The following is a 111,087-nucleotide window of genomic DNA, read 5'->3' on the forward strand; positions in this document are numbered from 1 at the left end:
AACGCGATCTTGCAGCGCTCGGTGCCAGCCCGGCCGCTACGGCGCGGAGCGAAGCTCAGCCGATGTCGAACCTGTGCGCCGATCGGTTGCTTGGAACCCTCTATGTTCTGGAGGGCTCGACGCTCGGCGCAAGGCTGCTCGTTCGGCGCGCGGCCGCGCTCGGGCTTCATGCGGGCAACGGCGCCGAGCACCTGCAAAAACAATCGTCCGACCTCGGGAACTGGAACGCCTTTGCCGCGTTACTGGACTCGGCAAGGGAAGTGGACGATGAAACTATGGCCCAAGCGGCCCTGGCCACCTTCGCCCATGCACTAGATGCTTTCGAGAAAGCCTGAATGTCGTCCTCCCAGCCCGTCAACCTGACCAACTGCGATCGCGAGCCGATTCATGTCCCAGGCAGCATCCAGCCGCATGGCGCGCTGCTCGCTTGCGATTCCTCGGCCGGCGTGATCATTCGCCATTCGACCAATGCCGGCGCGATGCTCGATTTCGAGGGGCCGCTCAACGGCACCAATCTGACAGTCGCGCTCGGCGGCGTGGCGACGCATGCCATTCGCAACGCGCTCGCCGCCGCTCCCGACGCATCCCGCCCGGCACTGCTGCCGCAATTGGCAATTGGAAATGGCCGCGTCTTCGACGTGACCGTCCACCGCCATGCCGGCCATGCCATTCTGGAATTCGAGCAGCCCGACGCGGACGCACTGCCCTTGCAGCTTGCCCGCGAATTGATCGGCCGCATTCGCACCACCGACAATACCGACCAGTTGCTGCGCAAGACCACCATCCTCCTACGCGCCGTGCTCGGTTATGACCGGGTGATGATCTATCGCCTGGAGCATGACGGCGCCGGCAAGGTGGAGGCGGAAGCCAAGCGCGGGGATCTCGAGAGCTTTCTCGGCCAGTATTTTCCGGCAAGCGACATTCCGCAGCAGGCCCGCGCCCTCTACCTGAAGAACCCCATCCGCATCATTTCGGATTCTCAAGGCCATCGCACGCCGATCGAACCGGCCGTCGACGCCTCGGGCGAGCCGCTCGACCTGTCTTATGCCCACCTGCGCAGCGTCTCGCCGATCCATCTCGAATATCTGCGCAACATGGGCGTCGGCGCCTCCATGTCGATCTCGATCATCATCGACGGGGCGCTCTGGGGACTGATCGCCTGCCACCACTATACGCCGAAGGCACTGAGCATGCCGCAGCGGATCGCCGCGGAAATGTTCAGCGATTTCTTCTCCATGCATCTGCTCGGGCTCTTGCAGCAGCACAAACTGGAAAATGTCGCCACCGCACGACGTGCGCTGGACAGGTTCTTCCAGCGCGCCTCCGAAAAGACCGAGGTTTTCGAACTGATGTGCGATGCGCTGCCGGATTTCCGCGAGGCCCTGCCTTGCGACGGCATCGGCTTGTTCCTGCAAGGCGAGTGGTGCGCAATCGGCGACACGCCACCCGCGACGGCCATCGAGGACCTGGCGAATTACATCTCAGGCGTCGGTGAAAAGAGGGTCTGGGCGACCCATCGCCTTTCCCAGGTCTACCCCCCCGCCGAGGACTTCCACCGCGAGGTTTCCGGCGTCCTGGCCGTTCCGCTGTCCCATATTTCCACCGATTGCCTGCTGTTCTTCCGCAAGGAACGGCTGGAGACGCTCAACTGGGCCGGCAATCCGGACAAGTCCTATGAAAGCGGTCCGCTTGGCGATCGCCTGACCCCGCGCAAGAGCTTCGCGATCTGGAAGGAAACCGTGGAGCGCCAGTCGGAACCGTGGAGCGATGCCGATCGCGAAATCGCCGCCGCCGTCCACTCCGCCACCGTCGAGGTCGTGCTGCGTCACAGCGAACTGATGCAGGAGGAGCGTCTCAAGGCCGAGGTTCGCCAGCGCCTGCTCAACGAGGAACTCAACCACCGGGTGAAGAACATCCTGGCGGTCATCAAGTCGCTGGTGGCGACGCCGGCAAAGGATGGCGCGACGCTCAAGGAGTACATCACCTCGCTCAAGGGCCGCATCCAGGCTTTGTCACATGCCCATGACCAGGTCATCCGCGGCAGCGGCGGCGGCGAGATCAAGGGCCTTCTCGAGGCCGAACTCTCGCCCTATCGCTCCGCCAGCGGCACGATCCACCTCGATGGACCGCGCGTGCAGCTCGACGGTCGAGCCTATGCGGTGGCCGCCCTCGTTGTCCATGAACTCTGTACCAATGCCGCCAAGTACGGTTCGCTGTCGACTCAGGGCGGCAGGCTCGACGTCACATGGCAGGCCCGGCCGAACGGCGATCTCGAAGTCAGCTGGCAGGAAAGCGGCGGGCCGCCGGTCGAGGTTCCCAGCACCCGCGGTTTCGGTACCGCCCTCATCGATCGCAGCATCCCCTTCGATCTTGGCGGCAAGAGCACGGTCACGTTCGACCCCGCCGGCCTCAGGGCCAGTCTGGTCTTTCCTGGTCGCTTCCTGCATGTGCAGGCGGACAGGGAAGCACAAGCTGAGGCGAGGGAACAGTCCCACCCATCATCCAGCCTGAAAGGAACGGAGAACATGTCGCTGTTGCTCGTCGAGGACCAGGTCCTCATCGCAATGGATGCGGAAGCCATGCTGGCCGAACTGAATGTCGGCAATGTCGTCACGGCCAATTCCAGCGGCATGGCGCTCGACCAGTTGAAGACCTTCAATCCGGACTTCGCCCTGCTCGACATCAATCTCGGCATCGGCACCTCCGTCCCGGTCGCCGAGGAACTGACGCGACGCGGTGTCCCCTTCGTCTTTGCCACAGGCTACGACGATCGCACCGCGCTTCCCGTCGAATTGCTGAGCGTGCCGGTCGTGCGCAAGCCCTATGACACGGAACAACTGCGCAAGGCGCTCGGCGCCTATCTGGAGAAGGCTGGGGGCGAAGCGCGCTAAACCGACCCCGCGCTTGCTTTTCCGTCCGATCCCGTGAAGATTGCCTAATTATCAACCCTCTCGCCGAAGGGGCTACTAATTAGGCATGACCGCACGCCAACGTATCATCCCGGTCCGGCGCGAATACAATCGCTGGGTCGCCGACCAGACGCTGGAAGACTATGCGCTGCGCTTCACCGCCAAGAGCGCGCGGCAATTCTCCTCGAGCCGGATCTCGCAGACGGCAATCGGGGCGATCTCCTTTCTGGCGCTCGAGGCCATCGGGGGGACGATCACACTGTCCTACGGCACCACCAACGCCTTCTTCGCCATCATCGCCGCCGCAGTCCTGATGCTGCTCGTCGGCCAGCCGATCAGCCGCTATGCGATCCGCCACGGCGTCGACATCGACCTCCTGACCCGCGGCGCCGGTTTCGGATACATCGGCTCGACGGTGACCTCGCTGATCTATGCGAGCTTCACCTTCATGCTGTTTGCCATCGAAGCCTCGATCATGACCGGCGCGCTCAAGCTCGCCTTCGGCATTCCGCTTTGGATCGGCTACATCATCTCGGCGCTGGTGGTGATCCCGCTGGTCACCTACGGCGTGCGGCTGATCTCGAAATTCCAGTTGTGGACCCAGCCCTTCTGGATCGTGCTCAATATCCTGCCCTTCGTCTTCATCGCGTTTCTCGACTGGGAAAAGATCGACCTCTGGCGATCCTTCGCCGGCATCGGCCATTCCAATGCCCAGACAGGGTCAGCCGCGCCCTTCGACCTCATAGAATTCGGCGCGGCCTCCGCCGTCATTCTCGCCCTGATGCCGCAGATCGGCGAACAGGTCGACTTCCTGCGCTTCCTGCCGCCCGAGGGCGGGCGAAAGCTGCACCACCGCATTGCCGTCTTCCTCGCCGGCTCCGGCTGGGTCGTTCTCGGCGTGCCCAAGCTGCTTGCCGGCTCCTTTCTCGCGGTGCTGACGCTGTCGACCGGCGCGCCGGCGAGCGAAGCGGCCGATCCAGCCCATATGTATCTCGTCGCCTTCGGCTACATGATCCCGAACGGGACGGCGGCCATGCTGCTGATGGCCTGCTTCGTGGTGATCTCGCAGTTGAAGATCAACGTGATGAACGCCTATGCCGGGTCGCTCGCCTGGTCGAACTTCTTCTCGCGGCTAACCCACAGCCATCCCGGCCGCGTCGTCTGGCTGGTGTTCAACGTGGCGATCGCGCTTCTGCTGATGGAACTCGGTATCTACCGGCTGCTGGAGGAAACGCTCGGCATCTTCTCGATCATCGCCATGAGCTGGCTGTGCGCCATTTCCGCCGACCTCTTCGTCAACAAGCCGCTGGGGCTGGCACCGCCCGGCATCGAATTCAAGCGGGCCCACCTCTACGACATCAACCCGGTCGGCTGCGGCACTCTGCTCTTGTCGGCGGGCATCGCCCTTGCCGCCCATTTCGGCCTTTTCGGTCCGCTCGCCGCCTCGCTATCGACCTTCGTTACGTTGATCGCCTTCGTGATTTCGCCGCTGATCGCCTGGGCGACCGGCGGGAAGTTCTATCTCGCCCGCAAGCCGCGCCAGAGCTGGAAGAACCTCACCTCGATCACCTGCTCGATCTGCGAACACCCGTTCGAGCCCGAGGACATGGCCTGGTGCCCGGCCTATGCCGCACCGATCTGTTCGCTGTGCTGCTCGCTCGACAGCCGTTGCCACGACATGTGCAAGCCACAGGCCAAGCTCCACGCGCAGGCGACATCCGTCGCCGCCCGCTTCCTGCCCCAACCGGCGCTGGCCTGGCTTTCCACCCGGCTTGGCCGCTATGCCTTGACGGCGCTCGTCGCGGTTTCGCTGATTGGCGCGATCCTCGCCCTCATCGCCCACCAGGTATCGACCGCCTCGCCGGAGACCGCCGATGTCGTCAACCGCACGGTGCTGATCGTCTTTTTCGTCTCGGCGGTAATCTCCGGGGTCGCCAGCTGGTTCTACGTGCTCGCCCATGACAGCCGTGTGGTGGCGGAAGAGGAATCCTCGCGCCAGAACACGCTGCTGCTCAAGGAAATCGCCGCCCACCGCAAGACGGATGCGGCGCTGCAGACCGCCAAGGAGACGGCGGAGGCCGCCAACAGGGCCAAGAGCCGCTATGTCGTCGGCCTGTCCCATGAACTGCGCACCCCGCTCAACGCCGTTCTCGGCTATGCCCAGATCCTCGAGCGCGACGAGACGATCCCGCCCGCCCGCCAGTCGGCGATCAAGGTCATCCGCCGCTCGGCCGACCACCTCTCCGGGCTGATCGACGGGCTGCTCGACATTTCCAAGATCGAGGCGGGGCGGCTTCAGGTCTTCTCCAACGAGCTGAACATCCAGGATTTCCTCGATCAGTTGGTCGATATGTTCGCCCCCCTCGCCGCCGCCAAGGGCCTGACCTTCGAGCACGAGCGCTCGCGCGCCGTGCCGCTCTATGTCCGCACGGATGAAAAGCGCCTGCGGCAGATCCTTGTCAATCTGCTGTCCAACGCCATCAAGTTCACTGACCGGGGCACGGTGCGCTTCGAGGTCGCCTATCGCAGCCAGGTGGCGACCTTCACGATTTCCGACACCGGGCGCGGCATATCCGAGCGCGACCTGACGCGGATCTACGAACCCTTCCAGCGTGGCGAGGCGGACAATATTCGCCCCATGCCGGGGCTCGGCCTGGGCCTCACCATCACCAAGCTTCTGACCAATACGCTGGGCGGCGAGATCGCCGTCGAAAGCGAGAAGGACAAGGGCTCGAGCTTCAAGGTCCGGCTGATGCTCTCGGCCATCGACCGCCCCAGCACGGCCCCCGCCCCCGAGCGCAAGATCGTCTCCTATACCGGCCCGCGCCGTACGATCGTCGTCGTTGACGACAACGAGGATCACCGCGACCTGATGCGCGAGGTGCTGGCACCCCTCGACTTCGTCGTGCTGACGGCGGCAGGCGGACCGGAATGCCTGACGCTGATCGAGGGTGTCAGGCCCGACCTCTTCCTCATCGACATCCAGATGCCCGGCATGAACGGCTGGCAACTGGTCGAGAGGCTGCGGGATGCGCGCCAGACGGCGCCGATCCTCATGCTCTCGGCCAATATCGGCGACGCGCCGGGCCCCGGTGGCGAGGGCCACGACGATACGATCGCCAAGCCGGTCGACGTGCGCCGCCTGCGCGACAAGCTCGCCCGATATCTCGGCCTCGACTGGATCTATGCCGACGAGCAGCCAGGCACGGCGGCGGTTGCCCCCTCAGCCGCAGCCGAGCAGCCAGCCGGCTCGCCGGGTCAGGCGCACATTGCCGAACTTACCCGCCTGAGCGAGATCGGCTATGTGCGCGGCATCGAGGCCAAGCTTGCGGACCTGTCGAAAATCAAGGAGAACAGCGCCTTCGTCGACGCCTCGCGCGGTTTCGTCCAGGCCTTCGATCTGGCCGGCTTCGCCGCCTTCCTGAAGGACGTCGATGCTCGGGAGGTGAAGAACCATGACTGAGGCGAACCGCCCGCGCGATATCGTGCTTCTGGTCGATGACAGTCCGGAGGCGCTCGGCTTCCTCACCGACGCGCTGGAGCAATCCGGCTTCTCGGTGCTGATTGCCACCTCCGGCCAGGCGGCGCTGTCGATCGTCGACAAGATCAGCCCGGACCTCATCCTGCTCGACGCGGTGATGCCGGGCATGGACGGCTTCGAGACCTGCCGCCGGCTCAAGGCCGATCCGGTCGTCGCCCAGGTGCCGGTGATCTTCATGACCGGCCTGACCGAAACCGAGCATGTCGTCCACGCGCTCGATTCCGGCGGTGTCGACTATCTCACCAAGCCGATCAACATCGACGAGCTGCGCGCCCGCATTCGCGTCCATCTGTCGAATGCCCGCTCGGCCCAGAGCGCCCGCGTGGCGCTCGATGCCGCCGGACGGCACCTGCTGGCGGTGCGCGCAGACGGCACGATCCACTGGTCGACGCCGCAGGCCACCCGGCTGGCCGACAGCGCCACCGGCAGCGTCGGCGGGCTGGATTTGGTGGCCGGCGCCATTGCCGGCTGGATGGCGCGGCGCGACGCGCTCGCCCACGGCGCAGAAACCGCCTTCTGCTTCACCCATCAGGGCGGCACGGAGTTGCAGCTCGGCTTCCTCGGCGGGCTTGGCCCGGACGAATACCTGTTCCGCCTGACGGTCGCCAATCGGCGGCATGAGGACGAGATCCTGCGCGGCCAGTTCGGCCTGACGCAGCGCGAGGCCGAAGTGCTGCTATGGATCGCCAAGGGCAAGGCGAACCGCGACATCGCAGACATTCTGGGCCTGTCGGCCCGCACCGTGAACAAGCATCTGGAACAGATCTACGTGAAGCTCGGCGTGGAAAACCGCGCCTCGGCGGCCGTCAAGGCGGCCCATGTGCTGCATGTGGACTGAGCACGGACATCTGCGCCCAAGCGAGGCCCCCTCTGGCCTGCCGGCCATCTCCCCCACAAGGGGGGAGAAGACTCGCGGCGCCGCTCTGCCCGCATGAGACGAAGGCGCCGGGGCATCAAAGCCCCTCCCCCTTGTGGGGAGGGGTTGGGGAGGGGTTTCTAACCCCTAAAGCGCCTTGGCCTTCTCGCGCAGCACGTATTTCTGGATCTTGCCGGTCGAGGTCTTCGGCAGAGGCCCGAACACCACCGTCTTCGGCGCCTTGAAATGCGCCATGTTGGCGCGGCAGAACGCGATCAGCTCCTGCTCGGTCACCGTCGCGCCAGGTTTCAGCCCGACGAAGGCGCAAGGGGTCTCCCCCCACTTCTCGTCCGGTCGCGCGACGATCGCCGCCTCCATCACAGCCGGATGGCGGTAGAGCACACCCTCGACCTCGATCGATGAAATGTTCTCGCCGCCGGAGATAATGATGTCCTTTGAACGGTCCTTGATCTCGATATAGCCGTCCGGATGGCAGACCGCGAGGTCGCCGGAGTGGAACCAGCCGCCCGAAAACGCCTTGGCCGAGGAGGACGGGTTCTTCAGATAGCCGCGCATGACATTGTTGCCGCGGAAGAAGATCTCGCCCATCGTCTCGCCGTCGCTCGGCACTGGCTCCAGCGTTTCCGGATCGGCGACCATCAGCCCGTCGAGCACCGAATAGCGCACGCCCTGACGGGCCTTCAGCCGGGCCTTCTCCGAAATCTCAAGCCCGTTCCACTCGTCGTGCCAGGCGCAGACCACGGCCGGGCCATAGGTCTCGGTCAGGCCATAGGTGTGGGTCACGTCGAAGCCGAGTTCCTCCATCGCCTGGATCACGGAAGCCGGCGGCGCGGCTCCCGCCGTCATGACGCTGACCTTGTGGTCGATACCGGTCTTCAGCTCGTCCGGCGCATGGGCGATAAGATTGAGCACGATCGGCGCGCCGCAGAAATGCGTGACCTTCTCGCTCTTGATCAGTTCGTAGATCGGCTCGACCCGCACGGCGCGCAGGCAAACGGAAACGCCAGCGGCAGCGGCAATGGTCCAGGGAAAGCACCAGCCATTGCAGTGGAACATCGGCAGCGTCCACAGATAGACCGGGTGGTTGGCCATGTTCCAGGTGAGGATATTGCCGATCGCGTTCAGATAGGCGCCGCGGTGATGGTAGACGACCCCCTTCGGATCACCGGTCGTGCCCGAGGTGTAGTTGAGGCTGATCGCATCCCATTCGTCGGCCGGACGCTCCCATTTGAAGTCGGCATTGCCGTCCGCGAGCAGTTCGTCATAGGTCGCTGCCCCCAGTCGATCGCCGCCCTCGAAGCTCGGATCGATGATGTCGATCACCTCGATCGGCCGGCCGGCAATATGGACGGCACGCTCCACGACCTCGGAAAACTCCGGGTCGACGATCAGCAGGAGGGCCTCGCCGTGGTTGAGGATGAAGGCGATCGCCTCGGCGTCGAGACGTGTATTGATGGCATTGAGCACCGCGCCGACCATCGGTACGGCGAAATGGCACTCGAACATTTCCGGTATGTTGGCCGCGATCACCGCCACGGTGTCGCCCTTGCCGATGCCACGCTTGGAAAGAGCGCTGGCGAGTCGCCGGACCCGGTCATAGGTCTGCGCCCAATTGCGCCGGACCTCGCCATAGACCACGGCCGGGCGCCCCGGATAGACGGCGGCTGCGCGCTCGATGAAGCTCAGCGGCGTCATCTGGGAAAAGTTCGCGGCATTCTTGTCGAGTTCGCGGTCGTAGATCCCGTCGCCGGACGTCGTCACAGGGCCTTGCATGTTCGTTGAGCCTCCCACTTCATTCGAGCGGGCAGTATTACCGAAACCGCGCAACCTGCAATATCATCCCTTCGCCTAAATCGATCGGGTCTGGTCCACCGACAATCCGACGGACGCTTTTGGATGCGCCAACCCTTCGCCGGGCTGGCCATCGAAAACGGAAAAGCCCGGCGCGATGGCCGGGCTCCCTTGCCTTTCGGCAAATGATCGAAATTCGATCTTAGTCCTGGAAGTACGAGTACTTGCCGTCCTCGCCCTTCTTCCAGGTGTACATGACATAGTCCGGACGGGTGATATCGCCCTTGGCGTCGAAGCCGAGTTCGCCGATGACGGTCGTGTACGGACCCTTTTCCTTCAGCGCTGCGGCTACGGCTTCCGGATCGTTCGAGCCGGCCTTCTTTGCCGCTTCCGCGATGACCTGGAGGCCAGCATAGGAGTACAGCGTGTAGGCTTCCGGTTCGAAGCCGGCGTCGCGGAACTTCTTGACGGCGTCAGCTGCGTTCGGGTTCTTGCGCGGATCCGGCGGGAAGGTCATCAGGGTGCCGTTGACGGCGTCCCCGGCGATCGAAGCCAGTTCGTTCGAGGTGATGCCATCGCCCGACATCAGGGTTGCCTTGAGGCCGCCATCGGCCATCTGGCGCATGATCAGGCCGGCTTCGGTGTGCAGACCGCCGAAGTAGACGACGCCGATGCCGGCTTCCTTCATCTTGGAGATCAGGGCCGAGTAGTCCTTGTCGCCGGCGGTGATGCCTTCGTACATGGCTTCGGTGATGCCAAGGCCGTTCATTGCCTTCTTGGTTTCGTCGGCAAGGCCCTGACCATAGGGGGTCTTGTCATGGATGACGGCGACCTTCACGTCCTTGAAGTTGTCGGCGATGTACTTGCCGGCAACAGCGCCCTGCTGGTCGTCACGGCCGCAGGTGCGGAAGGTGTTCCACATGCCGCGCTCGGTGAAGGTCGGGTTCGTCGAAGCCGGGGTGATCTGCAGGATGCCGTTTTCGGCATAGACTTCCGAAGCCGGAATCGAGACGCCCGAGTTGAAGTGACCAACAACGAACTTGACGCCGTCGGCGACGAACTTGTTGGCGACCGATACGCCCTGCTTGGCGTCGGAAACGTCGTCGCCCAGAACAACCTTCACCATTTCGCCGTTGATACCGCCGGCAGCATTGATGTCAGCGGCAGCCTGTTCCGCACCCTTCTGGAGCTGTGCACCGAAGGCGGCGTTCGGACCGGTGATCGGACCTGCGACACCGACCAGAAGCTCAGCCGATGCGTTGCCCGAAAAGGCAACCATTGCGGAAATCGCAACGGCTGAAAGAAGAGACTTCTTCATTTTGTTACTCCCAATTTTTTAGGCGGGTTAGGTTTCAAGAACCCTGCGCAATACCCACCATGACTGCACAGGAAAAGCTGTTCCACTCTTATGAAGCTCACGCTCTTGCATCACATGTGAGACAAGAAAAACGCGGCTGTCAATCTTTCTTCTTCCACGAGAAGGCCGAGGTCCTCTCGTATAGCCAATAATAGTTATCGACCATCTGGGTAGTCCGCCGCGAGCGATAACCTGCGGTAGAAAAAACAAGCAAAATCAACACATCGACGCCAAAAAGCAGGGGGCTGATGAAGGGCCCCTGGAACAGCGAATAGTGCAGGAAGCGCATGACAACGCCGAGAAGCAGCGTATAGACGACGACAGTCGGATAGGTCTGCCAGCCCTCTGCCACCGCCTTGCCGGTCCGCCATGCGGTCCAGAAGCCGAGCAGCAGAACCAGGAAGCGCAGAACCATGCGGACGCCGGTATCGCTTTCGAAAAACAAGCCTTGCATATTCTATTCCCCTTCCACCCTCAGTGGTGGCCGCCTTCGAGATAGGCCGCGCGAACCGAAGGATCGGCGAGCAGTTCCTTGCCCGTCCCGCTCATGGTGACCTTGCCGTTGACCATGACATAGGCACGGTCGGAGAGCTTCAGCGCGGCAAAGGCGTTCTGCTCGACGAGGAAGACGGTGAGCCCCTCCTCCTTGTTGAGCTTCTTGATCGCCTCGAAGATGCCCTTGACGATCAGCGGCGCGAGGCCGAGCGACGGTTCGTCGAGCAAGAGCAGCTTCGGACGGGCCATCAGCGCGCGGCCGATGGAAAGCATCTGCTGCTCGCCGCCGGACAGCGTACCACCGCGCTGGGACTGGCGCTCCTTGAGGCGCGGGAAGAGCGTGTAGATCTTCTCGACGTCCTCGTTGAAATATTTCAGGTTGTCGAGACCCGCCCCCATCTGGAGGTTCTCGTACACGGTCATGCGCGGAAAGATGCGACGACCTTCCGGCGACTGGGCGATTCGACGGCGGGCGATGAGGTGGGTCGGCATCCTGGTGATGTCGGTGCCGTCGAAGGTGACGGTGCCGGCGCGCGCCTGCGGACTGCCGCAGATGGTCATCATCAGCGTCGACTTGCCGGCGCCGTTGGCGCCGATCAGGCTGACGATCTCACCCTTGTGGACCTCGACGTCTACGCCGCCGAGCGCCCGGATGTTGCCGTAATAGGTCTCGACGCCCTGGACCTTGAGAAGCGGTTCGGAAGACATCAGATCTTTCCTCCCGCAACGGCTTCGACTTCGTGGATTGCTTCGTCCAATTCTTCATCCTCGACACCCAGATAGGCCGCGATGACCTTCGGGTCGTTCTTCACATGGTCCGGCGTGCCGTCGGAGATCTTCTGCCCGTATTCGAGCACGACGACGTGGTCGGAAATCTCCATGACGACGGACATGTCGTGCTCGATCAGCAGCAACGACGTCCCCTCGTCCCGGATGCTGCGCAGGAGCGCGTTGAGCGCCAGCGATTCCTTCGGGTTGAGGCCGGCCGCCGGTTCGTCCAGGCAAAGAAGCTCCGGTCCGGTGCACATGGCGCGGGCGATTTCCAGACGGCGCTGCGCGCCATAGGGAAGGTCGCCGGCCGGATCGTCGGCGCGATCGACGAGATCGGCCTTCTCAAGCCAGTACTTCGCCTTTTCGATCGCCGCATTGGCCGCCCGCTTGTAGGCGGGCAAGCCCAGCAGACCGAGGACGGTGTAGCCCGATGCCTTCATCAGCGCATTGTGCTGTGCCACCAGGAGGTTTTCCAGAACGGTGAGGCCTGAGAACAGCCGGATGTTCTGGAAGGTTCGGGCGACCTTGGCCTTCTTGGTGATCTCGAAGTCGGGCAGGCGCTCCAGCAGGTGCTGTCGGCCATCCTGCAGCGTCAGCGTGATCATGCCCATCGTCGGCTTGTAGAAACCGGTGATGCAGTTGAACACCGTGGTCTTGCCGGCGCCGTTCGGCCCGATCAGCGCGGTGATCTCACCGCGCCTGACTTCGAAGGAGAAGTCGTTGATGGCCATCAGGCCGCCGAACTTCATCGAGAGGTGCTCGACCTTGAGGAGCGTATCTTTGGTCATCATATTCGTTCCGGAAGTCATCAGCCGTGACCTTCCTTGGTAAAGCTTCCCGAGACAGCCCTGCTCTCCTTGAGGAAGGCGGTCGGTTGACGCGAGCCGACGAAGCCGCGCGGCTTGAACAACATGACCACTATCATGGCCAGGCCGAAGAGCAGCATGCGGTAGAGTTCCGGCGTAAAGTCAGGCCCGAAGATGTGCTTGAGGAACTCCATTTCGCGCAGCAGTTCCGTACCCCCGACCATGACGATCGCAGCAATGGCGATACCCGTCAGCGAACCCATGCCACCGAGAACGACGATGGCGAGGATGACCGCCGATTCCAGGAAGACGAAGCTTTCCGGAGAGACGAAGCCCTGGCGGGCGGCGAAGAACGAGCCGGCGAAACCGCCGAACATCGCGCCGATGGCGAAAGCCGTCAGCTTGGTCGTCACCGTGTTGATGCCGAGCGAACGGCAGGCGATCTCGTCCTCGCGCAGTGCTTCCCATGCCCGCCCGATCGGCATGCGGCGCAGCTTGATCGTCACATAGGCGGTCAGCATGCACAGAGCGAGGATGAGATAGAAGAGGAAGATCTTGTAGTAGGCCGACGACATCGGCAGATCGAACATCTTGGCAAAGCCGGTCGGCGAGGCATCGAACTTGATGCCGAACAGCGTTGCCTTCGGAATGCCGGAGACGCCGAACGTACCCTTGGTAACGTCCGTCCAGTTGATCAGCACGAGACGGATGATTTCACCGAAGGCGAGCGTGACAATGGCCAGATAGTCGCCCCGAAGACGAAGAACCGGGAAGCCGAGAATGATGCCCCAGAAGGCGGCGAGAATGCCCGACAGCGGCAAAAGGACCCAGAAGGACAGGCCGAAGTGCTGCGACAGGAGCGCATAGGAATAGGCGCCGACCGCGTAGAAGGCGACATAGCCGAGGTCGAGCAGGCCGGCCAGACCGACGACGATGTTGAGGCCCCAGGCCAGCATGACGTAGATCAGGATCTGGATGCCGAAATTGTCGACGAACTTCAGCGAGCCCTGAACACCCGCAATCCAGATCACGACCGGCGGATAAAGCACCAGCGCGAGAAGCGCGAGCTTGAGAAAATGCTGGTGGAAGAAGGAGGGCTTGGCCTCGATCTCATGCACCGGCATTTCCGAAAGCCGTTCCTTCCGGGCCTGGTTCCAGGGGTGATAGAAGCCGACGATGAGGAAACGGCCGATGGCGGCAACGGCGACGAAGATCGCCAGCAGGCCCCAGCGCGGATACCAGATCAGCGCATTGTTGATGTCCTGGTCGGTCTTGATCCCGACATAGAGACTGAACAGGCCGAGCGCCAGAACACCCGCGAAGATGCCCTCCTTGAGCGCGCGCGCAAGGGTACCGGATTGAGACGTGCCGGCCACGTTTGCAGGATTTGCCATGGGATCAGACCTTCTCGACTTCGGGTCGACCAAGGATGCCGGTCGGCTTGAAGATCAGCACGAAGGCCAGGATGGCGAACGTCGCGACATCCTTGTAGGCGATGCTGAAATAGGCCGACCAGAGCGATTCGATGAGACCGATCAAAAGACCGCCGAGCACGGCGCCCGGAAGCGATCCGATGCCACCCAGGACGGCGGCGGTGAACGCCTTGACGCCGGGGATGAAGCCGTCGTTGAACGAGGCCACGCCGTAGTACATCAGGTACATCGAGCCCGCGACCGCCGCGAGCGCGGCACCCATGACGAAGGTGATCGAAATCGTCTTGTCGACGTCGACGCCCAGAAGCGCCGCCATCTTGCGGTCCTGCTCGGTGGCGCGCTGGGCGCGGCCGAGCGGCGTCTTGTTGACGATGTACCAGAAGGCGGCGAGCAGTATCGACGTGATGACGACGATGAGCAACTGCTTCAGCGAAATCGTGATCGCGCCGAAGTGGTACACATCATTGACCAGAGCCGGGATCGGCTTGTTGCGCGGACCCTGCGTGACCTGGATGAAGTTCGACAGGGCGATCGACATGCCGATCGCGGTGATCAGCGGCGCCAGGCGGAAAGACCCGCGCAGCGGCCGGTAGGCAACCCGCTCGATCGTCCAGTTCCACAAACCCGTCATCAACATCGCGACGACCAGCATGATCAGCAGCGCGAGCGCCACCGGTATGCCGGCGAAGAACGATGTCAGGATGAGAAACACGATGAGAGCGGCGAAGCCGCCGAGCATGAAGATATCGCCATGGGCGAAGTTGATCATGCCGATGATGCCGTAGACCATGGTATAGCCGATAGCCACCAGGCCATAGATGGATCCAAGAGTCAGCCCGTTGATGAGCTGCTGGATAAAGTACTCCATTACCAATCCCCCGGACACGGCCCTTTTTGGCGCGTCCCTTTTTATGTTGTCCCTTAGCGGGGTTCTTAACATGCTCGGATTTGATAGCGTTTTCGGCAAAAATGTGAAGTCGAAAAACTAGGCAGCGCGCATTTTACCGGCATTTAGCAACAGTTTGGTGCTTTTGTCGGCAGATCCATCAAAAAATTGGCACAAAATGGCGAAAAATTGGATGGCACGGTGTTTTTCACCGTCGCGATTTAGCCTTCTTTCGGCCGCGACTGTGATTCAGTTCCACCGATCCCGCGAACCTGCCGCACCTCGACAACGACAGGTCGTGCGACTGAATTGCCGCATTCCGGAAAGCATAAACGCGAAATCGACTCCAAGCCAATCACAAAGCGGCCAAGACGGCGCCAAATGCGGCGCGTTTCGCAGCGCCTGTACACCTTCCCGACCCGGCAACCCCTGCCATCTGGCCGAGGCCACACATCTTAAAACGGGGAAACAGGACCGATAAACAGCAGTCTTTTCAGCGCGCTTGCCTCTCGTTCGTCCCCATGGCCGCAATGCGTTCCAAGCTGTCACTCAGACCCTAGGAAGCGGAGATTGCCATCATGTCGGACAAAACGGTGAACCTTGCCCTCCCCTATCTCATGCCGGCACAGGCCCAGAAGCATGTGACCCATAACGAAGCCCTGCAGACGCTCGACGCGGTCGTCCAGCTGGTGATCACCGCGCATCTGGCCAACCCGCCGGCCGCGCCGAACGAGGGCGAGTGTTTCTGGGTGCTGCCGGGCGCGACCGATGCCTGGGCCGGCCACTCTGAACGCCTCGCCCTACGCCAGGACGGCGCCTGGATCTTCATCGCGCCGCGCACCGGCTGGCGCGGCTTTGACCGCATCGACGGCCGGCTGAAGGTTTTCACCGGATCGGTCTGGGACGAATGCCCCCTGCCCGCCGACATCCGGTTGTCGACGCTCGGGATCGGCGCCACGGCCGATCCGGCCAACCGGCTGGCCGTTTCCGCGCCGGCCAGTCTCTTCACCCATTCCGGCGACGATCATCGCCTGAAGATCAACAAGGCGGCCCCGGCCAATACGGCGTCACTGCTTTTCCAGTCCGGCTGGCAGGGCAAGGCGGAAATGGGACTTGCCGGCGACGACCGCTTTGCCATCAAGGTCAGCAATGATGGCGGCGCATGGAAGACGGCGCTGTCGATCACGCCAGAGGGACGGGTGGAAATGGGGGAGCGCCCGCTGGTGCGCGCGGCACGCACGTCCGGTACCTTGTCTCCGGCCGCGGGCTCCACGACAGGTTTTGACGATCTTCATCTCGCAGCGGGAGGTTTTGTCCTCGGTGCGGCACTGGCGTCGGGCCAGGGGCACGCGTTGGTGGTTCCGGCCGGCGGAACCTATCTCGTCACGCTCAACGTCGATGCCGAGACCTCATCGGGCCATGGCGTGGCGCTTCGGCGAAACGACACGAACGACATCATCGCCGTGAACGGCACCGACAGTACGCAGTCCTCGACCGCGATCACCACGCTTGTCCAGGGCGACACCCTGACGCTTCGCCATACCGGCACCGCGCAACTTCTGTTCGGTTACGGCCACACCGAAGTCTCGGCGTTCCTCTTGTAGCGACGCTACAAAGGAAGGCCGAACCCGTCAGGACGCGATCGGTGACGTTCGGATCAGAGCAGTCGGAACCGGCAGGCGCGAGCCACCGCCTGCATGCGGTTGACCGAATCCAGCTTGCGCATCGCGCTCTTCAGATAGCTGACTACGGTGTGGCTCGAGATCGACAGGATGATGGCGATTTCGTCGCTGCTCTTGCCGGCGGCCGACCAACGCAGGCACTCGATCTCGCGCGCCGACAGCTTCTCGCGCGGTCCGTCCCGCTGGGCGATCCGGCTGGAACAGCTGTCCAGCAGTTCGAGGCATTCGAAATAGAAGTTTGCGACATCCTGGCGATCCAGCTCCTCTCTCTCTCCGGAAAAGACGAAGAGATAATGGGCAAGGGCGCAATCGTGGATGGCGAAGGCGAGGCTGAAACCCATGCCGCAAGCGGCAAATGCACCGGCCAGATCGTGATCGGCCTCGTCATTCCTTTCGCCGACGAACAGGCATTCACCGGACTGGAAAGGAACAATGCTCTGCTTCAGGCGCGCAACCAGCTTGCTCGCCGAGAACTGGTCGCCCGTGCGATATCGTTCCTTCAGCTCGAGCGGCCAATTGCAGAACAGCGCATTCGCCGAAAATTCCGGCTTGTCGGCCTTCGGAAAGTTACCGACGAAGAAATAATCGAAACCGTAGCGCCGCCCAAGCGCGGCAAACTGCCGGCCGAGGGGACAAAGGCCCGCATCGTCGACCGGGACGGCGGAAACGCCCTTGCCTTCTTCTTCATGGCAGATCGACTCGGTCACCCTGAACATTGAGCTCCTTCCGACCGAAGCGATGCGGCCGCGTCTTTAAGTGTTGCGTATCGAACGAACATGTATGGAACGGTAGAGAACGGGGCTGGTGCCGATCTTTCGGTTCTCGCTCGGGCGGCTCATATCGAGTGCGCCTTGAGCTTGCGGCGGGAATAGATAGCCAATGACACCGTTGTCTTGTCGTGCTTTTACTACAATTTTAAGATTAGAAAATTTCTAAATCAGCATAACTCCTATGCAGATGCCGCAAGTTTACGCAACGACAGGCAAGGACGGCCCGCGACTGCCCATTCGCCCGACAAGCCAGCTCGCTAAAATAATTATCAAATGCTTACAACACGCTTAGGCAAATTTTAAAGGTGGGGGACTAGGATGCATCCGTGTGGTCTTGAGTATGTATAGAGAGTCCAATGACCGAAATGATCCGCCCCCGAGTGAAATACGTCATCGGCCCCGATGGCAGCCCGCTTACCATTGCCGATCTTCCGCCGGCCAATACGCGCCGTTGGGTGATCCGCCGGAAAGCCGAGGTTGTCGCCGCGGTGCGCGGCGGCCTGTTGAGCCTGGAAGAAGCCTGCGAGCGCTATACCCTGACGGTCGAGGAATTCCTCTCCTGGCAGTCCTCCATCAACGACCACGGCCTGCCGGGCCTGCGCACCACGCGCATCCAGCAATATCGCCACTGACGGGGCACTGGCGCGGCGCAAGCCGCTCAAACTCCACGACGATCCATGTGCGCGCGGGAAACCCTCCTTGCGCGCACGTTTTCTATTGCACCGCCCCCTGGCGCAGCAAATGGTGAAGCAATCCCGCCAGCACCGATGATGCCGCGTAGAACCACAAGCCCGGCTGGGTGAAGGCTTCCGCAAGCCCGCTGGTCTTGGCCGCGAAGATGACGATCGCCACCAGCAGGACATCCATCATAGACCACTTGGACAGGAACGGCACGAGCGCATGCAGGAGCCCTCCGCGAGGCCCTGATTCTGAGACCGTAAACGCCTCCGCCGCAAGGCCGACGAGCTTGACCGCCGGAAAGGCGATCGAAAGCAGGCCAACCAGCAAGGCAAGCCCGCCATTGCCGTCACGCCAGAGCGCGACGACGATCTCCACCAGCGACGGATTGTCGACGAAGAAATAGAGCTTTTCAAAGCGCACCAGTGGCAGGACGACGCCCAGCGCGAAAAACATCGGCGCCAGCACCAGCAGGGCCGCCTTAACCCAGATCATTCCTGCAGCTCCCGCGCGAATCACGCGGCCACCTCTTGCCCGCATGCTGCGCATCATTGCCGCGAAAAGCCTCCGATGTTAAGCCATCGCTGTTGCCGCAGCGCGAGGGAAGCCATGCACATCACGAAGGAAGAGGCCGGATCGGGCGGTCGTTACGTCGGCCGTTTCGTCGAAGGGGAAGAGCCGGCGGTCATGACCTATTCGCGGGCATCGCCGAGCCTCATCATCGTCGACCACACCGAAGTTCCCGAAAGCATGCGCGGCAAGGGTGCCGGCCAGGCGCTGGCTCTATTTGCGATCGAAGAAGCGCGCCGGGGCGGCTGGAAGATCATCCCGCTCTGCCCGTTCTTCCGCGCCCAGGCTGGGCGCAACCCCGAGTGGGGCGACGTCATCAAGTTCTGATCGGCCGGATCGACAGGACACCGCCCCGGCGAGTCTGGGCAAGACGAAATGGGCCGGCGGCCACGGAACCCGTCCGCGCCGCCGCCATGCCACATCCTCTTTTCTCGCCTGTCCGGGACGCTAGGCCCGGATGCGCATCTGGCCGTCGCGCTCTTCGAGCGCAGCGGCCTTGGCATGTTCCGCCTCGGCCTCCTCCAAGCCAAGCTCGGCCGCCTCCTGCTGAACCTTGAGTTCCCGGATCGACACCTGGAGATTGTCGGCCCGCTGGCGGGCCGCCTTGGCAAAGGTTGGATAAGCGAAATGGTTCGGATCACTGATCCCGGACTTCTTCTCCTCGATGGCGATCTGGTTTTCCAGTTCCTTCGCCATCCGCTCGAACTCCGCCATCATTGATTGCAATTGTTGCAACTGCCGACGTTTTTCTGTGACCTGAAATCCTTTCAGGCGCACTAGGCTCTCACGCGACTTCATACGCAATACTCCCGTGATGCGAGACCCCCCGCCACACTGACTGACACAATGCCAAAGCCGATCTTCCGACGAATCATTCTCGAAAAAAAACGGCGGCGTTAACAAAAACCTACCTTTGGTAACCTTTCGTTTACGGGCATCGTTAATGATAGGTGAGATCATTTAAGGGTCAGTAAATGCCAGGGCCTTAAAAGGCTCATGACAATGATGAGTCAAATGAATCGGTTAGCGGGATTTTCTCGTATTCTGATTCAATTGTGGCGATGCCGGAAATGGATGAAAAATCAGGAGACTGGTATATTTGTTTAATAAATTCGATACACCTTGCCAGAAGGAATCAGAATTTGTTAACCATTTGGTGGCAGCCTTCAAATCAGGCAACGACTGGATCCGTATCGCGTAGGGGGCCAAGTACGACCTTTCGGCGGCGGTAAAGGGGATAAATATGCGGGTTCTACTCATCGAAGACGATAGCGCCACGGCGCAGAGCATCGAACTGATGCTCAAATCGGAGAGTTTCAACGTCTACACCACCGATCTCGGTGAAGAGGGCGTCGATCTCGGCAAGCTTTACGACTACGACATCATTCTGCTCGATCTCAACCTTCCGGACATGTCCGGCTACGAGGTCCTGCGCACGCTGCGTCTTTCCAAGGTCAAGACACCGATCCTCATCCTCTCCGGCATGGCCGGCATCGAGGACAAGGTTCGCGGCCTCGGCTTCGGTGCCGACGACTACATGACCAAGCCGTTCCACAAGGACGAACTGGTCGCACGCATCCATGCCATCGTACGTCGATCGAAGGGTCACGCCCAGTCGATCATCATCACCGGCGAACTGATCGTGAACCTCGATGCCAAGACCGTCGAAGTCGGCGGCCAGCGCGTTCACCTGACCGGCAAGGAATACCAGATGCTGGAGCTGCTTTCGCTCCGCAAGGGTACGACGCTCACCAAGGAAATGTTCCTCAACCACCTTTATGGCGGCATGGACGAGCCGGAACTGAAGATCATCGACGTCTTCATCTGCAAGCTGCGCAAGAAGCTCGCAAACGCCGCGGGCGGCGCCAACTACATCGAGACCGTCTGGGGCCGCGGCTATGTGCTGCGCGAGCCGGATGGCGCCGAGTACATGGAAACCGCCTGATACCCGCACAGGCGCATCCCCCGCGCTGCATTCGACCTGCCCCTCACCGGGCAGGTTTTTTGTTTTCGCGGTCCGGCCCCGCATCGCCGCCCTACCCGCCCATTCACTGACACAAGCCGAAACGAAAAACGCCCCGTTTGTGCGGGGCGTCAAGGTCAATGCCGATCGTCTGGCAGCCTCAGGCGGCTATCGCCTTGTCGGTGAACATCTGGGTCAGGATCTTGCGATCGAACGGCTTGAGCAGGAAGTCGTTGGCCCCGGCCCGCTTGCCGGCCATCATCGTCTTCAGGTCCGCCTCGACCACGCAATAATAGATCAGCACGCCCTTGCCTTCCGGCAGTGCGCGAACATTGGCGATGAGGTCGAGAGCACCCTCCAGGCCGGCATCGACGATGATGATATTGGGCAGTTCCGTCTCGCAGCGCATCAGCGCCTCGCGGGCGGTCGCGGCCTCGAGCACCAGGAAGCCGATTTCCGACAGGATCTTCTTGCCGACCTTGCGAACCACGTCGGAGCTATCGGCAATCATCAAGCGCTGCATCGTCAATTCCCCCGCCGAGCCCTTTTTCCATCATGGAAAATGCGGTCCATGGCCACAATGATAAATGCGTTCGACTAATGAAAGGTTACTGCAACCGAGGTCCGAAACGCAAAAGACGCGCCTTGGCGCGTCTTCAGATTGGCTGGTTCAAGGGGACGGATCTGGGAACCGGTCAGGGTGCCACCGCCTCGGATACCTCCGCCGTGAAGACGATCTCGTCATCGGTGGCGAAGTATTTCAGCTCCATGCCGCATTCGCTGGCCAGCAGCACGGTGTAGTAGGGCTGGATCGAATGGGCGTCGATCGCCTCCTCGATGGTGCCGCCGACGATCTCGGCGAACTTGGGCGGCACGCGCATCATCCGCCCCTTGGCGACGATCTTGAACTTGGCGTCATATTCCGGGTTTTCCAGCGTGATGTCGAGCTGACCGCCCCGCGGGATCGCGCCGTAGGCGACGAGAAACAGGTTAAGCAGAAGCTTCACCCGATTCTTGGGGATGATCGCGCGCGGGCCGTTCCAGCTGACCTCGGTCTTCTTCTCGGCGGCGGCAAAATCCTTGGCGGCCTTCTCGGCTTCGCCCGTGTCGATCGATGCCCCGACGGAGCCAGAGGCGCCAAAAGCGAGCCGGGCGAACTTCAGACGGACCGAGGCGTTGAGCGCGCTGGTGCGAATGAGATCCATTGCGTCAGCGTCCGCACCGCCCTCGTCGAGCAGTTCGAGGCCGTTGTTGATCGCGCCGACCGGCGAGATCACGTCATGGCACACGCGGCTGCACAGCAAGGCCGCGAGGTCCGGACCGGCAAGGGTCAGATTGAGATTTTTCGGCATCGTCGCTCCTGAATATCGATCGCCAACACAAGGGCCGCGTGCGCTGAACGGGGCGCTCGGTATGATCGGATTCCTTTCGGCCATAATGACACCATATTTGGTAAACCGATTATTAATAGGATGCTCGCTAAATGGTATTACCCGCATTGGAGAGACCAATTGCACCGATTACGGATGGAGGAGACCCCATGCGCCAGATGACGACCCGCAATTTCGCCGCCCGCCGGATGGTCCTCGCGGCCATGCTTCTCTTCGTTGCCGGCCTTGGCATGGCTCCCACGCCGGCACGGGCCCAGGGCGAATACACGGCCCAGGAAATCGTCGACGCCGGTCACGGCTTCTTCGGCTCGACCAGCGGCGCGCTCGCCAATGTGATCGAGAAGGCCTTCCAGAACTACGGCCTGCCGAACGGCTATATCCTCGGCCAGGAGGGTTCCGGCGCCTTCGTCGCCGGCCTCACCTATGGCGAGGGGCAGCTCAACACCAAGAATGCCGGCCAGCACGACGTGTTCTGGCAGGGCCCTTCGCTCGGCATCGACTATGGCGGCAATGGCACGCGCGTGATGATGCTGGTCTACGACCTGCCGTCGGTCGAAGCTCTTTTTGCCCGCTATGGCGGGGTCAGCGGTTCGGCCTACGTCGTGGCCGGCATCGGCATGACCGTGTTGAAAAGCAGCAACGTCGTTCTCGTGCCGATCCGCACCGGCGTCGGCGCCCGTCTCGGCGTCAATGTCGGCTACCTGAAGCTCACCCGCCAGCCGACCTGGAATCCCTTCTGAAGGGAACGGAGCAGAGCCCGCGAACGCACTCGGCCCTCGTCTCGACGCGCGACAGATTCCTGATCCTCCGACCGCGGCGCCGCTTGTCCTGACCGGCGGCGCGTGATTATTGGGTGTGGAAGATCGAAAAACCGAAAAAGTGGCTCTCCCGTGATCGAATACGCCCTGCTTCTTGGATTGGGTTTCCTCGCCGCCGCCCTGCTCGTGATGTTGGTCGCGCCGGCCATCCACAAGCGTATCGTGCTCTACACGGAGAACAGGCTGAAAGCGACGATGCCGCTCAGCCCGCAGGAAATTCGCGCCCAGAAGGACATGGTGCGCGCCGTCTACGCAGCGCAGAATGCCAGGACGACGCAGGAGCTGTTGCGTGAGCGGGAGGCGCTGGTCTCCGTGAAACTCGCCAATGAAACGCTCGCCAGCGAAGCCAGCCATCTCCTGGCCGACAACCAGGACCTCAAGGCGCAGATCAACGACATGAGCGTCGAGGCGGCCGACTTCCGCTCGAAGCTGCGACGCGCCGAGATCGAGGCCGACAACCTGAAGGAGGCGCTGCGGCGCACGGAAGAGACGGCCGCCGCCAAGGACCTCGAGATCACCGCGCTTGGCCGGCGCATCGAGCGCATGGCGGCCGACATGGACAATCTGAAGATCGAGCGGACGACCCGCGAAACCGAGATCGAGAATCTCAAGATGCGCATCCAGGCCCTGCGCGACGAACGCGAGGAGCTGCGCCGCGAAACCAAGCTGGTGACCAAGCGCGCCAAGGATGCGGAGATCAGGCTGGCGCAGGAAGAGCACAAGCTGTTGCGGCTGGACGACCGGCTGGCGCGGGAGATAGCCGAGAATGTCGACAAGGCCGCACTCGTCGAACGCCGCTCAAAGGAGATCGCCCGGTTGAAGGAGAGCGTGAAGACGGCGAACGGCAAGTTGCGCGCCGCCGCCAAGGCACTGCGCGCGGCAAACCTTCCGGTACCCGATTTCGAAGACAGCACGACAACGGGGCCCGAGCTGCAGGAGACGGTCTCCCTGACCGCGCCGACGGGCGAAACAACGATTGCGACGGATCTGGCAGAGGAACTGCGCCACCGTCACACGGCCCTGACCGAACGGCTGATCAAGGCGAAGACCGCCACGAACGACAAGGCGCTGCGCGAGGAGATCGCCGACATCGCCGCCAAGATGATCGTCCTGACCGCAGCCCAGGAAGGCGAAGCCTCGCCCATTCCCGAGCTTCTGCGGGCGAAATCGGCGAAGGGACCGGGCAAGAGCCTGACGCTTGCCGAACGGGTGCTGGCGATCGAACCGTCGCTGGCAAGGGCTGCACCGCCCCAAACGCCGCCGGCGGAATGACGCAAGAACGCTACGCACGTTTGCTGAATTGCCTCAACCCGGCAAGCGCCCCATGGCCTTCGCCATGGCGTATAGGGCTATTCCGCTGGCCGTTCCGACATTGAGACTGTCGAGACCCGGCATCTGCGCGATCCGAGCCGTGTGGAACCGCGTCAGGATCGCCTGCGGTAGCCCCTCGCCTTCCGTTCCCATCACCAGAGCCATGCGTCCCTCGGGCGCGATCTCGCCGATCTCGACCTCACCGCCCGGCGATAGCGCCCAGATCGCGAAGCCTGCCGCGGCAAGCCGGCCGAGCAGCGCCTCGCTCGAGCCTTCCCGCGCATAGGGCATGGTCAGCACCGAGCCCACCGAAACGCGCAGCGCCTTGCGATAGAGAGGATCGCAACAGGTTTCGTCCAGCAGCACCGCATCCGCGCCGAAGCCCGCGGCATTGCGGAACAGGGCGCCGATATTGTCATGGTTGGAAATGCCGCAGCCGACCAACACCAGCGCCTCTTGCGGCAGTGCCCCGACCAGCGCATCGACCGATCCGCCGCCGTCCCGCCGGCCGAGCGCCAGAACGCCGCGATGAAGGTGGAAGCCGGCAATCGCATCGAGCACCGGGGTTTCCGCGACATAGACAGGCACGTCCTCGGGAAAGGCGGCGAGCAGATCGGCCACACCCTCGACCCGGTTACGCAGCAGCAGCAACTTTTCGGCCCGGATGCCCAGGCCCGCACCATGGGCTGCGGCGAGCATTCGCAAGACCACTGTGCCTTCGGCGATGAACCCGCCGGCCCGCCCGGTCAGGTCACGCTCGCGGATCTGCGAGAACTCGGCGATCCGCGGATCGGCCGGGTCCTCGATGGCAATCAGCTTGCGCTCGCTCATCGCCGATCCGAAATCAATTGCCGGTGACGGTGACGTCGGCGATGATCCGGCCGACCGACAGGTCGAAAACCAGCGCCTTCCTGGTGCCGTCGGCCATCGTGCCGTAGAACAGGATCTGGTTGTTCGACAGGGCGGTCGAGCCAACCGTGAATCCGGTCGGCAGGCTGGCCGTCAGGTTGAGCGGCTGGTCGGCGGGAATGGCAAGCCCGGAGGCAGCCACCGGCTTCTCCGTGCCGTCCGGCCGGGTGACCTTGTAGACGATGGCAGCCAGCACGGCCATGAACATCAGCATCATGATGCCGCCGGACACCAGTTGCAGCTTGACCATCTTGCGGCGGACGCGCTCCATCGCCGGATCGAGCGGCTTTTCTTCCTGTTCGTCGTCGTCGAGATGAGCCATGGCTTTAACGTCTCTGTTCCTGAGGTCCGCAAGGTCTGGTCTTTTTCCCCGATGCGAACCATTGTTCAGGGAAAAACAGCCGTGAAACAAGGCTTTCGATTGTCGAAGGCCAAAGTCTGTGCCAAGTGGCAGCAAAATCAATGAGCCGCAATACCGGTGGTTCTCACGCGGGATGACAGATGACCGACCCCTTTAGCGAAGCCGAGAGGCCAAGAAAAGACCTGATTGCCGCGGATGAAGCCGATGGACGCCTCGACGCCTGGCTGGCGGCGGCGCTGGAGGGTGAATTTTCGCGCAATCGCGTCAAGGCGCTGATCGAACAGGGGGCGGTCACCATCAACGACGTGACCGTCACCGAGCCGAAGCGCAAGATTCGCCCCGGCGACCGCCTGTCGATCGTCCTGCCCGAACCGGAAGATCCGGAACCGAAGGGCGAGGATATTCCGCTGGAGGTTCTCTACGAGGATGCCGACCTGATCGTCATCGCCAAGCCGCCCGGCCTCGTTGTCCATCCGGGCGCCGGCAACTGGACCGGCACACTGGTCAATGCGCTGATCCACCATTGCGGCGACAGCTTGTCGGGCATCGGCGGCGTCAAGCGGCCCGGCATCGTCCACCGGCTCGACAAGGACACGTCCGGCGTCATGGTGGTCGCCAAGAACGACCTGGCGCACCGCCACCTCGCCGACCAGTTCGCCGACCATGGCCGCACCGGCCCGCTGGAGCGCGCCTATCAGGCCATCGTCTGGGGACGGCCGCGGGGCTTGACCGGCACGATCGACGCACCGCTGGGGCGCGCCGGCGACCGCACCAAGCGCACGGTCAAGAAGGAAGACACCGACGACGCCCGCGAGGCGATCACCCATTACCAGGTGCTCGAACGCTACGGCGAGAAGCCGGATGCGACCTGCCTCGCCTCGTTGGTCGAGTGCCGGCTGGAAACCGGCCGCACCCACCAGATCCGCGTGCACATGGCCCATATCGGCCATCCGCTGATCGGCGACCAGGACTATGGCGCGGCCTTCAAGACCAAGGCCAACCTGCTGCCTGAGCCCGCCCAGACGACGGTCAAGAACTTCCCCCGCCAGGCCCTGCACGCCTACCTTCTCGCCTTCGAGCATCCGACCACCGGTGAGACCATGCATTTCACCGCACCGATCCCCGCCGACATGCAGGAAATCATCGACGCGCTGCGAGAGTTGTAAGACCGCTCCGGCGGCCCGACGGGCTGGGTATCGCCCCTTTCGTCGCCCTTCCGGCGTCACGCGCTCGTGATCCGCGCCTACCCTTGTATCCGGGTTTTGCCACACTTATCTGTTAGCTGGGTTTCTGTGGGATTTTGGGAAATCCACGGGAATCAGGCTCGCCCATTCGTAAAGGGGAGCCGAACAGAGAAAGGGGTGCTTCATGGCCCGCAGTACATTGCCTAGCATTACCGCCGGCGAAGGCGGTCTCAACCGTTATCTCGACGAGATCCGCAAGTTCCCGATGCTGGAACCGCAGCAGGAATACATGCTCGCCAAGCGTTACGCCGAACATGGCGATCGCGACGCGGCCCATAAACTCGTCACCAGCCACCTGCGCCTCGTCGCCAAGATTGCCATGGGTTATCGTGGCTACGGCCTTCCGATCGGCGAAGTCGTGTCCGAAGGGAATGTCGGCCTGATGCAGGCGGTCAAGAAATTCGATCCCGAACGCGGCTTCCGTCTCGCCACCTATGCCATGTGGTGGATCAAGGCCTCGATCCAGGAATATATCCTGCGCTCCTGGTCGCTGGTGAAGATGGGCACGACCGCCAACCAGAAGCGGCTGTTCTTCAACCTGCGCCGCCTTAAGGGCAAGATCCAGGCCATCGAGGAAGGCGACCTGAAGCCGGAACAGGTGACCGAGATCGCCACCAAGCTGAAGGTTTCCGAGGAAGAGGTCGTTTCGATGAATCGTCGCCTGTCCGGCGACGCGTCCCTCAACGCCCCGATCCGTGCCGCCGAAGGCGAGTCGGGCCAATGGCAGGACTGGCTGGTCGATGACCACGAAAGCCAGGAAGCTGTCTTGATCGAGCAGGACGAACTCGAAACCCGCCGCCGCATGTTGGCGAAGGCCATGAGCGTTCTCAACGATCGGGAACGCCGCATCTTCCAGGCACGCCGCCTCGCCGAAGACCCGGTGACGCTCGAGGAATTGTCGGCCGAGTTCGACATCAGCCGCGAACGCGTTCGCCAGATCGAGGTTCGCGCCTTCGAGAAGGTGCAGGAGGCCGTGCAGAAGGAAGCACTGGAACGCGCTGCGGCACTTCGGGTCGTCGAGGCCTGACGCAGAGCCTCCAAGAACGGCCACACCGCCGCACGCCCGGCATACGGCCGAAACCCTTACCGACCACACGAAAAAACCCGGATCTGCCGATCCGGGTTTTTGCTTTTGAGCTTCACGGACGGACGGTCAGTTGCCGGGCCCGCCCAGTGCCGTCCATTCCTTCATCACCTGGTCGAAGACAGCAGCGCCCACGGCGCCCTTGTCGAGCGTCAGCAAGGCGCGGCGGCCGTTGCGATAGCTGATCGGGATATCGATCCAGCCACGGGTCGCCAGCAGGTCGAGATTGGCCTTCATGATGTGCTCGAAGTCGTTGAGCGCCACCAGATAGGTGTCGTCGGTGACCTTGGCCGCGACCGCGACGAGCGGATCGCCGCGATCCTGCTCCGTCCGCTTCATGGCGATCCGTTCCAGCTTGTCCACCGCCCCACCTTCGAAATCCGGCGGTACGGAGAATACAACCTCGATCAGATGGCTGGCCGGCAGCGAGCTGTCGGTGTTGCGCTTGATGGTGATCAGCGCGGTCAAGCCGCGATCCGGAATGGTGATCTTGCCCTGGATCTCTGGATTGGGCTTGCCGTCCTCGCCGGTTTCGCGCAGCGCGCTCCAGGCGATCGTGCCGGGCACGGCGGTCGGCGTGGTCTGGCCGAGACGTTCCTCATAGAGGAAGGCCCGCTCACCGTTCGCGGCCGGCGCTACGCTGTCGCCGGTGGAGGGAGCCGTCGTGGTTGGTGTGGCCGGCTGTGCGACCCCGGCATTGGTTCCAACCGCCGGCTGGTCGGTCGGCTCCACGGTCGAGGCGACATTCTGCTCGGAAACCGATTTGCCTTCGCTCGACGGACCACCCGCGGCAGTCGTGCCGGCGCCTTCGTCGACTTCCGTTCCGTCCGGCATGAGGCGCTGGGTGAACTTCTGGCCGGCGACCGATCCGTCGTCCGCAGCACCATTGGCCGGTTGACCCGTCTCCGCGGCCGGCGCGGGCGTGCCCGTTGCCGTCTCCGCCCCGTTGCCCGCTTCGGGCGCCGTTTGTTCGGTGACCGTGGCCGGCGTCGTATCGGTCAGGCTGCTGACATACTGGGTGATCCGATCGCGATAGGTCCAGGCGGCAAAGCCGCCGCCTGCGACCAGGGCGACACCCAGAAGGCCAAGCACGACCGGTGCATAATTGCGCCGCTCCTTGGGCTCGATGCGATAGGCGCGTTGCTGCGTTTCGGCGAGGAAGGCATCGACGTCTTCCACGCCGCTTGACGCCGGCGCTGCGTCCGCAGCCACAGGCTGCGGCTGAACGACCGTGTCCCCGACCGGCACGACAGCGGCCACGCCCCCATCGGCCGCAGTCTCCTTCGGCTTGTCATATTCGGCAAACCAGTCGGAGAAATCGTCGCTCGCCACCGGCATGTCCGTGGATGGGCCGTCCTTGGCCCCCGCGGACGGCAGGGCATAGGCCGCGCTGTCCCAGTCGAGGGCGTCAAGCGTCCCCGGTGCCGCAGGCTCGGACTTCACGCCAGTCACACCGTCGGACGGCGTGGCAAGCGCGTCGGCGTCGGTCGGTCGAGCCGGTTCGCTGCGCCAGGATGCGTCCGTGGGAAGCTCCCACGGCTCGTACGCCGCCGGCTGAACCGCTGCCGCTTCCGGCGCGGCCGCCTGATCCTGCTCGGCACCGGCATCCGCCGCGCGCCTGGGCATCCAGTCGTCTTCGCCCGTTACCGGGATTTCCACCAGCCGGTTATAGGAGGGAACCGTGGGCGCAACCTCGACAGCTGGCGTTTCCGCCTCCGCCTCAAGCACTTCGGCCTGGGCTTCGGCTGCGCGCTGGCTCTCGCGATACTCCTCCGGTTCTTCCGAGGCAACCGGCGCGGCATAGCCTTGATCCGGTTCGACCGTCGAAACGACATCGCGGTCGACGTCCGAATAGGCCGGGAACGCGGCCGGTGCCGGCTGCTCGACGGCCTCGACCGGCTCCTCGGCCCATCGAACGGGCTCTTCCTGAGGCGCGACTTCGAATACTTGCGCGGGCTGTGGCTCGGGCGCGGGCTGCAGCTCGGGTACCATCCCGGCAGTTTCCGGGGGCTCCACCTGCTCCGCCTCGAAGCGCCGTTCGGCTTCCGCATGGTCTTCCGGCTCGGCCTGTTCTGGCGCCGCCTGTTCGGGTTCGGCAGGCGCCGCCCAAGGATCGGGCTCGGCCGGGGCCGCTTCTGCCTGCCATGCCCCGGGCGCTGCTTCAACCGGCCGTTCGGGCTCGACTGCGGCCGCTTCTGCCTGCTCGGGCGCCGGCTCCTGCCAGTCCTGCCCAATGGCAGGCTGTGGCGTCATCGCCTCCTCGAAGGTTGCTGCGGCCTCCTCGTCCGGCAAGGCTTCGGCATGTTCCGCCTCGACCTCGAGGATCGCGGCGTCCAGCTTCGCCAGCTGCCGCTGGAGCATCTGCTCCGGCGGCCGCGGGTTCATGTTCTCCAGCTGCCGCAGCACGGCGCTGCGTGCCTTGTCATAGACCTTGGCACGCATCTCAGGTGTATTGTTCGACAGGCCGTCCACGGCACGCCGGATAACCGCAATGAAGTCAGCCATCAGCACTTTCTCGTTGTCGCCGGCGCGCGCCGGCTGGCAAAAGCTTAACGAAATCCAAGCTTAGTCTTCAAATGGATCAGTCACAAGTATGGTGTCGTCGCGCTCGGGGCTGGTCGAAAGCAGCGCCACCGGCGCACCGATCAACTCCTCGACCTGGCGGACATACTTGATCGCCTGGGCCGGAAGATCCGCCCATTTGCGGGCGCCGACGGTCGATTCCTTCCAGCCTTCGAGCGTGATGTAGATCGGCTCGACCCGCGCCTGCGCCGCCTGAGCGGCCGGCAGGTAATCGATTTCCTGGCCGTCGAGCTTGTAACCCACACAGATCTTCAATTCGTCGAGGCCATCGAGAACGTCGAGCTTGGTGAGCGCGATGCCGGTGATGCCGTTGGTCGCGACCGACTGGCGAACCAGGGCGGCATCGAACCACCCGCAACGGCGCTTGCGGCCGGTGACGGTGCCGAATTCATGGCCTTTTTCGCCGAGGAACTGGCCGATCTCGTCGGTCAACTCCGTCGGGAACGGGCCTTCGCCGACGCGGGTCGTATAGGCCTTGGTAATGCCGAGGATATAGCCGAGCGAGCCCGGCCCCATGCCGGAGCCGGCGGCGGCCTGGCCGGCAACCGTGTTGGACGAGGTGACGAAGGGATAGGTGCCGTGATCGATATCGAGCAACGAGCCCTGCGCGCCTTCGAACAGGATGCGCGAACCCTTGCGGCGTTCCTTGTCGAGCAGAACCCAGACCGAATCCATGAACGGCAGGACGCGATCGGCGATCGAGGTCAGTTCCTCCATGATCGTCTTGTGTTCGACCTCGGGCGCGCCGAAACCGCGGCGAAGCGCATTGTGGTGGGTCAGGATACGTTCAACCTTGCCTTCGAGCGCATCGAGATCGGCGAGATCCATGACGCGAATCGCACGACGGCCAACCTTGTCCTCATAGGCCGGACCGATGCCACGACGGGTGGTGCCGATCTTCGTTCCGCTATTGGTGGCCGCATCTTCGCGCATGCCGTCAAGTTCGCGGTGCAGAGACAGGATCAGCGTGGCGTTCTCGGCGATTCGCAGATTGTCCGGCGTCACCTCGACGCCCTGATCCTTGAGGCGGCCGATCTCGGCGATCAGCGCATGCGGATCGACGACGACGCCATTGCCGATCACGGCCTTCTTGCCAGGCCGAACGACGCCCGAAGGCAGCAGCGACAGCTTGTAGCTGATGCCGTCGATCACCAGCGTATGGCCGGCATTGTGGCCGCCCTGGAACCGGACGACGATATCCGCCCGCTCGGAGAGCCAGTCGACAATCTTGCCCTTGCCCTCGTCACCCCACTGCGAACCCACAACCACGACATTCGTCATTTCGAAATCCTGTCTATCGCGCAACAGACTGCGCCTTATCCAAACCCGCGCATCTATACTGTGTTGTTTTTGTGAAATCGACTCGTTATGCGGGCGAAATCGGCTTTTTGCGTGACAAAACGCTGCCCCTCGCCTATCTCATCCGGCAGATCAAAGCCTTAGCGCGCCCTCCCGACCAACCTCCCGGTGCAATCCCTTGCTTCTCAGAGCCTATTTCTTTCTGACCGTTGCAACGCTTTTCTGGGGTGGAAACACCGTGGTGGGCAAGCTGGCCGTCGGCCATGTCAGCCCGATGGTGCTCAATTTTTCGCGCTGGTCCATCGCGCTGATCATCATCTGTTCGATCTCGGTGCCGCAACTGAAAAAGGACTGGCCCGAACTGAAGCGCCACTGGCTGCTGCTGCTCGGCTATGGCGCGATCGGCTATACCGCCTTCAACGGCTTTCTCTATACCGCCCTAAAATACACCAGCGCCGTCAACGGCGCGATCGAGCAGGGCGGCATTCCCGTGCTGATTTTCATCCTCAACTTCCTGTTGTTCCGCATCCCGGTCTCCGCGGTCCAGATCCTCGGCTTCGCCATCAGCTTCGTCGGCGTGGCGCTGACCGCAACCCGTGGCGATCTTGATGTGCTGCTGTCGCTGGCGCTCAATTTCGGCGATGCGCTGCTGCTGCTCGCGGTTGCCGCCTATGCCATTTATACGATCGCGTTGCGCTGGAAGCCGGCGATCCACTGGAAGAGCCTGATGGCCGCCTCCGCGCTGGGCGGCGCGATGACGGGCCTGCCGCTCGTTCTTTGGGAAGAGGCCAATGGCACGATGATCCTGCCGGATCTCGCCGGAATGGGCATGATCGCCTATGCCGCTCTGTTCCCCTCGCTGATTTCACAGGTCTTCTATGTGCTGGGCGTCGAGGGCATCGGCGCCAACCGGGCGGGCCTGTTCATCAATCTCGTCCCGGTATTTGGCACGCTTTTGTCACTCGCGGTGATCGGCGAGGCGCTTCAGCCGCTGCACCTGATCGCGCTTTCGCTGGTTCTCGGCGGTATCGCCATTGCCGAATGGGGCAAGCCCAGACCGACCGCCTGACGCGCCTCGCGCAAGACCTGGTGCCGACCGCAAGTAACCGCTCGCTTTAAGGCAGCACCCTGCACGCAATATGGTGCTTTTCCAAGCCCACCCAAGTGTCCTATCGATTCTCCGGACACTTGCGAGGGAACCGACCATGGCCAAGCCATTCTTCTGGAACGAACTGAACACCGCCGACTTCGCCGGGCTTTCCCCCGACACGACCATCGCCATCCTGCCGATCGCCTCGACCGAGCAGCACGGCCCCCATCTGCCGATCGCCACCGACGTCGCGATCGCAAATGGCATGCTCGCCGAACTGAAGAACCAGCGTCCGGACGATCTCGATTTTCTCGTCCTGCCGACCCAGGAAATCGGCAAGGCCAACGAGCACATTTACGGCCCCGGCACACTGTCCTTCGGCCCGGAGATCCTCATTCCCGCCTGGACCGCAATCGGCACCAAGGTCGCCGAGGCCGGGATCCGCAAGATGGTCATCGTCAACTCCCATGGCGGCAATGTCGACGTGATGAGCATCGTCGCCCGCGAACTCAGAGTGCGCCACCAGATGGCCGTGGTCTCCACCCAGTGGGGCCGCTTCGGCAATCCGGACGGCATGATCTCGGACCACGAGACCCGATACGGCATCCACGGCGGCGAGGTCGAAACCTCGCTGATGCTCCACTTCCGCCCGGATCTGGTGCGCATGGACAAGGCCGAGAACTTCGTTTCGCGTGCGGAGGAGATGAAGGCCAATTCGAAATACCTGACCCCGTTGCCGCCGCATTCGCTCGCCTGGATCGCGCACGACCTCAATCCAAACGGCGTGGTCGGCGATGCCTCGAAGGGCACGGCGGAAAAGGGCGCGGCGATCTGCAGGCATCAGGTCGCGGGTTTCATAGAGCTCTTGCGCGACCTGGCCGGCTATCCGCTGGCCAATCTCTATTCGCGCTGATCTTCGTCGCGCATCGCAAGAGCCCGCTCCCCCGGCTTCTCGCCCGCCGGTATATGGCCCTTGCCCTGCAGTTCGTGCACCAGACCCACCAATTCCTGCATCAGATACTCGACAAACAGGCTGGTCGCCGCATCGAGCGGCGCCCGCGCCCGGGCAAAGAGCTTCATCGGCTGGTGGCGTAACTGGGCCTCGAGCAGCGGACGGAAGACCAGTTCCCCGGCCCGGCACTCGCTGATCACGTCAAGCGGATTGAGCAGCGTCAGCCCCACCCCGCACTTGACCAGTTGCTTCATCAACTCTGACGAATTGGTCTCCAGCACCGGCTCGACCGGCAGCGGCACCGGTGCGAGCGCCAGGTCGATGATATTGCGCAGGCTGGTGCCCGACTGCGCCAGCACCAGCTTTTCCTGCACCACATCGGCGAGGTCGATCGGTCCCGCCTCATGCGACAGCGGATGGCCGGGCGGCAGCACCACGCCCACCGGCACATCGAAATTGGCGAGCGTGCGGATGCCGGGGGTGGCCGGGATGTTGAAGCCGAGGCCGATGTCGACCTCGCCGGTCAGCACCGGGTTGATGGTCGTCGAACCGCCGTCATTGCGCAGCTGGATGCGGACCCGCGGGTGCGATTCGAGAAAGCGCGCCAGGATCTGCGGCAGGGGACCGGCGGCCAGGCCGACCGTCGTCACCAGCGTCACCTTGCCGGCCTGCGGCATTTTCAGCCCGCGAATGCGGGATTCGAGCTTTTCGTAGTTCTTCAGGACGTCGCGGATATGCTCGACGCACAGCTCGCCGGCAGCCGTCAGGCGAAGACCGCGCGGCAGCCGCTCGAAGATCGGCGCCCCAAGTTCCTCTTCGAGCGCCAGGATCTGCCGGTTGACCGCCGACGAGGCGACGTTGAGCCGCGCCGCCGCCTTGCGGATCGAGCCGCAGCGGACGATTTCATTGATGTATTGCAGCTTTCGGGAATGAAGCACGGGGTCACCATTGCATAATTTTTAATCGAATAGCATAAATTGGGCATCTACCTGCACAGCGGTGCAAAAAAGGCATCAATGCGGACGAATTTTGATGCTTTTCAAAGCGCAAGGCAACCGCTCAAATATGGAAAACGGAGCCCAATGGCGGAGCTTCGGCGAATGGACAGGGGAACTCGATCGACATGCGCGACACTCTCAGCAAGACCACCTTCCTCGCCCTTCTCGGGCTCGGAACGGCGCTTTCGGCACAGCAGGCCTATGCCCTCGACGAGGTCAGCTACGGCACCAACTGGCTGGCCCAGGCCGAACATGGCGGTTTCTATCAGGCCGTCGCCGACGGCACCTATGAAAAGCACGGCCTCAAGGTCACCATCGTCCAGGGCGGCCCGAATGCCGCCAATCGCGCGCTGCTGATCGCCGGCAAGGTCGATTTCTACATGGGCAGCCCGCTCGGCGAGATGGATGCCGTCAAGCAGGGCATTCCGCTGGTCGACGTCGCCGCGATCTTCCAGAAGGATCCGCAGGTCCTGCTCGCCCATCCCGACCAAGGCGTCGAAACCTTCGCCGACCTCGCCAAGCTCGATTCGATCTTCATGGGCAAGGACGGCTACGTCACCTATTTCGAGTGGATGAAGAAGAACTATCCGGGCTTCAAGGACGAGCAGTACAAGCCCTACACCTTCAACCCGGCGCCGTTCATCGCCGATCCGAAGTCGGCCCAGCAGGGCTACCTGACCTCGGAACCCTATGAGATCGAGAAGCAGGCCGGCTGGGCACCGAAGGTCTTCCTGCTCGCCGACAACGGCTACAACCCCTATTCGACGATGATCACCACCACCGCCACCATGGTCGAGACCAAGTCCGACCTGGTTCAGCGCTTCGTCGATGCCTCGATCGAAGGCTGGTACAACTATCTCCACGGCGACAACAAGGCCGCCAACGACCTGATCAAGAAGGACAATCCGGAAATGACGGATGGCCAGATCGAGTATTCCATCGCCAAGATGAAGGAATACGGCATCGTCGAATCCGGCGAAGCGCTCGACAAGGGCATCGGCTGCATGACCGAGGAGCGCTACAAGAAGTTCTTCGACGACATGGTCTCGATCGGCGTCCAGACCGCCGACCTCGACTACACCAAGGCCTTCACCACAAAATACGTCTGCAAGGGCGTCGGCATGGCGCTGAAGAAGTGACACGGAAGCCCTTCTCCCCGCGGGGAGAAGGGCCGAGTGGATGCGAGGCGATGAGGGGGAGGCCGGAGGCCTTGCTGACGCCCCCCTCATCCGGTCCTTCGGACCACCTTCTCCCCGATGGGGGAGAAGCGGGAATACGCCGATCCCGACCAACAAGAAGCAATCAAGGCCCGCAATGACATCTCCAGACGCCGAGACGGCAACCTCCTCCGCCCAGAACGGCGCATCGCCGACCGACGCGCGGCGCCGGCCGCTCGTCGTCATGGACCAGGTGACCAAGGTCTTTTCCAGCGGCACCGTGGCCCTCTCCGACATGTCGCTCACCGTCAACGGCGGCGAATTCGTCAGCCTGCTCGGCCCCTCCGGCTGCGGCAAGTCGACGGCGCTCAGGATCATTGCCGGACTGGGCGACGCCTCGACCGGTATGATCGATTGGCCAAGCTCGCGCATCAATTCCAAGGGCCTGCCCGAGGGCGACATTTCCTTCGTCTTCCAGGAACCGACGCTGATGCCGTGGCAGACGGTGTTCGGCAATGTCCACCTGCCGCTCAAGCTCAAGGGCGTCTCCAAGGCCGCCGCGCGCGACGAGATCATGGCAACGCTTGCGACCGTCGGCCTTGAGGATTTTGCCGAGGCCTATCCGCGCGAACTCTCCGGCGGCATGAAGATGCGCGTCTCGATCGCCCGCGCGCTGGTCACCCGGCCGAAGTTGCTTTTGATGGACGAGCCCTTCGCGGCGCTTGACGAAATCACGCGGCAGAAGCTCAACGACGACGTTCTGCGCCTGTGGAAAGAGACCGGCATTACCGTCGTCTTCGTCACGCATTCCGTCTTCGAGAGCGCCTATCTGTCGAGCCGCATCGTCGTGATGAAGTCGCGGCCCGGCCGGGTTCATGCCGACTTTGCGCTGCACACCAGTCTGGAGCGCGACGCGCACTACCGCACCTCGGAAGAATATCGTCAGGCCTGCGAGACGGTTTCGGAAACACTGCTGGAAGCCATGGACGGAGAGGACGCACACTGATGGTCATGAGCCCCGCCTCCCCGACCGCCGCCAAACCCGTTGCAGCCTCCCGTTCGCGCGACACGCTGTTGAAGGTCATCGTGCCGATCATCGTGGTCTTCACGCTTCTGTCCGCCTGGCAGATCGGAGTCGTCCTGTCCGGCGTTCCGCAATATATCCTGCCGAGCCCGATCGCCGCGGGCACCGCGCTGATCACGGACTGGGGAACACTGGCGCCGGCACTCTGGGTCACGACCAAGATCACCCTTGCCTCGCTGGCGCTGGCGCTGATCGGCGGCGTCGGCATCGCCATCTTCCTCGTCCAGTCGCGCTGGATCGAACTCGCCTTTTATCCCATCACCGTCATCCTGCAGGTGACCCCGATCGTCGCGATCGCCCCGCTGATCCTGATCTACGCGCCCTCCACCCAGGTCGCCCTTTTGATCTGCGCGTTCCTCGTCGCCTTCTTCCCGATCCTGTCGAACATGGTGCAGGGCCTCAAAAGCGTCGACCACAACCTCTTGAACCTCTTCGACCTCTATGGCGCGACACGGCTCCAGACGCTGCTCTACCTGAAGCTCCCCGCCTCGCTTCCCTATTTCATGACGGGGCTTCGTATCGGCGGTGGCCTTGCCCTGATCGCCGCCGTTGTCGCCGAATTTGCCGCGGGCTCGGCCGGCGCCGGCTCGGGCCTCGCCTTCCGCCTGCTGGAGGCACAGTATCGACTGAACATCCCCCGCCTCTTCGCGGCCCTCTTCCTGCTGTCCTGCCTCGGCGTCCTGATCTTCGCGATCACCTCCTTCCTGTCCTGGCTCGCCCTGCATCGCTGGCACGAAAGCAGCCTCAAGAGAGAAAACTGATGCCCTTTCCCTCCCTTCCCACCGCCGACCGCTATGTCCTGACGAACGCCACGCTGCCGGCCATCACCGTCGATGGCTTTGCCGGGCCGAGCGGCCGCGAAGGTCTGATCGATGCGGATATCGTCATTGCCGACGGCAAGATCGAAGCGATCCTGCCCGCCGGCTCCGCGCCGACGGATATGCCGGCCACGGATCTCGCGCAGGGCATGGTCTGGCCGTGCTTCGCCGACATGCACACCCATCTCGACAAGGGCCATATCTGGGACCGCCGACCCAACCCGACCGGCGATTTCCCCGGCGCGCTCGACGCCGTGCGCACCGACCGTGAGGCCTGCTGGTCGGCCGCCGACGTGCGTGCCCGCATGGAGTTTTCGCTAAAGACCGCCTATGCCCACGGCACCGGCCTGATCCGCACCCATCTCGACAGCCTGCCGCCGCAACATCGCATTTCCTTCGAGGTCTTCTCCGAACTGCGCGATGCCTGGAAGGACAGGATCACCCTCCAGGCCGTCGCCCTCTTCCCGCTCGACATGATCACCGACGAGGCCTTCTTCGGCGACCTCACCGACGTGGTCGCAAGCCATGGCGGCCTGCTCGGCGGCGTGACCTACCTGATGCCGGATCTCGAAACCCGCCTCGACATGCTGTTCCGCACCGCTTCCGAGCGTGGGCTGGACATCGACCTCCACGTCGACGAGACCCAGGACCACGAAGTCCTGACCTTGAAGACCATCGCCGAGGCGAAGATCCGCAACGGCTTTGCAGGGGCCGTCACCGTCGGCCATTGCTGCTCGCTCGCCCGCCAGAACGACGATCTCGCCAAGGCGACGATCGATGTCGTGGCAAAGGCCGGCCTTTCCGTCGTCTCGCTGCCGATGTGCAACATGTACCTGCAGGACCGGGCGCCGAACCGCACGCCGCGCTATCGCGGCGTGACGCTGTTCCATGAACTGACGGAGGCCGGCATCCCGACCGCGATCTCCTCCGACAATACCCGCGACCCGTTCTACGCCTATGGCGACCTCGATCCGGTCGAGGTGTTCCGTGAGGGGGTGCGCATCCTCCATCTCGACCATCCGCTCGACGAGGCCGCCCGTGTCGTCACCCGCACGCCGGCCGATATTCTCGGCCGCGCCGACCGCGGGCGCATCGCCGCCGGCCTTCCCGCCGACCTCGTGCTGTTTTCGGCGCGACGCTGGAGCGAATTCCTTTCCCGTCCGCAGGCTGACCGCATCATCGTGCGGAATGGCAAGGGCATCGACCGCAGCCTGCCGGATTACCGTGACCTTGACCCGCTGATGAAAGACTGACCATGGCCGACTACCAGCAGATCAAAAAGGAACTCGAAGGCATTGCGGTCGAAGACAATCCGGCGCTCGTCAAACAGAAGAGCCGCGACTTCTATTGGTACTCGCCGATCCTCAAGGCCCAGCTCGACAATGTCGTCGGAGACCTCGTCGTCTCGCCGAAGAGCGAAGAGGAAGTCATCCGTACGCTGAAGGTGGCTTACGCCCACGGCGTGCCGGTCACGCCGCGCGGTGGCGGCACCGGCAATTACGGCCAGGCCATGCCGCTCTCCGGCGGGATCATCCTGAACCTGATGAACATGAACAAGATCAAGGCGATCCATCCGGGGCGGGTGATCTGCGAACCAGGCGTCATCGTCTCTGAACTCGACAAGGAGACCAAGGCCCATTCCGGCCAGGAACTGCGCTTTCATCCCTCGACCGCCCAGACCGCGACGATCGCCGGCTTTATCGCCGGCGGCTCCGGCGGGGTCGGCTCGATCACCTGGGGCGGCTTGCGCGACCTCGGCAACATCCTGCGCCTGCGCGTCGTGACCATGGAAGCGGAACCGCGCGTGCTCGAGCTTTCGGCCTGGGACCTGCAGAAGGTTTCCCACGCCTACGGCACCAACGGCATCATCACCGAAGTCGAGATGCCGCTCGCCCCGGCTTACGACTGGGTCGACGTCATCGTCGGCTATGACGACTTCATGGACGCGGTGCGTTTCGCCGATGCGCTCACCCATCGCAACGGCATTCTTTTGAAGGAAGTCGCGCCGATCGCCGCCCCTGTGCCTTATGAGTATTTCACCCGCCACAAGCCCTGGCTGAAGGAAGGCCAGTCTGTCGTCGTGCTGATGGTCGCGCCGCATTCGATGGAACCCTTCGCCTCCTATGTCGAGAAGATGAAGGGGGAAATCCGCTTCCGCTCCGACACGGTCGAAAGCATGAAGGGCATACCGCATGCCTATGAACTGGCCTGGAACCACACCACCCTGCGCGCCCTGAAGCTCGATCCGGGCTTCACCTATCTGCAGGTCCAGTATCCCGGTCCGAACCATGTAGAGAAGGTCGGCAGAATGGTGGAAATCTTCGGCGACGAAGTGATCGGCCACCTCGAATTCATCAAGTTCGACGGCGCGATCCAGTGCTCGGGCCTGCCGCTGGTGCGCTACACCACGGCGGAACGGCTGGAGGAGATCATCAGGATCCATGAGGAGAACGGTTGCCCGATCTTCAACCCGCACCGCTACACGCTGGAGGAAGGCGGCATGAAGCAGACGGACACGGTTCAGCTCGCCTTCAAGAAGGAAACCGATCCGAAGGGCCTCCTGAACCCCGGCAAGATGATCGCCTGGGACAATCCCGATTTCGACTTCAAGGCCGGCAAGAACTACCTCTTCCCCGGTCTCCAGGCATTCATGGAGACCTGATACCGCCACGACAGACAGAACATCCGAAGGTACTCCCGATCGGGGCTCGCAAACGGCCTCGACGCATGGAAACGACCATGGTGGTCAAAGGCCCGGCTATGGCGGCGGGCCGCTGATCATCGGGACAAACGGCGCGGAAAATTTTCACTCAACGCTCGGCGGCATTCAGTGCCGGGCCACGACATGGAGCTTTTCAACACGATGCGCGTACTCGTTCTGCATTCCCATCCGCTCGACGAAAGCTATGGCCGGGCGCTCTATCGCCAGACCTGCGAGAGCCTGACCAAGGCGGGCCACGAGGTCGATGGCTGCAATCTATATGAGGAAGGTTTCGACCCCGTCCTCTCCGCCCACGACCGCACCGTCTACCACGACTATCCGGAAAACACCGTCCTGGTGAAATCCCATGTCGAGCGGCTGAAGGCGGCGGAAGCCCTGGTCATCGTCACGCCAGTATGGAACTTCGGTTTCCCGGCCATGCTCAAGGGCTATTTCGACCGCGTCTGGGTCAAGGGCGTGTCGTTCGACCTGGAGGACGGCAAGCTGACGCCGACGCTGCGCCACATCAGGAAGCTGGCCGCTGTGATGACCTATGGTGCTACGCCCTGGCGCGCCTTTCTCGTCGGCAATCCACCGAAGAAGATCGTCACCCGCGTGCTGCGCGCCCAGATCGAGATCGGCGCGCCGGTCAAGTATCTCGCCCATTACGACATGAACAACTGCACCGAGGAGACACGGGCGGCTTTTCTCGCCCGCGTCCGCAAGGTCATGGAAGACTTCTGATCACGCAAAAGGCCGGCCCCCGCATAGGGAGCCGGCCGTTTGCACGAAGCTGGGCAGCGAGGGGGTTACTGGCCAGCCGGTGCGGGCGTCGTGGACGGAGCCGGAGCGGCCGGGGCAGCCGGAGCGGCATCGGTCGAAGGAGCCGGCGTTGCCGGGGCAGCCGGAGCCGGAGCGGCATCGGTCGCCGGGGCAGGATCAGCCGGTGCCGAGCTCGTCGGAGCGGTGACGTCTACATCGACGGAATCGCCGTTCAGGGAGAAGTCGGTGAACATGAAGACGGCGCCGATGCCGAGTGCGACGGCGACGAGGAGGGCGACAGCCCAACCGGCGCCGCTGCTGCGGTCATTGTTGACGACGGTGGTGCCACGATCCGCCGGGGTTCTCGGATCCTGCGGATGGACGGGACGGGTGGTGTTGGTCTGATAATCAGTCATGTCAGGTCTCCTCGGTTTCAGCGCCCGAGATCGAGCGCGTGGGTCGGATCGGGGAAAAAGCGCGGCCCCACCCGACGAATGTTCAGTCTGTTCTCAGGGATCGGACGCGGTGCGAATACATCGACCGGCCGATTGGTTACGACATCCTGCGGTTCCTGTTGAAGCGCCGCCTCGACCCTCCACCCTGCGGCTTGCGCCTCCGGCTGGAGCACGACCGCCGCGTCAGGGCGATCGCTGGATTGACTTGCGGCCTTCACCGAAAGGGCGACGGAAAGACCGATGACTAACGCACTCAGTGCGAGGACCGACGTTTTCATCGCCCGCTCCTTGATCAGGGTTATCAGAATGTCAGAATGCTGGTGCATGCCGCCGGGCAGCTATGCGCCGCCCGGCATCATCATTGATCGTTACTCGACGACCTGGACGACCACATGGGTCTGCGGGTCGACGATGACGCGCTGATTGTTGACCACGGCATAGGAATAGGTCGGGTCTTCGGCGACCGGGGTCAGCACGACCGTATCCGGGATCGGCTTGCCGACGACGATCGGCTGTTCGATCACGACCGTCTCGGTCGGAACCGGCTGCTGGCGGACATAGGTCACGACCTGGGCCGGCGGCGGAGCAACGGCAGTGCCGGCAATGGCACCAACGACGCCCCCGACGGCCGCGCCGACCGGACCACCGACGATCGCGCCGGTCACGGCGCCACCGGCAGCACCCGTGACGGTGCCTTCCTGAGCGATGGCAGGGACAGCGATCGAGCCGAGCACGATGGCGCTAACTGCAAGAATCTTGGTCTTCATGGCGGTATCCTTTCTTGTTGATGTGCCATTGACCGTAAGAACTTGCGGGGCTCCCTTTTGTTCCTGAAAATACCCTTCGAATGGTGGGGGAAAGTCCGCGCGTCGGCACGGAAACATCCTGCAAGCCGCCGCCGGCAGGCATTCAACGCCGCAAATGCGGGCGTTTCAGACGAGTTTTGCCGCCGTGACCTCGACCTCGACGAGAAACTCCGGACGGGTAAAACCACCGACGACGATCAGCGTCGAAACCGGCTTCGGCTCCAGCGTGTACCGGTCCCGAACCGCCATATAGGCGGCGAAGTCCTCCCGCCGGGTGACGAAGCCCGAGATCCGGACGACGTCGGCAAAGCTCATCCCAGCCTCCTCCAGAATGGCCTTGATCGCCTCGAAGCACAATTCCGCCTGGCCGGTCACATCGTCCGGAATGCTGTCATCGGGACGAATGCCCAACTGGCCCGACGTCACCAGCAGGCTCGCGCCCGGCGGCACGAGCAGCCCGTGATTATACTGGCCGAAGGGAGGGCGAACGGATGGCGGATTGAAGACGCGTTTCATCGTGAAGGAAGGCCCTTGGACATCGGGTGGACGGTGCGATCAGTTAAACGGCAAGCGACGGCGCTTGCAAGGCCGCGGCGGCCGATCATCGCCACGACAGGCCGTGCCTCCCCGGGCCGCATCCGCCAACTCGACCGAGCATCGCTACCCCTCCATTCCGTCAAGCATGCGATACCAGGCGATCGCGACGCCGACGCCGAGCGCGCGAAGGGAATGAAACGGGATTGGGCGGATCGGCGTCAGCGGTAACGGCAAGGCGGCCGGATCGCCACCCTGGATGTAATCGACCAGACGGGGCCCGAGCGCGGTCATCAATCCGACACCCCGTCCCTGGCAGCCGGCAACGGCCAGCAGGCCCCTTTCCGGTTCATGGACATGCGGGAGTTGGTCCGGCGTCATGGCCACGCGACCGAACCAGCGATGCTCGATGGTCACGCCCTCAAGCGCCGGAAAGAGCCGGAGCATCGCCCGTTGCAGATGGTCCCAGTCCGTCTCGTTTTTCGGCTCGGCCATCCGGCCGCGCCCGCCAAACACCAGGCGGCCGTCCGGGCTCTTGCGGTAATAGACCACAATACGGCGACTGTCGGAGACGGCCTGCCCATGCGGCAGGATGGTCTCCCGCAGGTCCGGCGGCAAGGGCGCGGTGGCGATCTGGAAGGAATGCAATGGTAGGAGGCTTCGCGCCAGCCCCGCAACGAGCCGGTCGGAATAGGCATTAGTGGCGACCACGACGGAACGGGACCTGACCGGGTATCCAGCCGAGGTATCGACCAGCCAGTCCGCCCCCTCGCGCCGCAACCCGATCGCCCTCGTAGCCGTGGCGATCCGGGCACCGGACTGGGTCGCCAGACGTGCCAGTTCGAAGACGAAGGCAAGCGGATCGATGGTACCGCCGCGGCGATCGAGCCAGCCACCGAGATAGCCGCTCGCCCCAGTGAGCAGCGCCACTTCCGCGCCGTTCAACAGCATCACATCGGCGCCCCGCGCCCGCCATTGACGATTGCGTTCCTCGGCGGCCACAAGGGCCGCCGGGGTATGGGCCGCTTGAATCCAGCCGGACCGGACGTGCTCGACGTCCAGGCCCTCCGTCTGGATCAGGTCGAAAACCGCATCGGCGGCGCCGGCGGCAAAATCGACCAACGCGCTGCCTCGAGCTTGGCCGAAATGCTGCATCAGCCAGTCCGGATCCTGTTTCAGGCCGGCAATGACCTGTCCGCCGTTCAGGCCGGACGCCCCCTCACCCAGTTCGCGCGCCTCGATCACCCGCACAGAAAGGCCCCTGCGTGCCGCGGCATAGGCCGTCGAAAGTCCCTGCAGGCCGCCGCCGATGACGGTCAGGTCGACGCGCTCCGGCGAGGATATCGGCTCACCGGCGAACAGGGCGCGCGGGGGCCGCCGCCAGAGTGGCTGCGAAAAATGCAACGGGGTCATGCCAATACGTCCTGAAAAATGCCTTCAAAAATCAGCGGGCATGCTGGACCGGGCCAAGGCCGAAATCAATAAAATTTTAGGGAGTATACGGAGGGTCGCCTACAGTTCAGGATGGTTCCCGAGCGGCGCATCCGGCAGTCTCCAATCGATCGGATCGAGCCCCCGCGCGACGAGGAATTCGTTCGCCTTGGAGAAATGCCGGCAACCGAAAAAACCGTTATGGGCGGATAGCGGCGAGGGATGCGGCGCCTTCAGCACCAGATGGCGCTTGCCATCGACGAAAGCCGCCTTCTTCTGCGCATAGGAACCCCAGAGCATGAAGACGACATTGTCGCATTCGTCGTTGACGGCCCGGATGACCGCATCGGTGAAGCGCTCCCAGCCTCGGCCCTGATGGGCGCCGGCGCGCGCCTCCTCGACGGTCAACACGCTGTTGAGCAGCAACACGCCCTGTCGCGCCCAGCTCTCGAGAAAGCCATGGGACGCGCGCGGTATGCCCAGATCGCTCTCCATCTCCTTGTAGATGTTGACCAGAGACGGGGGAATGCGCACACCGGGCCGGACGCTGAAGCACAAGCCATGGGCCTGTCCCGCGCCGTGATAGGGGTCCTGGCCGAGAATGACGACCCGCACGCGAGAAAGCGGCGTCAGGTCGAGGGCGCGGAAATACTCCGCACCCTTGGGAAAGATACGCTTGCCGTCGCCTTTCTCGGCACGCAGGAACTCCCTGAGCTGGCCCATGTAAGGGCTTGCGAATTCAGGCCCGAGCACCCTCTTCCAGCTTTCCTCGAGACAAACATCAGAAGCGTTCATTGCCGCAACGTGCCTTTTCCGTTTAGATGATCGCGGACGATTGAAAGCCAGAGACCACGGCTGTCAAGTCCGGCCTCGGGCGACATGGAGAATTCGGTGGGGAACGACAGGTGACGGCTCTCGCGATACTTTGGCAGCGCCATCGCCTGCTGCTCGGCGGTTTCCTGGGCGCGACGCTGATCGCCTTGTTCTTTGCCGCCCGCTTCCTGCTTTCCGTGCTCTACTGGAGCGACCCGGCCCACCGCAACCAGCCGCTCGAAGGCTGGATGACGATCGGCTACATCGCCCATTCCTACGAGGTGCCGCGCGATCGCTTGATCGAGATCCTCGACCTTCGGCCGCCGGACAATCCGGACCGGAAGACGCGGCCGACGCTCGAGCGGATCGCCCGCGACCGGGGCCAGCCGCTCGACGCGTTGGAGAAGGATATCGAGGCCGCGATCGCACAGCTGCGTGCCGAAGAGCAAGCCAGATGACGGACCAGTTGCTGGCGCTCCTGCCCGTCTACGGCCTGCCCCTGCTCGCGGCGGTCACCGGCTTGAGCTGCCTTGGCCTGCCGCTTCCGGCCTCGATTGTCATGATGCTGATGGGCGCCTTCGCCGCCGCCGGCGATTTCAACCTGACCGCGGTTTTCTTGACCGCGCTTGGCGCGGCGGTGCTCGGCGACCAGACCGGCTTTGCCATCGGCCGGCTGGGCGGCGCCACCATCGTGTCGCGGTTGGCGAGAACGCCGGCTCGCCAGCAGGCACTCGCCAGCGCGCAAGAGCGGATCAACACTCGTGGCGCGGTTGCCATTTTCCTCACCCGCTGGCTGCTCGCCCCGCTCGGGCCCTATGTCAACCTGCTCGCCGGCGCCACGGCCTTTTCCTGGGCGCGCTTCACCTTCTACGGGGTGGCCGGCGAAGTTTTCTGGGTCGGCGGCTATACCAGCCTCGGGGTGACCTTCAGCGACAATGTCATGACCATTGCCGAGATCGTCGGCGATCTGAGCGGTTTCCTCGCCGCCGGCGTCATCGCGCTCTACCTCGGCTGGCGCATCGTCCGCATCCTGCGGTACAAGGAAGGCAAGGCCTAGCGACGCTCGTGAAGCGCCTTGGCGCCCGCTCCACGACTTGGCGCGCCTCTGACGGGAGGCTATGGTTGCCGAACTGTCATATGCCGGTGCTATGCCAGAGCGCCCCCGCCACGAGGATGTGCCATGACTTTCTTGTTCTGGATCTGCGCAATCGCCCTTTGCGTTCATCTGCTCAGCATCCTGATCGTACTGATACGCAAGAAGCGGGTGGAACCCGATGCAACCTGGACCGTCCGCCCGGCGGTCACCATTCTCAGGCCCTTGTGCGGGCGCGAAAACAATCTGGCCGAGACGCTTGCCTCGACCTTTCGCCTCGACTGGCCCGACTATGAAGTGGTCTTCTGCGTCGCGTCAGCCAACGATCCAGCCATCAAGATTGCCCGCGACTGCATGGCAACGCACCCGGACAGGGCCTCTCGGCTGATGGTCGGCGAGGACGTGTTCAGCGTCAACCCGAAGATGAACAATCTGGTCAAGGGATGGCGTTCGGCCCAGCATGACTGGATCGTCATCGCCGACAGCAATGTGTTGATGCCGCCCGACTACCTGCAACGGCTCTTCGTCCGATGGACAACAGGGACCGGTCTGGTTTGCTCGCCGCCGATCGGCGCAGCCCCTCAGGGCTTTGCAGCGATTCTCGAATGCGCCTGGTTGAACAGCTTCCAGGCACGCTGGCAATTGCTGGCGGATGCTATCGGGATCGGATTTGCCCAAGGCAAGACCATGTTGCTCAATCGTCAGGTCATGGCGCGCGCCGGCGGTTTCGAGCGCCTCGGTGAGGAAGTGGCCGAAGATGCCGCGGCAACGCATGTCATCCGGCAGATTGGCCTCAAGGTGAGGCTGGTGACCGAGCCCTTCGACCAGCCGCTCGGCCGGCGCACGCTCATCACCGTGTGGCGGCGGCAGCTGCGCTGGGCCCGCCTGCGCCGCTCGTCCTTCCCGCTCTTCTTCCTGCCCGAACTTCTCGCCGGCGGCGCGCTGCCGATCCTGGCGCTTGCCGGCCTGACCGCGGCCGGCATTTGCTCGCCGCTGACCTTCATGCTCTACGTGCTCGCCTGGTATGGTGGCGAGATCCTGCTGACCCGCGCTTTCCATTGGCACATGGGACGCCTGACGCTCCCCGCCATGATCCTTCGCGATCTCGCTTTGCCGGCCCTCTGGATCACCGCCTGGTTCGGCGATGGCTTCGTCTGGCGCGGCAACCCGATGACCGTCGCCTCGGGCACGCAGGACAAGGCGCCGGCCACCGTGCGCATCCGCCGCATCGTCGACAAGACGAAGGAACGGGCCAAGGCGCTCGCGACCCTCAAGCACTGACCGCCTCGCGTCTCCCTTGAGAAGGGCTCAGGTCGACTGTTCCGTAAAAAGCTGCTCATTTCAAGCTCCCCGTGACTGTGGTAGAGTTTCAACCAGAGGTTAAAGGGGAGGAAGCCATGAGAAATATCATTGTGGGGATCTTAATGATGATATCGGCAAGCAGCGTGACGGCCCAAGACCAGCTGCCGCTCAATGTGGAGGAATGGCAATCCGCGGTGCAGATCCTTCAAGCCGCGAAGACCGCCATCGAGGAGAAAGGCTGGCAACAGGGCGCAACTGAACCAACCGAGGCCAGGTGTCTTGCCACGGCGATGGAAGACGCTTGGCTGCGCGAAAGAAAAAGCCTTGTCGACTTTGAATATGCCAAATTGGCGCTGGATCAGGCCCTAGACGCCCCGGATGCCTCAAGCCTTACCTCAACGAATGATCCGTTGGCCGTTCCCTACTGGGGTCGGTACTATATGTATTGGAACGATGCCAAAGGCCGAACAGAAGAGCAGGTGCTCGCAGCGCTCGACAAAGCGATTGCTTATGCCGAAGGCAGGAGACAGGAATCATCGGAATTGAAGAGAAGCGGCAGTGATGTCGAGAGCTTCGACAGAGAAATGATGAGGTCGCTGGGCTTTGTTGATCCATGAGACCGCAAGGCCTTCGCGGGTTAACTCAGTAGCCCCATGCGCAACGGGAACGGTGCCTTCGCACCGCCCCCGTCCGCAGGGAGGTTCCTGTCAGATCGCGCCGGCGCCCATCTGTTCGGCGATATAGTCGGCCTGACGGATCGCCAGCGTCACGATGGTGAGCGTCGGGTTTTCCGCCGCACCCGTTGTGAACTGGCTGCCGTCGGAGACGAACAGGTTCTTGATGTCGTGCGTCTGGCCATGCTTGTTGACGACGCCGTCCTGCGCTTTCTCGCTCATGCGGTTGGTGCCGAGATTGTGGGTCGACGGATAGGGCGGCGTCGGGAAGGCGCGGGTTGCCCCGACAGCCTCGTAGAGCTTGATGCCCTGGCTATAGGCGTGATTGCGCATGGCCTCGTCATTCGGGTGGTCGGTGAACCACACGTCCGGGATCGGCATGCCGTATTTGTCTTTCAGCTCGCCATGCAGCTTCACCGCATTCTGCTCCTGCGGCATGTCTTCGCCGACAATCCAGAGCCCCGCCATGTTGGCATACTGGTCCATGGCCGAAGCAAACGACCGGCCCCAGCCGCCCGGATCGAGGAAGGCCGCCATGAACGGGATGCCGAGCGCCAGCGTCTCCAACTCGTAGCCGCCGACGAAACCGCGCGACGGATCGTGCCTCGCCTCGTCGCGGATGATGCCGGCCATGGTCGTGCCGCGGTAGAAATGCACCGGCTTTTCGAACACGGCATAGACCGAGCCGGTGGTGTGGCGCATGTAGTTCTTGCCGACCTGGCCGGAAGAATTGGCAAGGCCGTCCGGGAACATCGAGGAATGCGAATTGAGCAGCAGGCGCGGGCTTTCGATTGAGTTGCCGGCGACGCAGACGATGCGCGCCTTCTGGCTCTTCATGTTGCCGTCCTTGTCGGCATAGACGACGGCCGTCACCTTGCCCGACTTGTCGTGCTCGATCTTGACGACATGCGAGTTCGGCCTGACTTCCAGCTTGCCGGTCGCCTCACCCTTCGGGATTTCGGTATAGAGCGTCGACCACTTGGCGCCCCATTTGCAGCCCTGGAAGCAGAAACCGGTCTGCTGACAGCTGTTGCGATCGTCGCGCGGCGCCGAATTGATCGCCATGTTGCCGGTGTGACATTCCTTGTAGCCCAGCTTGTCGGCACCGGCCTTGAGGATCTTGAAGTTGTTGTTGCCGGGCAAACCCTCGATGCCGTTGGTGCGAGTGACGCCCATCTTGTCTTCGGCCTTGGCATAGTAGGGCTCGAGGTCGGCAAGGGTGATCGGCCAGTCGAGCAGATTGGCGCCCTCGACCTTGCCGTAATTGGTCAGCGTCTTGAACTCGTGCTCCTGGAAGCGCAACGAGGCGCCCGCCCAGTGGGTCGTGGTGCCGCCGACCGCCTTGACGATCCAGGCCGGCAGATTGGGAAAATCCTTCGCCACGCGCCAGCCGCCGCCGGTGGTGCGGTTGTCGAGCCAGGCGAGCTGGGAAAAGCTCTCCCATTCGTCGTTGATGAACTCCTCGTATTCGTGCCGGCTGCCGGCTTCGAGGATGACGACGTCGATGCCCTTCTGGGCGAGTTCGTTGCCGAGCGTACCGCCGCCCGCACCCGAACCGATGATGACGACCACGCTGTCGTCGTTGAGATCATAAGGCGCTGCCATGATTTCCTCCCAGGAATGTCAATTCGGCATTTTCGGAATAGGCCGCCGTTCCCATCCGCGATGGGCCTCCTTAGGCGGCTATGCTGTCTCTTGGGCCGGCGTCAGAGCCACTCGATGTCGTCGAAGCCGCGCTCGATATAGCCGCCCTTGGAATAGGACTCGCCCTCGTAGCCGAAGATCGGCCACAGCTCCTTCTGGTTATAGAGGCTGACGACGAGATCGCCGCGCACCGCCTGGAAGAAGGGCGTCGTCTCGATATCGCGCAGGATGGCCACCCGGTCGTCCTCCCAGCCGAGGCCGCGATAGCCGCCCGGACCGGCCCGCTTGTCGAGATCGGCGATGCCATCCTCGATCAGCGTCTTGTGGGCCTCGTCCTTGCCGGCGCGATCGTCCTGGCCCTTGACTGCGATCGCGTAGAAGCGGTCGGCCAGTTGGTCGTGCGGATAAATGTCTCGGGCGAGCTTAATCAGCGTCGCCATGGTTTCCGGCTTGAGCGCCTTGGCCTCCAGCGCCCAGGCGGCCTGCGGACAGATCACCGCCGAGCCGCTGATCACCAGCAGCGCGCCGACGCTGCCGCTGCGCTTGAGCAGGTCGCGGCGGGAAATCCCATTCGATTTTTCGTAAAGCGTAACCACGTCAGTCTCCTCCCAGGGTCATGTGGCATGGTCGAGGAACCGTTCTCCTGCCGGTCCGTCGTCGGGCGGCGCGGCGGCCGCGCCCTCCCCTTTCAAGAATATGCCAAGCCCGCGGAGCCTCCCACCCCACGGCGCCTGCGGCCTTACTTGTAGCGCCCGTGGCGCTGCAGAACCTCGATCTTGTAGCCATCGGGGTCGGTCATGAAGAAGAAGCGCGCGAGCAACGCCCCGTCGCGGTTGAATTCGACGATCTTGCCGGGGGTAAGCCCGAGATCGGTCACGCGCCTGTGCTCGGCATCGAGGTCGGCGACGCTGACGGCGAGGTGGCCGTAACCGGTGCCCAGATCATAAGCCTCTTCCCGCCCCTTGTTGACGGTCAGCTCGAGCTCGAACTCGCTCTCTGAATTGCTGAGATAGATCAGCGTGAAGGTGTCGAAATCCAGCCGCTCGGCAATGTCGAGCCCGAAGGCCTTGCTGTAGAAATCGAGCGATCGGGCTTCTTCCATCACCCGGATCATCGAATGGATCATTTTCGCCAAGGGATGCTCCTCGTTTCAGGCAAATCATCGAATGGTCGAAGTTTCCGCCACCAGCGGCAAATCGGGTAGCAGCCCGCTACCGCACCGACAATTTTTGCCGGATCGGCAGCTGCCAGGCTGCGGGCCGCGCGAAAACCGCCACGTTTTGGGAAATTGACCGGCAATCCATCGGGCCGCATAATGCGTAACAAAAGAAAAGCCGGAGGAGCATGCCATGTGTGAAGTCTTTGCGGGACAGGACCCCGCCCGCTACCGCGCGGTCAACCGATCGGTCCGGATCGCCGGCCATTCCACCAGCATCCAGATCGAGTCCGCCTTCTGGGACCTGATCGACGAAATTGCCGTCAGCCAGTCGATGTCGACCTCGCGCTTCCTGTCGACACTCTATGACGAGGCGCTGGAGATCAACGGCTCCGTGTCCAACTTCGCGTCGCTCCTGCGCACCAGCTGTCTGATCTACCTGATGGGCAAGGCGCAGCACCCGGAAGCCCATCACGAATTCCACATCATCGCGGCGGAATGAACCGAGCTGATTGGCGCGTTTCCCTTCGCGACGGATGAAGGTTCATTCTTCTCGGTCGTCGCTTGGCTCGCCCTTGCCAGCGGCAAGCGGCAACTGAATGTCGGCCATCACCGCTTCCAGGTCTTCGAGCAGCTTCTGCATTTCCCGCATGCGCTCGGCACCGAAGGCTCGGGTTATTTCGGCATAGATCTCCTCCGAATGGGGAGAAACCTTCTCGATCAGGTCGAGACCGGCCGCGCTGATGGTAATGCGCGCGCGACGCAGATCGTTTTCGTCGGGATGACGCTCGATAAGCTGGCGCGCCTCGAGATCACGCAGGATGCGCGACAGGCTCGGGCCGAGCAGGAAGGTGGCGCGGGCAAGCTCGGTCACCTCGATTTCCTTGACGGTCATCAGGGCCCTAAGGATGCGCCACTGCTGCTCGGTCAGGTCATACATCCGCAGCGAATTGCGGAAGTGTTTCATCACCGATTCTCGCGCCCTGAGCAGAAGCATCGGCAAGGAGCGGGAGAAATGCCGGAGCCGCACGCGGGGCACAGGTCCCCCACTCTCGCGCGGCGGCTCGGCGTTCTCGGACTGATCCGCGGTCTTGTCCGCCATTTCCTCTCCCGCTCTAAGGGCCAAGGCTCAACCCTTCTTGACCTCGGCGAGAAGCGTCTGCGCGCCCTTCGCCAGGACCCCCACATCGCTACCGACGGCGATGAAGCAGGCGCCAGCCTCGCGGGCAAGCCGGATCATCGTCGGATCGGTGGTCATGATGCCGGCCGGCTTGCCGAGCAAAACGACCTTGCGGATCAGCGCATCGACCGCCGCCATCACGTCGGGATGACGCGGATTGCCGGTATGGCCCATATCGGCGGCAAGGTCCGAAGGTCCGATCAGCACGCCATCGACGCCATCCGTCGTCACGATGGCCTCCGCATTGTCGATGCCAAGCTGGCTCTCGATCTGCACGATCAGGCAGATCTGCTCGTTGGCGGTTTCGACATAGTCGGCGATCCGGCCGAAATCGGAGGCACGGCCGAGACCTGCCCCCATGCCGCGAATGCCCTCCGGGGGGTAACGGCAGGCACGGGCAAGCCGCAGCGCCTCTTCCCCCGTCTCCACCATCGGAATCAGCAGCGACTGCGCGCCGACGTCCAACGCCTGCTTGATCAGCCAGGTTTCACCGACTGGAAGGCGGACCACCGGATGGGCGGCATGACGCGCGACGGCGGCGAGCTGCGCGGCGATCAGCGGAATGTCGTTCGGCCCGTGTTCGGCATCGATCAGGATCCAGTCGAAACCGGAGCCGGCAGAGACTTCCGCTGCATGCGGGCTCGCCAGCGCGACCCAGAGTCCGTAGAGCATCTGGCCATCGAGAATGGCCTCCTTGAAGACATTGACCGGTGCGGGCATGAACATTTCTCCTTAGGCAAAATAGCAGCTGACGGTGCCGTGCGGCCCGAAATCGCTGGTGATGGTGTCGCCGTGGCGGGCCTCGATCGGACGGATGAACGACCCGGCCAGCACGACCTGCCCCGCCTCGATCTTTCCGCCATACTGATGCAGCCGATTGGCAAGCCAGGCAATGCCGCGGGCCGGATGATTGAGCACGCCGGCGCCGAGACCGGTTTCTTCCACCTCGGCATTGCGCGAAACGATCGCCCCCATCCAGCGCATGTCGACCTGATCGGGGCGCATCGCCCGGCCGCCGAGCACGATTCCGGCATTGGCGGCATTGTCGGAAATGGTATCGACGATGGTGCGCGACTTCATCGTCTCGGGATCGACGCGCAAAATGCGCGTATCGAGGATTTCCAGCGCCGGCGTGACATAGTCGGTGGCGTTCAGCACGTCGAAGACGGAAACGCCGGGGCCGGACAGATCCTTCTTCATGATGAAGGCGATCTCGGCCTCGATGCGCGGCTGGATGAAGCGATGATCGGGGATCACCGCGCCGTCGTCGAAACGCATGTCGTCGAGCAACACGCCGGAATCCGGAATGTCGATGTTCAGCGCATACTGCATGGCCTTGGAGGTGAGCCCAATCTTCCAGCCGATCGAAGTGCGCCCCGCCGCCATCTTCAAGCGAACCCATTCGGCCTGCACGGCATAGGCATCGTCCATCGTCATGCCGGGATAGGCGAGCGACAGAAGCCCGGTCTGCTTGCGGGTTCTTTCCGCCTCGTCGAGGCTTTTCGCAGCGGCGGCGACCAGATCAGGCGTCATCATCTTCTAACCTCGTCTTTAACCGTGTTGCGCAGGATACCGATGCCGTCGGCCTCGACCTCGATCACATCACCGGGTTTCAGCCAGATCGGCGGATCGAATCGCGCGCCCGCCCCGGTCGGCGTTCCGGTGACGATGATATCGCCCGGCACCAGCGTCGTGAATGTCGAAACATAGGCGATGATCTTCCGGAAGGAGAATATCATCCGGCTGGTGCGGTCGCTCTGGCGCACCTCGCCATTGACCCGCGTCTCGAGCCTGATGTCGGCGATCTGGCGCTCGTCGGTAAAGGGCACGAGCCAGGGACCGATCGAACCGGAACGGTCGAAATTCTTGCCCTGGGTGACGTTGAACTTCGCATGGCGTACCCAGTCGCGGATCGTGCCTTCATTGCACAGCGACAGCGCGGCGATGTGGGACAGTGCATCGGCTTCCGCAATGCGCCTACCGCCTTTGCCGATCACGATGACGATCTCGCCCTCATAGTCGAGTTGCTCGCTTTCCGGCGGTCGGATCAGCGGCTGGTCATGGCCCGTGAACGAGCGCGGGAAGCGGACAAACAGCGACGGGTTCGGCGGCGCCTCCTGGCCGTCCTTGTATTCGGCATTGCGGTCGGGAAAATTGACACCGACACAGATGATCTTTTCCGGCTGCGGGATCGGGATTTCGTAGGTGATCGCGCTGACGGGATAGTCCGGCTTCATCTCCGCCGCCGCCGAGACGAGTTCACCGAGCGCTCCTGCCTCGATCACTTGCTTCAGCGTCGGCCAGCGGGCACCGAAGCGGGTCGAAAGATCGACGACGCCGTCATCGGTAATGGCGCCATAGGCGGCGCGGCCGTCGATCGTGAAGCTTGCCAGTTTCGTTGTCATTGTCATTCCTCTTAAAGACCCCTCCCCGACCCTCCCCACAAGGGGGAGGGAGTCTGTCGCGCCAGACGCGCCGGCTTTGGTCAACATTCACCGTCCGTCGAGCCACGCTCGGACACCATCGGCGGGCCACAATCCCGACCCGCCCCCTCCCCCTTGTGGGGAGGGTTGGGGAGGGGTCACGCCACCGCCTCACGGCGCGATGATCGGTTGCGCCTTCAAGATCGCCTCGCTGACTTCCGTGCCGGCAAACAGGCTGCCATGCTCGAACCAGGAGCGCGGGGCCGGTGCGCCCCAGAGCGTCTGGCGCTGCGGGTCTTTCAGGTCCCACTTGATCGGCTCGAGGTCCGGATCGACCGTCTGGTAGTCCGAGCAGTAGATCTCGATGCGATGGCCGTCAGGATCGAGGATGTAGAGGAAGAAGGCGTTCGAGATGCCGTGGCGGCCGGGGCCACGCTCGATATTGGCGAGATAGCCGGTGGTCGACATCAGGTCGAGCAGGTCGATGATGTTGAGCGGCGTCGGCACCCAGAAGGCCGTGTGATGCAGGCGGGGCCCGAGACCATTGGTGAAGGCCATGTCGTGAACGCCGCCCTTGCGGTGCATCCAGGCCGCCCACAGCCGCTTCGACTCGTCGTCCTCGGTGTATTCGGTAACCCGGAAGCCCATCTCGTTGTAGAAGGCGACCGAGGCATCGACGTCGGGTGTGAAGCAGTTGAAGTGGTCGATCCGGAGCGGCTTGACGCCGTGATAGAGCTTGTACTGCTGGTGGATCGGCGCCAGGCGGTCCATCTTGAAATAGAATTCCAGCGGCGTGCCAAAGATGTCGACCGCCCGCAGCGTACGCCCCTGATAGGGACGCTCCACCCAGCCATTGGCCAGTCCCTTGGCGTCGAAGAAGGCCTTGGCCTTGTCGAGGTCTTCCTCCGCATAGACCTTGAGCGAAAGCGCGGCGACCTGCGACTTCTCGCCCTTGCGCAGCACCATGCAGTGATGGCCGCGCTCCTCGAGGGCGCGCAGATAGATGGTCGAGGCGTCCTCGTCGGTCACCTGCAGGCCGAGCGTGTCGACATAAAAGGCGCGGCTGGCGGCAAGATCCTTGACGATGAACTCGACATGGCTGAGGCGCACGACGTTGAAGGGCGGATAAAGATTGGGCTGCGGTATCGGCATCGGGTTCTCCTCCTCTCCGTCCGAGCGGCCGGGCCGGTGACGGATCATTCAAAGACAATTCAAGGCGCGGACCGGGATTGCTCGCCGCCGCCCGCGCCTGTGCAATCGGTTCAGCCGCCCAGCTTCGGGATCGCGTGGGCGCCGGTGGCAAAGGCGATATTCTTGGTTTCCATGTAGAAATCGAACGACCAGTCGCCGCCGTCCCGGCCGATGCCGGAATTCTTGACGCCGCCGAACGGCGTCGGCAGATGGCGGACATTCTCGGAATTCACCCAGATCATCCCGGCCTCGAGCGCATCGGAGAAGCGGAAGGCGCGTGTGACGTCGGAGGTCCAGACATAGCCGGTCAGCCCGTACTGGACGTCATTGGCGAGCGCCAGCGCCTCGGCCTCGTCCTTGAACGGAATAGCGGTCAGCACAGGTCCGAAGATCTCTTCCTGGGCGATGCGCATCCGGTTATTGGCGCCGGTGAACAGCGTTGGCGAGACATAGCAGCCGCCGCCCGGACCGTCGAACCTGGCGCCGCCGGCGGCAACCGTTGCCCCCTCACCCCGGCCGATGTCGATATACTCCAGCACCTTCTTTTCATGCACCGGATGGATCAGCGGACCGACCACGGTTTCCGGATCGAGCGGATGGCCAACCTTGATGCGCTTGGCCTTTTCCGCGACCTTGGCGGTGAAGGCATCGTAGACGCTTTCCTCGACCAGCAGGCGCGAGGACGAGGTGCAGCGCTCGCCGTTCAACGAATAGATCATGAAGACGGCGGCGTCCGCCGCCCGCTCCAGATCGGCATCAGCAAAGACGATGACCGGGTTCTTGCCGCCGAGTTCGAAATGCACGCGCTTCAGCGTATCCGCGCCCTGCTTCATGATCATCGAACCGGTGCGGCTTTCGCCGACGAAGCCGATCGCCTTGATGTCCGGATGCTCGGTCAGCGCCTTGCCGGCCTCTTCGCCGAGACCGTTGACGAGGTTCCACACGCCCTTGGGCAGGCCGGCACCTTCTGCGATCTCGACCAGCAGCCGGGCGGTCAGGGGCGAGAACTCGGCCGGCTTGTGCACCACCGTGCAACCGGCCGCCAGCGCCGGCGCGATCTTCCAGGTCGACAGCATGAACGGCGTGTTCCACGGCGTGATGACGCCCACGGGACCGATCGGCACGCGCGTCGTCATGTTCGTCTGGTCGTTGGCGCGCAGCACCTTGCCGTCGCGCGCCTCCGGCGCCTTATCGGCGAAGAAGCGGAAATTCTCCGCCCCGCGCAACGCCGCCTTGGACATGAATTTCAGCGCTTGGCCCGTATCCATGCACTCGACAAAGGCGATTTCCTCGGCGCGGGCGACGATGGCATCGGCAATCTTGTGCATCAGCTTCTTGCGCGCATCGCCGGGCATGGCAGCCCATTCGGCAAAGGCACCCTTGGCAGCCTTGGCGGCACGGTCGACATCCTCGGCCTTGCCGCGCGCAACCTCGGCCACAGGCTTGAGATCGACGGGTGAGATAATCTCGAAGGTCGTCCCGTCGGCCGCCGGCACGGCCTCGCCGGCAATGTGATTGAGGACACCATCAGCCTTGAAACGGGCGAGATAGCCCTCGGCCTTGGCGATGTTTTCGTCGAGCTTCGACATGGTCAGGTCCTTTGTCTACCCCGGATGCGGGCTATTGATCCCTGAGGCGGGCATGCATCGAATTCTTCTTCCAGCTCAGCGCGGGGTCGATCTCGACGACCTCGAGCGAGAGCGCGAAATGCGGGGCGGCCAGAAGCGGAGCGAGTTCGGCGGCGACCGCCGCCATGATCGCGTCGCCGGCACGCTTCTTGTCTTCGGCGCTGCGGCCGGCGCCCAGGCGAAAGACCATGTCGACAAAACCGTTTTCGACGTGCCGGTCGGCGATGGCATAATGCGGTGCGGGATAGGCACGCACGCGCGGAGCCCCAATCTCGAACAAGCCGGTCGACAGGATCGCCTCATGCGCCGCGCGACAAACAGCGGACATGTCCGCCTTTTGGTCGAGATTGGCGGAATACTCCAATCGCAGATGCGGCACGTGCTCTCCTCCTCTTCCCGTCCATTTATTTAACGTGTTAATTAGAATGGTGGAGTGTGTCAAGGGGAGGACGCGCCACCTCCCCCGCCGGACTTGCGACCGAAACGATTCACTTAACGCGTTAATGAGGCAGGAACGACGGCCTGCCCCAGGCGCTACGGGCGCGCATTCCCGCCAACCGGCGCGCCGGCATGCTGTCCGACACGCCAGACGCCCGGCGGCTCGCCCGTGCGCTGGCGGAAGAAGCGCGAGAAATAGGCCGGATCCTTGAAACCGGTCTCGTAGGCAATGTCCTCCACCGTGCGGACGGTGAAAAGCAGCAACCGCTTGGCCTCCAGCAGGCGTCGATCGTTGATCAGTTCCTTCACCCCCTTGCCGTGCACCAGGGTAGCAGCCTTGGCCACGAGATGCGGGGTGGAGCCCAGCATCCCGACATAGTCGCCGACGCTTCTATCCTCGCGAAAATGCAGGTCAATCAGTCGCTTCAACTCGCTCGCCAAGGCTAAGGGGCCTGCCGATCGCATGATCGCGGCCTGCGACGAGAGCCGCGCCATGAAGGACAGCACGGTCGCGGCCAGCGGCAGCACGATCTTCTCCACGCCCGGCTGGCCGGTCAGGTATTCCTCCTGCGCCATCAGCATCAGGGCGCGCATTCGCTCCCAGGTCGCGTCAAACCGCTCCGAGCGCAACATGATCGGCCGGTCGAGCGGCAACAGGCTGGAGGCCGCGACCAGCGGCAGGACACTGTCGGCGATCGAGATCACCACGGCGTCCGAATTCGCCCTCACGTCGAAGCCATGCACCACATGGCTCGGCACGAAACTGACCGCCGGCGCGGAAAAATCCAGGGACTTGTCTTCGATCAGATAGGTTCCGCCGCCTTCGGTCCAGAACGTCACCTGCGCCATTTGCTCGTGCATGTGCGGTTCCGCCCGGCCGTGATGGATGTGCTGCCGCTGCGAAATCAGCTCGACGTGCAGGAAGCCGATATCGAGCGGACGGGGGGTCTCGCCATAGATGAAATAGCTCGGAATGTCGTTCACACGTTAACCACCGAAAAAAGTACAAGCGATTTCGCCATTCTGTGCATGGGCGGAGCTCTCATCAAGACCTAATTTGGACAAAGAGGAACAGGGAGGAAACCATGAGATCCGAAGACTACCGCGCCGACACCAGGCGTCCGTTCACCGGCGCCGAATACATCGCCTCGCTGCGCGATGGCCGCGAGGTCTATATCAACGGCGAACGCATCGCCGACGTCACCACCCATCCGTCGATGCGCAATTCGGTGCGCTCGCTGGCGCGCCTCTACGATGCCCTGCACGATCCGGCCAAGAAGGACCTGCTGACCACGCCGACCGACACCGGCAATGGCGGCTATACCCACAAGTTCTTCAAGATCGCCCGCTCCGTCGACGATCTGGTCGGCCAGCAGGCGGCGATCACCGAATGGGCCCGCATGTCCTATGGCTGGATGGGCCGCACCGCCGATTACAAGGCGGCGCTCATGAACACGCTCTCGGCCAATGCCGAATGGTATGGCGACTATAAGGACAATGCCGTTGCCTGGCACAAGCGGACCCAGGAATCGGCCCTGTTCCTCAACCACGCGATCGTCAACCCGCCGATCGACCGCCACAAGCCGGCCGAGCACGTCAAGGACGTCTTCGTCCACGTGACAAAGGAAACCGACGCGGGCATCTATGTCTCCGGCGCCAAGGTGGTGGCGACCTCATCTGCGTTGACCCACTACAACCTGCTCGCACAGGCTTCGGCGACCGTGACCGAGGACCCGTCGCTGTCGATCACCTTCATTGCCCCGATGAACGCACCGGGCATCAAGATGTTCTGCCGCACGTCCTATGAGCAGACCGCGAACACGACGGCCGAACCGTTCGACTATCCGCTTTCCTCGCGCTTCGACGAGAACGACGCGATCCTCGTGCTCGACAATGTCTTCGTCCCCTGGGAGGACGTGCTGATCTACAGGGACGCCAAGCGCATCCTGTCGTTTACGGTCATGTCGGGCTTCATGCACGGTTACTGCTTCCAGGGCTGCAACCGCTTCGTCGTCAAGCTCGAATTCCTCGCCGGCCTGCTGGCCAAGGCACTGCGCGCGACAGGCGGCGACGCCTTCCGTGGCAATCAGGCCATGCTCGGCGAGGTGATTGCGCTACGCCACAAGTTCAAGAGCTTTGCCGACACCATGGCCCGAAACCCCATCGAATGGGTCGGCGGAACCAAGCTGCCGAACTTGGAAGCGGCGCTCTGCTATCGCACCTTCATGTCGGATGCCTACCCGCGCATCATCGACCTCATCCGCCGCACCGTCGCCTCGGGCCTGATCTACTTGCCCTCTTCGGCCAAGGATTTCGCCAATCCGGAAATCAACCGCTATCTGGCGCAATATGTGCGCGGCTCGAACGACATGGGCCATATCGAGCGAATCAAGATCATGAAACTGCTGTGGGATGCGACCGGCACCGAATTCGGCGGCCGCCACGCGCTTTACGAACTGAACTATGCCGGCGCCCCGGAAGACGTGCGTCTGCAGGTGTTGAAGGGCGCGGAAAAGGGCACGATCCTGCGTGACATGGAAGCGCTGGTCGACACGTGCATGAACGACTACGACGAGAAGGGCTGGACCGGGGACACCTGGCTCGGGCCGGTCGGCAATGAACCACCGCTGCGCAGCGCAGCCGAATAGGGAGAGCGCCATGCAGGCCGGTGTATCGAAGACCGAGTTCCGCAATGCCATGGCGCGCGTCTGCGCCCCCGTCAACATCGTCACCACCAACGGCCCCGCCGGACGCGGCGGGTTTACCGCCACCGCCATGTGCTCCGTGACCGACGAACCGCCGACGCTCCTCGTCTGCATGAACGGCCGCTCGACGCAGACCGGCCTGTTCCTCGAGAACAGGCGCTTCTGCGTCAACGTACTGACCGCGGAGCACCGGGACCTCGCCAACCTGTTCGCCGGCGGCAGCGCCGACATGGGCGCCCGCTATGCGGCGGCAAGCTGGGTCGGCATGGCCGGTGGCACCGAGGCGCTGGCCGATGCCATCGTCTCCTTCGACTGCCTGCTGGAGGACGTGCGGCAGGTCGGCACTCATCACGTCTTCATCGGCCGGGTCGAGAGCCTGCGCGCGCGCACCGATGGCCACGCGCTCGCCTATTTCGACCGCAGCTATGTCCAGGTGCCGAGCCTGCTGGCGGGCTGAGTTCCCTCGATCAGACACACGACACCGGCAACGAATTGAGCCGCGACGATGATCTCGCCGCGGCTCTTTGTCTTGAAGTCGCTCGAAGGCAGCCCGTTCAGTTCGACAGCATATGCGGCAACCACAGCGAGATCGCCGGGAAGGCAATCAGCAGCGCCAGTCGCACCAGCTCGCCGAGGAAGAATGGAAAGACCCCCTTGAAGGTCTGCCCCATGGGGACATCCTTGGCGAGCGAACTGATGACGAAGACGTTCATCCCCACCGGTGGCGTGATCAATCCGAGTTCGACGACGATCAGCGCCAGGATGCCGAACCAGATCTTCACGTCTTCCGGGTCCATGCCGAAGTCGAGTTCGCTGACCACCGGCCAGAAGAACGGCATGACCAGAAGGATCATCGACATGGAATCCATCAGGCAGCCGAGGATGATCAGCGCTATCAGCAAGAGGATCAGGATCACCATCGGCGACAGGCCGGAATTGACCATCATCTCGGCCGCCGCCTGCGGCACGCCGCCACGCGACATGAAGATCTTCAACAGTTCCGCGCCGAGCAGGATCAGATAGATCATGCCGGTGGTCTTGGCAGTTTCGAGCAGCGCCCAGCGGTAGTCCTTGAGGCCGACGCCGCGACGCAGCGAACCGTAGATCGCCACCAGTGCCACGCCGACGGCGGCAGCCGGTGTGGGATTGTAGAAGCCGACATAGATGCCGCCGATGACGATGACGAAGATCGCCAGAACCGGCACGACGCCGAAGGTCGCCGACAGCCATTCGGCCCGCGACAGCTTGTCGCCGGCCGGACCCGATTCGGGCGAGACGCGCACATAGATGGCGATCACCAGAATGAACAGCGCAACCGCGATCAGGCCCGGAAAGAGGGCTGCGGCAAACATCGAGACGATGTTGGCCTCGACGATGATCGCATAGACGACCAGCACCACCGAGGGAGGGATCAGAATGCCGAGCAATCCGCCGGCCGCGAGCGTCCCGGTCGCCAGCGCGCCCGAATACCGGTAGCGCTTGAGTTCCGGCAGAGCCACCTGGCCCATGGTCGTGGCGGTGGCAAGCGAGGAGCCGCAAACCGCGCCGAAGCCCGCGCAAGCGGCGATCGCCGACATGGCGACACCGCCGCGCATGCGTCCGAACCAGGCATTGGCCGCGCGGAACAGGTCCTGGGACAGACCGGCCCGGGTGGCGATATAGCCCATCAGCACGAACATCGGGATGACCGACATGTCGTATTTGGAAAACTGGCTGAAGCCGAGCGTCTTCAACTGATTGAGGAAGACACCGGGTCCATTGAGGGCGATCGTGCCGACCGCGCCGACGACGATCATCGCATAGGCGATCGGCACACGGATGCCGATCAGGACAATCAGTGCGCCAAGGCCGACCAGCCCGAGGAAAAGACTATTATCCATCAGTGATACACATTCCTGCTGGGGTGGGCGATATCCTGATAGCTCTCGGCGAGCGTGACGACGGCAGCGACGGCGACCAGGATCAGCGAAATGACGATCGGCACGAAGGCATAGCCGATCGGAATTTGCAGGATGGCGGTCTGGTAGTCATAGGAGAACTGGTCCTGCGTGCCGATCCATGTCCGCCAGGCCATGACGACGGAGAACACCAGGGCAATGATCGCGGAGAAGAACACCAGAACCGCTTGGAAGCGGCGGCCGAGCCCGGAGGTGAAGATGTCCGCCGTGACATTGGCGCCCGTTAGTTGGCAATAGGGCAGGAATGCGAAGGCGCCGACGGCGACCCCGAGTTCGGTCAATTCGAAATCACCCGGCAGCGGATGGCCGAACGCGCCGGTGACGACGCTGATGCTCTGAATGGCCACGACGGCGAGGATGACGACCCCGCCGAACAGTGCCCAGGCCTCGATAAGGCGGTGGGTGAGGCCTTTCGGCCCCACCCTCCCTTCGTTCTGCGTGGTGGCGTCCATCGCGCTTACTTGCCCGTGTTCGCCGCGACGAGTTCGCGGGCCTTGGCGACGAGAGCAGCACCGTCGATGCCCTTGCTCTCGACTTCCTTGACCCAGCGGTCGACGACGGGTTCGAGCACGGTCTTGAAGGCGTCGGTTTCCTCCTGGGTCAGTTGGATGTGCTTGTTGCCGGCATCCGTTGCGACCTTGATGCCGTTCTCGTCGATCTGGCGCCAGATATCGCCCGCCTTCTTCACCCATTCCTCCCCGGAATTGTCGAGGAAGGCCTTCTGGATGTCTTCCGGCAGCGAGTTCCACTTGTCGAGGTTCATCGAAACCTGGAACGTCGTGGTGCCGAGGCGGGTCTTGTTGACACCTTCGATCTGGTACTCGGTCTGATCCTGCAGCTTCAGCGCCGGGATGATTTCCCACGGAATCAGCGCACCATCGACGACGCCCTTGGAGAAGGCCTGCGGGATATCCGGAACCGGCATGGCGGCGGGGGCGGCACCGAGCGCCTCGATCACCCAGGCGCCGGTGCGGGTCGGAATGCGCATCTTCTTGCCGGCGAGATCGGCCGGCTTGCGCACTTCGTCCTTGGCCATCTGGATCGCCTGGCCGGCATGGGTGTGAAGGAACATGACCTTCACGCCCTTGTACTCGGGAGCGAGATACTCGTCGAACATGGCCCGCATGGCGAGGTTGGTGGCGCGGATGTCATTGGTGTGGATGAACGGCAGCTCGAAGGCTTCGGTGCGCGGGAAGAGGCCTGGCGTGTAGCCGTTCACCGTCCAGACGAGATCGACGACACCGTCGCGCACCTGGCTGACCAGTTCCGGCGGAGCACCGCCGAGCGACATGGACGGGTAGATCTCGATCTTGACCTTGCCACCGGAGGCTTCCTCGATGCTCTTTGCCCAGGGCTCGAGCATCTGCGTCTGGGCCGGGGACTTGGGCCCGAGGAAGTGGTGCAGTTTCAGCGTGACTTCCTGGGCGAGCGCCGAGGCGCTGAGCGCCGTGGTCGCCAGACCGGCAAGCAAGAGTGTCTTAAAGGATCTCATTGGCATTTTCCTCCCTGTTAAAGGCCATTGAATACTCTCCGCCAGCTGGCGGACTGTCTGTTACGCCACCCGAATGTCGAGCAGTGCGGTACGTTTATTGTCCATCACCTCGGTGATCGCCGCCTGCAAGGCGGCGGCAAGGTCGCCGCGCTCCGTCACCTTGCGTGCCCAGGCATTGCTGGCTTCGGCGACCTTGGTGAAATCGGGGCTCGGCGAAAGACCGGTCAGCGGCATCTGGTTGGCCTTGGCCGCATAGCCGTCGGGATAAAGCATGGTCACCGACTGGCGCACCGCGCCCCATTCCGCATTGTTGAGGACGAGGATCAGAACCGGAATGTCGTAGGCCTCCATGATCTGGTGGCAGGCGACCGGATTGGCGAACATGTAGGACCCGTCGCCGAGCGTGGCTATGATAAGCCGCTCGGGCTTGGCGAGCTTCATACCCATGGCGCAGGGCAGCGACCAGCCGAGACCGCCGGAATGCGGCTCCTGGTACCAGGCCTGGGCGTGATCCAGCGTCATCGGCGCCAGCGGGCAGCCGAGTTCGGAAAGCACGGTCGCCTGACGTCCGGCGATCGCCTTGGACAATTCGAGCGACACATGGGCCTTGCTCATCACCGGTCCGGTCTCGCCTTCCGCGGAGGCGATCACCTGATGGCGAAGCCCTGATGTCCGGCCCTCGACCGTCGCGCGCCGCGCCGCCCGGCCTTCCGGATCGGGATCGCGACGGGCCCGAAGGGCCGACAGCAACGCGACGATCCCCATCGACGTCTCGCTGGCGATCGACAGGTCGGAGCGGAAATTGCGCACCGGGAAACGGCTGAACAGGGGATTGGGACCGAGCTGGATGACCTTGGCATCGTCGCGCGGATTCTGCAGGTCGGGCGCCCAGGGAGCGAGCGCATCGATCACCAGGATCACATCCGCCTCGGACAGCCACGGCTCTGGATTGCCGCCGGCAAACATCGCGTGATCGGTCGGAATGCCGATCTGCGTCGCCCAATAGTGCACCACGGGAATGGCAAATTCCATGGCCAGCGCCGACAGTGCGGCAAAGCCGGCATCGTCGCCTGCCCCGCGCTGGACGAAGATCACCGGATTGCGGGCCGATAGCAGCCAATCCGCTGCCATGTCGATCGCGGCAGCCGAGGCTTCCGCGACGGCGGGCGCCATGAGGGGTGCCTCGGCAATGCCGCCCGCATCGATCTGCTCGGACAGAACCTCGCGCGGCAGGCTGATGTAGACCGGACCCTTGGGCGTCGAATTGGCGATGGCATGGCCGCGGTCGAGGATCTCGGCGATCTGCTCGGGAAAGCGCAGTTCGTAGTCCCACTTCACCGCTTCCCGTACCAAGGCCGTCTGGTCGCGCATTTCCTGCCCCCAGCCGATCGGCACGGTGCGTGCACCGAACCGTCCGCGCTCGACCGTCGGCGTGCGCCCCGACATCAGCACCATCGGCACATGGTCGGTGGCGGCATTGAGCGCGCCGATCGCGCCGTTTGCCAGCCCGACATTGGTGTGCAGCATCACGGCCTGGGCCCGGCCCGTCAGGAAGTAATAGCCGTGCGCCATGCCGAGCGCGGCATGTTCATGCGGAATGGTAATGGCTTGCGGCAGGGCGATGCCGGATGCGGCGGCCTCGGCAAGGCCCTCGATGATCGGCGGGAAATCGGTCCCGGAATTGGCGAAGACATAGTCCACGCCGAGAGTCTTCAAGCGGCTGAAGATCACACTGCCGGCGCTGACCTCACCAGATTTTGCATTCCGAGCATCCAAGTAGCGACCCTCCCAAGTCGGCTTGACATTTCAATAATTGAAATACAAATTTCAATAACTATCACATTCTTGAGCTAAGCCGTCAAGGGTGATAGATTAATGAGAATAACTAATGAATAAATGAGCGCGAGCGATAGAATGGCCACCCCTACCAATAACTCGATCGTCAAGGCCTTCGCCATCCTCGATCTTTTCGACGACCAGCGCGACGAGCTGACGACGGCGGACGTGGCCGAGCTCGTGGGCCTGAACACGATCACCGCACATCGCTTCCTCAAGACCCTGGTCTCGGTCGGCGCGCTGCACTCCCCCCGCAAGGGGATCTACCGGCCCGGCGGAAAGCTGATCGAATACGGCGAGCGAGCCCGGAGCGCCCGGCAATTGGCGATGCAACTGCAGCCCTTTCTCAATGCCCTGGCTGCCGAATCGGGCGAAGGCGCCATGGCCACCACCTTTGACGGCACGATGATCACCTGCATTGCCGCCGCGCATTCCAACAACGCCTATGTCTACAGTGCCCGTGTCGGCGCGCGGATCGAAGCCTATGCCACGGCCAATGGCAAACTCTGGCTTGCCTATTCGGGCAAGGAGGCTGTCGAGAGTTACCTGGAGGCCAACAAACTGGTGCCGCTGTCCCGCGCCACGCTGATCAACCGCGACAGCGTTTTGCGGGAAACGGAGGAGATCCGGCGAAGGGGCTATGCAGTCAACCGGGGCGAGCGCGAGGCGGGTCTGAGTGCCGTGGCCATGCCGATCTTTGCTCCGAATGGTGCCATGATCGCCGGAATCTCCATCTTTGCTCCCATCCCGGCACTGGACCAGCAAACCGAAACCAGCTTCACGTCCCTATTGAAGGTCGCGGTCGCCGCTGCTCAGGATACGCTCTTTCCTCCCTCGCAGCCGTAAGATCGCGCCCTCCCCTCCGACAGCGATTGAACTCGCGCATATCCGCATGGTACGGGGACATTTGTTTCCCGACCTTTGAAAGATCGCCATGCTCCCCTGGATCCAGCTCGACAGCGCCCCAATCCCCGGTGGCGGCGGGGAATTGCGTCTCAAACAGCGCGGCACCGAGTTCTCGATCATGCTCGGCACTAACGAGCTGATGAACAGCCGGCTGAGCGGCTCGGAAGAGGCGCTGGCGACGCTCGCGTGGGAACGGATCGCACCGAGCAAGCGCCCCCACATCCTGATCGGCGGCCTTGGCATGGGCTTCACGCTGCGCGCCGCCCTCGCCGTCCTGCCGGCCGATGCGCAGGTAACCGTCGCCGAACTGGTGCCCGCCGTCGTCGCCTGGGCGCGCGGCCCGATGGCCGAGGTCTTCAAGGGCAGCCTCGACGATCCGCGCGTCAAGGTGCATGTCGGCGACGTGGCATCGCTCATTCATACCTACCGCCACAGCTATGACGCGATCCTGCTCGACGTCGACAATGGCCCGCAGGGACTGACCCGGTCGGCCAATGACGGTCTCTACGACTATGCCGGCCTGCGTGCGGCCAAGGGGGCGCTGCGCGCCAGGGGCGTGCTGGCCGTCTGGTCCTCAGGGCCCAATCCGGGCTTCACGCGCCGCCTGGGAACCCTCGGCTTCAAGGTCAAGGAAGAGCACGTCCGCGCCGGCAAGAAGCGCGGCGCCCGCCATGTCATCTGGCTGGCAAGTCCGGATGGCGGGGACGGTGCCGCGCAGCCATAACATCCTCCGGGCCCAGACTCTATCTGTGCGGCTTCATCCCCAGAGCGCCGGCTCCGGCATGTGCATCATCGATCCCTCGTAGCGGATCGGCGAGGCGCGGTCGGCGGCGAGAAGCAACGGACCGTCGAGATCGGCAAAACCCGCCCCTTGCGCGACGAAGAAGGCCGGCGCCATGGCAAGCGAGGTGCCGAGCATGCAGCCGACCATGATGTCGAAGCCTGAGGCAACCGCCGCATCGCGCATCAAAAGCGCCTCGGTCAGCCCACCTGTCTTGTCGAGCTTGATGTTGATCGCATCATACTTGCCCTTGAGATGGCCGAGCGATGCGCGGTCGTGGCAGCTTTCGTCGGCGCAGACCGGCAAGATCCGCGCAATCGTCCTGAGGGCCTCATCCTGTCCGGCCGGCAGCGGCTGTTCGACCAGCGCCACGCCGAGGCGGACCAGGGTCGGCGCGAGCGCCAGATATTGCTCGACCGTCCAGCCCTCGTTGGCGTCGACGATGATGCGAGAATTCGGCGCGCCGGCACGTACCGCCTCGATGCGACCGAGATCGTTGTCGGTTCCGAGCTTGACCTTCAGCAGCGGCCGGTCGGCATTCTTCGCCGCCGCCTCGCGCATGCTCTCCCGCGTGCCGAGCGAAAGGGTGAAAGCCGTTTCGATCGGCTTCGGGGATGAAAGGCCGGCCAACTGCCAGACCGGCTTTCGGGCCCGCTTGGCCTCGAGATCCCAGAAAGCACAGTCGAGCGCGTTGCGCGCCGCCCCCGGCCCTAGCCGGCTTTGAAGGCCGTGCCGGTCCAGCCCCTCGCGCAGATCATTGGCGACCCCGAGTATGGCCTCCATCACGCCGTCGACCGTCTCGCCATAGCGCGCATAGGGCACGCACTCGCCACACCCCATATGGCTGCCATCGGAAACGGTGACGGTCACCACCCGGATTTCGGTGCGCGACCCGCGCGAGATGGTGAAAGAGCCGGCGACCGGAAAAACGTCTTCGACGGCCGTGAGACTGAGTCCATTCACCATTTTACCGTCCCTCCATCAGGCGTCCGTGCCGCGCCGCGAATCGGCGCCCCTTGCGCGTTGCGACATTCCTTTCTATATCCGTCAACAATTAGGTCGAGGCCTCATCAGTCGACGGACTGCAATTTGCCTAAATCCCATACCAGCAAGCTGGCGATGGCGACAGGGCGTCCCGTGCCTCGCCTGCGAACGCATCAGATTGGCGGAAAAGCCCGTGAACACGCTGGATTTTGACAAGAAGCCGGAAGATACGCGCGTCGTCGTCGCCATGTCGGGCGGGGTCGACTCCTCGGTCGTGGCCGGCCTGCTGAAACGCGAAGGCTATGACGTCCTCGGCATAACGCTGCAACTCTACGATCACGGCGCCGCCGTCCACCGCGCCGGCTCCTGCTGCGCCGGCCAGGACATCGACGATGCCCGCCGTGTCTGCGAAACGCTCGGCATCCCCCATTACGTGCTCGACTACGAGCAGCGCTTCCGCGACACGGTGATCAACCCCTTCATGGAAAGCTATGTCGCCGGCGAGACACCGATCCCCTGCGTCGCCTGCAACCAGACCGTCAAGTTCGCCGACCTCCTGGCGACGGCCAAGGAACTCGGCGCCGACGCGCTGGCGACGGGTCACTATATCCGCTCGAAGTCGGTTCCGCTGCCGAACGATCCGGGCCACCGCGCCCTGTTCCGCCCGATCGACAGCGAACGCGACCAGAGCTACTTCCTGTTTGCCACCACCCAGGAGCAGATCGATTACCTGCGCTTCCCCCTCGGCGCCATGTCCAAGGCCGAGACGCGAAAGCTCGCCGAAGACATGGGCCTCGTCGTTGCCCAGAAGGCCGACAGCCAGGACATCTGCTTCGTGCCGCAGGGCAAATATGCCGATGTCATCAACAAGCTGCGTCCCGATTCGGCGCTGGCCGGCGAGATCGTCCATCTCGATGGCCGCGTTCTGGGTCACCATGATGGCATCCTGCACTACACGATCGGCCAGCGTAAGGGCCTCGGCGTTGCGACCGGAGAACCGCTCTACGTGGTCTATCTGGACGCCCGCTCGCGCCGCGTCATCGTTGGACCGCGCGAGGCGCTGGAAACCCACCGCGTCTATCTGCGCGACATCAACTGGCTGGGCGACCACGGGCTGGAAGAAACGGCCCGCGACGGCTTTGCCTGCTTCGCCAAGGTCCGCTCGACCCGTCCACCCGCTCCTGCCATGCTGCATGCCGACGACCGGGGTGTCTATGTCGATCTCGAGATCGGCGAAGCCGGTATCGCACCGGGCCAGGCCTGCGTTCTCTATTCCGCGCCGGGTGCGGATGCGCGCGTCTATGGCGGCGGTTTCATCGACAGATCCGAACGCGCGGCAGACGCGGAAAGCCAGCTGAAGGCATTGCTTGCAAGCCCGGTCGCGGCCTGAGACGAACGCCTCGCCCAAGTCCACAGAAGTGCTTCGGTTTTTGCTTACCGCGCGCTTGACACTGGCAGGATCATCGCCTTATAAGCCGCCCATCGCTTCGGACGGCTCCGCTTTTCAGCAGGCCTTCGCGATGTGTGGCGGGGTAGCTCAGGTGGTTAGAGCGTGGGATTCATAACCCCAAGGTCGGCGGTTCAAGTCCGCCTCCCGCTACCAAATCTCTCTCTTTGTAAGACCTAGAATTCCGGACCGAACGCAGCGCGTCGTTCGCCGCGGAGCGCACTTTCACTCGCCTTGATCTCCGGTGCGGAAACGGTCGAAGCCATTGGCAAACCGGTCGTCGTCGAACGGATAGAGCCAGCGGCCGAGCCGCCTGAGCGCGGGGTCGGACTGCTCGCGGAAAAAACCGATCGGGTCGCGGCGATAGGAGGCCGCATCGTCCCCGTTGCCGATGCGCGCGACAAGCGGTCCGACGACCTGCGGCAGCAGATGCCGCCAACCGAGCAGGCCAAAGGCGCCGAACGGTCGCCACGGCGACGGCCGACTGCGCGCCGACATCAGCCGGCGGCTGTCGGCGGGCAGTCCGTTCTGCTGCCATTCGACCATCTCGGCCAGCGTGGCCTCGAAGCATCGCGGTTTGCCGGTGCGCGGATCGAAATAGCGCGGATAGAGCAGATAGACCCCGGCGAACAGCGCTTCCAGACTGAGGGAGCGGCCGCGGCGCGGGTTCGGCTGGCGATCGTCGGTCAGTCCCCAGCCGGCATAGAAGGGCGAGCCGGACACCGTCACCCGCTTGCCGCGCATCAGCGCCTCGAAGCCGGCAAGCGAGGTGATCGTGTAGACCTGGTCGACGGCATCGAGCACGTCGGGCAAGGCCATGGGAGCAGTCAGGACATGGCAGAGATCCGCCACCTCGGCCGGATCCGAGCTCGGCTTCCGCACGCCCTTCAGCACGTCCGGATGCGGCTTGTAGAGGATCGTCGCGCCGGGATTCTCTTGGGCAGCCATGCGCACCAGATCGTTGTTGAGGATCGGCCGCTCGGTGCCGTAGCGGATCGAGGCGTCGCTCTCGACCTGGCCGACCACCAGCACCTTGCGCCCCGGCCCTTGCGGAAGTTCGACCTTTCCGCGCGCCGGCTGCCCGCCATACTTGCCGATCCGATGCGCCAGCATGGCGGCAATCCCCGCCCTCGCCCGCTCGATCAGTGCGGGATCGGCATCGAAATCATAGGTCCTCAGCAGGTCTTCCAGATCGGACGGCCCACGACTGTCGAAGAAGGGCCGTTGCCGGTCTAGGGTGAGCGAGAACGGTGCGCTCTGTCCGGCACTCCCGCCGACCGATCGCAGGAAACCGTCCTCGATGAAGTCGACCGGGATGTTGCGACTGGCGCAGAAATCCGCCGCTGCCTGCGGCAGGTTTGGCCCCCAGACGATCACGCTTGGGTTTTCGAGCGCCGCAAGGCGCACCTGCCAGACGTCAACGAATTCCTTGTCGCCGACAAAGAACGGCATGTAGTGGAAGTCCCATTCCGGGAAATAGGCCTCCAGCACCGACCGCTTCCACTCATGGATATGGAAGGCGACGACGGGCGGGCGATCGGTCGGGGCGCGCGACATGGGCCGGGCTTGATCCTCGTTGGCGGGCAACCGTTCATAACCCGGCACGGCCATGCCGACAATCGCCGCACGACCAGTTCGCCTCGCCACTCAGCTTCGGTTCACAACCCCTGGCGCACCCGCCTGTCCGGGTGGGCGAGGATCATTAAGGATCCGAAAACCTTTCGTTAAATTTTAAGTAATATCCTGGCCGCCTGAGTGAGGATGAACGATGCGTGGCGTAATTGTCGTTGGCCTTCTGCTGGCATTGACTGCTTGTGCGAAACCGCCGAGCCAGACGAAGAATGCCTGCGCGATTTTCGAGCAGCGCGACGGCCTGTTCAACAACTGGCGACGCGCGGCCGAAAAGACCGAACGCGAATACGGCGTGCCGGTGCCGATCCTGATGGCGACGATCTACACGGAGTCGGGCTTCCGCCACAACGCCAAGCCGCCGCGCAAGAAGCTGCTGGGCTTCATTCCCTGGAAGCGCAAGTCGTCTGCCTATGGCTATTCGCAGGCCCTCGACGGCACCTGGGATCGCTACCAGCGCGAGACCGGCCGATGGAGCGCGCGCCGCACCGACTTCTCCGACGCCATGCAGTTCATCGGCTGGTATCACCGCCAGACGGCGGAAAAGAGCGGCATCCCGCTCAACGATCCCTACAAGCTTTACCTCGCCTATCATTCCGGTCACGCCGGCTATGCGCGCGGCAGCTGGCGCAACAATTCCGAGGCGCTGAACGGCGCCAAGCGTTTCACCGACATCACCTACACCTATGCGCGGCAGCTGAAGACCTGCCCGAACTGACCATCCACCGCCGAGCAGACACGAAAAGGCCCGCGCGAAGCGGGCCTTTTTGTCTGATGCGATGGATAGTTATTCCGGATCGCCGGAGGCCTGGATCGCCGAAATCTGCCAATCCGTGCCTGGGCGCCGGACGAAGGTCCAGATCTCGGTGGATTCCGAGACATTGTCCGGATCGCCGCTGACGACCTTGCCGCTGGTACGGTCTCGCAGAACGTCGATGCTCTCGTAGCGCATGGCGACGGTTGCATAATCGACATTGCCCTCGCGCCAGCTTTCCGAAACGTCGCCCTGGACGAGATGCACGTCGCGCACCTCGTTCTTGACACCCTTGGTGGCGTTCTCGCTCAACTCCTCGGCGAGATAGGACATGGCTTCCGGCGTGGTGATGCGGCGCAGGCTCGCATAGTCCTCGTTGGCATAGGCCGCCTGCATTTCCTTCAACAGACCCTCGAACCGCTCGAGATCCTGCTGGCCGACGCCAATTTCGTCGGCCGAAGCGGAAGGCCGGCGCGGGGCGGCGGAGGCCGAAGAACCACCGAGGTTCAGACCGCCGATCTTCGGGATCTGGAAGCCTGGACCGCCGGCAGCGTCGTTACGCGCCGATGAAGATGCCGCCGCGCCCGAGTAGGACGGCTGGCGATTGGAAAACATGCGCATGGCGAAGCGGACCAGGAAGAAGATCAGCACACCCTGCAGCAAAAGGCCAAGCAAGCCGAAGCCGCCGCCGAAGCCGGAGCCCATCAGCATGCCGAACAGGCCACCCATCAGAAGACCACCCATGAGACCACCGGCGAGACCGCCGAACAGGCCGCCCGTACGCCCGGCCGGGTTCTGCGCATTCGGAGCAGCAGCCGGACGTGTCGCTTGAGACTGCGGCGTCATCGTGCGCTCGATCGGCGCGGCAGGGGCAGGCGCGGTGCGCGTGGCGGCCGGCGCCTGGAAGGTCCGCGTGCCACGGCTGCCGAACCCGCCGCTCGCACGGCGTGCTTCGGCAAAATCGGCGAGCGTCAGCATGGTCGCCAGACCAATTGCCAGAATTCCAAAAAACTTGCCGTAGCGCCGCATTTCATCTCCTCGTTTTCAATGCCGGAACGGATTTCGTCACCGTTGCGCTTTCATATGGCGTTCGCTCTCGGACAAGTGAAGCCTTGGCCGCCTGTTTTTCGATCACAATCGCGCCATCCGCCGCCATCAGGCTCCGAGCGCCAGCTTGATGGCGTAGGCGACCACCCCGACCGCCAGCACCCCGGCGAGCCACAACCCGACGAACCAACCGAGGCGCTTGATGAGAGAGGCGTCCGCCATCAATGATATCCCTCTTCCGGATCGACCTTGCCGCGGAACACCCAATAGGCATAGCCGGTATAGGCTAGGATGATCGGCACCAGCACCGCCGCTCCGGCCAGGAGGAAGGCGAGGCTCGATTGCGGCGCCGCGGCGTCCCAGATGGTCAGCGAGGTCGGCACAATATAGGGATAGAAGCTGATGCCGATCCCGGCGTAGCCGAGCACGAACAATCCCAGGGCCGCGACGAAGGGTTGGGCATCCTTGCCGGAGCGCAGGCCGCTAAGGATCAGGTAGAGGCATCCGAGCACCAGCAATGGCACGACGAAGGAGAAGACCGCCGTCGGATAGCCGAACCAGCGCTGTACGTAGAGCGGTTCGAGCCAGGGCGTCCAGAGGCTGAACACGCCCATCGCAGCGACGGTTGCCAACGCAGCACCATAGGCGAGACGCCGCGCCTTCTCTGCCAGCGGCCCACGCGTTTTCATCACCAGCCAGGTGGCGCCGAGCAGCGCATATCCAAGCACCAGCGCCAGACCGGTCGCCATCGAAAACGGTGTCAGCCAATCCCACCAGCCGCCGGCATAGGTGCGGTCGACCACGGGAATGCCCTGGACGAGGGCACCGAGCGCCACCCCTTGGGCAAAGGCCGCCACCGTCGAGCCGCCGGCGAAGGCATAGTTCCACAAATGCTCGGCCCGCTTGGTACGCCAGCGATATTCGAAGGCGACGCCCCGGAAGATCAGCCCGAGCAGCATGGCGATCAGCGGCGCATAGAGCGCCGGCAGGATCGTCGCATAGGCGAGCGGAAAGACCGCCATCAACCCGCCGCCACCCAGCACCAGCCAGGTTTCGTTGCCGTCCCACACCGGTGCCACCGAATTCATCATCTGGTCGCGGTCGGCCTTTTCGGGAAACAGCGGAAAGAGAATGCCGACCCCGAGGTCGAAGCCGTCGAGAATGACGTAGGCCAGCACGGCGAATGCGATGATGGCCGCCCAAATGAATGCGAGATCAAAGGCCATGCTTGCCTCCCTCGGTTTGCGCCGCCGGCGTGATGCCGGACGTGCGGATCGGTCCGTCGTCGAGATCAGGCATCGGATCGCGCGGCAGGCGCGCCATCAGCCTCAGGATATAGAAGGTCCCTGCCCCGAAGACGAGGAAGTAGACGATGATGAAGGCGATCAGCGAGGCCGCGACGGCGGGGGCCGCGATCGGCGAGATCGAATCCGCCGTCAGCAGATGGCCATAGATCGTATAGGGCTGCCGGCCGACTTCCGTGGTGATCCACCCGGCCAGCACCGCCACGAACCCGGCCGGCGCCATGAGAAGGGCAACGCGGTGCAGCATCCGGTTTTCAAACAGCGTCCCGCGCCAGCGACACCACAGGCTGAACAGGCCGACGCCGAGCATGGCGAAGCCGAGCGCCACCATCACCCGGAACGACCAGAACACCACGGCAACCGGCGGTTCCTTGTCGTCGTCGATCGTGTCGAGGCCAGCCAAGGGCGCATTGAGATCGTGCTTGAGGATGAGGCTCGAAAGCTTGGGGATCTGGATCGCATAGTCTATCCGCTTCTCGGCCTGGTTCGGCAGGCCGAACAGAATGAGCGGCGCGCCGTCCGGATGGCTGTCGAAATGCCCCTCCATCGCCATGACCTTGGCGGGCTGGTGCTCCAGCGTGTTGAGACCGTGCGCGTCGCCGACGAGGATCTGGATCGGCGCGACGATCGCCGCCATCCACATCGCCATGGAGAACATCGTGCCGGCGCGCGACGGGGAGGTGCGGCGAAGGAGGTGATAGGCGCCCACGCCGCCGACGACGAAGGCGGTCGTCAGATAGGCGGCGATCACCATATGGGTCAGCCGGTAGGGGAAGGACGGATTGAAGACGATCGCCCACCAGTCGACCGGCACGAACTGACCGACATCATTGATGGCAAAGCCGGTCGGCGTCTGCATCCAGGAATTGACCGAGAGGATCCAGGTGGCCGAGATCAGCGTGCCGAGCGCCACCATCAGCGTTGCCAGATAATGCAGGCCCGACCCGACCCGCTCACGGCCGAACAGCATCACGCCGAGGAAGCCGGCCTCGAGAAAGAAGGCGGTGAGTACCTCATAGCCCATCAGCGGCCCGATGACCGGTCCCGCCTTGTCGGAGAAGACGCTCCAATTGGTGCCGAACTGGTAGGACATGACGATGCCAGAGACGACGCCCATGCCGAAGGCGACCGCGAAGATCGTCTTCCAAAAGTCGAACAGTTCCAGGTAGACCTTGTCCTTCTTCCACAGCCAAAGCCCCTCCAGTACCGCGAGGTAGCTGGCGAGACCGATGGAGAAGGCCGGGAAAATAATGTGGAAGGACACGGTGAAGGCAAATTGCAGCCGTGCCAACAATTGCGCGTCGAAAATCTCGAACATCGTCCTGTCGCTCTCGTTGCCATCTTGATCGAAGGTCCGAGCAAGCAAATAGGCTTCGTTCCATTCCGATCAATGCGACAGGCTGCCCTGCGTCAACTTGACGTCCATCAAGTCCTGCCGGGACGGCAAGCAGAAGGGGCGCGAGCGTTTCCGCCCGCGCCCCTGTGGATGTTCCCGGGAGGAACGGATCAGTCGACGTTGAAGATCAGCGGCTTCGCCTGCTTGATCGCGTGGTGGGCGGTCAGCTTGTCGAGAACGTCCTGCTTGACCGGCTCGTCAACATAGAGAAGCGCGATCGCGTCCCCACCTTCCTTCTCGCGGCCGAGCTGGAAATTGGCGATGTTGACGCCTGCGTCACCGAGCGTCGTGCCCATGAAGCCGATCATACCGGGCACGTCCGTATTGGCGATGTAGATCATGTGCGCCCCCACATCGGCATCCATGTTGATGCCCTTGATCTGGATGAAGCGCGGCTTGCCGTCGGAGAATACCGTGCCGGCGACCGAACGGGTCTGACGCTCGGTCGTGACCGTCAGCTTGATGTAGCCGTCATAGACGCCGGTCTTGTCGCGCTTGACCTCGGAGAGCACGATGCCCTTTTCCTTGATCATGATCGGAGCCGAGACCATGTTGACGTCGGACACCTGGTTGCGGATCAAGCCCGCGAGCAGCGCGCTGGTCAGCGCCTTGGTGTTCATCGTCGCGGTGACGCCGTCATAGAGGATCTCGATTTCCTTGATCGGGCTTTCGGTGACCTGCCCTGCAAACGAGCCAAGCACGTCAGCCAGCCGGATGAAGGGCTTCAGGATCGGCGCCTCTTCCGCCGTGATCGACGGCATGTTTATGGCGTTGGAGACCGCACCCTTGATCAGATAGTCCGACATCTGTTCGGCAACCTGCAGTGCGACGTTTTCCTGCGCTTCCGTGGTCGAGGCGCCCAGATGCGGGGTGCAGACCACGTTCGGCAGGCCGAACAGCGGGCTCTCGGTCGCGGGTTCGACTTCAAAGACGTCGAAACCGGCACCGGCGACATGGCCGGACTTGATGGCTTCGGCAAGAGCCGCCTCGTCCACCAGTCCGCCGCGGGCGCAGTTGATGATGCGCACGCCTTTCTTGGTCTTGGCGAGTGCCTCCTTGTTGAGGATGCCACGGGTCTTGTCGGTCATCGGCACGTGCAGGGTGATGAAATCGGCCTTGGCCAGAAGCTCGTCGAGTTCGACCTTGGTGACGCCCATTTCCTCGGCCCGTTCCTTCGACAGGAAGGGGTCATAGGCCAGAACATGCATGCCAAGCCCGATCGCCTTCTTGCAGACGATGCCGCCGATATTGCCGGCGCCGATGACGCCGAGCGTCTTGCCGGTGATCTCAACACCCATGAACTTCGACTTTTCCCACTTGCCGGCCTGGGTCGAGGCGTCGGCGGCCGGCAGTTGGCGGGCGACGGCGAACATCAGGGCGATGGCATGCTCGGCCGTGGTGATCGAGTTGCCGAACGGCGTGTTCATGACGATGATGCCGCGGCGCGAGGCGGCCGGGATGTCGACATTGTCGACGCCGATGCCGGCGCGGCCGATGACCTTGAGATTGGTCGCGGCGGCGATCAGCTTCTCGGTCGCCTTGGTGGCGGAGCGGATGGCGAGACCATCGTAATTGCCGATGATCTCGAGGAGCTTTTCCTTGTCCTTGCCGAGCTTGGGCTGGAAATCGACTTCAACGCCGCGATCGCGAAAAATCTGGACGGCGGTTTCCGACAATTCGTCGGATACGAGAACGCGAGGTGCCATGGGAGGCCTCCTTCAAAGGGGTTCAGGTCTGGTATGGATATGGGAATGTGCGGCTTCGCCACGGGGGCGAAGCCGGATCAGTCTCAGGCAGCCTTGAGCGCGGCCTTCTGGGTCTCAAAAGCCCAGGTGAGCCAGGGCATCAGTGCCTTCATGTCGGCGGTCTCGATCGTCGCGCCGGCCCAGATTCTGAGGCCCGACGGGGCGTCGCGATAGGCGCCGATGTCGAAGGCGACACCTTCCTTGTCGAGCGCCGTGACCATGGCCTTGGCAAAGGCGGCCTGGGCGTCGGCGTCGAGCGCCGCCACGTCCTTGTCGACGATGGTGAGGCAGACCGAGGTGTTGGAGCGGGACTCTGGAACCTTGGCGAGGTTGGCGATCCAGTCATTGGCCTCGACGAAGTCGAACAGCACCTTGGCATTGGCATCGGCGCGCGCCATCAGGCCCTTCAGACCACCGATCGACTTTGCCCAGAGCAGCGCGTCGATATAATCCTCGACGCACAGCATAGACGGCGTGTTGATGGTTTCGCCGGTGAAGATGCCCTCGATCAGCTTGCCGCCCTTGGTCATGCGGAAGATCTTCGGCAGCGGCCAGGCCGGGACATAGCTTTCCAGACGCTCGACGGCGCGCGGGGAAAGGATAAGCATGCCGTGGCCGCCCTCGCCGCCCAGAACCTTCTGCCAGGAGAAGGTGACGACGTCGAGCTTGGAGAAATCCATGTCCTGGGCAAAGGCGGCCGAGGTGGCGTCGCAGATCGTCAGGCCCTTGCGGTCGGCCGGGATGAAATCGGCGTTCGGAACGCGGACGCCAGAAGTGGTGCCGTTCCAGGTGAAGACGACGTCGCGGTCGAAATCGACCTGCTTCAGGTCGGGCAGTTCGCCATAAGGCGCTTCGAACTTGCGAACATCCTTGAGCTTTAGCTGCTTGACGACGTCGGTGACCCAGCCGGCGCCGAAGCTTTCCCAGGCCAGCATGTCGACGCCGCGCTCGCCGAGCAGCGACCAGAGCGCCATTTCGACGGCGCCCGTGTCGGAAGCAGGAACGATGCCGATGCGGTAATCCGCAGGCACGTTCAGAATTTCGCGGGTAAGATCGATGGCCTGCTTGAGCTTGGCTTTGCCGACCTTGGCGCGGTGCGAGCGACCGAGCGGGGCATCGGAAAGCACATCGAGCGACCAACCGGGGCGCTTCGAGCAAGGGCCAGAAGAAAAATTAGCATTTGCCGGACGCGCGGCGGGGGCGACGATATCAGCCATATAGATACCCTTCCAGGTAATTAGCCTCTCGTTGGGGAGAGGTGTCCCGCCGCTGGAACTACGCCTGTCGAAAATCCGCGTCAAGAAAATTCTATGTCGCGGAGAGAAGAATTTTTGACGCACCCATGTCACCGCCCGGCCACCCGAGATACAGCCTGAACGCGAAAAGGCCGCCCACTGCGGGGCGGCCTTCAGCAATTCAAAGGGCGGCAAAATTACTTGTAGACGATCGGCTCCGGCGGCGGCTCATAGGCCACCGGCTGCTCGCAGCCACCGAATAGGTAGCGGGCACCGACATGAGCTTCGTGGCTGTAGAAGCCTTTGTCTCGGCCGGGGCCGCCATTGTCCTCGAAACCGAACATGCCGCCAGCCAGCGTATGGCGGAAGCGATAGCCGACATCGGCCTTGACGTTGCAGGTGACATCGATCGAGGCGCCGGCCATCAGCTGGTAGGCAAACCGCCAGTTGTGGTAGCCCTTGTGGGTGACGGTGTCGTCGCAGCCGCCGCCATCGTCCTGGCAGGCCGTATTGCGCAGCTTGTCCCACTTGACGTAGGCGCCGCCGATACCGCCGCCGACATAGGGGGTGATCATGCCGTAGGTGCCGATATCGACATAGGCATTGGCCATCAGATGATAAGCCCGCATGGCCGAGACATCGCTCGAGGTGCAGGGCTCGAGCGGCGTGCCGCAGGAACCGGTGGTCGAACCTTCAAAATCCGACTTGAACATATAGTCGAGGGTCAGGTCCGTGCGCAGGTAGTTGTTGACCTGATAGCCGACGCCGACGCCAAGCGTGAAATTGTCGTCGAGGTTGGTATCGTCGAAATCGACCAGGTTGCCGTTGGAGCCCTGGAAGTACTCGGCTCCACGCATCTTGTTGAAGGAATAGCCGACGTCGCCGCGCAGATACCAGCCGGAGGCCTCGGTGATTTCGACCTCGGGTGCCGAGATCGGCGCGGGTTCAGGCTGATAGATGTCTGCAGAATGGGCTGCTGTGCCGGCGAGCAGGACGGCAGCCACGGCGAAAAGGCTCGTCTTCATGGCAAGATACTCCAATATCCATCGTTGATGCACGGGCCTTGTTGTGGCCGATGTTTTGATCAGGATGGATAATGAAGCACAAAGGTTAAGGTGCGCTTAACTACGTCTGTTTACCTTGACGAGCGAGGATATTCTTGCAAGTTCGGCAGAATAAGAGGCAGCGACCGCGCCCGAGACAGTCCTTGCCCCCCGAAACGACAAAGGGCCGGAAGCATGCTTCCGACCCATCGAGTGATGGATAACGTCGAGAACAGGCTTCAGCTCGCCCGACGCATGGCCCCGCCAAGGCCTGTGTCGCCGGCCAAATGACCACCGCCGAGTGAGAACTGCCCGAGCCGCTGGTCCATCTCGCCCGCCTCCTGGGCGAGCCGATGGATCGCCGCCGTCGTTTCCTCTACCATAGCCGCGTTCTGCTGTGTCATGGCGTCGAGCTGATTGACCGAACCGTTGATCTCGGAAAGCGTCTGGGCCTCCTCTCGGGTCGAGCTCATGATCTCGCTGATGCGGCCGTTGATCGCCAGAACATGCGAGCCGATCCCCTGGAGGGCGGCCCCCGCCTTCTCGACCAGTGTGACGCCATGTTCGACCTCAGTCGTCGACTTCGCCAGCAGGCCGGCAATCTGCTTGGCCGCCGCCGCCGAGCGCTGGGCAAGCTCTCGCACCTCCTGCGCGACGACGGCAAAACCCTTGCCGCTTTCGCCGGCCCGTGCCGCCTCGACGCCGGCATTGAGCGCCAAAAGGTTGGTCTGGAAGGCGATTTCATCGATCACGCCGATGATCTGGTTGATCTCCTGCGACGAACCCTGGATCGCCTCCATCGCGGCGATCGTCTCGCGCATGATGTGGCTCGACTGTTCCGTGTCGTTCTTGGCGTTGCGGGCAATTTTTTCCGCATCCTCGGCGCGGGCGATCTGGGTGCGCACGCCCTCGGTGATCGCCTTGATGGCGCTGGCCGTCTGGGTCAGGGCGGCGGCCTGCCGTTCCGTGCGCTCGGCCAACTGGTCGGCGCCGGAACGCATCTCGTCCGAACCTTCCCGAACGGCGACGGAGTTCCCGCCGATGCCGGCGAGCGTGGCGCTGAGCGTCGACAGCGCCTTGTTGAAGTTGTGGCGGAGCGACTCGAGTTCCTGCGGGAAGGTTGTACGGATTTCGAAGGCGAGATCGCCGCGCGCCAGCCGGTCGAGGCCCTCGTCGAGAGCGGCGACGACCGCCTGCAGGCTCTGGGCTTCCGTTTCCCTTTCCGCCATGCGCTGGCGACGTTCGATATCGGCCCGCTCGCGTTCGGAGCGGGTCTCCGATTCGAGGCGCTGCTGTTCGATCAGGCCCAGGCGGAAGCGCTCCAGCGCCTTGGCCATGGTGCCGATCTCGTCGCGGCGTTCCTGGTTGGCGACGGCCTCGTCGAGCTTGCCGTTGGCAACGTCACCGGTGACGGTGGCGAGCTTGGCAAGCGGAGCGAACAGCCGCCCGGTCAGATAACCGGTCGCGATTGCCATGACCGTGAGCACCACGACGGCCGTCACGAAAAGCGTCATGGCGATGTGCCAGGAACCGGCACCGAGCTCGGCATGGGTGAGGCTCTCGACCACGAGATAGGTATCACCACCGTAGGAGACCGGCCGACCATAGGCGTTGGCCGCGCCATCGGCGCGCTGGAACGAGGAGATGACGATCTCCTTGCCATTGATGGCTTCTGCCGGAAAACCGAAGGGTGCCGCGGAAATATCCGCAAGCTTGCCATCGGACGACAGCCTGATGCCGCTTCCGTCTTGAGAAAGGATGGCGGCCTGCTCGCCACTGTCGGCGTGGATCCCCTTGGACAGGATGCTGGTGATTGCGCTGTCCTTGAGCTGGAACAGGATCGCACCCTTGAACGACCCGAACTTGACCACGGGCACGGCAAAATAGATGTCCGGCGACTGCGGATTGCTGCCCGCTCTCAGCCCGGAGAAACGCGTCGGGGCGGCATCGTCGACCGCCTTGCCGGCCTCTTCCACGCTGCGGGCGAAGGCGCGTCCGAGGCCCGTCGCGGCCAGGGGACCGCTTGCCACGTTCTCGGCGAAGCTTTCGCCCTTCCTGTAGGAATAGATGACGTTGCCGGCCTGGTCGACGATCAGCAGGTCGCGGAACTGGGTGTCCTTGAGAAAGCCCGCGACCTGGGTCTGCACCGTCTCATGACTCGAATAGTAGAATCCGCTCGGACCCTCCGGCTTCAGCAGTTTTTCGAGTTCGGCGGGATTGGGGTTCTTGGTGATGAAGACGTCGCGCAATTCCTTCCTGGCGTCGCCAGAGGTCTTGACGATCGTGTTCCAGCCGCTCTTCATCGCGGTGATCGACTGCTGCAGGCTCTCGATCTTGGCGATCGAGGTCGCCTGGTTTTCCAGCTGCGCCAATTGCTCATTGAGAATGTCGCCGCGGAAAGTGAGCGTCGAGCGCATGGACCGGAAGGTCTGGTCCTCGAAGACGGCACTGGACGTGGAATAGGCCAGAATATTCAGCAGTCCGACCGACAAGACAGTCAGCAGGAGAAATATGCCGATGACCTTGGAGGACAGCGAGTTGAAACGACTAGTCATCTTGAATCCCGTTTTCCGCGCCCCACTCTGCGCGTGTGTTTTTATGGCGTCGAAATGGCAGAGACGCGCACGTCTCGCCAATAGACGCCTTACGGTCGGGATTTTTCTTTAAACGCCGGTTAAAGCCCGCGGCAAATTCTCATCACAAAGTAGAATACGCGGAATTATGGCTGGAATACCGGATTATTCTCGGAGATCAGCGAAGATTTCCGTGGATCGCAGCCGTGCCTCGACGGAATGAATGGGCATGGAGATGATCAATTCGTCGGCGCCTGTCATTTCGAGGAACGTATTCAGCCGGGATTTTGCCGTCGCCGGGGCCCCGACCACGGCATAACGCAGGGTGTGCTCAACCCCGTAACGCTCGACTTCGCTCCAGATCCCTTCCATCGTCTCGACAGGTTTCGGGAATGGCTTTCGCACATTGCGGCGCAGGTTGACGAACTGCTGCTGTGACGACGTGAACAAACGTTCGGCCTCGGCATCCGTTTCGGCTGCAACGCCCATGATGCCGACCATGACATAGGGCTTGTCGAGTTCGTCCGACGGCTGGAAGCGCTCGCGATAGATGGCGATCGCCTCCATCAACTGGTCCGGGGCAAAATGCGAGGCAAAGGCGTAGGGAAGCCCGAGCGCCGCGGCCAGATGGGCGCTATAAAGACTGGACCCGAGCAGCCAGAGCGGCACATGGCTGCCCATGCCGGGAACCGCAAGCAGCGCCTGATCCTCGGCGGGCTCGCCGAGCAGTCGCCTGAGTTCGATGATGTCGTGGGGGAAACTCTCCGTCCCCGCTTCCATATTGCGCCTGAGCGCCCTGGCCGTGCGCATGTCGGTGCCCGGCGCCCGCCCGAGACCGAGATCGACACGACCGGGAAACAGCGCCTCCAGCGTGCCGAACTGCTCGGCGATGACCAGAGGCGAATGATTGGGCAGCATGACGCCGCCCGAGCCGATGCGGATGCGCTTGGTGGCCTGACCGACATGGGCGATCACCAGGGAGGTTGCCGCGCTGGCAATGCCCGGCATGCCATGATGCTCGGCCAGCCAGAACCGGTTGTAGCCGCAATCCTCCGCCTTGATCGCCATCAGCCGGGAGGCGTCGAGCGCTTCGGAGATCGAGTGGCCCTCGGCGATGGGCGAGAGGTCGAGGATGGAAAAGGGGATCATGGCTTGGGTCCGGTGTGGTTTCGCGGTCGCCCCTATGTAGAGCCACCACCCGCGAATGCCAAAGCCGGAATGACGACTTTCTCTGATCGTCACTTCAATGTTTTTGTTTTGTTCACTTAGTTCTGGCAGACCGGCGGGCAGGAAGCTAGAGTGACGCCATGCAGAACGCGATTCGAATCATCGGCATTGACCCGGGCCTCAGGCGATGCGGCTGGGGCGTCATCGAGACGCTCGGCAATTCACTGCGCTTCGTCGCATCCGGCACCGTGACCTCGGACGGCGACATGGACCTGGCCTCCAGGCTCTGCCAACTGCATGACGGTCTTTCGGAAGTGGTGCACGCCTACCAGCCGCACGAAGCCGCCGTCGAGCAGACCTTCGTCAACAAGGACGCCGTCGCCACCCTGAAGCTCGGCCAGGCCCGCGGCATCGCCATGCTGGTGCCGGCGCGGGCCGGACTGCGGGTCGCGGAATATGCGCCCAATGCGGTGAAGAAGGCGGTCATCGGCGTCGGCCACGGCGAGAAGCAGCAGATCCACATGATGCTGAAGATCCTCATGCCCAAGGCCGAGTTCAAGGGCAACGACGCCGCCGACGCGCTCGCCATCGCCATCTGCCACGCCCATAATCGCGGCGGCGACCGCATGCGCCAGGTGCTGGCCAACGCCTAGTTTGTTCTTGACTTGTTCCGAAAGTAAGATATTTTCTTACTCAAGAAGGAGCGAGATCATGCGCGTCACATCCAAAGGGCAGGTCACCATACCTCGCGACTTGCGCGAACTGGTCGGCATCGAGCCGAACAGCGAGGTCGTATTCACGGTCGAGGACGGCAAGTTGACCCTGGCGCCCAAAGGCAACCGGAATTCCGATGTAGAACGGAGCCGTCTCGCCACGCTGATGCAGGCCCTCGACGCACTCGAGGGCACCGGTGACCAGACGATCGATGCCGAGGCCCTGATGGCCATGACGAGGGATCGCTGATCCATGGCGACATTGGTCGACACGAATGTCCTCGTCGATGTAGCGGTGCGCGACCCGGTGTGGCTCGGCTGGTCGCGCGCGGCGCTGACCCGGGCGGCGGCCGAGCAGCCCCTGTTGATCAATCCGGTCATCTATGCCGAGTTTTCGGTGCGCTACGACGATATCGAGACAGTCGACCAGCTGCTTCCGCAATCCGATTTCCATCGTGAGGGCTTGCCCTGGGCTGCGGCCTTCGCCGCCGGCGTTGCTTTCGGCCGGTACCGCAGGACCGGCGGAGCGCGCGAGCGTGTGCTGCCGGATTTCATGATCGGCGCGCATGCCGCCATTCGCGGCTATTCGATTCTCACGCGCGATCCGAAAGGCTACCGCACCTATTTCCCGATGGTTCCCCTCATTACTCCCGAAACCCATCCCTGACGGATCTTATCCATGATCGGCAAGCTCAAAGGCACCATCGACGAAATCGGCGACGACTATGCGCTGATCGACGTGCATGGCGTCTGCTACGTCGCCTTCTGCTCCTCGCGCACGCTGTCGCGCCTCGGCTCGCCGGGCGAGGCGGCGGTGCTGTTCATCGAGACCTATGTCCGCGAGGACCAGTTGAAGCTGTTCGGTTTCATGACGGCACTGGAGCGCGAATGGTTCAACCTCCTGCAGAGCGTCCAGGGCGTCGGCGCCAAGGTGGCCCTTGCGCTCCTGTCCACGCTCACGCCCTCGGAACTCGCCAATGCCATCGCGCTGCAGGACAAGACCGCCGTGTCGCGCGCGCCGGGGGTCGGCCCGAAAGTTGCGGTCCGCATCATCACCGAGCTGAAGAACAAGGCGCCCGCCTTCGCCGGCGAGGCGGCCGCCAATATCGGCCTCAAGCAGGAGCTCGGCGAAGGTGTCGCCCCTGCCCCGGTTGCCGATGCCGTCTCCGCACTCACCAATCTCGGCTATTCCCGCGAGCAGGCCGCCAATGCCATCTCCGCCGCCCTGAAGAACGGTGGCGAAGGCGCCGACAGCGCCAAGCTCATCCGGCTGGGATTGAAGGAGCTGTCGCGGTGATTGCTGGAGAAGGCAAATTGCCTTACTATTCCTGAAAAGTAAGGAGTATTGGATTTGGGCTTTAACATCACTGTCACGGCCAAGGGCCAGATGACCATTCCAAAACACGTTCGGGACGCACTCAACGTCAGGCCCGGCGACAAATGCTACGCCTGGGTCCGAAATGGCGAGATGATCGTTGTACCAAGGAACAAGCCGCTGAGCGAGTTGGCCGGCTTTATGGGCAAGCCGCCATCGGAACGCGAGGCGACCGTGGAGCAGATCGACGCGGCGATCGAGGAAGAGGCCGTTGAGCGCTACGCGAACTCCGGACGCCCGGGCTGAGAGTGATGAGCACGCGACAAGGCATCGATACGAATGTGCTGCTGCGTATCGTGGTCGGCGACAGCCCCGAGCAAATCGGGACGGTTGAGCGGCTGCTGGATCGGTTGCGCGACAGAGAGACCATTTTCGTCAACGTGTCGGTCGTTCTGGAGGCAAGCTGGGTCCTGAAACGGTTCTATCGCTTTCCGCGTGACCGTATTCTCGACTTTCTCCAGGCCCTGCTTGAGAGACGCGAATTCGAGATCGCCGACTACGAGGCCGTCGGAAATGCGTTGGATCTCTGCCGGCGCGAGAATGTAGACTTTGCCGATGCGCTTCTGGCCGAGATGAACCGGCTGGCCGGCTGCGCAACGACCTTCACCTTCGACAGACGCGCTGCGTCCCGCGTACCCGGCATGGAACTCCTCGCATGAGCACCCCAAACCCCATCCTCTCCCCCGACAAGCGCGGCGAGGACCTCGACACGGCGCTGCGCCCGCAATCGCTTGACGAATTCACCGGCCAGGCGGAAGCGCGCGCCAATCTGAAGATCTTCATCGAGGCGGCGAAGAACCGGGGCGAGGCGCTGGACCATGTGCTGTTCGTCGGCCCGCCGGGGCTCGGCAAGACGACGCTTGCCCAGATCATGGCCAAGGAACTCGGCGTCAACTTCCGCTCGACCTCCGGCCCGGTCATCGCCAAGGCCGGCGACCTGGCCGCCCTCCTGACCAATCTCGAAGAGCGAGACGTGCTCTTCATCGACGAGATCCACCGGCTCAACCCGGCCGTCGAGGAAATCCTCTATCCCGCCATGGAGGACTACCAGCTCGACCTGATCATCGGCGAAGGCCCCGCCGCCCGCTCGGTGAAGATCGACCTTTCCAAGTTCACCCTCGTTGCCGCCACCACCCGCCTCGGGCTCTTGACCACGCCGCTGCGCGACCGTTTCGGCATTCCGGTGCGCCTCTCCTTCTACACGGTCGAGGAACTGGAGCTGATCGTGCGGCGCGGGGCCCGGCTGATGGGGCTCGGCATGACGGACGAAGGCGCCCGCGAGATCGCCCGCCGCGCCCGGGGCACGCCGCGCATCGCCGGCCGCCTCCTGCGCAGGGTGCGCGACTTTGCCGAAGTCGCCCGCGCCGAGGCCGTCACCCGCGAGATCGCCGACGAGGCACTGACCCGGCTTCTGGTCGACAATATGGGCCTCGACCAGCTCGACAAGCGCTACCTCAACATGATCGCCGTGAACTTCGGCGGCGGCCCGGTCGGCATCGAGACGATCGCCGCCGGTCTCTCCGAACCGCGCGATGCGATCGAGGACATCATCGAGCCCTACATGATCCAGCAGGGCTTCATCCAGCGCACCCCGCGCGGCCGCGTGCTGACCACCACGGCGTGGAAGCATCTGGGCCTCCAGCCGCCAAAGGATCTGGAGGCCGCCCAGTTCCGCCTGACGCTGGAAGACGATTGAACTCCGCTGCAAGCAGGTGCCGCTGGGACCGAACCATGAGGCCAGGGAGGCAACATTCCATGACCGAGGCGTATGACCCCACCCGCGTCTTCCGCAAGCTCGCCCGCGCCAATGCGCTCGCCAATCTGCGCCTGCACAAGGCGGTGGCGCTTCTGCAGCCCGGCGAGTTCGAGGCGTCGCGCACCGGCTTCTTCCCGTCGATCCGGGCGACGCTGAACCATATCCTCGTCGTCGACTGGTTCTATGTGGATGCCCTGGAGGGCGGCACGCTGGGCCCGAAGGCATGGGAAAATGCGGAGCCCTTCGCCGACGCAGCCGAGCTGCGCACCGCGCAGGCCGACGTCGACCGCCGTCTTCTCGAACTCTGCGACAACCTGACGTCCGGCGATCTTGCCCGCACCGTCGAGGTCCATCGCGGCAGCCGCATCCAGACCGACCGGCTCGACGACATCCTCAGCCACCTGTTCCAGCACCAGACCCACCATCGCGGCCAGGTTCATGCCATGCTCTCCGGCACCAGCGTGAAGCCGCCGCAGCTCGACGAGTTTATCGTCGGCGACGACCGGGCCGCACGCGCCATGGAGATGGCCGATCTCGGATGGAGCGAAGCGGAGCTGATGGGCTAAGGCTCAGCACCGCAAGCTGTCTGCAAGACTCCGCACGGTTGCTTCGAGCCGTTCTTTGCCGCCCGGCATCCAGCCCAGCGCGCGGATCTTGTCCGTCGCCATCTCCGCCACGAGCGTCTTGTCTGCCGGCACCGGCAGCGGGTGCGGAGACCCGCTTGCCATCTTCAGGGTCGAGAGGATCTCACGGGTGTCAGTGACGACGTCCGAGACGTTGAACGCCTCGCCGCACACCCTCGCCGTATCGCCCTCCAGCATCAGCCGCACCGCCTGCCCGACGTCCCGGCCATGCACTTCCGAGCCGGCACGCACCGGCACCGCCCCGCCTGAGAGATAGTAGGCGAACATTTCGTCCCATTTGTTGGGTCTGAGATCTCCATAGACACCAGTCAACCGGAGGCTCGATCCGGCAAAGCCCGGGCCGGACATATCGGCCAGCACCTGCTCGGCCAGCAATTTGACTTCGCCGTAAAGGCCTTTCGGATGCAGCTCCGCCGTCTCGACCAGCGGCATCCCCGGCGCAATACCGTCATAGACGGCCCGGCTCGACAGAAACACCACGCGCCGCACTCCGGCCCGCCGCGCGGCATCGAATAGCCTCACCGTCCCATCGAGGTTCAGCCGGCGAAACCGCACCGGATCGTCGCCTTCCCCGCCCCGGTATTTCCCCGGCTGGTGGTCGAAGGCCGCGTGGACGAAGTGATAGGCTTCATCGAAATCGTCGATCGGATCGTATTCTGGATCGAGCGACAGCGAGCGAAACCCGACAGGCCGCGAGAAGTAACCCGCCGCAGGCGGCGACCGCCCGCCGACGATCACGTCGTAGCCGGCGGAAAGCAGGGCTTCGACGACATAGCGGCCGACCAGCCCCTTGCCCCCGGAGACAAGGACCTTCATGCCGCAGCAGCCGGCACCGGATTGGCCAGCGTCGCGATGTCCGGAACGCCAACGCCGGAATGATAGGCCTGCCACAGGTCGATGAGCGGCTTGAGCAGAGCCGCCTTCGGATGGTCGGCTTCCCACGGCTTTTCATACTGGTAGTGCAGGACGCCGATCTCTTTCCAGTCCCACAGCTCCGGCAGGTTGAACCAGACATATTGCAGCATGTTCATGAAGACCGGCAGGCCGTGCCAGTCGGGAAAGAAGGTTTCGAGAAATGTCTGGTCGGTGCGCCGCCAGAACACGTCCGGCTCATCCAGCTGCTTGAGCATGGCGCCGAAGGTGGCAAGCGACGGCTTGGCGACGAACACGCCGGAATTCAGCCGGTGGAAATCGGCAAGACTCTCGTAGACATTCGGCGCCGCGGAGAATTCCGGATAGTCGAACAGCTTGTCGATGTTCTTCAACACGATCGCGTCCGCATCGATGAAGACGCAGGTCGCGTAGTCGATCAGTTGCCAGAGTCTCAACTTGCAGAAATTGTCGAGCGGCGAATGAAAGGACGGCTTGCGCCCCTTGGTGAAGGGCGCATTCGCATGCAGATTGCCGCGCCCGTGGCGCAGGTTGAACGCATGCGAGAGAGGCAGATGATCCACCTCCACCAGCCGGCAGCCGAGCGCTTCCAGCGGCTGAAGCGCACTCGCCTCCACCCCGCCGGTGAAAAGCACGACGATATCGGCCGGGCTGCCGGTGAGCCGGATCGACCGTGCCAGCGCCACCGCGCCCATAGCATAGTCCGCATTGGTCACCAGGGTGACGAAGGCATTGCGCGAACCGGCCGTGGTTTGCGGCCGGATGCCGCGCAGCATTTCCGTGCCCATCATCATGACACGGATTTCAACTTCTTGCCTTCCGGGTCGCGGTTGATCGTCTTGGCGATGTCCTTGGTCCAGGCCGAGACGGCCGGCACGCGCGAACGATCGACGCGATAGGCGAACTTCTTGGCAACGTCGACGATCTCGTCCAGCAGGCCGCCCTTCAGCGTCGTCGGTTCGAGCCCGAGGCCGAGGAACTTCTCGTTCCTGACGATCAGGTCGTTCTCAGGGGCTTCCTTGCGCGGATTGGGTAGCCAGGCGATCTCGGTACCGGTCATCTTCGAGATCATCTCGGCCAGATCGCGGACCCGGTGCGTTTCCGTCATCTGGTTGAAGATTTCCACGCGCGACCCGCGCGCCGGCGGATTGTTGAGCGCGATCTCGATGCAACGCACCGAATCCTGGATGTGAATGAAGGCGCGCGTCTGCCCCCCGGTGCCATGCACGGTCAGCGGATAGCCGATCGCCGCCTGGATGAGGAAGCGATTGAGAACCGTGCCATAGTCGCCGTCATAGTCGAAGCGGTTGACGAGCTGCGGATGGCGGCGGGTCTGTTCAGTATGGGTCCCCCAGACGATGCCCTGATGCAGGTCGGTGATCCGCAGGCCGTCGTTCTTGGCGTAAAACTGGAACAGCAGCTGATCGAGGCACTTCGTCATATGGTAGATCGAGCCGGGATTGCTCGGATAGAGGATTTCCTGGGATACCGTCTCGCCCTGCATCGTCTCGATGCCGACCGGCAGATAGCCTTCCGGGATCGCGGCTCCGACCGTCGAATAACCGTAGACGCCCATCGTGCCGAGATGGACAAGGTGCGAATCGAGGCTGAGTTCGGTCAGCGCGTTCAACAGATTGTGCGTGGCGCTCACATTGTTGTTGACCGTGTAGTTCTTGTGGCGGTCGCTCTTCATCGAATAGGGCGCGGCGCGCTGTTCGGCGAAATGGATGATCGCGTCCGGGCGCTCCTCCGCCAACCAGTTCTTCAGGAGTTCGTAGTCCTTGGCGAGATCGATCAGATGGAAATGGATGCGCCGGCCCGTTTCCGCGTGCCAGATGCGGGTGCGCTCCTGGATCGAATCCATCGGCGTCAGCGACTGCACTCCAAGTTCGGTATCGATCCAGCGGCGCGACAGGTTGTCGAGGATATGGACATCGTGACCGGCATCGGAGAGATGGAGGGAAGTCGGCCAGCCAACGAATCCGTCTCCGCCCATGACTGCAATTTTCATATGGTAGTCTCCTGTGCCGGTAAGGTCTGAAATCTGATAATGCCGATTTGTGACAGAACTACAATGGTCGCCGGATCGCTGGGCACGGACAGCCGTTCAGATGCCGACAGAACAAGGTAAGAGCATGAATCAAAAGACGATTTCTCTCTGTGGAGAACTGACGGAAAACGGTCATCGCCTCACCCAGCGCGTCTATTATGAAGACACCGATTTCTCCGGTCTGGTCTATCACGCCCGCTATCTGCACTTCCTCGAGCGTGGCAGAACCGACTATCTGCGTTGTCTCGGTGTCGAACAGAGCGCCTTGATCGGCATGGACGAGGAAGGCCTCATCTTCGTCGTCCATCGCATGGAAATCGACTTCAAGGCACCGGCCCGCATGGACGACGTCCTGGAGATCAGGACAGCCACCACCAAGGCGGGCGGTGCCAAGATGGTGCTGGAGCAGGAAATAAGCCGCGCCGGCGACCTGCTGATCGCCGCCAGGGTCGTTATTGCCGTGGTCAATCGCAACGGACGTCCCCGCCGCCTCCCAGAAGGACTGGCCGCCCGCTTCCTCTCCTGATTGGACCCGCGCCGCGGGCCCGCGCTAACGGTCCCTTAACCATAATGATGTCTTACTGCCCGCGTGGAGATTTGTGCAACGCACGCCTTCCTTTGACCAAATTTGAGGGCAAGAAGGCAATCTGGGAGCTTGAAGCGGAATAAGGGCGTTCGGCAATGGCAACCGCACAATTCCGCAACAGAGCTTTTTCACCGCCCGGTCCTGTGCCGGGCGTTTGGATTTCGGGGATTTAGAAGCGATGGAAGAAGTAGGTTTGGCAGCGGCGACGCATGACGTGAGCCTTTGGGCCCTGTTCATGCAGGCAGGTTTTGTCGTCAAATTGGTCATGCTCGGACTGCTCGCCGCCTCGGTCTGGACCTGGGCGATCATCATCGACAAGTTCATGAGCTATTCGCGTGCCCGCCGCCAGTTCGACCAGTTCGAACAGGTGTTCTGGTCGGGTCAGTCCCTCGAGGAGCTTTACCGGACGCTGGCGGAACGCAGCAATACCGGGCTTGCCGCCATGTTCGTCGCCGCGATGCGCGAATGGAAGAAGAGTTTTGAGCGCGGCGCCCGTTCGCCGATCGGCCTGCAGATGCGCATCGACCGCGCCATGGACGTGACGCTGGCGCGCGAATCGGAGGGACTGGAAGCCCGCCTCACCTCGCTGGCGACCATCGGTTCGGCCGCTCCCTTCGTCGGCCTGTTCGGCACGGTCGTCGGCATCATGACCTCGTTCCAGGCCATCGCCGGATCCAAGTCGACCAACCTGGCGGTCGTCGCCCCCGGTATCGCCGAGGCGCTGCTGGCCACCGCGATCGGCCTCGTCGCCGCTATCCCCGCCGTCATCGCCTACAACAAGTTCTCCGGCGAGGCAGGCAAGCTGACCGCCCGCATGGAAGGCTTCGCCGACGAGTTCTCCGCCATTCTTTCGCGCCAGATCGATGAAAAGCTGCAGCCTCGCCAGGCCGCGCAGTAATCGTCCGGACTAGGAGACGCACGCTATGGGTATGAATGTCGGATCGGGCGGTGGTGGCGGTGGCCGTCGTGGCGGAAGGCGCGGCGGCAGGAAAGCGCCGATGAGCGAAATCAACGTCACGCCGATGGTCGACGTCATGCTGGTGCTCCTGATCATCTTCATGGTCGCGGCACCGATGATGACGGTCGGCGTGCCGATCGACCTGCCGGAGACTCAGGCCAAGGCGATGAGTTCCGAGACCCAGCCGATCACCATTTCGGTCAACCCGGCCGGCGAGATCTATCTCCAGGAAACGGCGATCCCCCTCGAGGACGTGGTTGCCAAGCTCGAGGCGATCGCCACCACCGGCTACAATGAGCGCATCTATGTGCGCGGCGACACCGCCGCCGCCTATGGCACCGTCATGCAGGTCATGGCCCGCATTTCCGCGGCCGGTTTCAAGAATATCGGCCTCGTGACCCTGCAAGAACAGGACAAGTGATCGGACGCGATGAGAGCTAGTCTCATTTCTTCGGCTGTGCTGCACGGGCTGGCGCTCACCTTCGCGCTGGTCAGCATCGGCGCGCCCGAATCCTTCGACGTCGCCGACGTCGAGGCGCTCCCGGTCGAGATCGTTCCCATCGAGGAGATCACCCAGATTCAGCAGGGCGACAAGTCCGCGCCGGTCGCCGAGAAATCGGCCCCCGTGCCGACCAAGAAGCCGACCTCCGTCGCGGATGCGCAGAATATCGGCGAGAACAAGGTCGACCTGAAATCGGTGCCCAAACCGGCCGAAAAGCCGACCAATGCCGAATCCTCGGCCGCCCCGGAAAAGGTCGAGAAGGTCCAGCCGACGCAGGACGATGTCACCAACGACATCAAGGACATCATCAAGGAAGAGACGGTCGCCGAAAAACCGGTCGAAGTGGCCAAGGCCGAACCGCCGAAGCCCGAACTGACGCCCGAACCGAAGCCCGAGCCTCCCGCCGAGCAAGCGCCGCCGGAAGAAGCCGCCGCCGAGGAAATTCCGCTGCCCGACAACGTGCCGGTCCCCTCCGCCAAGCCGAAGCCGGAAAAGCCGAAGCCGGCCGAGGCGAAGCCCGCGGAGACCAAGCCGAGCCAGAGCGAGACGGCCAAGGCCGAGAACAAGAAGAAGGACGTCAAGACCCAGGAGACGGCAAAGTCGAAATCCGCCAAGGAGAGCGACTTCAACGCCGACGAGGTCGCGGCCCTCCTCAACAAGAACGACCCGACCGCCGGCGGCGCCAAGGCATCGCCGGACAAGGCGGCCTTTGGCGGCAAGACCACCACCGGCGGCTCGAAGCTCAGCCAGAGCGAGATGGACGCGCTTCGCGGCCAGATCCAGAACAACTGGTCGGTCATTCCAGGGCTTGCCGATGCGGCCGACGTCCGTATCCGGGTGAAATTCCAGCTCGACGAATCCGGTCAGCTGATCGGCGAACCCGAAGTCACCGCGACCGGTGGCACGCCGCAGACCCAACAGGTGCTGATGGGCGGCGCGCGCCGCGCCGTCCTGCGCTCCGCCCCCTTCAAGAACCTTCCCCAGGACAAATACGACGCCTGGTCGGAAGTGATCGTCAATTTCGACCCCAGCGAACTGATGTAAGAGCTGAAAGGCTTGGATCTTATGATTAAACTCAACCTTCTTCGAACCCTGATGGTGATTGTCGGCATGGCCGGCGCTTTTGCCACCCCGGCGAGCGCCGTCGTCGAAATCAACATCAACAAGGGCAATGTCGAGCCGCTGCCAATCGCGATCACCGACTTCGTCTCGGCCGACGGCATCGGCGCGAAGATCGCCGCCGTCGTCGAGGCCGACCTCAAGCGCTCCGGCCTCTTCGCCCCGGTCAACCGCGCGGCCTTCATCGAGAAGATCACCAATCCCGACCAGGCTCCGCGCTTCGAGGACTGGAAGGTGGTCAACGCCCAGGCGCTCGTGGTCGGGCGGATCAGCAAGGAAGGCGACGGTCGTCTTCGCGCCGAGTTCCGCCTGTGGGACACCTTTGCCGGCCAGCAGATGACCGGCCAGCAATTCTACACCCAGCCGGAGAACTGGCGGCGCGTCGCCCACATCATCGCCGATGCCATCTATGAGCGCATCACCGGCGAAAAGGGCTATTTCGACACCCGCATCGTCTTCGTCTCGGAAAGCGGCCCGAAGACCGACCGCAAGCGCCAGCTCGCCATCATGGACCAGGACGGCGAGAACGTCCGCATGCTGACCGGCTCCAAGGACATCGTCCTGACGCCGCGCTTCTCGCCGAGCCGCCAGGAAGTGACCTACATGTCGTTCGAGGGCCAGCAGCCGCGCGTCTACCTGCTCCAGCTGGAGACCGGGCAGCGCGAAGTGGTCGGCAACTTCCCCGGCATGACGTTCTCGCCGCGTTTCTCGCCCGATGGCCAGCGCGTCATCATGAGCCTGCAGCAGGACGGTAACGCCAACATCTACACCATGGACCTGCGCTCGCGCACCACGACCCGGCTCACCTCGACGGCTGCGATCGACACCTCGCCGTCCTATTCTCCTGACGGCGCCCGGATCGTCTTCGAATCCGACCGCGGCGGCCGCCAGCAGCTCTACGTGATGAACGCCGACGGCTCGGGCCAGCAGCGCATCTCGTTCGGCGACGGCTCCTACTCGACCCCCGTCTGGTCACCGCGCGGCGATCTCATCGCCTTCACCAAGCAGTCGGGCGGCAAGTTCTCGATCGGCGTGATGAAGACCGACGGCTCGGGCGAGCGCATCCTCACCTCCGGCTTCCACAACGAGGGCCCGACCTGGGCGCCGAACGGCCGTGTTCTGATGTTCTTCCGCCAGAGCGCCGGCGCCGGCGGCCCGCAGCTTTATTCGATCGATCTGACCGGATACAACGAACAGTTGGTCAAGACCCCGACCTACGCTTCCGATCCGGCCTGGTCGCCGCTCCTCGAATAGGCCGCATTCATGCCGCTTTCCTGCCGCAAGGTCCCACAGAATGGCGCATCGCGGCAGTGATTTGACACTTTCTTAACCATGTTCGTTGGATGCCGGTTAACCTCGAATGGTTAAAGTCCGGCAACCCTAACGGAAAGACATCAAGGAGACCGGCCATGAGCCGCATTCACACTCCGGCGAAGAGCCGCATGCAGCAGATCGCCAGCAACCCGGCCGTCATCGCCCTCGCCCTGACGCTGGCGCTTGCCGGCTGCGCCTCGAAGAAGAACCTGCCGAACAGCGCCTCCGACCTCGGCCTTGGCGCCGGTGCGGCAACGCCGGGCTCGACCCAGGACTTCACCGTCAATGTCGGCGACCGCATCTTCTTCGACACCGACTCGACCTCGATCCGCGCCGACGCCCAGCAGATCCTCGACCGTCAGGCCCAGTGGCTCGCCAAGTATCCGAACTATGCGATCACCGTCGAAGGCCATGCCGACGAGCGCGGCACGCGCGAATACAACCTGGCGCTCGGCGCACGCCGCGCCGCCGTCACCCGCGACTACCTCGCTTCGCGCGGCGTTCCGGCCAGCCGCATGAAGACCATCTCCTACGGCAAGGAACGCCCGGTCGCCGTCTGCGACGACATTTCCTGCTGGTCGCAGAACCGCCGCGCGGTCACCGTTCTCGGTGGCGCCGGAATGTAACCCACGCCCCAAGCGGCAGAGTTGCGAAAAGGCGGCTTCCTCCGGGGAGCCGCCTTTTCTTTTCTCCACACTTTGGCCGAACTTCGGTTGCTTTTTACCGACAATTGGAAAGAATCTCCGGGTTGCGCCAAGCCCGGCGCGACGTGACATGAGAGACAGGAACCAGACATGAAAAGACTTGTCATGGCCGCATTGCTCGGAGCGGCGACTGTGGCCGGCCTGCCCGCAAGCGCCAGTTCGATGCAATTGCTTGCACCGCGCCCGGCGCCGCAAGCCGGGACTGCCGCCGACAACGGCCAGCATGCACCGGTGATCCTCGCCCAGAGCACGGATCCGTCGATCCGCGTCCAGCAGTTGGAGGAGGAAATCCGCAACCTCAACGGCCGGATCGAGGAAATGAGCTTCCAGATCCTGCAGATGCAGGAGCAGATGCGCAAGACCCAGGAAGACAACGAGTTCCGCTTCCAGGATCTCGAGAAGGGTGGAGCCAAGAAGAGCGGCGCCCTCGACGCGCCGGTCGACGGCAGCGGTCAATCCGATTCCGTTGCCGAAATCATCACCCAGGACCCGGCACCCGGCAGCAATGCCGGGTCCGACCCCCTGGCCCAGCCGGAACAGGTCCTCGGTTCGATTGAACTGGACTCTTCCGGCATGCCGCGTTCGGCGACGGTCAACCAGGATGCGATCGGCAACGGATCGGCAGCCCTTCCCGGCGTCGAGACCGTCGCGCCGCCGACTTCCCCTTCGAGCACCGCTTCGATCGGATCCGAAGGCGATCTCTATCAGGTGGCCTATGCGCATGTCCTTTCCGGTGACTATGCCATGGCCGAGAACGAGCTTGCCGATTTCATTTCCAGCTACCCCCAGAGCGCCAAGATCGCCGATGCCAATTTCTGGTTGGGCGAAGCGCAGTATTCGCAGGGCAAGTTCAACGAATCGGCAAAGACCTTCCTCAACGCCCACCAGGCCTACGGCTCCTCCCCCAAGGCACCGGAAATGCTCTTGAAGCTCGGCATGTCGCTTGCCGCCCTCGACAATACCGAGACCGCCTGCGCCACCCTGCGCGAAGTGACGAAGCGTTATCCCAAGGCATCGCGCGCCGTGGTCTCCAAGGTCGCCTCGGAGCAGAAGCGGCTTCGCTGCTGACTGGCTGCGGCACAGCCGTGGACACGCCTTCTCCCGCCCGCCTTTCATCCCCCGAAGACGCCGCACGGCGGTTCTTGACATCCATTCGCCATCCGACGCGACTGCTCGTCGCCATCTCCGGCGGAAGCGATTCGACCGGCCTTTTGTTGGCCCTGAAGCGTGCGATTGCCGATTGTGGCGCCACCCACAGCCTTGTCGCAGCGACCGTCGACCATGCACTGCGCGCCGACTCGTCCGACGAAGCCCAGGCCGTCGCTCGTCTCTGCGCGTCACTCGACATTCCCCACCGCATAATGACGTGGCACGGAGAGAAGCCCCTGACCGGCATTTCCGCGACAGCCCGCGAGGCGCGCTATCGCTTGCTCGCCGACGCCGCCACGGCGCTCGGCGCAACCGCCATCGTCACCGGCCACACAGCCGACGATCAGGACGAAACGATCGCCATGCGCGCCGCGCGCGCCGACGAGGACAGCATCGGCCTGTCGGGCATGGCGAGCGCGACCCTATACGACCGACGCATCTGGCTGCTGAGGCCCTTTCTCAAAGTGCGACGGGAGGCGATCCGCGACTATCTTTGCAATGCCGGCTTCGGCTGGATCGACGATCCGAGCAATGTCGACCTTCGCTATGAGCGCGTCCGTATCCGGCAGGATCAGAGCTCAGCCTCGCCGCCATCCGCAGACGAAGCCGCCATGCGACGGCGTCATCTATCAAAGGGTGCGGCGGATCTGATCGCAAGCAGCGCCACGCTTCATGCCGGCTGCCTCATCGCGCTGTCGCCCGAGGCGCTCGGTACCGAGCCGGCAATTCTGCGCCATGCGCTCGCGACGCTCGTGGCGATCGCCGGCGGCAAACCGCACCGGCCGGCTACGGCCGCGATGGACAAACTGATGCGGCTGGTGGGTTCAGGATTGCCCGGCCGGATGACGCTGGCGCGCGCACTCGTGCAGTGCCGGCGCGATGGCCTCTATCTGTTGCGCGAACTCCGCGATGTTTTGCCGCGTCCGGTGCCGGCGCATACGACCCTCCTGTGGGATGGCCGATACCGCATCACCAACCCGACCGACGAGGCGCTGCGGGTCGCACCTGGCATGGACCTCCATCTGTCGCCCGAAGCACTCGTCCTGCCACCGGCAATGCTCTTCCACACGGCGCGTATTTCCCCGCAGATCCGGGCGGAATCGGCGTTTGCAGGCGGTAGCCAGGCCACTCCCCCGCATGCCAAGGTCGAGCCGGCCTTTCCGCTGTTTGACCGCTTCCTTGCCGAAACCGACCTCCCCCTCGCCGATGCCATCGCACGCCTGTTTGGAGGCAATGCCTATTTGCCGCCCCCGACTTAAGCGGTTATTGACGGAAAACGCATCGCAAGCGCGGCTTTGCCTTGGCAATGCCCCAGTGCGATCCTATGTTAGTCGATAATCTGGCGGGCATTCAGCGCGCAACACATGTTCGGGGAGTTCTATGAACCCAAATTTTCGGAATTTCGCGCTCTGGGCGATCATAGCCCTCCTGCTGATTGCCTTGTTCAGCATGTTCCAGACGTCGCCGTCGCAAACCAGTTCGCGCGAAATACCCTATTCACAATTTCTCCGCGAAGTGGATGCCGGCCGGGTCCGTGACGTGACCGTCACCGGAAACCGCGTGCTTGGCACCTATGTGGAGAACGGCACGGCATTCCAGACCTATTCCCCGGTCGTCGATGGCAGCCTTCTGCAGAAACTGCAGGACAAGAACGTGATGATCGTCGCGCGCCCCGAGACCGACGGCTCGTCCGGCTTCCTGAGCTATATCGGCACCCTTCTGCCCATGCTGCTGATCCTCGGCGTCTGGCTGTTCTTCATGCGCCAGATGCAGGGCGGCGGCCGTGGCGGCGCCATGGGCTTCGGCAAGTCCAAGGCCAAGCTTCTGACCGAAGCGCATGGCCGCGTGACCTTTGAAGACGTCGCAGGCGTCGACGAAGCCAAGCAGGACCTCGAGGAAATCGTCGAATTCCTGCGCGACCCGCAGAAGTTCCAGCGCCTCGGCGGCAAGATCCCGCGCGGCGTGCTGCTGGTCGGTCCTCCGGGCACCGGCAAGACGCTGCTCGCCCGCTCGGTTGCCGGCGAAGCCAATGTACCCTTCTTCACCATTTCCGGTTCGGACTTCGTTGAAATGTTCGTCGGCGTCGGCGCATCCCGTGTCCGTGACATGTTCGAGCAGGCCAAGAAGAACGCGCCCTGCATCATCTTCATCGACGAAATCGACGCCGTCGGCCGCCATCGTGGCGCCGGTCTTGGCGGCGGCAACGACGAGCGCGAACAGACCCTCAACCAGCTGCTGGTCGAGATGGACGGGTTCGAAGCCAATGAAGGCGTCATCCTGATCGCCGCGACCAACCGTCCCGACGTTCTCGACCCGGCGCTGATGCGTCCCGGCCGTTTCGACCGCCAGGTCGTCGTGCCGAACCCCGACATCGTCGGCCGCGAACGCATCCTCAAGGTCCATGCCCGTAACGTACCGCTCGCTCCGAACGTCGACCTCAAGGTCCTCGCCCGCGGCACGCCGGGCTTCTCCGGCGCCGACCTGATGAACCTCGTCAATGAAGCCGCCCTGATGGCCGCACGCCGCAACAAGCGCGTCGTCACCATGGCCGAGTTCGAAGACGCCAAGGACAAGATCATGATGGGTGCGGAACGCCGCTCCTCCGCCATGACCGAAGCCGAGAAGAAGCTGACCGCCTATCACGAAGCCGGCCATGCGATCACCGCGCTCAACGTGCCGGTCGCCGACCCCTTGCACAAGGCGACCATCATTCCGCGCGGCCGTGCGCTCGGCATGGTCATGCAGCTGCCCGAGGGCGACCGCTACTCGATGAGCTATAAGTGGATGGTCTCGCGCCTGATCATCATGATGGGCGGCCGCGTTGCCGAGGAACTCACCTTCGGCAAGGAGAACATCACCTCGGGCGCATCCTCCGACATCGAGCAGGCGACCAAGCTCGCCCGTGCCATGGTCACGCAGTGGGGCTTTTCCGATGTGCTCGGTCAGGTCGCCTACGGCGAAAACCAGCAGGAGGTCTTCCTCGGCCATTCGGTTTCGCAGACCAAGAACGTCTCGGAATCGACCGCCCAGAAGATCGACACCGAAGTTCGCCGTCTGATCGACGAGGCCTATACCGAGGCCCGCCGAATCCTGACGGAGAAACACGACGATTTCGTCGCCATGGCGGAAGGTCTCTTGGAATACGAAACGCTCTCGGGCGACGAGATCAAGGCGCTGCTGCGCGGCGAAAAGCCGGCCCGCGACATGGGCGACGAAGGTCCGTCCGGACGCGGCTCGGCGGTTCCCTCGACCGGTTCCAAGAAGGACGCGCCGAAGGGCGGCGAACCGGAAGGCGGCCTAGAGCCTCAGCCGCACTGAACCGGCAGATAAGAAATGCCAGGGCCACCCGCCAGACCGGCGGGTGGCCTTTTTCTTTTCGCTCACAAGATGTATGCGCTGTTGACGCTAATTTACGTGCCCTTCGTCCCGTTTTATGGCAAGAGCACGCGCATTGCAGTTTTGCCGGCCACTTGGCCGGCTCGGGAATCCAGCGCCTTTCGCCAGCGCCTCGTGAGGCCGGCTCGATCATTGCAGGAGAACAGATGACTCGTCGCTATTTCGGTACGGACGGCATTCGTGGTCAGTCCAACCAGTTTCCGATGACCCCCGATCTCGCCATGCGCGTCGGCATTGCCGTCGGCACTATCTTCCGCCGCGGCCACCATCGCCACCGGGTGGTGATCGGCAAGGACACCCGGCTCTCCGGCTATATGCTGGAAAACGCGCTGGTCGCCGGCTTCACCGCCGCCGGTCTCGACGTCTTCCTGCTCGGCCCCATCCCGACACCCGCCGTCGCCATGCTGACGCGCTCGCTGCGTGCCGATATCGGCGTGATGATATCCGCCTCGCACAATCCCTTCGCCGACAACGGCATCAAGCTGTTCGGCCCGGACGGCTACAAGCTCTCCGACGAGATCGAGCACCAGATCGAGGCCCTGCTGGAAGACGACATCTACGCGCAGCTGGCACCCGCCCATGAGATCGGCCGGGCCAAGCGCGTCGAGGGCGACATTTACCGCTACATCGAATTCGTCAAGCGCACGCTGCCGCGCGACGTCACCCTGCACGGCCTGAGGGTCGCGATCGACTGCGCCAACGGTGCCGCCTACAAGGTGGCGCCAGCCGCTCTCTGGGAGCTCGGTGCCGAGGTGGTGACCATCGGTAATGCGCCGAACGGCACCAACATCAACCTCGACTGCGGCTCGACCCATCCGGCCGCCCTGCAACAGAAGGTCCACGAGGTGCGCGCCGACATCGGCATCGCGCTCGATGGCGACGCCGACCGCGTCATCATCGTCGACGAGAACGGCAAGATTGTCGACGGCGACCAGCTGATGGCGGCAATCGCCGAGACCTGGGCGCAGGACCAGACCCTCAGGGGCGACGGCATCGTCGCGACCGTCATGTCGAATCTCGGTCTCGAACGCTTTCTCTCTGGCAAGGGCCTCACGCTCGCCCGCACCAAGGTCGGCGACCGCTATGTCGTCGAGCACATGCGCCAGCACAATTTCAACGTCGGCGGGGAGCAGTCGGGCCATATCGTGCTGTCCGATTTCGGCACCACCGGCGACGGCCTGGTCGCAGCGTTGCAGATCCTCGCCTGCGTCAAGCGCACCGGCAAGACCGTGAGCGAGATCTGCCACCGCTTCGAACCCGTCCCGCAGCTCCTGCGCAATGTCCGCTTCTCCGGCGGCAAGCCGCTTGAGGATGCGGCCGTCAAGCAGGCGATCGCCGACGCCGAGAGCGAACTGTCGAAAAACGGCCGCCTGGTCATCCGCCCGTCCGGAACAGAACCGCTGATCCGCGTCATGGCGGAAGGCGACGACCACGAACAGGTCGAGCGCATCGTCAACGGGCTGGTGAGCGTGATCGCTGGCGTGCGCAGCGAAGCGGCTTAGGGGCCAGCGCGAACCACACGCATGATGCGTTGAATGGTTGCATTCGATTGGTGCCGCGACTATCTTTCTCGCGAGAGAGGATATGGCAATGTCCCAGGAGACGATCGATTTCAGCTTTCTGGCAAAGCTCGGACAAAAGACCTTTGACGCGCTGAAACTGCTTCGCAGGGAGGTGGCGGAGATCCGCACGCTGTCCCTGCAGAGCTATGAATTCGTCAAGCGTGTCGAACGCCGCCAGGCGGAAATGCGCGAAGATCTGGAACTTGCTGTCAAGATGGAACTGGGCGGAAGCGTCGGCCACCTGCAGACCATACTGGAGGGCGCACTGGCCAAGATCGAAGACAAGGTCGACAACGCACTGGAGCGCGTCGCCGCGATCGAACAGAGCCCCTGAAACAAGAGAGCCCGGTCAGATCCTGACCGGGCTTCTTTCTTGACAGACAGGCTGAAAAATCAGGCCGAAAGCTTGGCCATGACTTCGTCGGACACTTCGAAGTTCGAATAGACGTTCTGCACGTCGTCGTCGTCTTCGAGCGTGCCGATCAGCTTCATCAGCGACTGCGCCTTTTCTTCGTCGACCTCGATCGTGTTCTGCGGCTTCCAGATCGCCTTGACGCTTTCCGCCGCACCGAGCACGTCTTCGAGCGCCTTCGAGACTTCGTTCATGTCCTCGAAGGCGCAGTAGATCGTGTGTCCGTCTTCATCGGAGACGACGTCTTCGGCGCCGGCCTCGATCGCCGCTTCCATGACCTTGTCGGCATCGCCGACGGAAGCCTTGTAGGTGATCTCGCCGACGTGATCGAAGGAGAAGGACACCGAGCCGGTTTCGCCCAGTGCGCCGCCGGCCTTGGTGAAGGTCGAACGGACGGTCGAAGCTGTGCGATTGCGGTTGTCGGTCAGCGTCTCGACGATGACGGCGATGCCGCCCGGACCGTAGCCCTCGTAACGGATCGCATCATAGCTCTCGGCGTCGGCGCCCGACGCCTTCTTGATCGCACGGTCGATATTGTCCTTCGGCATCGACTGCGCCTTGGCGTTCTGCACGGCCAGGCGAAGGGCGGCGTTCATGCTCGGGTCGGGCAGGCCCATCTTGGCCGCAACCGTGATTTCGCGCGCGAGCTTGGAAAACATCTTGGAACGGATACCGTCCTGTTTTCCCTTGCGGTGCATGATGTTCTTAAACTGTGAATGGCCAGCCATGGCACCCCTGATCAGGTCTATTTGTGAGGAATGGCGCCTTATACGAGCGAAATCGGCCCTGTTCAAGGGGAACTGCACGATTCGCCGACCCGCTGCCTTCGGCCCGTCAATCCACACCGCCAGCGCTTTCGCGGGAACAAGAACCCCGGCCGGCCCGTTGCATTGCCGAAACCCACCAACAACAGGAGATGGTTCATGGCAAGCTTCAGCGAAGCGCGCGAAACCCCGGTCGAGCAGCTGTGGGACGAGATCGAGGACATTCATGCCGGCATGCTCGGCCTCGAGGGCGGCCACATGCACATGCAGCCCATGGCACCCTTCGCCGACCCCACGACCAATACGATCTGGTTCTTCACCAAGACGGATTCGCATCTCGTGCAGGCACTGAAGCCCGGCAGCCGCGCGCATTTCTGCGTCGTCGGCAAGGACCACGACTATCACGCCTGCCTTGGCGGCCTGATCGCCGAGCGCAAGGACCCGGCCAAGATCGACGAATACTGGAGTTCGATCGTCGAGGCATGGTACGACGGCGGCAAGGCCGACCCCAAGCTTACCATGCTCGCCCTCAAGCTCGACGACGGCGAGATCTGGGCATCGACCGGCAATCCCCTGAAGTTCGGCTGGGAGATCGCCAAGGCGAACCTCAGCGACGACAAGCAGCCTGACATCGGCGTCCACCGCCGCGTTTCCTTCGCCTGATTTCGAGCCCTCCCGAAGGATGAACGCCCGGCCATTGAGCCGGGCGTTTGCCTTGTCGTCAGGCGGCCGAGGTGATGAGCCGCCGGCCAAGCATCTCGCAAAGCCCGCGTTCCTCGGCAGTAAACTCGGTTCCCGTGATCGCGCCGAATGTCCTCGCCGCCTCCTGGCTGCGGGCCTTGGCATCGCCAAGGGCGTCTGGGCCTGTCAGCCTGAACGAGACGGCCGACAGCGGCCCAAACAGAAGTGCCCGCTCCAGATCCGGCCATTCGCCCGGGTGCGGCTCGACGCCGGCATGACCAGCGAACATCAGCGCCGCCGCATTCATCGGCATGCTCGGCGGGCCGGCGCGCATCGCCCTACTACGCGCCACACCGTCGCGCATTTCCGCCTGCGACGGCATCGGCCGCAGACCGGCGAAACAATAGCTGATCCACCGCGCCTGAAGCTCGAGCACGGGAAGATAGGGTCCGACGAGATCGTAGAGCCCCAGAAAGGCCAGCCCCGGCAGATCCGGATGGAAGCTGTGTTCGTGCAGATCGAGATGGCTCTCGTCCAGATCAACCGCCTTGGCGATGTCGGCACCAAGCCACGGCAGCGAGAGGCGGTAACCGGTACCGAAGACGATGCCGTCCGCATCGAAGGCAGAGCCGTCATCGAACAGAACCCTGCCACCCTCGATCCTGCGGATCCAGGGCGCAACGGTAATCCGCCCTTCGGCGACCGCCGGCAGGAAATGATGCGACTGGGTGATACCCGCCGCGAAGATGTTCTCGTCCGGGGCCGGCGCGCCGAACTGAGCCGGATTGCCCGCGACGCTGAGCACCTTTGCCTTCAAACCGGCTGCCAGCGCCTCCGGCGGAGCAACTGCCCCCAGAAGCGCCGAAGCGCGATTGAACATCACATGCTCGGTCGGCACGCCGGCGATCAGCTTCGGCAGCACGTAGCGCTGCCGCCGATTGCAGACCACCACCCTTGCGGCACCTCCATAGGCAAGTTCGGAAGCGATCTCCAGCGCGCTGATCGAACAGCCGGCGACCAGGACGTTGCGGCCGCGATAACGTTCGGCGCCATTGTACTGGGCCGCATGCACCGCGCCGAGGCTGCCGCCGAAACGGTCGAGCCCGGCGACCTCGGGGATCTGCGGCGAGCGGTGGCGACCGCTGGCGACGATCACCCGCTTGAAGATCTCCTGGCGGACCCGGCCGCCCGCGACCGAACGCACCAGCCAGCCGCCGGCCGGCGCGCGGTCCAGCGCTTCGACGCGGGTGGAGAGCCGCAGATGCGGCAGCAGGCCGGCGGTGAAGGCATAGCGCTCCAGATAATCGAGCATGTCCTCCTGGCTGACATAGGTCGGCGTGCCCGGCGCGTGGTCGAGATCGGAGAAAGCGGTCATCACCCGACTGGTATTGGTGCGCATGCCCGGCCAGGTGGCGCTCGACGCCGAGGCCGAGTTCCACTGCCCCCCGACCCGTGCGGCCGCCTCGAAGATCACCGGCTCGAAGCCGTGGGCACGCAGCCACCGACCCGCTACAAGCCCCCCCGGCCCCGCCCCGATGATGGCGACCGCATTCTCCGGCATGGTGGCTGTCTGTTCCTGTTGCATGAATTTGCTCCCTGGGCTGTGATGGAGCGTGGCTATAGGCGCATCCGCCAAGGTCGTTTCCTAAAAGCTTCCTAAGACGCGGATCGCTTATCCTAAAAGCTGCATAACTGCTGTAAGGATCGGTCCTTACGGAGGACATCATGCTGGACTCGGAGCTTGCGGCTTTCATCGAGAGCCCTGTCATGCAGATTGTCGGGACGGCCGACGCCGCCCGGCGGCCCGGGATCGCGCGCGGCGTCGGCGCCTGGTGCACCGGCCGCGGCGCCGTCGATCTCGTCCTTTCGGCCTGGCAATGGCCGCAGACCATTGCCAATATCGAGGAGAACGGCCGTATCGCGGTGACCTTCTCCCGACCTTCCGACTACGTCACCTACCAGATCAAGGGGATGGCAATCCTCAGGCCCGCCAGCCCTGCGGAGATCGAGCGATCCGCGGGCTACACGGTCTCGATCGTCTCGACGCTGATGCGCAACGGTCTCCTGCCGGAGATCATCGCCCCGTGGCTCACCGCCCGAGATGCCGTGGTCGCCACCATCAGGATATCGTCGGTCTATGTGCAGACGCCCGGGGCGCAGGCCGGCACGAAGCGCGCGAGCATTGGCCGATGACGTGGTCGCTCGTCGAACTCGAAGCCTGCTTCGAAGGCGTCATCCCGTCGATCATCGCGACGGCCGACGCCGACGGCCTTCCCAACATTTCCTACCTGTCCCACGTCGCAATCGTCGATGACGAGCACGTCGCCCTGTCCAACCAGTTCTTCGCCAAGACGGCCACCAATATCCGGCTCAATCCACAGGCCACGCTTCTCGTGGTCGACGGGCACAACGGCGCCCAGTTTCGCCTCGACCTGCGATTTGCCTATTCGATGGAAAGCGGGGCCCTTTTCGACAGCCTGGCCTTGCAGGTCGAGGCGAGCAGCGCGCAGGCAGGCATGGGCGACGTCATGCGGTTGCGGCATGTCGACGTCTTCCGCGTTCTCGACATCGTCGACACGCCCTCCCCGACCGGCACGCCGCTCGTGCGAAAGCCGGAGAGGAACCGCCTCGAGGTCACCCGTCGAATTGTCGACATGGTGGCCGCAGAGACAGACGCCGACGGGATCGTCGACGCGACGCTCAACGGAATCCGCGAGGGTCTGGGGTTTCACCATGGCCTGTTCCTGCACTGCTATCCTGACAAGGGCCAGGTGGTGGCGATCGGCAGCACCGGCTACGCGGCCTCCGGTATCGGCGCGGAAGTACCGCTCGGCGAGGGCCTGATCGGTGCAGCCGCCGAGAGCGGCAAGGTGGTCAAGGTCAGCGACATGAGCCGCATCCGCCGTTTCGGTTCGGCAATCCGCGCAACGACGCCGGACGAGAACCGTACCCGCTCGATTCCCCTGCCCGGCATGGCCGAGGCCATGAGCCAGATCGCCGTACCCCTGCTGGTGCAAGGCACGGTCGAGGGCGTGCTGTTCTTCGAGAGTGCCAGGAGGCTCGCCTTCAGCCGCGACGACGAAGCGGCGCTGGCGATCATCGCCCGCCAGGCGGCGGCGTCACTGGCGCTGTGCGAACGGCTGTCGGTCGAGGACGAGGCCCCACTTCCGCACCCCGCCGACCCACCAGCGGGCGAAACCCTCATCGACGTCGTGCATCACAGCTTCGACGACAGCGTCTTCGTCAATGGCGACTACGTCATCAAGGGCGTCGCGGGGCGTCTCCTTGTCTTCATGATGCAGCAATGCCTCGCGAACGGACGCCGGGAGTTCTCCAACCGCGAGATCCGGCTCGAGGGCACCCTCAAGCTGCCGGACTTCAAGGACAATCTCGAGACCCGGCTGCTGCTGTTGCGACGAAGGCTCGAGGAAAAGGACCTGCCGGTCCGCCTCGTTCGCCACGGGCGCGGCAAGATCGGGCTGGAGATCGACGGCAACCTGCGCCTCACGCGTCACTAGCAGCACGCCCCCCCGCGGCGGGGGTGTCAAACCCCGTTCAGCACCAGGATCAGCGGCTTTCGCGGCAGGCTGCGCACCGAGACATTGACCGTGGCGGTGTCGGCGATCTTCCAGTCGAAGCTCGGATCGAACATCGAAAGGAAGGTCTCGATCGGCGGGCCGCGCCGGTGCATCGGCAGGATGAGCGCGGAGCGCAGGCGCTTGATCGTCTCACTCATGCTGACGGCCCCCATGGTCAACCCGCCGTCGACCGGCACCATGACGACGTCCAGACGTCCGATCTCGGCGAAATGCGCGTCGGTCAGTTCGTGATGCAGATGGCCGAGATGGCCGATGCACAGCCCCGCCACCTCGAAGATGAAGATCGAATTGCCATTCGCCTCGAACGCGCCGCCCCAACTGCGGATATCGGTCGGCACGTTGCGGATGTAGGCGTCGCCGACAACGATGCGATGCTCGGCCTTCTCCCCCGGCCGTTCGTCGTTCCATCCGTGCAAGACGGTGGCAATGCCCGGATCCGGCATCAGTGTGTAGTGGCTGGAATGGGCCTTGTTCATCGTCACCACGTCGGGAAGCTGCGCGGTGCGGAGCCAGCCGTTGAAATCGGTGGCGATCGAGATGCCGCCCGGCGTTTCGATCTGGAAGGTGGAGTGCCCGAGAAAGCGGATCGTCACCTCTTCATCGAGCGCCGCCTGCAGCCGCGTCGCGGCATCCTCGGCAGGCCTGTAGGCGGCGAAGGTGACGGCCGGAAGCTTCTGCGCGACCAACTGGCACTGGCTGACCGGCGGTCGCGCATCCTCCGCGACGGCCGGCGCCGCAAGACCTGAAAGGACGCATAGGGCAAGGGACAGTCTGTGCAGCATCCGGCCGCTCCCGCAGCTCGTTTGGAAGGCCAAAGGATGCGGCAGAGCTCGGCTGCGGTAAAGCCGGCAGCCGTGTGATTGGCCTCACAATGGCGTGACCGCCAGTCGATTGCGACTAACGCCAGAAGTCCGGCACGGTTTCCGTCAGTCGCGGACCCAGCCGAAGCGGCCCGATTTTCTCGGCAAGCCCGGTGCGATCCGAAATCTCGACCCCGACGCCGCAGATCGTCGCCGGGCCATGGGCCGCCTCGAAACGACCCTTGGGCATCTTGGAAATGAACCGGTTGAGCGGCTCCTCCTTCTCCATGCCGAGCGAGGAATCATAGTCGCCGCACATCCCGGCATCCGACATATAGGCGGTGCCGCCGTTGAGGATCTGGTGGTCGGCGGTGGGAACATGGGTGTGGGTGCCGACGACGAAGCTGGCGCGGCCGTCGACGAAATGGCCGAAGCATTGCTTCTCGCTGGTCGCCTCGGCATGGAAGTCGAAGACGATTGCGTCGGCCTGTTCCTTCAGCGGGCAGGCGGCGAGGATCATTTCGGCCGACTTGAAGGGATCGTCGAGTTCGGGGTGCATGAACACCCGGCCCATGATGTTGGCGACGAGAATGCGGGCGCCGTTGCGGGCGTAGAAGATGCCGGACCCTTTGCCGGGCGTGCCGGCCGGATAGTTGGCGGGGCGCAGGAACTGGTCGTGCCGCTCGCAGAAGGAAACTGCCTCCTTCTGGTCCCAGACGTGGTTGCCGGTGGTCACCACGTCGGCACCGGCATTGATGGTTTCCAGATAGATGTCCTCGGTGATGCCGAAGCCGCCGGCGGCATTTTCGCCGTTGACGATGACGAAATCGAGCTTCAGGTCGGAGATCAGGCCGGGCAGACGCTCCCAAACCGCGGTACGCCCCGTCTTGCCAACCATGTCCCCGAGAAAAAGAAGCCGCATTCCACCTGTCCAATCGCCTTCAGAATGTTCTGAACCCGCTTTCGGTGAGGATGGCCTGCAGCCGGACGTCATGCGGTTCCGTCGGCACTTCTGACACTTCCTGGCAGTCGAATGCAATGCCGATCAGCCTGGGTTCCCTGCCTTTTTGCAGCAATCGGGTGATCGCCCGGTCATAATGGCCGGCACCGTAGCCGATGCGGTTGCCCCGGGCGTCGAAGGCGGAGAGCGGCACGAGCAGGATCTCGGGGTCGAGGACGGCAGCCTCCGGACCCGGCCCACGGGTTCCAAACCCCGTATCGACGAGTTCCGCGCCGGTCACCAGTTCGCGAAAGACGATGGTCATCCTGTCCTGGACGACCGGCAGGCACAGCCGCGCGCCGCGCGCCTTGAGCCGCGCCATCAACGGACGGATATCGGCCTCGGAGCGGATCGGCAGAAAGCCGGAAATGATCGTTCCCGGCTCGAAATCGAACGCATCCCCGCCATGGTCGGCCATGAGGAGGCTGTATTCGGTGCGCATATCCGCCGGCAGGTGATCGCGCGCGGCAAGCCTTTCATTTCGGTATCTGGACTTCAGGTCTTTGATGTTCATGCGCGCTGTGTTCCCGAGCTAGCGCGACCATAGCCGAGATGCCGGGCGTTTCAAGGCCGGCGGGACGGCCGGAGATTCCGCAGTGCAAAAAAGCCACCCGGCAGGAGTTTCGGGAAAGGCCGAATTAACATTCACCTCATAGAATACGAAGCAAGCTCACCAAGGAACTCTGCGCATGAAAATCTTCTCCCGCTTCGGTCTGGTCGGCACTGTCACCGCCATGACGATCCTGATACTGATGGCATCGCTGGGCGCAGTCGCCTGGGTGATCTCCGGCAACATTGCCGCCCGCATCGGCGAACAGGCCATTGCCAGCCAGAACACCAGCCTGAGGACCGCGGCGACGATCGTCGAGCGCGATCTGCCGGGCACCGTGGTGACCTGGGGCAAGGATGGCAATGTCGAGCGCATTGTCGCCACGGCCATCCCGAAGGAATTTGCCGCGCACGACATGATCGACAGCGTCGGCCGGATGACCGGCCAGACCGCGACGATCTTCGCCTGGGACGGCGAAAGCAAGGATTTCTGGCGCCGCACAACAAACATCATCAAGCCCGACGGCAAGCGTGCTGTTGGAACGGCCCTCGGCCAGGCAGGTGCGGTCTATCCGGTCGTCACCAAGGGCCAGACCTATCGCGGCGAAGCCGTCATCCTCGACGTGCCGTATTATACGATCTATCAGCCGATCTTCTCTCAGGCTGGCGACGTCATTGGCATTCTCTATGCCGGCGTGCGCG

General features: G+C 63.3%; 111 protein-coding genes and 1 tRNA gene (2 of these 112 running past the window's edge). 55 read left to right on the forward strand and 57 right to left on the reverse strand.

Features of this window, described 5'->3' with window-relative positions; translation table 11 throughout:
* From RHIZ70P_RS06460 to RHIZ70P_RS06475, 4 genes are all read left to right on the forward strand, one after another.
* Positions 1-335, forward strand: partial view of a biliverdin-producing heme oxygenase gene (locus RHIZ70P_RS06460; RefSeq protein ID WP_115669584.1) — the 3' portion only. 220 nt of this gene lie to the left of the window's left edge; 335 of the gene's 555 nt are visible here — the last part of the coding sequence; the start codon falls outside the window, past its left edge; its stop codon occupies positions 333-335.
* On the forward strand, positions 336-2,891 hold the full coding sequence (locus RHIZ70P_RS06465) for an HWE histidine kinase domain-containing protein (protein WP_115669585.1): 2,556 nt from the start codon (positions 336-338) through the stop codon (positions 2,889-2,891).
* 85 nt (positions 2,892-2,976) lie between these two features.
* Complete coding sequence (locus RHIZ70P_RS06470; protein WP_115669586.1) at positions 2,977-6,372, forward strand: ATP-binding protein; 3,396 nt, start codon at positions 2,977-2,979, stop codon at positions 6,370-6,372.
* Positions 6,365-7,288 carry a response regulator transcription factor gene (locus RHIZ70P_RS06475; RefSeq protein WP_115669587.1) on the forward strand — a complete coding sequence of 308 codons (924 nt, stop codon included), beginning with the start codon at positions 6,365-6,367 and terminating at the stop codon, positions 7,286-7,288. The genes RHIZ70P_RS06470 and RHIZ70P_RS06475 overlap by 8 nt, the downstream gene beginning before the upstream one ends.
* Before the next feature lie 165 nt (positions 7,289-7,453).
* Here the strand turns inward: RHIZ70P_RS06475 and RHIZ70P_RS06480 are convergent, their stop codons facing one another.
* The 7 genes from RHIZ70P_RS06480 to RHIZ70P_RS06510 form a co-directional block, all read right to left on the reverse strand.
* Positions 7,454-9,100, reverse strand: coding sequence for an acyl-CoA synthetase (locus tag RHIZ70P_RS06480; protein WP_115669588.1), 1,647 nt, complete (start codon positions 9,098-9,100; stop codon positions 7,454-7,456).
* A 220-nt stretch (positions 9,101-9,320) separates the two neighbouring features.
* Positions 9,321-10,436 carry a branched-chain amino acid ABC transporter substrate-binding protein gene (locus RHIZ70P_RS06485; protein WP_115669589.1) on the reverse strand — a complete coding sequence of 372 codons (1,116 nt, stop codon included), beginning with the start codon at positions 10,434-10,436 and terminating at the stop codon, positions 9,321-9,323.
* A 139-nt stretch (positions 10,437-10,575) separates the two neighbouring features.
* Positions 10,576-10,929 (reverse strand): DUF6867 family protein, encoded by a 354-nt coding sequence (locus RHIZ70P_RS06490; protein ID WP_115669590.1) that lies wholly within the window; start codon positions 10,927-10,929, stop codon positions 10,576-10,578.
* Between the two features lie 20 nt (positions 10,930-10,949).
* Positions 10,950-11,678 (reverse strand): ABC transporter ATP-binding protein, encoded by a 729-nt coding sequence (locus RHIZ70P_RS06495; RefSeq protein WP_115669591.1) that lies wholly within the window; start codon positions 11,676-11,678, stop codon positions 10,950-10,952.
* Positions 11,678-12,550, reverse strand: a complete 873-nt coding sequence (locus tag RHIZ70P_RS06500) for an ABC transporter ATP-binding protein (RefSeq protein WP_115669592.1) — start codon at positions 12,548-12,550, stop codon at positions 11,678-11,680. The genes RHIZ70P_RS06495 and RHIZ70P_RS06500 overlap by 1 nt, the downstream gene beginning before the upstream one ends.
* Entirely contained in the window at positions 12,550-13,941 is a 1,392-nt protein-coding gene (livM, locus tag RHIZ70P_RS06505) for a high-affinity branched-chain amino acid ABC transporter permease LivM (RefSeq protein ID WP_115669593.1), read from the reverse strand. Before livM ends, RHIZ70P_RS06500 begins: the two co-directional genes overlap by 1 nt.
* A 4-nt stretch (positions 13,942-13,945) precedes the next feature.
* Positions 13,946-14,848 carry a branched-chain amino acid ABC transporter permease gene (locus RHIZ70P_RS06510; RefSeq protein ID WP_115669594.1) on the reverse strand — a complete coding sequence of 301 codons (903 nt, stop codon included), beginning with the start codon at positions 14,846-14,848 and terminating at the stop codon, positions 13,946-13,948.
* A 596-nt stretch (positions 14,849-15,444) separates the two neighbouring features.
* Here RHIZ70P_RS06510 and RHIZ70P_RS06515 point away from each other — a divergent pair.
* Positions 15,445-16,470 carry a DUF2793 domain-containing protein gene (locus tag RHIZ70P_RS06515; RefSeq protein ID WP_115669595.1) on the forward strand — a complete coding sequence of 342 codons (1,026 nt, stop codon included), beginning with the start codon at positions 15,445-15,447 and terminating at the stop codon, positions 16,468-16,470.
* Positions 16,471-16,523: 53 nt separating this feature from the next.
* Here RHIZ70P_RS06515 and RHIZ70P_RS06520 read toward each other — a convergent pair whose 3' ends face one another.
* Positions 16,524-17,264 carry a helix-turn-helix transcriptional regulator gene (locus RHIZ70P_RS06520; protein WP_115669596.1) on the reverse strand — a complete coding sequence of 247 codons (741 nt, stop codon included), beginning with the start codon at positions 17,262-17,264 and terminating at the stop codon, positions 16,524-16,526.
* A 410-nt stretch (positions 17,265-17,674) separates the two neighbouring features.
* Between RHIZ70P_RS06520 and RHIZ70P_RS06525 the strand changes: the two genes are divergently transcribed.
* Positions 17,675-17,950: a DUF1153 domain-containing protein gene (locus tag RHIZ70P_RS06525; RefSeq protein ID WP_006725852.1), complete on the forward strand. Its 276-nt coding sequence runs from the start codon at positions 17,675-17,677 to the stop codon at positions 17,948-17,950.
* An 82-nt stretch (positions 17,951-18,032) separates the two neighbouring features.
* On the opposite strand, the gene RHIZ70P_RS06530 is transcribed toward RHIZ70P_RS06525, so the two are convergent.
* The gene (locus tag RHIZ70P_RS06530; protein ID WP_115669597.1) at positions 18,033-18,491 is read right to left on the reverse strand and encodes a paraquat-inducible protein A; all 459 of its coding nucleotides are present in this window, start codon (positions 18,489-18,491) and stop codon (positions 18,033-18,035) included.
* 114 nt (positions 18,492-18,605) lie between these two features.
* On the opposite strand from RHIZ70P_RS06530, the gene RHIZ70P_RS06535 reads away from it, so the two are divergent.
* The gene (locus RHIZ70P_RS06535; protein WP_115669598.1) at positions 18,606-18,893 is read left to right on the forward strand and encodes a GNAT family N-acetyltransferase; all 288 of its coding nucleotides are present in this window, start codon (positions 18,606-18,608) and stop codon (positions 18,891-18,893) included.
* Positions 18,894-19,013: 120 nt separating this feature from the next.
* Here RHIZ70P_RS06535 and RHIZ70P_RS06540 read toward each other — a convergent pair whose 3' ends face one another.
* Positions 19,014-19,364 (reverse strand): flagellar export protein FliJ, encoded by a 351-nt coding sequence (locus RHIZ70P_RS06540; RefSeq protein WP_115669599.1) that lies wholly within the window; start codon positions 19,362-19,364, stop codon positions 19,014-19,016.
* Positions 19,365-19,809: 445 nt separating this feature from the next.
* Here RHIZ70P_RS06540 and ctrA point away from each other — a divergent pair, with 445 nt between their 5' ends.
* On the forward strand, positions 19,810-20,511 hold the full coding sequence (ctrA, locus tag RHIZ70P_RS06545) for a response regulator transcription factor CtrA (protein WP_054148338.1): 702 nt from the start codon (positions 19,810-19,812) through the stop codon (positions 20,509-20,511).
* 178 nt (positions 20,512-20,689) lie between these two features.
* On the opposite strand, the gene RHIZ70P_RS06550 is transcribed toward ctrA, so the two are convergent.
* Both RHIZ70P_RS06550 and chpT read right to left on the reverse strand, forming a co-directional pair.
* Positions 20,690-21,052 (reverse strand): response regulator, encoded by a 363-nt coding sequence (locus tag RHIZ70P_RS06550; protein ID WP_115669600.1) that lies wholly within the window; start codon positions 21,050-21,052, stop codon positions 20,690-20,692.
* Between the two features lie 172 nt (positions 21,053-21,224).
* Positions 21,225-21,881 (reverse strand): histidine phosphotransferase ChpT, encoded by a 657-nt coding sequence (chpT, locus tag RHIZ70P_RS06555; RefSeq protein WP_115669601.1) that lies wholly within the window; start codon positions 21,879-21,881, stop codon positions 21,225-21,227.
* 188 nt (positions 21,882-22,069) lie between these two features.
* Here chpT and RHIZ70P_RS06560 point away from each other — a divergent pair, with 188 nt between their 5' ends.
* Both RHIZ70P_RS06560 and RHIZ70P_RS06565 read left to right on the forward strand, forming a co-directional pair.
* Positions 22,070-22,660 carry a DUF1134 domain-containing protein gene (locus RHIZ70P_RS06560; RefSeq protein WP_115669602.1) on the forward strand — a complete coding sequence of 197 codons (591 nt, stop codon included), beginning with the start codon at positions 22,070-22,072 and terminating at the stop codon, positions 22,658-22,660.
* Between the two features lie 150 nt (positions 22,661-22,810).
* Complete coding sequence (locus RHIZ70P_RS06565) at positions 22,811-24,010, forward strand: hypothetical protein (protein WP_115669603.1); 1,200 nt, start codon at positions 22,811-22,813, stop codon at positions 24,008-24,010.
* 33 nt (positions 24,011-24,043) lie between these two features.
* Here RHIZ70P_RS06565 and RHIZ70P_RS06570 read toward each other — a convergent pair whose 3' ends face one another.
* Both RHIZ70P_RS06570 and RHIZ70P_RS06575 read right to left on the reverse strand, forming a co-directional pair.
* A complete protein-coding gene (locus RHIZ70P_RS06570; RefSeq protein WP_115669604.1) occupies positions 24,044-24,880 on the reverse strand; it encodes a TrmH family RNA methyltransferase in 837 nt (278 codons plus the stop codon).
* A 13-nt stretch (positions 24,881-24,893) separates the two neighbouring features.
* A complete protein-coding gene (locus tag RHIZ70P_RS06575) occupies positions 24,894-25,280 on the reverse strand; it encodes a hypothetical protein (protein WP_115669605.1) in 387 nt (128 codons plus the stop codon).
* A gap of 179 nt (positions 25,281-25,459) precedes the next feature.
* Here RHIZ70P_RS06575 and RHIZ70P_RS06580 point away from each other — a divergent pair, with 179 nt between their 5' ends.
* Both RHIZ70P_RS06580 and rpoH read left to right on the forward strand, forming a co-directional pair.
* Positions 25,460-26,485, forward strand: coding sequence for an RluA family pseudouridine synthase (locus RHIZ70P_RS06580; RefSeq protein WP_115669606.1), 1,026 nt, complete (start codon positions 25,460-25,462; stop codon positions 26,483-26,485).
* A 202-nt stretch (positions 26,486-26,687) separates the two neighbouring features.
* Complete coding sequence (gene rpoH, locus RHIZ70P_RS06585; protein WP_115669607.1) at positions 26,688-27,590, forward strand: RNA polymerase sigma factor RpoH; 903 nt, start codon at positions 26,688-26,690, stop codon at positions 27,588-27,590.
* 126 nt (positions 27,591-27,716) lie between these two features.
* Here rpoH and RHIZ70P_RS06590 read toward each other — a convergent pair whose 3' ends face one another.
* Complete coding sequence (locus tag RHIZ70P_RS06590) at positions 27,717-30,152, reverse strand: hypothetical protein (protein WP_115669608.1); 2,436 nt, start codon at positions 30,150-30,152, stop codon at positions 27,717-27,719.
* Positions 30,153-30,212: 60 nt separating this feature from the next.
* Positions 30,213-31,511, reverse strand: a complete 1,299-nt coding sequence (locus RHIZ70P_RS06595) for an adenylosuccinate synthase (protein ID WP_115669609.1) — start codon at positions 31,509-31,511, stop codon at positions 30,213-30,215.
* A 196-nt stretch (positions 31,512-31,707) separates the two neighbouring features.
* Here RHIZ70P_RS06595 and RHIZ70P_RS06600 point away from each other — a divergent pair, with 196 nt between their 5' ends.
* Both RHIZ70P_RS06600 and RHIZ70P_RS06605 read left to right on the forward strand, forming a co-directional pair.
* Positions 31,708-32,598, forward strand: a complete 891-nt coding sequence (locus tag RHIZ70P_RS06600) for a DMT family transporter (RefSeq protein ID WP_115669610.1) — start codon at positions 31,708-31,710, stop codon at positions 32,596-32,598.
* 136 nt (positions 32,599-32,734) lie between these two features.
* Positions 32,735-33,532 (forward strand): creatininase family protein, encoded by a 798-nt coding sequence (locus tag RHIZ70P_RS06605; RefSeq protein ID WP_115669611.1) that lies wholly within the window; start codon positions 32,735-32,737, stop codon positions 33,530-33,532.
* Here RHIZ70P_RS06605 and RHIZ70P_RS06610 read toward each other — a convergent pair.
* Positions 33,520-34,509 (reverse strand): LysR family transcriptional regulator, encoded by a 990-nt coding sequence (locus RHIZ70P_RS06610; protein ID WP_115669612.1) that lies wholly within the window; start codon positions 34,507-34,509, stop codon positions 33,520-33,522. The genes RHIZ70P_RS06605 and RHIZ70P_RS06610 overlap by 13 nt on opposite strands.
* 185 nt (positions 34,510-34,694) lie before the next feature.
* On the opposite strand from RHIZ70P_RS06610, the gene RHIZ70P_RS06615 reads away from it, so the two are divergent.
* From RHIZ70P_RS06615 to RHIZ70P_RS06640, 6 genes are all read left to right on the forward strand, one after another.
* The gene (locus tag RHIZ70P_RS06615) at positions 34,695-35,708 is read left to right on the forward strand and encodes an ABC transporter substrate-binding protein (protein ID WP_115669613.1); all 1,014 of its coding nucleotides are present in this window, start codon (positions 34,695-34,697) and stop codon (positions 35,706-35,708) included.
* A gap of 175 nt (positions 35,709-35,883) precedes the next feature.
* Positions 35,884-36,732 carry an ABC transporter ATP-binding protein gene (locus RHIZ70P_RS06620; protein ID WP_115669614.1) on the forward strand — a complete coding sequence of 283 codons (849 nt, stop codon included), beginning with the start codon at positions 35,884-35,886 and terminating at the stop codon, positions 36,730-36,732.
* A gap of 5 nt (positions 36,733-36,737) precedes the next feature.
* Positions 36,738-37,571, forward strand: coding sequence for an ABC transporter permease (locus RHIZ70P_RS06625; RefSeq protein ID WP_419178280.1), 834 nt, complete (start codon positions 36,738-36,740; stop codon positions 37,569-37,571).
* The gene (locus RHIZ70P_RS06630) at positions 37,571-38,881 is read left to right on the forward strand and encodes a cytosine deaminase (protein ID WP_115669616.1); all 1,311 of its coding nucleotides are present in this window, start codon (positions 37,571-37,573) and stop codon (positions 38,879-38,881) included. The genes RHIZ70P_RS06625 and RHIZ70P_RS06630 overlap by 1 nt, the downstream gene beginning before the upstream one ends.
* Positions 38,882-38,883: 2 nt before the next feature.
* Entirely contained in the window at positions 38,884-40,290 is a 1,407-nt protein-coding gene (locus tag RHIZ70P_RS06635; RefSeq protein ID WP_115669617.1) for an FAD-binding oxidoreductase, read from the forward strand.
* Between the two features lie 201 nt (positions 40,291-40,491).
* Complete coding sequence (locus RHIZ70P_RS06640) at positions 40,492-41,073, forward strand: NAD(P)H-dependent oxidoreductase (RefSeq protein ID WP_115669955.1); 582 nt, start codon at positions 40,492-40,494, stop codon at positions 41,071-41,073.
* A 65-nt stretch (positions 41,074-41,138) separates the two neighbouring features.
* Here the strand turns inward: RHIZ70P_RS06640 and RHIZ70P_RS22935 are convergent, their stop codons facing one another.
* The 6 genes from RHIZ70P_RS22935 to ung form a co-directional block, all read right to left on the reverse strand.
* Positions 41,139-41,507 carry a hypothetical protein gene (locus tag RHIZ70P_RS22935; RefSeq protein ID WP_181903962.1) on the reverse strand — a complete coding sequence of 123 codons (369 nt, stop codon included), beginning with the start codon at positions 41,505-41,507 and terminating at the stop codon, positions 41,139-41,141.
* A 17-nt stretch (positions 41,508-41,524) separates the two neighbouring features.
* Entirely contained in the window at positions 41,525-41,824 is a 300-nt protein-coding gene (locus tag RHIZ70P_RS06650; protein ID WP_147293971.1) for a hypothetical protein, read from the reverse strand.
* Positions 41,825-41,914: 90 nt separating this feature from the next.
* Entirely contained in the window at positions 41,915-42,313 is a 399-nt protein-coding gene (locus RHIZ70P_RS06655; protein ID WP_115669619.1) for a DUF1236 domain-containing protein, read from the reverse strand.
* Between the two features lie 165 nt (positions 42,314-42,478).
* Positions 42,479-42,868: a RidA family protein gene (locus RHIZ70P_RS06660; protein ID WP_115669620.1), complete on the reverse strand. Its 390-nt coding sequence runs from the start codon at positions 42,866-42,868 to the stop codon at positions 42,479-42,481.
* A 144-nt stretch (positions 42,869-43,012) separates the two neighbouring features.
* A complete protein-coding gene (locus tag RHIZ70P_RS06665) occupies positions 43,013-44,299 on the reverse strand; it encodes an NAD(P)/FAD-dependent oxidoreductase (RefSeq protein WP_115669621.1) in 1,287 nt (428 codons plus the stop codon).
* A 99-nt stretch (positions 44,300-44,398) separates the two neighbouring features.
* A complete protein-coding gene (gene ung / locus RHIZ70P_RS06670; RefSeq protein WP_115669622.1) occupies positions 44,399-45,112 on the reverse strand; it encodes a uracil-DNA glycosylase in 714 nt (237 codons plus the stop codon).
* Positions 45,113-45,222: 110 nt separating this feature from the next.
* Between ung and RHIZ70P_RS06675 the strand changes: the two genes are divergently transcribed.
* From RHIZ70P_RS06675 to RHIZ70P_RS06690, 4 genes are all read left to right on the forward strand, one after another.
* Complete coding sequence (locus RHIZ70P_RS06675) at positions 45,223-45,588, forward strand: hypothetical protein (RefSeq protein WP_115669623.1); 366 nt, start codon at positions 45,223-45,225, stop codon at positions 45,586-45,588.
* Complete coding sequence (locus RHIZ70P_RS06680; RefSeq protein ID WP_115669624.1) at positions 45,585-46,187, forward strand: DedA family protein; 603 nt, start codon at positions 45,585-45,587, stop codon at positions 46,185-46,187. The genes RHIZ70P_RS06675 and RHIZ70P_RS06680 overlap by 4 nt, the downstream gene beginning before the upstream one ends.
* Positions 46,188-46,310: 123 nt before the next feature.
* Positions 46,311-47,504, forward strand: a complete 1,194-nt coding sequence (locus RHIZ70P_RS06685; RefSeq protein ID WP_115669625.1) for a ceramide glucosyltransferase — start codon at positions 46,311-46,313, stop codon at positions 47,502-47,504.
* A gap of 116 nt (positions 47,505-47,620) precedes the next feature.
* Positions 47,621-48,142: a DUF6197 family protein gene (locus RHIZ70P_RS06690; RefSeq protein ID WP_115669626.1), complete on the forward strand. Its 522-nt coding sequence runs from the start codon at positions 47,621-47,623 to the stop codon at positions 48,140-48,142.
* Between the two features lie 90 nt (positions 48,143-48,232).
* Here the strand turns inward: RHIZ70P_RS06690 and RHIZ70P_RS06695 are convergent, their stop codons facing one another.
* The 3 genes from RHIZ70P_RS06695 to RHIZ70P_RS06705 all read right to left on the reverse strand — a co-directional run bounded on the left by RHIZ70P_RS06695 (position 48,233) and on the right by RHIZ70P_RS06705 (position 50,978).
* A complete protein-coding gene (locus tag RHIZ70P_RS06695) occupies positions 48,233-49,804 on the reverse strand; it encodes a GMC family oxidoreductase (protein WP_115669627.1) in 1,572 nt (523 codons plus the stop codon).
* 101 nt (positions 49,805-49,905) lie between these two features.
* Positions 49,906-50,439, reverse strand: coding sequence for a twin-arginine translocation signal domain-containing protein (locus RHIZ70P_RS06700; protein WP_115669628.1), 534 nt, complete (start codon positions 50,437-50,439; stop codon positions 49,906-49,908).
* A gap of 143 nt (positions 50,440-50,582) precedes the next feature.
* A complete protein-coding gene (locus tag RHIZ70P_RS06705) occupies positions 50,583-50,978 on the reverse strand; it encodes a VOC family protein (RefSeq protein ID WP_115669629.1) in 396 nt (131 codons plus the stop codon).
* Between the two features lie 214 nt (positions 50,979-51,192).
* Between RHIZ70P_RS06705 and RHIZ70P_RS06710 the strand changes: the two genes are divergently transcribed.
* Entirely contained in the window at positions 51,193-51,501 is a 309-nt protein-coding gene (locus RHIZ70P_RS06710; RefSeq protein ID WP_115669630.1) for a ribbon-helix-helix domain-containing protein, read from the forward strand.
* 42 nt (positions 51,502-51,543) lie between these two features.
* Here RHIZ70P_RS06710 and hpaR read toward each other — a convergent pair whose 3' ends face one another.
* The 8 genes from hpaR to RHIZ70P_RS06750 form a co-directional block, all read right to left on the reverse strand.
* The gene (gene hpaR / locus RHIZ70P_RS06715; protein ID WP_115669631.1) at positions 51,544-52,101 is read right to left on the reverse strand and encodes a homoprotocatechuate degradation operon regulator HpaR; all 558 of its coding nucleotides are present in this window, start codon (positions 52,099-52,101) and stop codon (positions 51,544-51,546) included.
* Positions 52,102-52,128: 27 nt separating this feature from the next.
* Positions 52,129-52,899 (reverse strand): aldolase/citrate lyase family protein, encoded by a 771-nt coding sequence (locus RHIZ70P_RS06720; protein ID WP_115669956.1) that lies wholly within the window; start codon positions 52,897-52,899, stop codon positions 52,129-52,131.
* A gap of 12 nt (positions 52,900-52,911) precedes the next feature.
* Positions 52,912-53,715, reverse strand: a complete 804-nt coding sequence (gene hpaH, locus RHIZ70P_RS06725) for a 2-oxo-hept-4-ene-1,7-dioate hydratase (RefSeq protein ID WP_115669632.1) — start codon at positions 53,713-53,715, stop codon at positions 52,912-52,914.
* Complete coding sequence (locus RHIZ70P_RS06730; protein WP_115669633.1) at positions 53,712-54,584, reverse strand: fumarylacetoacetate hydrolase family protein; 873 nt, start codon at positions 54,582-54,584, stop codon at positions 53,712-53,714. Before RHIZ70P_RS06730 ends, hpaH begins: the two co-directional genes overlap by 4 nt.
* A gap of 189 nt (positions 54,585-54,773) precedes the next feature.
* Positions 54,774-55,754 carry a 3,4-dihydroxyphenylacetate 2,3-dioxygenase gene (hpaD, locus tag RHIZ70P_RS06735; RefSeq protein ID WP_115669634.1) on the reverse strand — a complete coding sequence of 327 codons (981 nt, stop codon included), beginning with the start codon at positions 55,752-55,754 and terminating at the stop codon, positions 54,774-54,776.
* A 110-nt stretch (positions 55,755-55,864) separates the two neighbouring features.
* The gene (gene hpaE / locus RHIZ70P_RS06740) at positions 55,865-57,382 is read right to left on the reverse strand and encodes a 5-carboxymethyl-2-hydroxymuconate semialdehyde dehydrogenase (protein WP_115669635.1); all 1,518 of its coding nucleotides are present in this window, start codon (positions 57,380-57,382) and stop codon (positions 55,865-55,867) included.
* 31 nt (positions 57,383-57,413) lie between these two features.
* Positions 57,414-57,800 (reverse strand): 5-carboxymethyl-2-hydroxymuconate Delta-isomerase, encoded by a 387-nt coding sequence (locus RHIZ70P_RS06745; RefSeq protein ID WP_115669636.1) that lies wholly within the window; start codon positions 57,798-57,800, stop codon positions 57,414-57,416.
* Positions 57,801-57,955: 155 nt separating this feature from the next.
* The gene (locus RHIZ70P_RS06750; RefSeq protein WP_115669637.1) at positions 57,956-58,843 is read right to left on the reverse strand and encodes a helix-turn-helix domain-containing protein; all 888 of its coding nucleotides are present in this window, start codon (positions 58,841-58,843) and stop codon (positions 57,956-57,958) included.
* Between the two features lie 101 nt (positions 58,844-58,944).
* On the opposite strand from RHIZ70P_RS06750, the gene RHIZ70P_RS06755 reads away from it, so the two are divergent.
* The gene (locus tag RHIZ70P_RS06755; protein WP_115669638.1) at positions 58,945-60,507 is read left to right on the forward strand and encodes a 4-hydroxyphenylacetate 3-hydroxylase N-terminal domain-containing protein; all 1,563 of its coding nucleotides are present in this window, start codon (positions 58,945-58,947) and stop codon (positions 60,505-60,507) included.
* A gap of 10 nt (positions 60,508-60,517) precedes the next feature.
* The gene (locus RHIZ70P_RS06760; RefSeq protein ID WP_115669639.1) at positions 60,518-61,021 is read left to right on the forward strand and encodes a flavin reductase; all 504 of its coding nucleotides are present in this window, start codon (positions 60,518-60,520) and stop codon (positions 61,019-61,021) included.
* A gap of 97 nt (positions 61,022-61,118) precedes the next feature.
* Here RHIZ70P_RS06760 and RHIZ70P_RS06765 read toward each other — a convergent pair whose 3' ends face one another.
* From RHIZ70P_RS06765 to RHIZ70P_RS06780, 4 genes are read right to left on the reverse strand one after another with little or no spacing between them, the layout of a single operon-like run.
* On the reverse strand, positions 61,119-62,444 hold the full coding sequence (locus tag RHIZ70P_RS06765; RefSeq protein ID WP_115669640.1) for a TRAP transporter large permease: 1,326 nt from the start codon (positions 62,442-62,444) through the stop codon (positions 61,119-61,121).
* On the reverse strand, positions 62,444-62,974 hold the full coding sequence (locus RHIZ70P_RS06770; RefSeq protein ID WP_115669641.1) for a TRAP transporter small permease: 531 nt from the start codon (positions 62,972-62,974) through the stop codon (positions 62,444-62,446). Before RHIZ70P_RS06770 ends, RHIZ70P_RS06765 begins: the two co-directional genes overlap by 1 nt.
* Before the next feature lie 5 nt (positions 62,975-62,979).
* Entirely contained in the window at positions 62,980-64,014 is a 1,035-nt protein-coding gene (locus RHIZ70P_RS06775) for a TRAP transporter substrate-binding protein (protein ID WP_115669642.1), read from the reverse strand.
* Positions 64,015-64,074: 60 nt separating this feature from the next.
* Positions 64,075-65,790, reverse strand: coding sequence for a thiamine pyrophosphate-requiring protein (locus RHIZ70P_RS06780; protein WP_115669643.1), 1,716 nt, complete (start codon positions 65,788-65,790; stop codon positions 64,075-64,077).
* A 138-nt stretch (positions 65,791-65,928) separates the two neighbouring features.
* On the opposite strand from RHIZ70P_RS06780, the gene RHIZ70P_RS06785 reads away from it, so the two are divergent.
* The gene (locus RHIZ70P_RS06785; RefSeq protein WP_181903963.1) at positions 65,929-66,696 is read left to right on the forward strand and encodes an IclR family transcriptional regulator; all 768 of its coding nucleotides are present in this window, start codon (positions 65,929-65,931) and stop codon (positions 66,694-66,696) included.
* A gap of 88 nt (positions 66,697-66,784) precedes the next feature.
* The gene (locus tag RHIZ70P_RS06790; RefSeq protein ID WP_115669645.1) at positions 66,785-67,480 is read left to right on the forward strand and encodes a spermidine synthase; all 696 of its coding nucleotides are present in this window, start codon (positions 66,785-66,787) and stop codon (positions 67,478-67,480) included.
* A 33-nt stretch (positions 67,481-67,513) separates the two neighbouring features.
* Here the strand turns inward: RHIZ70P_RS06790 and dgcA are convergent, their stop codons facing one another.
* Positions 67,514-68,503, reverse strand: a complete 990-nt coding sequence (gene dgcA / locus RHIZ70P_RS06795; RefSeq protein WP_115669646.1) for an N-acetyl-D-Glu racemase DgcA — start codon at positions 68,501-68,503, stop codon at positions 67,514-67,516.
* Between the two features lie 211 nt (positions 68,504-68,714).
* Here dgcA and mnmA point away from each other — a divergent pair, with 211 nt between their 5' ends.
* Together mnmA and RHIZ70P_RS06805 are read left to right on the forward strand one after the other, a co-directional pair.
* Positions 68,715-69,911 carry a tRNA 2-thiouridine(34) synthase MnmA gene (gene mnmA / locus RHIZ70P_RS06800; RefSeq protein WP_115669647.1) on the forward strand — a complete coding sequence of 399 codons (1,197 nt, stop codon included), beginning with the start codon at positions 68,715-68,717 and terminating at the stop codon, positions 69,909-69,911.
* 136 nt (positions 69,912-70,047) lie between these two features.
* A tRNA-Met gene (locus RHIZ70P_RS06805) sits at positions 70,048-70,124 on the forward strand.
* 69 nt (positions 70,125-70,193) lie between these two features.
* Here the strand turns inward: RHIZ70P_RS06805 and RHIZ70P_RS06810 are convergent.
* Positions 70,194-71,525 (reverse strand): capsular polysaccharide biosynthesis protein, encoded by a 1,332-nt coding sequence (locus RHIZ70P_RS06810; protein ID WP_115669648.1) that lies wholly within the window; start codon positions 71,523-71,525, stop codon positions 70,194-70,196.
* 211 nt (positions 71,526-71,736) lie between these two features.
* Here RHIZ70P_RS06810 and RHIZ70P_RS06815 point away from each other — a divergent pair, with 211 nt between their 5' ends.
* On the forward strand, positions 71,737-72,315 hold the full coding sequence (locus RHIZ70P_RS06815) for a transglycosylase SLT domain-containing protein (RefSeq protein ID WP_115669649.1): 579 nt from the start codon (positions 71,737-71,739) through the stop codon (positions 72,313-72,315).
* Positions 72,316-72,384: 69 nt separating this feature from the next.
* Here RHIZ70P_RS06815 and RHIZ70P_RS06820 read toward each other — a convergent pair whose 3' ends face one another.
* The 9 genes from RHIZ70P_RS06820 to RHIZ70P_RS06860 all read right to left on the reverse strand — a co-directional run bounded on the left by RHIZ70P_RS06820 (position 72,385) and on the right by RHIZ70P_RS06860 (position 83,843).
* Positions 72,385-73,380 carry a Tim44 domain-containing protein gene (locus RHIZ70P_RS06820; protein ID WP_115669650.1) on the reverse strand — a complete coding sequence of 332 codons (996 nt, stop codon included), beginning with the start codon at positions 73,378-73,380 and terminating at the stop codon, positions 72,385-72,387.
* A gap of 126 nt (positions 73,381-73,506) precedes the next feature.
* On the reverse strand, positions 73,507-73,620 hold the full coding sequence (locus RHIZ70P_RS06825; protein WP_115669651.1) for a DUF2474 family protein: 114 nt from the start codon (positions 73,618-73,620) through the stop codon (positions 73,507-73,509).
* Entirely contained in the window at positions 73,620-74,624 is a 1,005-nt protein-coding gene (gene cydB / locus RHIZ70P_RS06830; protein WP_115669652.1) for a cytochrome d ubiquinol oxidase subunit II, read from the reverse strand. Before cydB ends, RHIZ70P_RS06825 begins: the two co-directional genes overlap by 1 nt.
* The gene (locus RHIZ70P_RS06835) at positions 74,614-76,020 is read right to left on the reverse strand and encodes a cytochrome ubiquinol oxidase subunit I (protein WP_115669957.1); all 1,407 of its coding nucleotides are present in this window, start codon (positions 76,018-76,020) and stop codon (positions 74,614-74,616) included. Before RHIZ70P_RS06835 ends, cydB begins: the two co-directional genes overlap by 11 nt.
* Positions 76,021-76,208: 188 nt before the next feature.
* Positions 76,209-77,804 (reverse strand): phosphoglycerate dehydrogenase, encoded by a 1,596-nt coding sequence (gene serA / locus RHIZ70P_RS06840; RefSeq protein WP_115669653.1) that lies wholly within the window; start codon positions 77,802-77,804, stop codon positions 76,209-76,211.
* 83 nt (positions 77,805-77,887) lie between these two features.
* On the reverse strand, positions 77,888-79,060 hold the full coding sequence (locus RHIZ70P_RS06845; RefSeq protein WP_115669654.1) for a phosphoserine transaminase: 1,173 nt from the start codon (positions 79,058-79,060) through the stop codon (positions 77,888-77,890).
* Positions 79,061-79,275: 215 nt separating this feature from the next.
* Positions 79,276-80,103: an outer membrane protein gene (locus RHIZ70P_RS06850; protein WP_115669958.1), complete on the reverse strand. Its 828-nt coding sequence runs from the start codon at positions 80,101-80,103 to the stop codon at positions 79,276-79,278.
* Between the two features lie 257 nt (positions 80,104-80,360).
* Positions 80,361-82,676 carry a methyl-accepting chemotaxis protein gene (locus RHIZ70P_RS06855; protein WP_115669655.1) on the reverse strand — a complete coding sequence of 772 codons (2,316 nt, stop codon included), beginning with the start codon at positions 82,674-82,676 and terminating at the stop codon, positions 80,361-80,363.
* Positions 82,677-82,859: 183 nt separating this feature from the next.
* On the reverse strand, positions 82,860-83,843 hold the full coding sequence (locus RHIZ70P_RS06860) for an LLM class flavin-dependent oxidoreductase (protein WP_115669656.1): 984 nt from the start codon (positions 83,841-83,843) through the stop codon (positions 82,860-82,862).
* A 158-nt stretch (positions 83,844-84,001) separates the two neighbouring features.
* Between RHIZ70P_RS06860 and ruvC the strand changes: the two genes are divergently transcribed.
* From ruvC to RHIZ70P_RS06900, 8 genes are read left to right on the forward strand one after another with little or no spacing between them, the layout of a single operon-like run.
* Entirely contained in the window at positions 84,002-84,514 is a 513-nt protein-coding gene (gene ruvC / locus RHIZ70P_RS06865; protein ID WP_115669657.1) for a crossover junction endodeoxyribonuclease RuvC, read from the forward strand.
* A 58-nt stretch (positions 84,515-84,572) separates the two neighbouring features.
* Positions 84,573-84,824: an AbrB/MazE/SpoVT family DNA-binding domain-containing protein gene (locus RHIZ70P_RS06870; protein ID WP_115669658.1), complete on the forward strand. Its 252-nt coding sequence runs from the start codon at positions 84,573-84,575 to the stop codon at positions 84,822-84,824.
* A 3-nt stretch (positions 84,825-84,827) separates the two neighbouring features.
* The gene (locus RHIZ70P_RS06875; RefSeq protein WP_115669659.1) at positions 84,828-85,241 is read left to right on the forward strand and encodes a type II toxin-antitoxin system VapC family toxin; all 414 of its coding nucleotides are present in this window, start codon (positions 84,828-84,830) and stop codon (positions 85,239-85,241) included.
* 12 nt (positions 85,242-85,253) lie between these two features.
* On the forward strand, positions 85,254-85,871 hold the full coding sequence (gene ruvA / locus RHIZ70P_RS06880) for a Holliday junction branch migration protein RuvA (RefSeq protein ID WP_028736471.1): 618 nt from the start codon (positions 85,254-85,256) through the stop codon (positions 85,869-85,871).
* 54 nt (positions 85,872-85,925) lie between these two features.
* Entirely contained in the window at positions 85,926-86,195 is a 270-nt protein-coding gene (locus RHIZ70P_RS06885; RefSeq protein WP_115669660.1) for an AbrB/MazE/SpoVT family DNA-binding domain-containing protein, read from the forward strand.
* 5 nt (positions 86,196-86,200) lie between these two features.
* Positions 86,201-86,608, forward strand: a complete 408-nt coding sequence (locus tag RHIZ70P_RS06890) for a PIN domain-containing protein (protein WP_115669661.1) — start codon at positions 86,201-86,203, stop codon at positions 86,606-86,608.
* Entirely contained in the window at positions 86,605-87,645 is a 1,041-nt protein-coding gene (gene ruvB / locus RHIZ70P_RS06895) for a Holliday junction branch migration DNA helicase RuvB (protein WP_028736474.1), read from the forward strand. Before RHIZ70P_RS06890 ends, ruvB begins: the two co-directional genes overlap by 4 nt.
* Before the next feature lie 59 nt (positions 87,646-87,704).
* Complete coding sequence (locus RHIZ70P_RS06900; protein ID WP_115669662.1) at positions 87,705-88,271, forward strand: DinB family protein; 567 nt, start codon at positions 87,705-87,707, stop codon at positions 88,269-88,271.
* Between the two features lie 3 nt (positions 88,272-88,274).
* On the opposite strand, the gene RHIZ70P_RS06905 is transcribed toward RHIZ70P_RS06900, so the two are convergent.
* The 3 genes from RHIZ70P_RS06905 to RHIZ70P_RS06915 are packed head-to-tail and all read right to left on the reverse strand — an operon-like array spanning position 88,275 to position 91,251.
* Positions 88,275-89,165, reverse strand: a complete 891-nt coding sequence (locus tag RHIZ70P_RS06905; RefSeq protein WP_115669663.1) for an NAD-dependent epimerase/dehydratase family protein — start codon at positions 89,163-89,165, stop codon at positions 88,275-88,277.
* The gene (locus RHIZ70P_RS06910; RefSeq protein ID WP_115669664.1) at positions 89,162-90,034 is read right to left on the reverse strand and encodes a glycosyltransferase; all 873 of its coding nucleotides are present in this window, start codon (positions 90,032-90,034) and stop codon (positions 89,162-89,164) included. Before RHIZ70P_RS06910 ends, RHIZ70P_RS06905 begins: the two co-directional genes overlap by 4 nt.
* Positions 90,031-91,251: an NAD-dependent epimerase/dehydratase family protein gene (locus RHIZ70P_RS06915; protein WP_115669665.1), complete on the reverse strand. Its 1,221-nt coding sequence runs from the start codon at positions 91,249-91,251 to the stop codon at positions 90,031-90,033. The genes RHIZ70P_RS06910 and RHIZ70P_RS06915 overlap by 4 nt, the downstream gene beginning before the upstream one ends.
* 124 nt (positions 91,252-91,375) lie before the next feature.
* Between RHIZ70P_RS06915 and ybgC the strand changes: the two genes are divergently transcribed.
* The 11 genes from ybgC (at position 91,376) to RHIZ70P_RS06970 (ending at position 102,914) form a co-directional block, all read left to right on the forward strand.
* Positions 91,376-91,816, forward strand: coding sequence for a tol-pal system-associated acyl-CoA thioesterase (ybgC, locus tag RHIZ70P_RS06920; protein ID WP_115669666.1), 441 nt, complete (start codon positions 91,376-91,378; stop codon positions 91,814-91,816).
* A gap of 238 nt (positions 91,817-92,054) precedes the next feature.
* The gene (gene tolQ, locus RHIZ70P_RS06925; protein ID WP_115669667.1) at positions 92,055-92,774 is read left to right on the forward strand and encodes a protein TolQ; all 720 of its coding nucleotides are present in this window, start codon (positions 92,055-92,057) and stop codon (positions 92,772-92,774) included.
* A gap of 25 nt (positions 92,775-92,799) precedes the next feature.
* Complete coding sequence (gene tolR / locus RHIZ70P_RS06930; protein ID WP_115669668.1) at positions 92,800-93,255, forward strand: protein TolR; 456 nt, start codon at positions 92,800-92,802, stop codon at positions 93,253-93,255.
* Between the two features lie 9 nt (positions 93,256-93,264).
* The gene (locus RHIZ70P_RS06935; protein WP_115669669.1) at positions 93,265-94,380 is read left to right on the forward strand and encodes a hypothetical protein; all 1,116 of its coding nucleotides are present in this window, start codon (positions 93,265-93,267) and stop codon (positions 94,378-94,380) included.
* 21 nt (positions 94,381-94,401) lie between these two features.
* Entirely contained in the window at positions 94,402-95,709 is a 1,308-nt protein-coding gene (gene tolB, locus RHIZ70P_RS06940) for a Tol-Pal system beta propeller repeat protein TolB (RefSeq protein ID WP_115669670.1), read from the forward strand.
* A 155-nt stretch (positions 95,710-95,864) separates the two neighbouring features.
* Positions 95,865-96,395: a peptidoglycan-associated lipoprotein Pal gene (gene pal / locus RHIZ70P_RS06945; RefSeq protein ID WP_115669671.1), complete on the forward strand. Its 531-nt coding sequence runs from the start codon at positions 95,865-95,867 to the stop codon at positions 96,393-96,395.
* A gap of 168 nt (positions 96,396-96,563) precedes the next feature.
* The gene (ybgF, locus tag RHIZ70P_RS06950; RefSeq protein ID WP_115669672.1) at positions 96,564-97,541 is read left to right on the forward strand and encodes a tol-pal system protein YbgF; all 978 of its coding nucleotides are present in this window, start codon (positions 96,564-96,566) and stop codon (positions 97,539-97,541) included.
* Between the two features lie 74 nt (positions 97,542-97,615).
* Positions 97,616-98,881, forward strand: a complete 1,266-nt coding sequence (gene tilS, locus RHIZ70P_RS06955) for a tRNA lysidine(34) synthetase TilS (protein WP_181903964.1) — start codon at positions 97,616-97,618, stop codon at positions 98,879-98,881.
* A gap of 121 nt (positions 98,882-99,002) precedes the next feature.
* Positions 99,003-100,940 (forward strand): ATP-dependent zinc metalloprotease FtsH, encoded by a 1,938-nt coding sequence (gene ftsH, locus RHIZ70P_RS06960; RefSeq protein ID WP_115669674.1) that lies wholly within the window; start codon positions 99,003-99,005, stop codon positions 100,938-100,940.
* 224 nt (positions 100,941-101,164) lie between these two features.
* Complete coding sequence (glmM, locus tag RHIZ70P_RS06965; protein ID WP_115669675.1) at positions 101,165-102,520, forward strand: phosphoglucosamine mutase; 1,356 nt, start codon at positions 101,165-101,167, stop codon at positions 102,518-102,520.
* Positions 102,521-102,608: 88 nt separating this feature from the next.
* Positions 102,609-102,914: a hypothetical protein gene (locus tag RHIZ70P_RS06970; protein WP_115669676.1), complete on the forward strand. Its 306-nt coding sequence runs from the start codon at positions 102,609-102,611 to the stop codon at positions 102,912-102,914.
* A gap of 59 nt (positions 102,915-102,973) precedes the next feature.
* On the opposite strand, the gene RHIZ70P_RS06975 is transcribed toward RHIZ70P_RS06970, so the two are convergent.
* Positions 102,974-103,720: a YebC/PmpR family DNA-binding transcriptional regulator gene (locus tag RHIZ70P_RS06975; RefSeq protein WP_115669677.1), complete on the reverse strand. Its 747-nt coding sequence runs from the start codon at positions 103,718-103,720 to the stop codon at positions 102,974-102,976.
* 195 nt (positions 103,721-103,915) lie between these two features.
* Between RHIZ70P_RS06975 and RHIZ70P_RS06980 the strand changes: the two genes are divergently transcribed.
* A complete protein-coding gene (locus RHIZ70P_RS06980; RefSeq protein WP_115669678.1) occupies positions 103,916-104,419 on the forward strand; it encodes a pyridoxamine 5'-phosphate oxidase family protein in 504 nt (167 codons plus the stop codon).
* A 58-nt stretch (positions 104,420-104,477) separates the two neighbouring features.
* Here the strand turns inward: RHIZ70P_RS06980 and RHIZ70P_RS06985 are convergent, their stop codons facing one another.
* The gene (locus tag RHIZ70P_RS06985) at positions 104,478-106,022 is read right to left on the reverse strand and encodes a flavin-containing monooxygenase (RefSeq protein WP_210209734.1); all 1,545 of its coding nucleotides are present in this window, start codon (positions 106,020-106,022) and stop codon (positions 104,478-104,480) included.
* A gap of 140 nt (positions 106,023-106,162) precedes the next feature.
* Here RHIZ70P_RS06985 and RHIZ70P_RS06990 point away from each other — a divergent pair, with 140 nt between their 5' ends.
* Complete coding sequence (locus tag RHIZ70P_RS06990) at positions 106,163-106,630, forward strand: pyridoxamine 5'-phosphate oxidase family protein (RefSeq protein WP_235842167.1); 468 nt, start codon at positions 106,163-106,165, stop codon at positions 106,628-106,630.
* The gene (locus RHIZ70P_RS06995; protein WP_115669679.1) at positions 106,627-107,955 is read left to right on the forward strand and encodes a GAF domain-containing protein; all 1,329 of its coding nucleotides are present in this window, start codon (positions 106,627-106,629) and stop codon (positions 107,953-107,955) included. Before RHIZ70P_RS06990 ends, RHIZ70P_RS06995 begins: the two co-directional genes overlap by 4 nt.
* Before the next feature lie 26 nt (positions 107,956-107,981).
* Here the strand turns inward: RHIZ70P_RS06995 and RHIZ70P_RS07000 are convergent, their stop codons facing one another.
* The 3 genes from RHIZ70P_RS07000 to RHIZ70P_RS07010 form a co-directional block, all read right to left on the reverse strand.
* A complete protein-coding gene (locus tag RHIZ70P_RS07000; protein ID WP_115669680.1) occupies positions 107,982-108,818 on the reverse strand; it encodes an MBL fold metallo-hydrolase in 837 nt (278 codons plus the stop codon).
* 115 nt (positions 108,819-108,933) lie between these two features.
* Positions 108,934-109,758, reverse strand: a complete 825-nt coding sequence (locus tag RHIZ70P_RS07005) for a TIGR00282 family metallophosphoesterase (RefSeq protein WP_115669681.1) — start codon at positions 109,756-109,758, stop codon at positions 108,934-108,936.
* Between the two features lie 19 nt (positions 109,759-109,777).
* Complete coding sequence (locus RHIZ70P_RS07010) at positions 109,778-110,350, reverse strand: 5-formyltetrahydrofolate cyclo-ligase (protein ID WP_115669682.1); 573 nt, start codon at positions 110,348-110,350, stop codon at positions 109,778-109,780.
* 175 nt (positions 110,351-110,525) lie between these two features.
* Here RHIZ70P_RS07010 and RHIZ70P_RS07015 point away from each other — a divergent pair, with 175 nt between their 5' ends.
* A protein-coding gene (locus RHIZ70P_RS07015) for a methyl-accepting chemotaxis protein (protein WP_115669683.1) crosses the window boundary here: on the forward strand, positions 110,526-111,087 show its start. The gene runs 1,472 nt beyond the window's last position; only the first 562 of its 2,034 coding nucleotides appear in the window; its start codon is at positions 110,526-110,528; its stop codon lies off the right edge, out of view.

It is taken from the genome of Paenirhizobium selenitireducens ATCC BAA-1503, from assembly GCF_900492185.1.
GTDB lineage: Bacteria > Pseudomonadota > Alphaproteobacteria > Rhizobiales > Rhizobiaceae > Allorhizobium > Allorhizobium selenitireducens_A.

What these genes read in the sequence shown, in the direction of transcription:
- RHIZ70P_RS06465 (WP_115669585.1), top strand. Translation starts at nt 336, where the DNA reads ATGTCGTCCTCCCAGCCCGTCAACCTGACCAACTGCGATCGCGAGCCG.
- RHIZ70P_RS06470 (WP_115669586.1), top strand. Translation starts at nt 2,977, where the DNA reads ATGACCGCACGCCAACGTATCATCCCGGTCCGGCGCGAATACAATCGC.
- RHIZ70P_RS06475 (WP_115669587.1), top strand. Translation starts at nt 6,365, where the DNA reads ATGACTGAGGCGAACCGCCCGCGCGATATCGTGCTTCTGGTCGATGAC.
- RHIZ70P_RS06480 (WP_115669588.1), bottom strand. Translation starts at nt 9,100, where the DNA reads ATGCAAGGCCCTGTGACGACGTCCGGCGACGGGATCTACGACCGCGAA.
- RHIZ70P_RS06485 (WP_115669589.1), bottom strand. Translation starts at nt 10,436, where the DNA reads ATGAAGAAGTCTCTTCTTTCAGCCGTTGCGATTTCCGCAATGGTTGCC.
- RHIZ70P_RS06490 (WP_115669590.1), bottom strand. Translation starts at nt 10,929, where the DNA reads ATGCAAGGCTTGTTTTTCGAAAGCGATACCGGCGTCCGCATGGTTCTG.
- RHIZ70P_RS06495 (WP_115669591.1), bottom strand. Translation starts at nt 11,678, where the DNA reads ATGTCTTCCGAACCGCTTCTCAAGGTCCAGGGCGTCGAGACCTATTAC.
- RHIZ70P_RS06500 (WP_115669592.1), bottom strand. Translation starts at nt 12,550, where the DNA reads ATGACTTCCGGAACGAATATGATGACCAAAGATACGCTCCTCAAGGTC.
- livM (WP_115669593.1), bottom strand. Translation starts at nt 13,941, where the DNA reads ATGGCAAATCCTGCAAACGTGGCCGGCACGTCTCAATCCGGTACCCTT.
- RHIZ70P_RS06510 (WP_115669594.1), bottom strand. Translation starts at nt 14,848, where the DNA reads ATGGAGTACTTTATCCAGCAGCTCATCAACGGGCTGACTCTTGGATCC.
- RHIZ70P_RS06515 (WP_115669595.1), top strand. Translation starts at nt 15,445, where the DNA reads ATGTCGGACAAAACGGTGAACCTTGCCCTCCCCTATCTCATGCCGGCA.
- RHIZ70P_RS06520 (WP_115669596.1), bottom strand. Translation starts at nt 17,264, where the DNA reads ATGTTCAGGGTGACCGAGTCGATCTGCCATGAAGAAGAAGGCAAGGGC.
- RHIZ70P_RS06525 (WP_006725852.1), top strand. Translation starts at nt 17,675, where the DNA reads ATGACCGAAATGATCCGCCCCCGAGTGAAATACGTCATCGGCCCCGAT.
- RHIZ70P_RS06530 (WP_115669597.1), bottom strand. Translation starts at nt 18,491, where the DNA reads ATGATCTGGGTTAAGGCGGCCCTGCTGGTGCTGGCGCCGATGTTTTTC.
- RHIZ70P_RS06535 (WP_115669598.1), top strand. Translation starts at nt 18,606, where the DNA reads ATGCACATCACGAAGGAAGAGGCCGGATCGGGCGGTCGTTACGTCGGC.
- RHIZ70P_RS06540 (WP_115669599.1), bottom strand. Translation starts at nt 19,364, where the DNA reads ATGAAGTCGCGTGAGAGCCTAGTGCGCCTGAAAGGATTTCAGGTCACA.
- ctrA (WP_054148338.1), top strand. Translation starts at nt 19,810, where the DNA reads ATGCGGGTTCTACTCATCGAAGACGATAGCGCCACGGCGCAGAGCATC.
- RHIZ70P_RS06550 (WP_115669600.1), bottom strand. Translation starts at nt 21,052, where the DNA reads ATGCAGCGCTTGATGATTGCCGATAGCTCCGACGTGGTTCGCAAGGTC.
- chpT (WP_115669601.1), bottom strand. Translation starts at nt 21,881, where the DNA reads ATGCCGAAAAATCTCAATCTGACCCTTGCCGGTCCGGACCTCGCGGCC.
- RHIZ70P_RS06560 (WP_115669602.1), top strand. Translation starts at nt 22,070, where the DNA reads ATGCGCCAGATGACGACCCGCAATTTCGCCGCCCGCCGGATGGTCCTC.
- RHIZ70P_RS06570 (WP_115669604.1), bottom strand. Translation starts at nt 24,880, where the DNA reads ATGAGCGAGCGCAAGCTGATTGCCATCGAGGACCCGGCCGATCCGCGG.
- RHIZ70P_RS06575 (WP_115669605.1), bottom strand. Translation starts at nt 25,280, where the DNA reads ATGGCTCATCTCGACGACGACGAACAGGAAGAAAAGCCGCTCGATCCG.
- RHIZ70P_RS06580 (WP_115669606.1), top strand. Translation starts at nt 25,460, where the DNA reads ATGACCGACCCCTTTAGCGAAGCCGAGAGGCCAAGAAAAGACCTGATT.
- rpoH (WP_115669607.1), top strand. Translation starts at nt 26,688, where the DNA reads ATGGCCCGCAGTACATTGCCTAGCATTACCGCCGGCGAAGGCGGTCTC.
- RHIZ70P_RS06590 (WP_115669608.1), bottom strand. Translation starts at nt 30,152, where the DNA reads ATGGCTGACTTCATTGCGGTTATCCGGCGTGCCGTGGACGGCCTGTCG.
- RHIZ70P_RS06595 (WP_115669609.1), bottom strand. Translation starts at nt 31,511, where the DNA reads ATGACGAATGTCGTGGTTGTGGGTTCGCAGTGGGGTGACGAGGGCAAG.
- RHIZ70P_RS06605 (WP_115669611.1), top strand. Translation starts at nt 32,735, where the DNA reads ATGGCCAAGCCATTCTTCTGGAACGAACTGAACACCGCCGACTTCGCC.
- RHIZ70P_RS06615 (WP_115669613.1), top strand. Translation starts at nt 34,695, where the DNA reads ATGCGCGACACTCTCAGCAAGACCACCTTCCTCGCCCTTCTCGGGCTC.
- RHIZ70P_RS06620 (WP_115669614.1), top strand. Translation starts at nt 35,884, where the DNA reads ATGACATCTCCAGACGCCGAGACGGCAACCTCCTCCGCCCAGAACGGC.
- RHIZ70P_RS06625 (WP_419178280.1), top strand. Translation starts at nt 36,738, where the DNA reads ATGAGCCCCGCCTCCCCGACCGCCGCCAAACCCGTTGCAGCCTCCCGT.
- RHIZ70P_RS06630 (WP_115669616.1), top strand. Translation starts at nt 37,571, where the DNA reads ATGCCCTTTCCCTCCCTTCCCACCGCCGACCGCTATGTCCTGACGAAC.
- RHIZ70P_RS06635 (WP_115669617.1), top strand. Translation starts at nt 38,884, where the DNA reads ATGGCCGACTACCAGCAGATCAAAAAGGAACTCGAAGGCATTGCGGTC.
- RHIZ70P_RS06640 (WP_115669955.1), top strand. Translation starts at nt 40,492, where the DNA reads ATGCGCGTACTCGTTCTGCATTCCCATCCGCTCGACGAAAGCTATGGC.
- RHIZ70P_RS22935 (WP_181903962.1), bottom strand. Translation starts at nt 41,507, where the DNA reads ATGACTGATTATCAGACCAACACCACCCGTCCCGTCCATCCGCAGGAT.
- RHIZ70P_RS06650 (WP_147293971.1), bottom strand. Translation starts at nt 41,824, where the DNA reads ATGAAAACGTCGGTCCTCGCACTGAGTGCGTTAGTCATCGGTCTTTCC.
- RHIZ70P_RS06655 (WP_115669619.1), bottom strand. Translation starts at nt 42,313, where the DNA reads ATGAAGACCAAGATTCTTGCAGTTAGCGCCATCGTGCTCGGCTCGATC.
- RHIZ70P_RS06660 (WP_115669620.1), bottom strand. Translation starts at nt 42,868, where the DNA reads ATGAAACGCGTCTTCAATCCGCCATCCGTTCGCCCTCCCTTCGGCCAG.
- RHIZ70P_RS06665 (WP_115669621.1), bottom strand. Translation starts at nt 44,299, where the DNA reads ATGACCCCGTTGCATTTTTCGCAGCCACTCTGGCGGCGGCCCCCGCGC.
- ung (WP_115669622.1), bottom strand. Translation starts at nt 45,112, where the DNA reads ATGAACGCTTCTGATGTTTGTCTCGAGGAAAGCTGGAAGAGGGTGCTC.
- RHIZ70P_RS06680 (WP_115669624.1), top strand. Translation starts at nt 45,585, where the DNA reads ATGACGGACCAGTTGCTGGCGCTCCTGCCCGTCTACGGCCTGCCCCTG.
- RHIZ70P_RS06685 (WP_115669625.1), top strand. Translation starts at nt 46,311, where the DNA reads ATGACTTTCTTGTTCTGGATCTGCGCAATCGCCCTTTGCGTTCATCTG.
- RHIZ70P_RS06690 (WP_115669626.1), top strand. Translation starts at nt 47,621, where the DNA reads ATGAGAAATATCATTGTGGGGATCTTAATGATGATATCGGCAAGCAGC.
- RHIZ70P_RS06695 (WP_115669627.1), bottom strand. Translation starts at nt 49,804, where the DNA reads ATGGCAGCGCCTTATGATCTCAACGACGACAGCGTGGTCGTCATCATC.
- RHIZ70P_RS06710 (WP_115669630.1), top strand. Translation starts at nt 51,193, where the DNA reads ATGTGTGAAGTCTTTGCGGGACAGGACCCCGCCCGCTACCGCGCGGTC.
- hpaR (WP_115669631.1), bottom strand. Translation starts at nt 52,101, where the DNA reads ATGGCGGACAAGACCGCGGATCAGTCCGAGAACGCCGAGCCGCCGCGC.
- RHIZ70P_RS06720 (WP_115669956.1), bottom strand. Translation starts at nt 52,899, where the DNA reads ATGCCCGCACCGGTCAATGTCTTCAAGGAGGCCATTCTCGATGGCCAG.
- hpaH (WP_115669632.1), bottom strand. Translation starts at nt 53,715, where the DNA reads ATGATGACGCCTGATCTGGTCGCCGCCGCTGCGAAAAGCCTCGACGAG.
- RHIZ70P_RS06730 (WP_115669633.1), bottom strand. Translation starts at nt 54,584, where the DNA reads ATGACAACGAAACTGGCAAGCTTCACGATCGACGGCCGCGCCGCCTAT.
- hpaD (WP_115669634.1), bottom strand. Translation starts at nt 55,754, where the DNA reads ATGCCGATACCGCAGCCCAATCTTTATCCGCCCTTCAACGTCGTGCGC.
- hpaE (WP_115669635.1), bottom strand. Translation starts at nt 57,382, where the DNA reads ATGTCGAAGCTCGACGAAAACATCGCCAAGGCCGAGGGCTATCTCGCC.
- RHIZ70P_RS06755 (WP_115669638.1), top strand. Translation starts at nt 58,945, where the DNA reads ATGAGATCCGAAGACTACCGCGCCGACACCAGGCGTCCGTTCACCGGC.
- RHIZ70P_RS06760 (WP_115669639.1), top strand. Translation starts at nt 60,518, where the DNA reads ATGCAGGCCGGTGTATCGAAGACCGAGTTCCGCAATGCCATGGCGCGC.
- RHIZ70P_RS06765 (WP_115669640.1), bottom strand. Translation starts at nt 62,444, where the DNA reads ATGGATAATAGTCTTTTCCTCGGGCTGGTCGGCCTTGGCGCACTGATT.
- RHIZ70P_RS06770 (WP_115669641.1), bottom strand. Translation starts at nt 62,974, where the DNA reads ATGGACGCCACCACGCAGAACGAAGGGAGGGTGGGGCCGAAAGGCCTC.
- RHIZ70P_RS06775 (WP_115669642.1), bottom strand. Translation starts at nt 64,014, where the DNA reads ATGAGATCCTTTAAGACACTCTTGCTTGCCGGTCTGGCGACCACGGCG.
- RHIZ70P_RS06785 (WP_181903963.1), top strand. Translation starts at nt 65,929, where the DNA reads ATGGCCACCCCTACCAATAACTCGATCGTCAAGGCCTTCGCCATCCTC.
- RHIZ70P_RS06790 (WP_115669645.1), top strand. Translation starts at nt 66,785, where the DNA reads ATGCTCCCCTGGATCCAGCTCGACAGCGCCCCAATCCCCGGTGGCGGC.
- dgcA (WP_115669646.1), bottom strand. Translation starts at nt 68,503, where the DNA reads ATGGTGAATGGACTCAGTCTCACGGCCGTCGAAGACGTTTTTCCGGTC.
- RHIZ70P_RS06810 (WP_115669648.1), bottom strand. Translation starts at nt 71,525, where the DNA reads ATGTCGCGCGCCCCGACCGATCGCCCGCCCGTCGTCGCCTTCCATATC.
- RHIZ70P_RS06815 (WP_115669649.1), top strand. Translation starts at nt 71,737, where the DNA reads ATGCGTGGCGTAATTGTCGTTGGCCTTCTGCTGGCATTGACTGCTTGT.
- RHIZ70P_RS06820 (WP_115669650.1), bottom strand. Translation starts at nt 73,380, where the DNA reads ATGCGGCGCTACGGCAAGTTTTTTGGAATTCTGGCAATTGGTCTGGCG.
- RHIZ70P_RS06825 (WP_115669651.1), bottom strand. Translation starts at nt 73,620, where the DNA reads ATGGCGGACGCCTCTCTCATCAAGCGCCTCGGTTGGTTCGTCGGGTTG.
- cydB (WP_115669652.1), bottom strand. Translation starts at nt 74,624, where the DNA reads ATGGCCTTTGATCTCGCATTCATTTGGGCGGCCATCATCGCATTCGCC.
- RHIZ70P_RS06835 (WP_115669957.1), bottom strand. Translation starts at nt 76,020, where the DNA reads ATGTTCGAGATTTTCGACGCGCAATTGTTGGCACGGCTGCAATTTGCC.
- serA (WP_115669653.1), bottom strand. Translation starts at nt 77,804, where the DNA reads ATGGCACCTCGCGTTCTCGTATCCGACGAATTGTCGGAAACCGCCGTC.
- RHIZ70P_RS06845 (WP_115669654.1), bottom strand. Translation starts at nt 79,060, where the DNA reads ATGGCTGATATCGTCGCCCCCGCCGCGCGTCCGGCAAATGCTAATTTT.
- RHIZ70P_RS06850 (WP_115669958.1), bottom strand. Translation starts at nt 80,103, where the DNA reads ATGAAGACGAGCCTTTTCGCCGTGGCTGCCGTCCTGCTCGCCGGCACA.
- RHIZ70P_RS06855 (WP_115669655.1), bottom strand. Translation starts at nt 82,676, where the DNA reads ATGACTAGTCGTTTCAACTCGCTGTCCTCCAAGGTCATCGGCATATTT.
- RHIZ70P_RS06860 (WP_115669656.1), bottom strand. Translation starts at nt 83,843, where the DNA reads ATGATCCCCTTTTCCATCCTCGACCTCTCGCCCATCGCCGAGGGCCAC.
- ruvC (WP_115669657.1), top strand. Translation starts at nt 84,002, where the DNA reads ATGCAGAACGCGATTCGAATCATCGGCATTGACCCGGGCCTCAGGCGA.
- RHIZ70P_RS06870 (WP_115669658.1), top strand. Translation starts at nt 84,573, where the DNA reads ATGCGCGTCACATCCAAAGGGCAGGTCACCATACCTCGCGACTTGCGC.
- RHIZ70P_RS06875 (WP_115669659.1), top strand. Translation starts at nt 84,828, where the DNA reads ATGGCGACATTGGTCGACACGAATGTCCTCGTCGATGTAGCGGTGCGC.
- ruvA (WP_028736471.1), top strand. Translation starts at nt 85,254, where the DNA reads ATGATCGGCAAGCTCAAAGGCACCATCGACGAAATCGGCGACGACTAT.
- RHIZ70P_RS06890 (WP_115669661.1), top strand. Translation starts at nt 86,201, where the DNA reads ATGAGCACGCGACAAGGCATCGATACGAATGTGCTGCTGCGTATCGTG.
- ruvB (WP_028736474.1), top strand. Translation starts at nt 86,605, where the DNA reads ATGAGCACCCCAAACCCCATCCTCTCCCCCGACAAGCGCGGCGAGGAC.
- RHIZ70P_RS06900 (WP_115669662.1), top strand. Translation starts at nt 87,705, where the DNA reads ATGACCGAGGCGTATGACCCCACCCGCGTCTTCCGCAAGCTCGCCCGC.
- RHIZ70P_RS06905 (WP_115669663.1), bottom strand. Translation starts at nt 89,165, where the DNA reads ATGAAGGTCCTTGTCTCCGGGGGCAAGGGGCTGGTCGGCCGCTATGTC.
- RHIZ70P_RS06910 (WP_115669664.1), bottom strand. Translation starts at nt 90,034, where the DNA reads ATGATGATGGGCACGGAAATGCTGCGCGGCATCCGGCCGCAAACCACG.
- RHIZ70P_RS06915 (WP_115669665.1), bottom strand. Translation starts at nt 91,251, where the DNA reads ATGAAAATTGCAGTCATGGGCGGAGACGGATTCGTTGGCTGGCCGACT.
- ybgC (WP_115669666.1), top strand. Translation starts at nt 91,376, where the DNA reads ATGAATCAAAAGACGATTTCTCTCTGTGGAGAACTGACGGAAAACGGT.
- tolQ (WP_115669667.1), top strand. Translation starts at nt 92,055, where the DNA reads ATGGAAGAAGTAGGTTTGGCAGCGGCGACGCATGACGTGAGCCTTTGG.
- tolR (WP_115669668.1), top strand. Translation starts at nt 92,800, where the DNA reads ATGGGTATGAATGTCGGATCGGGCGGTGGTGGCGGTGGCCGTCGTGGC.
- RHIZ70P_RS06935 (WP_115669669.1), top strand. Translation starts at nt 93,265, where the DNA reads ATGAGAGCTAGTCTCATTTCTTCGGCTGTGCTGCACGGGCTGGCGCTC.
- tolB (WP_115669670.1), top strand. Translation starts at nt 94,402, where the DNA reads ATGATTAAACTCAACCTTCTTCGAACCCTGATGGTGATTGTCGGCATG.
- pal (WP_115669671.1), top strand. Translation starts at nt 95,865, where the DNA reads ATGAGCCGCATTCACACTCCGGCGAAGAGCCGCATGCAGCAGATCGCC.
- ybgF (WP_115669672.1), top strand. Translation starts at nt 96,564, where the DNA reads ATGAAAAGACTTGTCATGGCCGCATTGCTCGGAGCGGCGACTGTGGCC.
- ftsH (WP_115669674.1), top strand. Translation starts at nt 99,003, where the DNA reads ATGAACCCAAATTTTCGGAATTTCGCGCTCTGGGCGATCATAGCCCTC.
- glmM (WP_115669675.1), top strand. Translation starts at nt 101,165, where the DNA reads ATGACTCGTCGCTATTTCGGTACGGACGGCATTCGTGGTCAGTCCAAC.
- RHIZ70P_RS06970 (WP_115669676.1), top strand. Translation starts at nt 102,609, where the DNA reads ATGTCCCAGGAGACGATCGATTTCAGCTTTCTGGCAAAGCTCGGACAA.
- RHIZ70P_RS06975 (WP_115669677.1), bottom strand. Translation starts at nt 103,720, where the DNA reads ATGGCTGGCCATTCACAGTTTAAGAACATCATGCACCGCAAGGGAAAA.
- RHIZ70P_RS06980 (WP_115669678.1), top strand. Translation starts at nt 103,916, where the DNA reads ATGGCAAGCTTCAGCGAAGCGCGCGAAACCCCGGTCGAGCAGCTGTGG.
- RHIZ70P_RS06985 (WP_210209734.1), bottom strand. Translation starts at nt 106,022, where the DNA reads ATGCAACAGGAACAGACAGCCACCATGCCGGAGAATGCGGTCGCCATC.
- RHIZ70P_RS06990 (WP_235842167.1), top strand. Translation starts at nt 106,163, where the DNA reads ATGCTGGACTCGGAGCTTGCGGCTTTCATCGAGAGCCCTGTCATGCAG.
- RHIZ70P_RS06995 (WP_115669679.1), top strand. Translation starts at nt 106,627, where the DNA reads ATGACGTGGTCGCTCGTCGAACTCGAAGCCTGCTTCGAAGGCGTCATC.
- RHIZ70P_RS07000 (WP_115669680.1), bottom strand. Translation starts at nt 108,818, where the DNA reads ATGCTGCACAGACTGTCCCTTGCCCTATGCGTCCTTTCAGGTCTTGCG.
- RHIZ70P_RS07005 (WP_115669681.1), bottom strand. Translation starts at nt 109,758, where the DNA reads ATGCGGCTTCTTTTTCTCGGGGACATGGTTGGCAAGACGGGGCGTACC.
- RHIZ70P_RS07010 (WP_115669682.1), bottom strand. Translation starts at nt 110,350, where the DNA reads ATGAACATCAAAGACCTGAAGTCCAGATACCGAAATGAAAGGCTTGCC.